The organism is Nostocoides sp. F2B08 (assembly GCF_009184895.1).
Taxonomy (GTDB): domain Bacteria; phylum Actinomycetota; class Actinomycetes; order Actinomycetales; family Dermatophilaceae; genus F2B08.
This window is the reverse complement of record NZ_WESE01000006.1, coordinates 58,172-172,734: the sequence shown is the minus strand read 5'-3', so window position 1 is coordinate 172,734 and position 114,563 is coordinate 58,172. Positions and strand designations below refer to the sequence as shown.

The 114,563-nt window shown below is 71.2% G+C and carries 101 protein-coding genes and 6 tRNA genes (2 of these 107 running past the window's edge); 55 read left to right on the top strand and 52 right to left on the bottom strand.

The features are described from left to right. The 3 genes in view from GA707_RS14540 to GA707_RS14530 are tightly spaced (at most 28 nt apart) and all read left to right on the top strand, a layout consistent with a single transcriptional unit that may run on beyond the window. Window positions 1–1,584, top strand: partial view of an ABC transporter ATP-binding protein gene (locus GA707_RS14540; RefSeq protein ID WP_152179162.1) — the 3' portion only. The gene continues 84 nt to the left of window position 1, outside the view; the window shows 1,584 of its 1,668 coding nt (coding positions 85–1,668); its start codon lies off the left edge, out of view; it ends in the stop codon at window positions 1,582–1,584. Continuing rightward, a complete protein-coding gene (locus GA707_RS14535) occupies window positions 1,581–2,465 on the top strand; it encodes an ECF transporter S component (protein WP_193315347.1) in 885 nt (294 codons plus the stop codon). Before GA707_RS14540 ends, GA707_RS14535 begins: the two co-directional genes overlap by 4 nt. Window positions 2,466–2,493: 28 nt before the next feature. Continuing rightward, entirely contained in the window at window positions 2,494–3,072 is a 579-nt protein-coding gene (locus tag GA707_RS14530) for an NUDIX hydrolase family protein (protein WP_152179161.1), read from the top strand. 39 nt (window positions 3,073–3,111) lie between these two features. Here GA707_RS14530 and GA707_RS20910 read toward each other — a convergent pair whose 3' ends face one another. Together GA707_RS20910 and GA707_RS14515 are read right to left on the bottom strand one after the other, a co-directional pair. Then, a complete protein-coding gene (locus GA707_RS20910) occupies window positions 3,112–3,681 on the bottom strand; it encodes a hypothetical protein (RefSeq protein ID WP_193315346.1) in 570 nt (189 codons plus the stop codon). Between the two features lie 142 nt (window positions 3,682–3,823). Further along, the gene (locus GA707_RS14515) at window positions 3,824–4,630 is read right to left on the bottom strand and encodes a 1-acyl-sn-glycerol-3-phosphate acyltransferase (RefSeq protein WP_152179159.1); all 807 of its coding nucleotides are present in this window, start codon (window positions 4,628–4,630) and stop codon (window positions 3,824–3,826) included. Window positions 4,631–4,700: 70 nt separating this feature from the next. Between GA707_RS14515 and valS the strand changes: the two genes are divergently transcribed. Continuing rightward, window positions 4,701–7,346, top strand: a complete 2,646-nt coding sequence (gene valS / locus GA707_RS14510; RefSeq protein ID WP_152179158.1) for a valine--tRNA ligase — start codon at window positions 4,701–4,703, stop codon at window positions 7,344–7,346. Window positions 7,347–7,358: 12 nt separating this feature from the next. Here the strand turns inward: valS and GA707_RS14505 are convergent, their stop codons facing one another. The 3 genes from GA707_RS14505 to legP all read right to left on the bottom strand — a co-directional run bounded on the left by GA707_RS14505 (window position 7,359) and on the right by legP (window position 10,059). Next, complete coding sequence (locus tag GA707_RS14505; RefSeq protein ID WP_193315345.1) at window positions 7,359–7,703, bottom strand: YbaY family lipoprotein; 345 nt, start codon at window positions 7,701–7,703, stop codon at window positions 7,359–7,361. Between the two features lie 72 nt (window positions 7,704–7,775). Beyond that, window positions 7,776–8,735, bottom strand: coding sequence for an alpha-L-glutamate ligase (locus tag GA707_RS14500; RefSeq protein WP_152179156.1), 960 nt, complete (start codon window positions 8,733–8,735; stop codon window positions 7,776–7,778). A gap of 4 nt (window positions 8,736–8,739) precedes the next feature. Continuing rightward, the gene (legP, locus tag GA707_RS14495; protein WP_152179155.1) at window positions 8,740–10,059 is read right to left on the bottom strand and encodes a Dot/Icm T4SS effector Zinc-dependent metalloprotease LegP; all 1,320 of its coding nucleotides are present in this window, start codon (window positions 10,057–10,059) and stop codon (window positions 8,740–8,742) included. A 284-nt stretch (window positions 10,060–10,343) separates the two neighbouring features. On the opposite strand from legP, the gene GA707_RS14490 reads away from it, so the two are divergent. After that, window positions 10,344–12,551 carry a S8 family serine peptidase gene (locus GA707_RS14490; RefSeq protein WP_152179154.1) on the top strand — a complete coding sequence of 736 codons (2,208 nt, stop codon included), beginning with the start codon at window positions 10,344–10,346 and terminating at the stop codon, window positions 12,549–12,551. Between the two features lies 1 nt (window position 12,552). Then, complete coding sequence (locus GA707_RS14485) at window positions 12,553–13,881, top strand: MBL fold metallo-hydrolase (protein WP_152179153.1); 1,329 nt, start codon at window positions 12,553–12,555, stop codon at window positions 13,879–13,881. A 29-nt stretch (window positions 13,882–13,910) separates the two neighbouring features. On the opposite strand, the gene GA707_RS14480 is transcribed toward GA707_RS14485, so the two are convergent. Beyond that, window positions 13,911–14,210, bottom strand: a complete 300-nt coding sequence (locus GA707_RS14480) for an antibiotic biosynthesis monooxygenase (protein WP_152179152.1) — start codon at window positions 14,208–14,210, stop codon at window positions 13,911–13,913. A 288-nt stretch (window positions 14,211–14,498) separates the two neighbouring features. Here GA707_RS14480 and GA707_RS14475 point away from each other — a divergent pair, with 288 nt between their 5' ends. The 3 genes from GA707_RS14475 to GA707_RS14465 all read left to right on the top strand — a co-directional run bounded on the left by GA707_RS14475 (window position 14,499) and on the right by GA707_RS14465 (window position 17,430). Continuing rightward, window positions 14,499–15,353 carry a type II CAAX endopeptidase family protein gene (locus tag GA707_RS14475; RefSeq protein ID WP_152179151.1) on the top strand — a complete coding sequence of 285 codons (855 nt, stop codon included), beginning with the start codon at window positions 14,499–14,501 and terminating at the stop codon, window positions 15,351–15,353. Continuing rightward, window positions 15,350–16,906: a serine hydrolase gene (locus tag GA707_RS14470; protein ID WP_152179150.1), complete on the top strand. Its 1,557-nt coding sequence runs from the start codon at window positions 15,350–15,352 to the stop codon at window positions 16,904–16,906. Before GA707_RS14475 ends, GA707_RS14470 begins: the two co-directional genes overlap by 4 nt. Before the next feature lie 116 nt (window positions 16,907–17,022). Then, window positions 17,023–17,430, top strand: a complete 408-nt coding sequence (locus tag GA707_RS14465) for a universal stress protein (RefSeq protein ID WP_152179149.1) — start codon at window positions 17,023–17,025, stop codon at window positions 17,428–17,430. 32 nt (window positions 17,431–17,462) lie between these two features. Here the strand turns inward: GA707_RS14465 and GA707_RS14460 are convergent, their stop codons facing one another. From GA707_RS14460 to GA707_RS14425, 8 genes are all read right to left on the bottom strand, one after another. Further along, window positions 17,463–18,161 carry a hypothetical protein gene (locus GA707_RS14460; protein WP_226963816.1) on the bottom strand — a complete coding sequence of 233 codons (699 nt, stop codon included), beginning with the start codon at window positions 18,159–18,161 and terminating at the stop codon, window positions 17,463–17,465. Window positions 18,162–18,224: 63 nt separating this feature from the next. Beyond that, on the bottom strand, window positions 18,225–19,502 hold the full coding sequence (gene clpX / locus GA707_RS14455) for an ATP-dependent Clp protease ATP-binding subunit ClpX (protein WP_152179148.1): 1,278 nt from the start codon (window positions 19,500–19,502) through the stop codon (window positions 18,225–18,227). A 229-nt stretch (window positions 19,503–19,731) separates the two neighbouring features. Further along, window positions 19,732–20,349 carry a hypothetical protein gene (locus GA707_RS14450; RefSeq protein ID WP_152179147.1) on the bottom strand — a complete coding sequence of 206 codons (618 nt, stop codon included), beginning with the start codon at window positions 20,347–20,349 and terminating at the stop codon, window positions 19,732–19,734. A gap of 90 nt (window positions 20,350–20,439) precedes the next feature. After that, complete coding sequence (locus tag GA707_RS14445; protein ID WP_152179221.1) at window positions 20,440–21,093, bottom strand: ATP-dependent Clp protease proteolytic subunit; 654 nt, start codon at window positions 21,091–21,093, stop codon at window positions 20,440–20,442. A 53-nt stretch (window positions 21,094–21,146) separates the two neighbouring features. Further along, a complete protein-coding gene (locus GA707_RS14440) occupies window positions 21,147–21,782 on the bottom strand; it encodes an ATP-dependent Clp protease proteolytic subunit (RefSeq protein WP_152179146.1) in 636 nt (211 codons plus the stop codon). A 129-nt stretch (window positions 21,783–21,911) separates the two neighbouring features. Next, on the bottom strand, window positions 21,912–23,153 hold the full coding sequence (locus GA707_RS14435; RefSeq protein WP_226963814.1) for an MFS transporter: 1,242 nt from the start codon (window positions 23,151–23,153) through the stop codon (window positions 21,912–21,914). A gap of 3 nt (window positions 23,154–23,156) precedes the next feature. Next, the gene (tig, locus tag GA707_RS14430) at window positions 23,157–24,563 is read right to left on the bottom strand and encodes a trigger factor (RefSeq protein WP_152179145.1); all 1,407 of its coding nucleotides are present in this window, start codon (window positions 24,561–24,563) and stop codon (window positions 23,157–23,159) included. 64 nt (window positions 24,564–24,627) lie between these two features. After that, window positions 24,628–24,701, bottom strand: a tRNA-Gly gene (locus tag GA707_RS14425). 131 nt (window positions 24,702–24,832) lie between these two features. Between GA707_RS14425 and GA707_RS14420 the strand changes: the two genes are divergently transcribed. Next, window positions 24,833–24,906, top strand: a tRNA-Pro gene (locus GA707_RS14420). A gap of 206 nt (window positions 24,907–25,112) precedes the next feature. Here GA707_RS14420 and trmB read toward each other — a convergent pair. The 4 genes from trmB to GA707_RS14400 all read right to left on the bottom strand — a co-directional run bounded on the left by trmB (window position 25,113) and on the right by GA707_RS14400 (window position 28,170). Then, complete coding sequence (gene trmB / locus GA707_RS14415; protein WP_226963813.1) at window positions 25,113–25,796, bottom strand: tRNA (guanosine(46)-N7)-methyltransferase TrmB; 684 nt, start codon at window positions 25,794–25,796, stop codon at window positions 25,113–25,115. Beyond that, entirely contained in the window at window positions 25,793–26,911 is a 1,119-nt protein-coding gene (locus tag GA707_RS14410) for a PP2C family protein-serine/threonine phosphatase (protein ID WP_193315344.1), read from the bottom strand. The genes trmB and GA707_RS14410 overlap by 4 nt, the downstream gene beginning before the upstream one ends. A gap of 214 nt (window positions 26,912–27,125) precedes the next feature. Then, window positions 27,126–27,599 (bottom strand): ribose-5-phosphate isomerase, encoded by a 474-nt coding sequence (locus GA707_RS14405; RefSeq protein ID WP_152179142.1) that lies wholly within the window; start codon window positions 27,597–27,599, stop codon window positions 27,126–27,128. 10 nt (window positions 27,600–27,609) lie between these two features. Next, window positions 27,610–28,170, bottom strand: coding sequence for a disulfide bond formation protein DsbA (locus GA707_RS14400; RefSeq protein WP_226963821.1), 561 nt, complete (start codon window positions 28,168–28,170; stop codon window positions 27,610–27,612). Between the two features lie 219 nt (window positions 28,171–28,389). On the opposite strand from GA707_RS14400, the gene pepN reads away from it, so the two are divergent. The 7 genes from pepN to GA707_RS14365 are packed head-to-tail and all read left to right on the top strand — an operon-like array spanning window position 28,390 to window position 37,518. Further along, window positions 28,390–30,957, top strand: a complete 2,568-nt coding sequence (pepN, locus tag GA707_RS14395) for an aminopeptidase N (protein ID WP_152179141.1) — start codon at window positions 28,390–28,392, stop codon at window positions 30,955–30,957. Then, window positions 30,954–31,829, top strand: coding sequence for a mechanosensitive ion channel family protein (locus GA707_RS14390; RefSeq protein ID WP_152179140.1), 876 nt, complete (start codon window positions 30,954–30,956; stop codon window positions 31,827–31,829). Before pepN ends, GA707_RS14390 begins: the two co-directional genes overlap by 4 nt. Then, a complete protein-coding gene (locus GA707_RS14385) occupies window positions 31,826–32,272 on the top strand; it encodes a globin (protein WP_152179139.1) in 447 nt (148 codons plus the stop codon). The genes GA707_RS14390 and GA707_RS14385 overlap by 4 nt, the downstream gene beginning before the upstream one ends. Beyond that, window positions 32,269–33,474 (top strand): MFS transporter, encoded by a 1,206-nt coding sequence (locus tag GA707_RS14380; protein ID WP_152179138.1) that lies wholly within the window; start codon window positions 32,269–32,271, stop codon window positions 33,472–33,474. The genes GA707_RS14385 and GA707_RS14380 overlap by 4 nt, the downstream gene beginning before the upstream one ends. 42 nt (window positions 33,475–33,516) lie before the next feature. Then, on the top strand, window positions 33,517–35,280 hold the full coding sequence (locus tag GA707_RS14375) for a glycoside hydrolase family 13 protein (RefSeq protein ID WP_370460044.1): 1,764 nt from the start codon (window positions 33,517–33,519) through the stop codon (window positions 35,278–35,280). Window positions 35,281–35,290: 10 nt separating this feature from the next. Continuing rightward, window positions 35,291–36,103: a glycerophosphodiester phosphodiesterase gene (locus GA707_RS14370; RefSeq protein ID WP_152179137.1), complete on the top strand. Its 813-nt coding sequence runs from the start codon at window positions 35,291–35,293 to the stop codon at window positions 36,101–36,103. Then, the gene (locus GA707_RS14365) at window positions 36,100–37,518 is read left to right on the top strand and encodes an MFS transporter (protein WP_152179136.1); all 1,419 of its coding nucleotides are present in this window, start codon (window positions 36,100–36,102) and stop codon (window positions 37,516–37,518) included. Before GA707_RS14370 ends, GA707_RS14365 begins: the two co-directional genes overlap by 4 nt. A 153-nt stretch (window positions 37,519–37,671) precedes the next feature. Here the strand turns inward: GA707_RS14365 and GA707_RS14360 are convergent, their stop codons facing one another. Together GA707_RS14360 and GA707_RS14355 are read right to left on the bottom strand one after the other, a co-directional pair. Then, on the bottom strand, window positions 37,672–38,379 hold the full coding sequence (locus GA707_RS14360) for a hypothetical protein (protein ID WP_226963812.1): 708 nt from the start codon (window positions 38,377–38,379) through the stop codon (window positions 37,672–37,674). Next, window positions 38,376–38,828: a thioesterase family protein gene (locus tag GA707_RS14355; RefSeq protein ID WP_226963811.1), complete on the bottom strand. Its 453-nt coding sequence runs from the start codon at window positions 38,826–38,828 to the stop codon at window positions 38,376–38,378. The genes GA707_RS14360 and GA707_RS14355 overlap by 4 nt, the downstream gene beginning before the upstream one ends. A 124-nt stretch (window positions 38,829–38,952) precedes the next feature. Here GA707_RS14355 and GA707_RS14350 point away from each other — a divergent pair, with 124 nt between their 5' ends. Then, window positions 38,953–41,106, top strand: coding sequence for an ATP-dependent DNA helicase RecQ (locus tag GA707_RS14350; protein ID WP_152179134.1), 2,154 nt, complete (start codon window positions 38,953–38,955; stop codon window positions 41,104–41,106). Window positions 41,107–41,126: 20 nt separating this feature from the next. Continuing rightward, window positions 41,127–42,110, top strand: coding sequence for an acyl-CoA thioesterase II (locus GA707_RS14345; protein WP_152179133.1), 984 nt, complete (start codon window positions 41,127–41,129; stop codon window positions 42,108–42,110). Here the strand turns inward: GA707_RS14345 and GA707_RS14340 are convergent. Then, window positions 42,054–43,031 (bottom strand): NAD-dependent epimerase/dehydratase family protein, encoded by a 978-nt coding sequence (locus GA707_RS14340; RefSeq protein ID WP_152179132.1) that lies wholly within the window; start codon window positions 43,029–43,031, stop codon window positions 42,054–42,056. The genes GA707_RS14345 and GA707_RS14340 overlap by 57 nt on opposite strands. A gap of 142 nt (window positions 43,032–43,173) precedes the next feature. Here GA707_RS14340 and GA707_RS14335 point away from each other — a divergent pair, with 142 nt between their 5' ends. The 4 genes from GA707_RS14335 to GA707_RS14320 all read left to right on the top strand — a co-directional run bounded on the left by GA707_RS14335 (window position 43,174) and on the right by GA707_RS14320 (window position 47,043). Next, window positions 43,174–43,851, top strand: coding sequence for a TetR/AcrR family transcriptional regulator (locus GA707_RS14335; RefSeq protein WP_152179131.1), 678 nt, complete (start codon window positions 43,174–43,176; stop codon window positions 43,849–43,851). Between the two features lie 86 nt (window positions 43,852–43,937). Continuing rightward, on the top strand, window positions 43,938–45,362 hold the full coding sequence (locus tag GA707_RS14330; RefSeq protein ID WP_152179130.1) for an HNH endonuclease signature motif containing protein: 1,425 nt from the start codon (window positions 43,938–43,940) through the stop codon (window positions 45,360–45,362). Window positions 45,363–45,442: 80 nt separating this feature from the next. Further along, window positions 45,443–46,261, top strand: coding sequence for an inositol monophosphatase (locus GA707_RS14325; RefSeq protein WP_152179129.1), 819 nt, complete (start codon window positions 45,443–45,445; stop codon window positions 46,259–46,261). Further along, the gene (locus tag GA707_RS14320) at window positions 46,258–47,043 is read left to right on the top strand and encodes an LLM class flavin-dependent oxidoreductase (RefSeq protein WP_152179128.1); all 786 of its coding nucleotides are present in this window, start codon (window positions 46,258–46,260) and stop codon (window positions 47,041–47,043) included. Before GA707_RS14325 ends, GA707_RS14320 begins: the two co-directional genes overlap by 4 nt. On the opposite strand, the gene GA707_RS14315 is transcribed toward GA707_RS14320, so the two are convergent. The 5 genes from GA707_RS14315 to GA707_RS14295 form a co-directional block, all read right to left on the bottom strand. Further along, entirely contained in the window at window positions 47,024–47,716 is a 693-nt protein-coding gene (locus tag GA707_RS14315; protein ID WP_226963810.1) for an ABC transporter ATP-binding protein, read from the bottom strand. The genes GA707_RS14320 and GA707_RS14315 overlap by 20 nt on opposite strands. Further along, window positions 47,713–48,666, bottom strand: coding sequence for an ABC transporter ATP-binding protein (locus GA707_RS14310; protein ID WP_152179126.1), 954 nt, complete (start codon window positions 48,664–48,666; stop codon window positions 47,713–47,715). The genes GA707_RS14315 and GA707_RS14310 overlap by 4 nt, the downstream gene beginning before the upstream one ends. Then, window positions 48,663–51,458: a hypothetical protein gene (locus GA707_RS14305; RefSeq protein WP_152179125.1), complete on the bottom strand. Its 2,796-nt coding sequence runs from the start codon at window positions 51,456–51,458 to the stop codon at window positions 48,663–48,665. The genes GA707_RS14310 and GA707_RS14305 overlap by 4 nt, the downstream gene beginning before the upstream one ends. After that, complete coding sequence (locus GA707_RS14300; RefSeq protein ID WP_152179124.1) at window positions 51,459–51,893, bottom strand: hypothetical protein; 435 nt, start codon at window positions 51,891–51,893, stop codon at window positions 51,459–51,461. Between the two features lie 424 nt (window positions 51,894–52,317). Next, window positions 52,318–55,476 (bottom strand): FtsX-like permease family protein, encoded by a 3,159-nt coding sequence (locus GA707_RS14295; protein WP_152179123.1) that lies wholly within the window; start codon window positions 55,474–55,476, stop codon window positions 52,318–52,320. A gap of 77 nt (window positions 55,477–55,553) precedes the next feature. On the opposite strand from GA707_RS14295, the gene GA707_RS14290 reads away from it, so the two are divergent. Next, window positions 55,554–55,955 (top strand): helix-turn-helix transcriptional regulator, encoded by a 402-nt coding sequence (locus tag GA707_RS14290; protein ID WP_152179122.1) that lies wholly within the window; start codon window positions 55,554–55,556, stop codon window positions 55,953–55,955. Further along, the gene (locus tag GA707_RS14285) at window positions 55,952–56,449 is read left to right on the top strand and encodes an SRPBCC domain-containing protein (RefSeq protein ID WP_152179121.1); all 498 of its coding nucleotides are present in this window, start codon (window positions 55,952–55,954) and stop codon (window positions 56,447–56,449) included. The genes GA707_RS14290 and GA707_RS14285 overlap by 4 nt, the downstream gene beginning before the upstream one ends. On the opposite strand, the gene treZ is transcribed toward GA707_RS14285, so the two are convergent. Genes treZ through glgX form a run of 3 tightly spaced genes read right to left on the bottom strand, consistent with a single transcriptional unit; the run spans window position 56,446 to window position 62,956 of the window. Then, window positions 56,446–58,227: a malto-oligosyltrehalose trehalohydrolase gene (gene treZ, locus GA707_RS14280; RefSeq protein ID WP_152179120.1), complete on the bottom strand. Its 1,782-nt coding sequence runs from the start codon at window positions 58,225–58,227 to the stop codon at window positions 56,446–56,448. The two genes, GA707_RS14285 and treZ, sit on opposite strands and share 4 nt — an antisense overlap. Then, entirely contained in the window at window positions 58,224–60,803 is a 2,580-nt protein-coding gene (gene treY, locus GA707_RS14275; protein WP_226963809.1) for a malto-oligosyltrehalose synthase, read from the bottom strand. The genes treZ and treY overlap by 4 nt, the downstream gene beginning before the upstream one ends. Then, complete coding sequence (gene glgX / locus GA707_RS14270) at window positions 60,800–62,956, bottom strand: glycogen debranching protein GlgX (RefSeq protein ID WP_152179119.1); 2,157 nt, start codon at window positions 62,954–62,956, stop codon at window positions 60,800–60,802. The genes treY and glgX overlap by 4 nt, the downstream gene beginning before the upstream one ends. A gap of 132 nt (window positions 62,957–63,088) precedes the next feature. On the opposite strand from glgX, the gene fabG reads away from it, so the two are divergent. Together fabG and GA707_RS14260 are read left to right on the top strand one after the other, a co-directional pair. Beyond that, window positions 63,089–63,844 (top strand): 3-oxoacyl-ACP reductase FabG, encoded by a 756-nt coding sequence (gene fabG / locus GA707_RS14265; RefSeq protein WP_152179118.1) that lies wholly within the window; start codon window positions 63,089–63,091, stop codon window positions 63,842–63,844. Then, on the top strand, window positions 63,837–65,438 hold the full coding sequence (locus GA707_RS14260) for an amidohydrolase (protein WP_152179117.1): 1,602 nt from the start codon (window positions 63,837–63,839) through the stop codon (window positions 65,436–65,438). The genes fabG and GA707_RS14260 overlap by 8 nt, the downstream gene beginning before the upstream one ends. Before the next feature lie 25 nt (window positions 65,439–65,463). Here the strand turns inward: GA707_RS14260 and GA707_RS14255 are convergent, their stop codons facing one another. Continuing rightward, entirely contained in the window at window positions 65,464–66,609 is a 1,146-nt protein-coding gene (locus GA707_RS14255) for an acyl-CoA dehydrogenase family protein (RefSeq protein WP_152179116.1), read from the bottom strand. Between the two features lie 102 nt (window positions 66,610–66,711). Between GA707_RS14255 and GA707_RS14250 the strand changes: the two genes are divergently transcribed. Continuing rightward, a complete protein-coding gene (locus GA707_RS14250) occupies window positions 66,712–67,338 on the top strand; it encodes a TetR/AcrR family transcriptional regulator (RefSeq protein ID WP_152179115.1) in 627 nt (208 codons plus the stop codon). Then, window positions 67,335–68,081 carry a bifunctional 2-polyprenyl-6-hydroxyphenol methylase/3-demethylubiquinol 3-O-methyltransferase UbiG gene (locus GA707_RS14245; RefSeq protein WP_152179114.1) on the top strand — a complete coding sequence of 249 codons (747 nt, stop codon included), beginning with the start codon at window positions 67,335–67,337 and terminating at the stop codon, window positions 68,079–68,081. The genes GA707_RS14250 and GA707_RS14245 overlap by 4 nt, the downstream gene beginning before the upstream one ends. Here the strand turns inward: GA707_RS14245 and ettA are convergent. From ettA to GA707_RS14225, 4 genes are all read right to left on the bottom strand, one after another. Continuing rightward, window positions 68,068–69,750: an energy-dependent translational throttle protein EttA gene (ettA, locus tag GA707_RS14240; RefSeq protein ID WP_152179113.1), complete on the bottom strand. Its 1,683-nt coding sequence runs from the start codon at window positions 69,748–69,750 to the stop codon at window positions 68,068–68,070. The genes GA707_RS14245 and ettA overlap by 14 nt on opposite strands. A gap of 92 nt (window positions 69,751–69,842) precedes the next feature. Beyond that, entirely contained in the window at window positions 69,843–70,436 is a 594-nt protein-coding gene (locus GA707_RS14235) for a single-stranded DNA-binding protein (protein ID WP_152179112.1), read from the bottom strand. A gap of 156 nt (window positions 70,437–70,592) precedes the next feature. Continuing rightward, the gene (locus GA707_RS14230; protein ID WP_152179111.1) at window positions 70,593–72,269 is read right to left on the bottom strand and encodes a GTPase; all 1,677 of its coding nucleotides are present in this window, start codon (window positions 72,267–72,269) and stop codon (window positions 70,593–70,595) included. Further along, entirely contained in the window at window positions 72,266–74,002 is a 1,737-nt protein-coding gene (locus GA707_RS14225; RefSeq protein WP_152179110.1) for an ABC transporter, read from the bottom strand. Before GA707_RS14225 ends, GA707_RS14230 begins: the two co-directional genes overlap by 4 nt. Before the next feature lie 115 nt (window positions 74,003–74,117). Between GA707_RS14225 and GA707_RS14220 the strand changes: the two genes are divergently transcribed. From GA707_RS14220 to GA707_RS14210, 3 genes are all read left to right on the top strand, one after another. Continuing rightward, window positions 74,118–76,343: a hypothetical protein gene (locus GA707_RS14220; protein WP_152179109.1), complete on the top strand. Its 2,226-nt coding sequence runs from the start codon at window positions 74,118–74,120 to the stop codon at window positions 76,341–76,343. A gap of 60 nt (window positions 76,344–76,403) precedes the next feature. Next, the gene (gene thpR, locus GA707_RS14215) at window positions 76,404–77,003 is read left to right on the top strand and encodes an RNA 2',3'-cyclic phosphodiesterase (RefSeq protein ID WP_152179108.1); all 600 of its coding nucleotides are present in this window, start codon (window positions 76,404–76,406) and stop codon (window positions 77,001–77,003) included. A 12-nt stretch (window positions 77,004–77,015) separates the two neighbouring features. Next, window positions 77,016–77,089, top strand: a tRNA-Arg gene (locus tag GA707_RS14210). A gap of 368 nt (window positions 77,090–77,457) precedes the next feature. Here GA707_RS14210 and GA707_RS14205 read toward each other — a convergent pair. From GA707_RS14205 to GA707_RS14185, 5 genes are all read right to left on the bottom strand, one after another. Next, window positions 77,458–78,528: an AI-2E family transporter gene (locus tag GA707_RS14205; RefSeq protein ID WP_193315343.1), complete on the bottom strand. Its 1,071-nt coding sequence runs from the start codon at window positions 78,526–78,528 to the stop codon at window positions 77,458–77,460. A gap of 88 nt (window positions 78,529–78,616) precedes the next feature. Continuing rightward, complete coding sequence (locus tag GA707_RS14200; protein ID WP_152179106.1) at window positions 78,617–78,937, bottom strand: SHOCT domain-containing protein; 321 nt, start codon at window positions 78,935–78,937, stop codon at window positions 78,617–78,619. Window positions 78,938–79,010: 73 nt separating this feature from the next. Next, window positions 79,011–79,460 carry a hypothetical protein gene (locus GA707_RS14195; protein ID WP_226963808.1) on the bottom strand — a complete coding sequence of 150 codons (450 nt, stop codon included), beginning with the start codon at window positions 79,458–79,460 and terminating at the stop codon, window positions 79,011–79,013. A 124-nt stretch (window positions 79,461–79,584) separates the two neighbouring features. Next, window positions 79,585–82,209: a LuxR C-terminal-related transcriptional regulator gene (locus GA707_RS14190; RefSeq protein WP_152179105.1), complete on the bottom strand. Its 2,625-nt coding sequence runs from the start codon at window positions 82,207–82,209 to the stop codon at window positions 79,585–79,587. A 46-nt stretch (window positions 82,210–82,255) separates the two neighbouring features. Continuing rightward, the gene (locus GA707_RS14185) at window positions 82,256–82,462 is read right to left on the bottom strand and encodes a hypothetical protein (protein WP_152179104.1); all 207 of its coding nucleotides are present in this window, start codon (window positions 82,460–82,462) and stop codon (window positions 82,256–82,258) included. 304 nt (window positions 82,463–82,766) lie between these two features. Here GA707_RS14185 and GA707_RS14180 point away from each other — a divergent pair, with 304 nt between their 5' ends. Both GA707_RS14180 and GA707_RS14175 read left to right on the top strand, forming a co-directional pair. Continuing rightward, window positions 82,767–83,351: a DUF1269 domain-containing protein gene (locus tag GA707_RS14180; protein ID WP_152179103.1), complete on the top strand. Its 585-nt coding sequence runs from the start codon at window positions 82,767–82,769 to the stop codon at window positions 83,349–83,351. Between the two features lie 179 nt (window positions 83,352–83,530). Continuing rightward, window positions 83,531–84,259 (top strand): hypothetical protein, encoded by a 729-nt coding sequence (locus tag GA707_RS14175; protein WP_152179102.1) that lies wholly within the window; start codon window positions 83,531–83,533, stop codon window positions 84,257–84,259. Here GA707_RS14175 and GA707_RS14170 read toward each other — a convergent pair. Beyond that, window positions 84,256–85,413 (bottom strand): PrsW family intramembrane metalloprotease, encoded by a 1,158-nt coding sequence (locus GA707_RS14170; protein WP_152179101.1) that lies wholly within the window; start codon window positions 85,411–85,413, stop codon window positions 84,256–84,258. The two genes, GA707_RS14175 and GA707_RS14170, sit on opposite strands and share 4 nt — an antisense overlap. Before the next feature lie 55 nt (window positions 85,414–85,468). On the opposite strand from GA707_RS14170, the gene orn reads away from it, so the two are divergent. From orn to GA707_RS14120, 10 genes are all read left to right on the top strand, one after another. Then, window positions 85,469–86,140 (top strand): oligoribonuclease, encoded by a 672-nt coding sequence (orn, locus tag GA707_RS14165; RefSeq protein WP_193315342.1) that lies wholly within the window; start codon window positions 85,469–85,471, stop codon window positions 86,138–86,140. 86 nt (window positions 86,141–86,226) lie between these two features. Further along, window positions 86,227–86,302 (top strand) — tRNA-His (locus GA707_RS14160). A gap of 64 nt (window positions 86,303–86,366) precedes the next feature. After that, on the top strand, window positions 86,367–87,014 hold the full coding sequence (locus tag GA707_RS14155; RefSeq protein ID WP_152179100.1) for a copper resistance CopC family protein: 648 nt from the start codon (window positions 86,367–86,369) through the stop codon (window positions 87,012–87,014). A 32-nt stretch (window positions 87,015–87,046) separates the two neighbouring features. Further along, complete coding sequence (murI, locus tag GA707_RS14150) at window positions 87,047–87,871, top strand: glutamate racemase (protein WP_152179099.1); 825 nt, start codon at window positions 87,047–87,049, stop codon at window positions 87,869–87,871. Further along, complete coding sequence (locus GA707_RS14145; protein WP_152179098.1) at window positions 87,868–88,650, top strand: MBL fold metallo-hydrolase; 783 nt, start codon at window positions 87,868–87,870, stop codon at window positions 88,648–88,650. The genes murI and GA707_RS14145 overlap by 4 nt, the downstream gene beginning before the upstream one ends. Before the next feature lie 108 nt (window positions 88,651–88,758). Then, window positions 88,759–89,520 (top strand): ribonuclease PH, encoded by a 762-nt coding sequence (rph, locus tag GA707_RS14140; RefSeq protein WP_152179097.1) that lies wholly within the window; start codon window positions 88,759–88,761, stop codon window positions 89,518–89,520. A gap of 10 nt (window positions 89,521–89,530) precedes the next feature. Beyond that, window positions 89,531–90,190 (top strand): RdgB/HAM1 family non-canonical purine NTP pyrophosphatase, encoded by a 660-nt coding sequence (gene rdgB, locus GA707_RS14135; RefSeq protein ID WP_152179096.1) that lies wholly within the window; start codon window positions 89,531–89,533, stop codon window positions 90,188–90,190. A gap of 11 nt (window positions 90,191–90,201) precedes the next feature. Then, a tRNA-Leu gene (locus GA707_RS14130) sits at window positions 90,202–90,283 on the top strand. A 152-nt stretch (window positions 90,284–90,435) separates the two neighbouring features. After that, window positions 90,436–93,471, top strand: coding sequence for an FG-GAP-like repeat-containing protein (locus tag GA707_RS21825; protein ID WP_152179095.1), 3,036 nt, complete (start codon window positions 90,436–90,438; stop codon window positions 93,469–93,471). Window positions 93,472–93,542: 71 nt separating this feature from the next. Then, window positions 93,543–94,148, top strand: a complete 606-nt coding sequence (locus GA707_RS14120; RefSeq protein ID WP_152179094.1) for a DNA-3-methyladenine glycosylase I — start codon at window positions 93,543–93,545, stop codon at window positions 94,146–94,148. Between the two features lie 166 nt (window positions 94,149–94,314). Here the strand turns inward: GA707_RS14120 and GA707_RS14115 are convergent, their stop codons facing one another. From GA707_RS14115 to GA707_RS14100, 4 genes are read right to left on the bottom strand one after another with little or no spacing between them, the layout of a single operon-like run. Then, window positions 94,315–95,079 (bottom strand): energy-coupling factor ABC transporter ATP-binding protein, encoded by a 765-nt coding sequence (locus GA707_RS14115; RefSeq protein ID WP_152179093.1) that lies wholly within the window; start codon window positions 95,077–95,079, stop codon window positions 94,315–94,317. Further along, complete coding sequence (gene cbiQ, locus GA707_RS14110; protein ID WP_152179092.1) at window positions 95,076–95,852, bottom strand: cobalt ECF transporter T component CbiQ; 777 nt, start codon at window positions 95,850–95,852, stop codon at window positions 95,076–95,078. The genes GA707_RS14115 and cbiQ overlap by 4 nt, the downstream gene beginning before the upstream one ends. Window positions 95,853–95,868: 16 nt before the next feature. Next, window positions 95,869–96,213 carry a PDGLE domain-containing protein gene (locus tag GA707_RS14105; RefSeq protein WP_152179091.1) on the bottom strand — a complete coding sequence of 115 codons (345 nt, stop codon included), beginning with the start codon at window positions 96,211–96,213 and terminating at the stop codon, window positions 95,869–95,871. After that, the gene (locus tag GA707_RS14100) at window positions 96,210–96,905 is read right to left on the bottom strand and encodes an energy-coupling factor ABC transporter permease (protein ID WP_152179090.1); all 696 of its coding nucleotides are present in this window, start codon (window positions 96,903–96,905) and stop codon (window positions 96,210–96,212) included. The genes GA707_RS14105 and GA707_RS14100 overlap by 4 nt, the downstream gene beginning before the upstream one ends. Window positions 96,906–97,015: 110 nt before the next feature. Here GA707_RS14100 and bcp point away from each other — a divergent pair, with 110 nt between their 5' ends. From bcp to GA707_RS14085, 3 genes are all read left to right on the top strand, one after another. Further along, window positions 97,016–97,501 carry a thioredoxin-dependent thiol peroxidase gene (bcp, locus tag GA707_RS14095; RefSeq protein WP_152179089.1) on the top strand — a complete coding sequence of 162 codons (486 nt, stop codon included), beginning with the start codon at window positions 97,016–97,018 and terminating at the stop codon, window positions 97,499–97,501. Window positions 97,502–97,633: 132 nt separating this feature from the next. Continuing rightward, window positions 97,634–97,909: a DUF3618 domain-containing protein gene (locus GA707_RS14090; RefSeq protein ID WP_152179088.1), complete on the top strand. Its 276-nt coding sequence runs from the start codon at window positions 97,634–97,636 to the stop codon at window positions 97,907–97,909. Between the two features lie 26 nt (window positions 97,910–97,935). Beyond that, complete coding sequence (locus GA707_RS14085; protein ID WP_152179213.1) at window positions 97,936–98,232, top strand: co-chaperone GroES; 297 nt, start codon at window positions 97,936–97,938, stop codon at window positions 98,230–98,232. 8 nt (window positions 98,233–98,240) lie between these two features. Here GA707_RS14085 and GA707_RS14080 read toward each other — a convergent pair whose 3' ends face one another. Then, the gene (locus GA707_RS14080) at window positions 98,241–99,704 is read right to left on the bottom strand and encodes a PLP-dependent aminotransferase family protein (RefSeq protein WP_226963807.1); all 1,464 of its coding nucleotides are present in this window, start codon (window positions 99,702–99,704) and stop codon (window positions 98,241–98,243) included. Between the two features lie 106 nt (window positions 99,705–99,810). On the opposite strand from GA707_RS14080, the gene GA707_RS14075 reads away from it, so the two are divergent. After that, window positions 99,811–100,512, top strand: a complete 702-nt coding sequence (locus GA707_RS14075; protein WP_152179087.1) for a YitT family protein — start codon at window positions 99,811–99,813, stop codon at window positions 100,510–100,512. Window positions 100,513–100,567: 55 nt separating this feature from the next. On the opposite strand, the gene GA707_RS14070 is transcribed toward GA707_RS14075, so the two are convergent. Beyond that, window positions 100,568–100,640 (bottom strand) — tRNA-Lys (locus GA707_RS14070). A 293-nt stretch (window positions 100,641–100,933) separates the two neighbouring features. Between GA707_RS14070 and GA707_RS14065 the strand changes: the two genes are divergently transcribed. The 4 genes from GA707_RS14065 to GA707_RS14050 all read left to right on the top strand — a co-directional run bounded on the left by GA707_RS14065 (window position 100,934) and on the right by GA707_RS14050 (window position 106,241). Next, on the top strand, window positions 100,934–102,595 hold the full coding sequence (locus GA707_RS14065) for a S8/S53 family peptidase (RefSeq protein ID WP_152179086.1): 1,662 nt from the start codon (window positions 100,934–100,936) through the stop codon (window positions 102,593–102,595). After that, complete coding sequence (locus GA707_RS14060; protein ID WP_152179085.1) at window positions 102,592–103,194, top strand: RNA polymerase sigma factor; 603 nt, start codon at window positions 102,592–102,594, stop codon at window positions 103,192–103,194. Before GA707_RS14065 ends, GA707_RS14060 begins: the two co-directional genes overlap by 4 nt. Then, a complete protein-coding gene (locus tag GA707_RS14055) occupies window positions 103,194–103,703 on the top strand; it encodes a hypothetical protein (RefSeq protein ID WP_152179084.1) in 510 nt (169 codons plus the stop codon). The genes GA707_RS14060 and GA707_RS14055 overlap by 1 nt, the downstream gene beginning before the upstream one ends. 306 nt (window positions 103,704–104,009) lie before the next feature. Continuing rightward, window positions 104,010–106,241 carry a CHAT domain-containing protein gene (locus tag GA707_RS14050; RefSeq protein ID WP_152179083.1) on the top strand — a complete coding sequence of 744 codons (2,232 nt, stop codon included), beginning with the start codon at window positions 104,010–104,012 and terminating at the stop codon, window positions 106,239–106,241. 9 nt (window positions 106,242–106,250) lie between these two features. Here the strand turns inward: GA707_RS14050 and GA707_RS14045 are convergent, their stop codons facing one another. From GA707_RS14045 to GA707_RS14035, 3 genes are read right to left on the bottom strand one after another with little or no spacing between them, the layout of a single operon-like run. Beyond that, a complete protein-coding gene (locus GA707_RS14045; RefSeq protein WP_152179082.1) occupies window positions 106,251–106,934 on the bottom strand; it encodes a DUF2017 domain-containing protein in 684 nt (227 codons plus the stop codon). A gap of 1 nt (window position 106,935) precedes the next feature. Then, window positions 106,936–107,226 carry an ATP-dependent Clp protease adapter ClpS gene (gene clpS / locus GA707_RS14040; RefSeq protein ID WP_152179081.1) on the bottom strand — a complete coding sequence of 97 codons (291 nt, stop codon included), beginning with the start codon at window positions 107,224–107,226 and terminating at the stop codon, window positions 106,936–106,938. A gap of 15 nt (window positions 107,227–107,241) precedes the next feature. Beyond that, window positions 107,242–108,507: a homogentisate 1,2-dioxygenase gene (locus tag GA707_RS14035; protein ID WP_152179080.1), complete on the bottom strand. Its 1,266-nt coding sequence runs from the start codon at window positions 108,505–108,507 to the stop codon at window positions 107,242–107,244. An 81-nt stretch (window positions 108,508–108,588) separates the two neighbouring features. Between GA707_RS14035 and fahA the strand changes: the two genes are divergently transcribed. After that, window positions 108,589–109,848, top strand: coding sequence for a fumarylacetoacetase (gene fahA, locus GA707_RS14030; protein ID WP_152179079.1), 1,260 nt, complete (start codon window positions 108,589–108,591; stop codon window positions 109,846–109,848). 3 nt (window positions 109,849–109,851) lie between these two features. Here fahA and GA707_RS14025 read toward each other — a convergent pair whose 3' ends face one another. Further along, window positions 109,852–110,748 (bottom strand): RDD family protein, encoded by an 897-nt coding sequence (locus GA707_RS14025; RefSeq protein ID WP_152179078.1) that lies wholly within the window; start codon window positions 110,746–110,748, stop codon window positions 109,852–109,854. Between the two features lie 55 nt (window positions 110,749–110,803). After that, window positions 110,804–112,066 (bottom strand): 4-hydroxyphenylpyruvate dioxygenase, encoded by a 1,263-nt coding sequence (gene hppD / locus GA707_RS14020; protein WP_152179077.1) that lies wholly within the window; start codon window positions 112,064–112,066, stop codon window positions 110,804–110,806. A 92-nt stretch (window positions 112,067–112,158) separates the two neighbouring features. On the opposite strand from hppD, the gene GA707_RS14015 reads away from it, so the two are divergent. Continuing rightward, complete coding sequence (locus tag GA707_RS14015; RefSeq protein WP_152179211.1) at window positions 112,159–112,656, top strand: Lrp/AsnC family transcriptional regulator; 498 nt, start codon at window positions 112,159–112,161, stop codon at window positions 112,654–112,656. A 124-nt stretch (window positions 112,657–112,780) separates the two neighbouring features. Continuing rightward, window positions 112,781–113,932: a DUF2786 domain-containing protein gene (locus GA707_RS14010; RefSeq protein WP_152179076.1), complete on the top strand. Its 1,152-nt coding sequence runs from the start codon at window positions 112,781–112,783 to the stop codon at window positions 113,930–113,932. A gap of 128 nt (window positions 113,933–114,060) precedes the next feature. Here GA707_RS14010 and GA707_RS14005 read toward each other — a convergent pair whose 3' ends face one another. Further along, on the bottom strand, window positions 114,061–114,563 hold the 3' portion of the coding sequence (locus GA707_RS14005) for a DEAD/DEAH box helicase (protein ID WP_152179075.1). It continues 1,258 nt past the right edge of the window; the window shows 503 of its 1,761 coding nt (coding positions 1,259–1,761); its start codon lies off the right edge, out of view; its stop codon occupies window positions 114,061–114,063.

Sequence of the window (114,563 nt, the reverse complement as noted above, 5' to 3'; positions counted from 1 at the left end):
GACGTGCGCCTGCAGGTCGAGGAGGGCGAGCTCGTGCTCGTCATCGGCCCGACCGGCTCGGGCAAGTCGACGCTGCTCGGCCTGCTCGGCGGACACGTGCCGCACTTCACCGGCGGGCTGCTGCGCGGCCGGGTCGAGGTCGCCGGGCGCGACCTGCGCGAGCACCGGCCGCGTGACCTCGCCGACGTCGTCGGGGTCGTCGGGCAGAACCCGCTGGCGGGCTTCGTCACCGACACCGTCGAGGAGGAGCTCGCGTATGCGATGGAACAGATCGGCCTGCCCCCTGCGGTCATGCGCAAGAGGGTCGAGGAGACCCTCGACCTGCTCGGTATCGCCGAGCTGCGTCACGCGAGCCTGCGTGACCTGTCCGGCGGTCAGCAGCAGCGGGTCGCCATCGGGTCGGTCCTGACCGCCCATCCACGGATCCTCGTCCTCGACGAGCCGACCTCGGCCCTCGACCCGACCGGCGCCGAGGACGTCCTCGCGGCGCTCTCCCGGCTCGTCCACGACCTCGGGGTGACCGTCGTCGTCGCCGAGCACCGGATCGAGCGGGTCATCCACCTCGCGGACTCGATCATCGAGGTCGGCGCCACGGGGACGGTCCGGCACGGCTCGCCCGCCGAGATCATGGCCGACGCCCGGGTCGCCCCGCCCGTCGTCGAGCTGGCCCGGCTGCTGCACTGGTCCCCGGTGCCGCTGTCGATCCGCGACGCTCGCCGCCGCGCCGCCCGCGACGGCTCCGCCCTCCCCTCGGTCGAGAGCGCGCCCGTCGAGAGTCCACGACCCGCGTCGACCGCCGTCAGCGCCGAGCGGCTCGTCGTCCGCTATGGCGACGTCCCCGCGGTCTCGGACGTCACGGTCGGCTTCGACACCGGCACGGTCAGCGTGATCATGGGCCGCAACGGCGCCGGCAAGTCCTCGCTGCTGTGGGCCATCCAGGGCTCCGGTCCGCGCACGTCCGGCACGGTGCGACTCGGCACGCCGGGCTCCACCGTCCCGCACCGCGGTGACCCGGCCGATCTCCCGCCCGCCGAGCGTCGCCGCGCGATCACCCTCGTCCCCCAGTCGGCGAGCGACCTGCTCTACCTCGAGACCGTCGCGTCCGAGTGCGACCAGGCCGACGCCGAGAGCGGCGCCGCCCCGGGCACCTGCGCCGGGCTGCTCGGCGCGATGGTCCCCGGCATCGACCCGGCGAGCCATCCGCGCGACCTGTCCGAAGGCCAGCGCCTCGCCCTCGTGCTCGCGGTGCAGCTGACCGGCGAGCCGGGCGTCGTCATGCTCGACGAGCCGACCCGCGGCCTGGACTACCCCGCCAAGGCCGCACTGACCCGCGTGCTCCGCGACATGGTCGTGGCCGGACGGTGCGTCGTCGTCTCCACCCACGACGTCGAGTTCGCCGCCGGTGTCGCCGACCGGGTGCTCGTCATGGCCGAGGGAGAGGTCGTCGCCGACGGGGACCCGCACGAGATCCTCGTCTCCTCGCCGGCGTTCGCGCCCCAGGTCAGCAAGGTCCTCGCCCCCGCCCCGTGGCTGACCGTCGACGACGTCCGGGCCGCACTCGTCGAGGCGGGTGCGTCCCGATGACGGTCACCCGCCCTCAGAGCACCACCTCGGCTGCGCCTCCGCGCGCGACCCCAGCCGTGCCTCCGTCGTCCCCGTCGCGCCCGTCCCGCACCCGCCTGGTCCACCTTCACCTCAGCGCCCGCCTCTCGATCGCCCTGGTCAGCCTGGTCGGGCTCGCGTCCTTCCTCTGGCCGCTGCTCGTCACCCCCGGCTCCGGCCTCGACGACGCGGCGACCGCGCCGCTCATCCTCGCCGCGCTGCTCCCGCTCTTCGTCGTCGTCGTCCTCGCCGAGATCGCCCGTGGCGGCTTCGACGTCAAGGCGATCGCCATGCTCGGCGTCCTCTCCGCCGTCGGCGCCGTCCTGCGGCCGCTCGGCGCGGGCACCGCGGGCCTGGAGACCGTCTTCTTCCTCATCATCCTCGCCGGCCGGGTCTACGGTCCGGGCTTCGGCTTCGTGCTCGGCTCCACCACCCTGCTCGGCTCGGCGCTCCTCACCGGCGGCGTCGGGCCGTGGCTGCCGTTCCAGATGATGGCCGCGGCCTGGGTGGGTCTCGGCGCGGGACTGTTGCCACGCCTGAGGGGCAGGGCCGAGATCGGGATGCTCGTCGCATACGGGATCGTCGCCGCCCTGGCGTACGGCCTGCTGATGAACTTCTCCTTCTGGCCGTTCGCCGTCGGCCTCGAGACCCAGCTGTCCTACGAGGCCGGCGCACCCGTCGTCGAGAACCTCCAGCGCTTCGTCCTCTTCACCCTGGTCACCTCGCTCGGCTGGGACATCGGGCGCGCCGTGACGAACTCCCTCGCCATCCTCCTCGTCGGCCCCGCGGTCCTGTCCGCCCTGCGGCGGATCGCCCGCCGCGCGGCCTTCGACCGCGCTCCCACCCCGGCGGACTCCGCCTGACCACGACCCGCCTGGTAGGAATGTGCCCATGAGCTTCGGCAGCAGTGGCTTCGCGGGCGACGACTACACCGGCGGCGTTGACGTCGAACGTCGCGAGGGATGGCTGAGCCGCGAGGACCTCGAGTCGATGCGCGGCCGGATGCCGATCCTCTACGTCGACGCCGTGCCGATCCGGGTCGACGGTTCCGGAGCAGTCACCGCGGTCGGCCTGCTCCTGCGGGCGCGCGACGACGGCACGATCGCCCGTGAGCTCGTCTCAGGCCGGGTGCTCTACCACGAGCGGGTCCGCGACGCCCTCATGCGTCACCTCGAGAAGGACCTCGGCCCCGTCGCGCTCCCCCAGGTGCCCCCGAGCCCGCAGCCGTTCACCGTCGCGGAGTACTTCCCGACACCCGGCGTCACACCGTTCCACGACCCGCGCCAGCACGCCGTCTCGCTCGCCTTCATCGTGCCCGTCGCCGGCGACTGCGCACCGCAGCAGGACGCCCTCGACCTGTCCTGGCTCACGCCGCAGGAGGCGCTCATGGTCGGCATCCTCGAGGAGATGCCGGGCGGGCACGGGGTCCTGCTGCGCCAGGCGCTCAGCCACCTCGGCTACGCCGTCTGAGGCGGCATTCCTACAGGGTGTCGTCCTGCAGCGACTCGGCTACTGCGTGCGCGTCAGCGTGACCTCGACGTCGTCCTCGACGACGAGCAGGTTGACGTCGAAGCCGTTGCCGCGGGCGATGATCGCTCCCGAGGCCACCTCGGTGCTGTACTGGTCGCTCGTGCCGGGAAGGAACTCGTAGCCCGCCGCGGGCAGCTCGGTCCGGTAGAACACGAAGGCCTCGGCCCCGGACGGCACCGTGAACATGACGTTGGCGTTGTCGTCGGTCACCGTCGGGTCGCCGAGGATCGTCAGCTCCGGCGGAACCGGGAAGTCCAGCGGCAGCAGCTCGGCGAGGGCGGCCGCATCGCGCCCGGCCGGGGTGGCCGTCCCGCCGGGGGCCGCAGTCGTCGGCGCAGCCGTCGCCGTCTCGGTGGGCTCGGCGCTCGGCTCCGTCGTCGGGGACTCGGTCGCCGTCTCGGTCGGGGTGGGGGTCGCCGTCTCGCTCGCCGTCGTCGCGGGCGTGCTCGGGACCGGCTCGGGCTCATCCCCGGAGCACGCCGTGAGCCCAGCGACCAGGACGAGGGCCGAGGTGGCGACGGCACGGCGCAGCAGGACGGGACGCGTCATGACCCCATGGTCACACCCGTCACACGGATCACAAAGTCCCCACGCCGCGCGTGACGCTGGGACGAGCGGCGCCCAGCCGCGCCGGACCGCGGGAGGCGAGCACCGCATACCTCCTCGTCATGCCTGTGTCGCGGAGCCGGCCTCAGCCGCGGCGGCGCTTGCGGCGCGATGACCTGGGCTGCGCCTTGGCGCTCTTCTTGGCGTTGAACTTGTCGACCGTGCGGGTGCGGTCGTGCTCCTCCTTGCGCCGCGCCTCCTCCGGCGTCGGCGCGGTGCCGCCCAGCCGGGCGGGCACGAAGCGCAGGTCGCGCCCGGTGAGCTTGGGGTATGCGGCGATCTGCTCCTCGAGCTGGACCCGCATGATCTCGTGGAGACGTTCGGTGGCCTCGGTCACGTCCTCGTCCGGGCCGATGAACATCGGCGGCCCGACCCTGATGAACACCGGGATCTTCGAGCGGCCCAGCCGCTTCGGCAGGTGCTTGGTCCACACCCGGTGCGAGCCCCAGACGGTGGTCGGGAGGATCGGCACGCCGGCCTCCTGCGCCATCCGCACCGCGCCGGACTTGAACTCCTTGAGCTCGAAGGACAGCGACATCGTCGCCTCGGGGAAGACACCGACGATCTCACCCGACTTGAGCGCGTCGATCGCGGCCTGCAGGGACCCCTGCCCGGCCCGCCGGTCGACGGGGATGTGCTTCATCCCCCGCATGAGTGGCCCGGTCACGCCGTGCTCGAAGACCGACTTCTTGGCCATGAAGCGCGCCACCCGCTTGTGCTTGCGCAGCGCGAGCCCGGCGAAGGTGAAGTCGAGGTAGCCCTGGTGGTTGATGGCCTGGACCGCCCCGCCCGTGTGCGGCACGTACTCCTCGCCCTCGATCCGGAACTTCAGGCCCATGGTGAAGAACGCGGTGCGGGCGAACCCGATCACGGGGGTGTAGACGGGCTCCATGGCGCTAACCCTACGGGAGCGTAGGAATACCGGTTCGGCCCAGTCCCGCAGGTCTGGGAGGATAACCGCCATGACCCACGACCTCACCCCATCCCGTGCTGCCTCGATCCCCGAGCGGCCCTCGCTGGAGGGCCTCGAGGAGAAGTGGACGCAGGTATGGAGCGAGGAGCAGACCTACGCCTTCGACCGTGAGCGGGCGCTGGCGGGCGAGCGTTCGGACGTGTTCTCGATCGACACCCCGCCCCCGACGGCCTCGGGCTCGCTGCACATGGGACACGTGTTCTCCTACACCCACACCGACTGCATGGCCCGCTACAAGCGGATGTCCGGCTTCAACGTGTTCTACCCGATCGGCTGGGACGACAACGGCCTGCCGACCGAGAAGCGCGTGCAGAACTACTACGGCGTGCGCGGCGACGCGACCCTGCACTACGACCCCGACTTCACCCCGCCGCACCACGGCGACCGCACCTCGCTGAAGTCCGCCGACGAGGTGCCGATCAGCCGCCAGAACTTCATCGAGCTGTGCGACGAGCTGACCGTCAAGGACGAGGAGGCCTTCGAGTCCCTCTTCCGCCGCCTGGGTCTCAGCCTCGACTGGAACATCTCCTACCGCACCATCGACGACAACACCCGCGCGACCTCCCAGCTCGCGTTCCTGCGCAACGTCGAGCGCGGTGAGGCGTACCAGGCCGAGGCGCCGGGGCTGTGGGACGTGACCTTCCAGACCGCCGTCGCGCAGGCCGAGCTCGAGGCCCGCGACTACCCCGGTCACTACCACCGGGTGTCCTTCCACGGCACGTCCGAGGCCGGCGAGAGCATGCCGGTGCACATCGAGACGACCCGCCCCGAGCTCATCCCGAGCGTCGTCGCGCTCATCGCTCACCCGGACGACGAGCGGTATGCGTCGCTCTTCGGCCGTACGGTCCGTTCCCCGCTGTTCGGGGTCGAGATCCCCGTGCTGGCCCACACGGCCGCCGAGATGGACAAGGGCGCGGGCATCGCGATGTGCTGCACCTTCGGCGACCTCACCGACGTCCTGTGGTGGCGCGAGCTGCAGCTGCCGACGCGCTCGGTCATCACCCGCACCGGACGCCTGCAGGCGGAGGTGCCGGAGTGGCTCGCCGACGGGCCGGGCGCCCAGCTGTACGCCGAGGGCCTGGCGGGCAAGACGGCGTTCTCGGCGCGCGAGGCGATCGTCGCGGCGCTCCGCGAGTCCGGAGACCTCGAGGGCGAGCCGACCCCGACCCAGCGCAAGGCGAACTTCTACGAGCGCGGCGAGAAGCCGCTCGAGATCGTCACCTCCCGGCAGTGGTACATCCGCAACGGCGGCCGGGACGCCGAGCTCAACGACGCCCTCGTCGCCCGCGGCGATGAGATCGACTTCCACCCCTCGTTCATGCGGGCCCGCTACGCGAACTGGGTGCAGGGCCTCAACGGTGACTGGCTCGTCTCACGCCAGCGCTTCTTCGGCGTCCCGATCCCGGCGTGGTACCCGGTCGACGCGCAGGGCGAGATCGACTACGACAACCCGATCCTGCCCGCTCCGGAGCAGCTGCCGGTGGACCCGGCCGCCAACCCGCCCGCCGGTTACGAGGAGCCCCAACGCGGCGAGCCCGGCGGCTTCGTGGGCGACCCGGACGTCTTCGACACGTGGGCGACCTCGTCGCTCACCCCGCACATCGCGGCCGGCTGGCGAAATGGGGATCCCCTCTTCGAGAAGGTCTTCCCGATGGACCTGCGCCCGCAGGCCCACGACATCATCCGCACGTGGATGTTCGCGACGGTCGTGCGCGCGCACTACGAGCACGGCAGCGTCCCGTGGACGAACGCCGCCATCTCGGGGTGGATCCTCGACCCCGAGCGCAAGAAGATGAGCAAGTCCAAGGGCAACGTCGTCACGCCCGAGGACGTCGTCCAGCAGCACTCCGCCGACGCGGTGCGCTACTGGGCCGCGAGCGGCCGGCTCGGCACCGACGCCGCCTACGACGTCGGGCAGATGAAGGTCGGCCGCCGGCTGGCGATCAAGATCCTCAACGCGAGCAAGTTCGCGCTGTCCTTCGGCGAGGTTGCCGGCACCACGACCGAGGACCTCGCTGCTCAGGTCACCGACCCGCTCGACCAGGCGCTGCTCGCCTCCCTGCGTGAGGTCGTCGTCAAGGCCGGGGCCGGGTTCGAGTCGTGGGACTACACCCGCAGCCTCGAGATGACCGAGACGTGGTTCTGGAGCTTCTGCGACGACTACCTCGAGCTCGTCAAGGACCGCGCCTACGGCGGCCGCGGCGAGGCGGGCGCGACGAGCGCCCGCGCCACTCTGCGATTGGCCCTCGATGTCGTGCTGCGGCTCTTCGCGCCGATCCTGCCCTACGTCACCGAGGAGGTGTGGAGCTGGTTCCACGACGGCTCGGTGCACCGTGCGTCCTGGCCGAGCGCCGACGAGCTGCCGAGCGTCGGGGACGCGAGCGTGCTCGCCTCGGTCGGCGCGGCGCTGGCGGCGATCCGCAAGACGAAGTCCGAGGCCAAGGTGGGCATGCGCACCGAGCTCTCGGCCGTCACGATCACCGGCCCCCAGTCCTCGCTCGCCCAGGTGCGGGTCGCCGAGGCCGACCTGCGCGCCGCCGGCCGGGTCACCGGAACGCTCGACTACGCCCCGAACGGCAGCGCGAGCGAGCCCGTCGCTGCCCGCGATGTCGAGCTCGTCGTCGAGGAGAAGTAGCGGCCCGGCTCGTCAGCCGATGACACGGGGCCGGACGACGACTGAGCTGCCACGTCCCCGGGTGAGCACCGGGTAGGACTCGGTCGTGACGAGGTCGCCGATCTCGATCTGCCGCTCGGCCCGGGACCGGTCGGCGACGTGGACGCGGACGACGAGGTCCGCGCCCGGGTCGACCTCGCCGACCTCCACCTCGGTCATTGTTGGAGTGCCGGGATCCACCTCCTCCAGCAGCGTCTCCCCGACCACGACCGACGGTGCGTCGGCCCTGCTGACGTCCTCCACCGTCACCACCGCGTATGCGTTCTCGGGCAGAGGGGCGTGCTCGGGCCATTCGATCCGCACGGATACCTTCGGCATCATCGGCCCCTTCAGTCGGTGGCGGTTGCGGTCGGTGACGTTTCAGTCGCTTGACGTTTCATCCGGTGACGGTCACCGGCGGTCGAGGTCGGTCAGCATCCGCGCCATGCTCGCCGTGATCTGCTGACCGGTGACCTCTTCCACGAAGAGCCATTGTCCCGCGGGGTTGACCTCGAGGAAGACATGCCGCCCATCCGGTGTGCGTCGCATGTCGACGGCGCCGTAGCGCAGGCCTGCCGCCTTGAGCAGCCGATGCAGGGCCTCGACGACGACGTCGGGAAGCACCGCGGGCCGCATGGAGACTCCCCGCCCCGTATCGAGGAAGAGTCTGAAGTCGAGCGGGTAGGGCAGTTCCTGGCTCTCGATCGCCGCCGCGAACACGTGCTCCCCGACGATCGTCACGCGAAGGTCGACCTCGGCGGGCACGAACTCCTGGAAGATCACGGGCGCCAGCTGGACCCGGTCGAGGAGCTCGTACTCCGCCGACCCCACCTGTCGCGTCTCGCGCCAATGGGTCTCGGTCGCGGAGAATGCCTTGCAGATGACCCGGGTCGGACCGAGCCGGTCGACGAAGGACCTCGCCTCCTCCGGGTCGCTCGTCACGAGGGTCTCAGGGATCTCGAGTCCAGCGGCGCGGGCAGCCGGCAGCTGCCACGTCTTCATCATCGCGGTCTCGATGGCCGCAGGAGGGCTCACCCAGGTGATCGGCAGGGCACCCCAGAAGCCGGCCATCGCCTCGTAGGTCTCGTTGGCCGCCCACGCAGCCTCCATGGGGTCCGTGATGCGGGGATCGTGGGCCGGTGGTCGTGGCCGGCGCCACCATCCCGATCCACACCGGTCGAGATCGAGCCAGGCACCATCCGCCAGCCTCAGCCGCCACCTGTCACCCCGGGGCCCGTGCTCGGCGGCCATTCCGACTGCTGCCGGCAACCCCGCCGTGTCGACGACGACCGCCTCGCTCCCGATGGCCGCCAGAGCGGACAGCATCGGGGCCAGGTGGTCGTCCTCGTCGTGCGATACGAGCAGGATCACAGAATCAACCCGGATACTGGATCGCCGCCACCACCGCGTCGTACTCCTCCTGCGCCCGGGCCAGCTCCGAGGTTGCCGCGGTCAGGGCAGTCTGGAGCGCGACGACGTTGCGTCGAGCCTCCTCGACCGCAGCCGACGCTGCCTCGAGCGCATCCATGAGCGCCGCGTCCTCGCCCTGGACGTCCGCGTGGTGCCCCGTGGACAGCAGGAACGGAGAGATCCTGCCGGGGAAAGGGCCCGGCTGTCGAGGGATCGGGATGCGCACGTCGTCAGCGACCTTCTTGATGCCTCCGCTCGGCCCGTCGTCACGCACCTTCTTGATCGGGTCCGACCACGGCTGCTTGGGTATGTCGTCGCGTAACTTCTTCCATCGAGGCGGGTCGGTCCACGGTCGCTTCGTGGTGGGTCCGTCGTCGCGGATCTTCTTGAACGTGCCCACCCCGCCGCCGTCGTCGAAGGTCTTCTTCACACTGGGGCCCGGCCGGCCGTACATCTCGGCCACCGCATCGAGGTCGCCCTGGCTGAGGGCTGTCCGCTGGCCGATCTGGGCGGTCGCTGGGTTGGTGGGCGTGATCGTGTCCTGCCCGTTGCGGGAGAACGCAGTCCGCTCGTAGTGCATGATCGAGCCGTAGTCGTACGGCCCCACGTCATCGCCATCGGCGATGTGCTGGTTGAAGTTGTGCTCCCGACCGGCCTGGATGTTCTGCCAGTGGATGGTGACGAACTGGTCGCGGTCCTCACGGCTCTGTTCGTGCCACAGACCCACGGCGTGACCGATCTCGTGGATGCCGCGCCCGGCGTCGCAGCCGGTGCCCATCGAGATGTCCTGCCTTCCGGTCCCTCTCATGCCCACCTGAGACGAGCATCCTGTGCCGTGCATGAAGCGCACGTAGTTCGGGTAGCTCGCGGCGTTGGCCGATGTCCGCAGGATGAACCGGATGACGGTGTGCTGCTCCCAGTGGGCGATGGCGTCGTGCACTCTCTGCTGGTCCGGCATCGCCGGGTCGATCTCGTACGGCACCTGCCCTCCGGGCCAGCGGAACTGACTCCCGGGGAGGATGACGCCCTGCTCCAGGCCCTCGGTGCGCATGGCGGCAGTCGCGGCCTCGACCTCCTCGACACTGCCCAGGTCGATATCGCCCTCGAAGATGGCTCGGCCATCGACGACGGCATACTGGACCGCCTTGGGTCCGAACGTCAGTCCCGCGATGATCGCGGTGCCGATCTCCGGGGAGCTCTGCGCCTCCGGGTTGTCGGGGCTCTTGCGGGGGGTGCTCTTCTTGGCGGTGCTCTTCTTCGCGCCGCGTCCTGGTGTCTCTGACATGACCGTACCCTTGCACTAGGCGAACGGATGGCCACGTCGGTGGCGGCCACCGCGAATCACCTGTGCTCGCGGCGCGTCGTCGCCAACGCCACCCGGACTCAGGTTACGCCCGGCGTTGCCGACGGACAATGTCCTCGGGCATCGCCTCAATGTCGTCCTAACCCTTCCGTCGGACCCCTCTCGGGTCCACCATGGTGCTACAGTGGGGGGCGACCTCTCATGAACGCGGCGAGTCGTCCGGCGGCCGAACCCCGGTCAGGGACTGCGGCACGTGGAGGCGACGGATGAAACCAGCCGAAGTGAAGGCGCTGAACCCACGACTGTCGCCCAAGCTGGACGTTTTTCTGGGCGGCTCAAACGAGGTCAACGCAGCCCGTGCGGAACAGTGCCCGTCGGTTGCGCTGCCCGAGCCCGCTGCCGAGCTCGACTCCGAGGCCACGGGTGCGGCCGAGACAGCGACCCCGGCCGGCGCCGACGGCACGTCCGGTGTCGAAGCACCGGAGGACGGGGCGCGACCGATCCGAATCCTGCAGCCGGAGAAGGTCGCCCGGCTCGCGGCCGACCTCGAGGAGGACGTGACGCCGACCCAGGTGTCGTTCTCCGCATTCGTCCAGATCGACCGTGACCTCGACCCGGAGGCCCACGCTCGTGCCGTCTCCGAGGTGCGCGAGCACGCGACGAGGGTGCGCTGGAAACTCGACACCGCCTCCGTCGAGACCACGGCCTCCGGGATCTCGCGGATCCTCGCCATCCCGGGTGTCTCGTACGTCGAACCGGGACAGACCCTGCGCGGGCCGGAGCCCGTCGTCGGGACCCGGACCGGCCCCCCGGACCGGGCCATGCGCAAGATCGCCACCCAGAGCCGCCGGCACGGGTACGGTCATGACGTTCTCGTCGGCATCATCGACGTCGGCGGCTTCGACTTCGCACACAGCGACTTCCTGGACCGCGACGGCCAGACGCGGTGGGTGGCCATCTGGGACCAGGGCGGCACCACGCGGCCACCCCCATCCGCCACACGCCCGGGGGACCGGGAGGCGCTGCACTACGGGTCGGAGATCCTCCAGACGCACATGAACGCCGCCATCGCCGCCTCCTCGACGCGGAGGATGGCGGCCACTGCCCTGGAGCCGCAGTCCCAGATGAGGATCGCCTCGCACGGCACTCACGTCGCCTCCATCGCGGCAGGCAACAGAGGGGTGGCACGGAGGGCCATGCTCGCCGGCGTGCTCGTCGTCCTCCGTCCGGAGGACACCGAGGCGGCTTCCAGCTTCTACGACTCGACCCGCATCGCGGACGCGGTCGACTACCTGCTCGACCTCGCGGCGGAGCTCGGGAAGAAGCGGAACAAGGACGGGATACCTCTGCCTCTCTCGATCAACATCAGCCTGGGCACCAACGGCCACGCGCATGACACCTCGAGCACTATGGCGCGCTGGATCGACAACGCCTTGGCCACCCGTGGCCGGTGCGTGTCGGTGGCGGCCGGAAACGCCGGGCAGGTCGAACCGCGCTGGCCCGGGGACATGGACTTCGTCAAGGGCCGGATCCACGCCGGCGGCTCGCTACCGGCGACGAGCCTGCGCCATGAGCTCGGATGGATGACCGGCGGCGAGGGCATCTCCGACGTCTCGGAGAACGAGCTCGAGATCTGGTACGGACCGCAGGACAGGTTCGACGTCGAAGTGAAGCCCCCTGGTCTGCCGTGGCTGCCGAAGGTGCCGCAGGGCTCCAAGATCCGCAACGAGGTCCTCAAGAACGGCACTGTGCTCAGCGTGTACAACGAGGCCTACCATCCGGCGAACGGGCTCAACCGCATCTCCGTGGTCCTCTCGCCGTTCTTCGGTGAGGTCGCGGCGGACGGTTCGCACCAGATCGGTCCCATCGCGACCGGCGAGTGGCGGGTGCGGCTGACCGGGGTGGTCGTGCGCGACGGGCGGTTCGACGCCTGGATCGAGCGCGACGACCCACGTCGGCTCCCGGGCACCGGGAACCAGTGGGCGTACCCCTCGCACTTCGCTCCCAGCTCCTACACCAGCGACCGGATGATCAACTCCCTCGCCTGCGCGGAACGTATTCTCGCTGTGGCCAACGCCGACCTCGGGGTGAACGCCGCTCACATCACCTCGAGCCGAGGCCCTACCCGAGACGGACGGAGCAAGCCCGACATCGCAGCCGACGGCACGAAGGTCGTCGCGGCCCGCGGCTTCGACCGTGCTTTCCCATGGATCGAGATGACCGGCACGAGCATGGCCTCGCCTTTCGTCTGCGGGGTCGCCGCACTCATGCTGGGGCTCGCACCATGGCTGACGTCGGCGCAGATCCAGGGGATCATGCGCTCGACCTCGGCGCCGCTGCCCGGCCAGACCTTCGGGTGGCGCAACGACACCGGGTTCGGAGTCATCGACGGTGGAGCCTGCCTGGCCCGTACGGCGGAGTTCGTCGACATGCATCGGGCGATGCTCAAGGAGATGCGTCGGAAGGAGGGATGACATGCGCCTCAGGGTGTTCTTCGCGAGCGACGGCGACTGCCTCCTGCTCACCTCCGGCGACGGTCGGCACGTTCTCATCGACGGCGGGCGCAGCGGGACCTTCACGAAGCACACTCGTCCATCTCTGGACGAGCTGGCTGCGGCCGATGAGCCCATCGATCTCGTCGTCGTCAGTCACACCGATGCCGACCACATCTCCGGCGTCATCTCCCTCCTGAAGGAGGTGGCTGCCTGGGAGGTGTACGACTACCAGGTGAACGAGCAGGGGAACACCTCGTTTCCCAAGCCGAGGTCCTCGCAACCACCGGCGATCCTCGGACTGTGGCACAACTCGTGGCGCGCGCAGGTGCAGGACCTCGAGGGCCCCATCAGCGCATTCGCCGGCCGGGTGGCCGAAGCCCTCGAGCTCACCTCGGGGACAGCCGAGGGTCCGGCCCTCGACTCCATCGGAGGCCTCGCCGAGAGCATCGCCGATGGAGTCACCCTGCTCCACCTCGTTGACGACGAGACCCCGATCTCTCGCAACGAGGCCTTCGGCTCGGGGCTGGTGCTCCTCCGTGATCCGGTGCACGAGGAACAGGTGGGCACCATGAGCCTTCGCGTGATCGGTCCGGCCGAGCGCCACCTGAAGACGCTGCGCGACGAGTGGCGCGACTGGCTTGAGCGCCAACCCGGCACCACCACAGGGCGCGACACCACACCTGGCTCGGGTGTGGAGTCGTCCACGAGCACCCTGCCGATGTCGCCCGCGGCGGCGCGCGCGATGGTACGTGAGATCGCCGCTGCCACCCTCACCGACGATGCCGCCGACGCTGAACCAGCCATCATCGAGAAGACCCGACCCAGTGCTGTGTCTCCGCCCAACCGGGCGTCGATCACGCTGCTCGTGGAGGAGGACGGGCACACCCTGCTCCTCACCGGCGACGCGGCCGAGGAGGAGATTCTGGACGGCCTTGAGGCGGCCGGCTGTTTCGAGGACGGCGATCCTTTCCGGTGCAGCGTCGTCAAGGTGCAGCACCATGGGTCGGAGCACAACCTGAGTAGAGGATTCGCCAGCCGTGTGCTCGCCGACCACTATGTGTTCTGCGCCGACGGCGCCCACGCCAACCCGAACCCGTCCGTCGTGAAGACCCTCCTGGAGACCCGACTGATGGATGCGCGACCCTTCACGGTCTGGTTCAACTGCTCAGTGGAGCGCACGCTGCCCCAACGCCGCAAAGCGCTGCGAGCGGCACTGCATGAGGCGCACAGGCTGCAGACCCGGCATCCCGGGCAGCTCACCGTGCGTGTTCTGCAGGACGATCAGGCCTTCTTCGACATCGAGGTGTGACGGCCGGTCGGTGCGCACCGAGGCCAGGTCTATGGCTGAGTGCCTGTCGCGATCTCATGTTCGCTCACAGTGAGCGCTGCCGCAGCGTCGTCCACCGCCGCATACCGCTCGCCGTACCGCTCGAGCACCCAGCGGAACTCCTGCTCACTCGTGAACCGATCCACGGTCAGGAAAGCCCTGGGATCGCTGACGCTACGGAACAACTCGGTTCCGCGGAAGCCATCGGACCGGGCGAACAACCGAGCCCATGTCCCGTCGCCGCCGTAGACGCGCAGGAACTCAGCCTCACGGCCGCCTCGGACCTCGTACTGCCACACCCTCACGAACATCTCCCCAGGGTCCCCCTTCGAAGGCCGCCGCGTACACACAGAGACCCTGGGACGCGCCGCAACGCGGGTGTGGTCTCCCCCACCCTTCCCGAGCCGTGGCGACCTGCGCGAGTAGCGTCGTAGGTGCCGGGTCAGTGCGCGTTGACACTCCGGTCCGCCGGCCCGGTCGTAGTCAATGGCCCGACGGGCCGAGAAGGTCGAACGATGACCCACAAGGCGCTCTCCGAAACCCGCACATCCTCCCCCGCGCCACAGGTGGCGGGACCGCCAACGACGCGGCACGGAGACATGACCCCACGGTCAGTGTGGTGGTTCTTCGCCGCCACGTTCGCGGTGACCTGGGGTCTGGGCATGCTGGTCATGCTCTTCCTCGACCCGATCGAGTCCGTCTTCGGACCGATGGGGTACACCAACCCCGTCTTCGTCCTCATGGTCTACTCGCCGGGCTTCGTCGCCCTCGTCATGGTGTGGCGGCACTACGGCGTGCGCGGTCTCAAGGGATTCCTGCGCAGGCTCACGTTGTGGCGGATGAGCCTCGGATGGTGGCTCCTCCTTCTCCTGGGGATGCCGGCGGTCTTCTACGCCGGCGCGGCGGTCAACGGCACCGCGACCGACTTCCCCTTCGACCCCTGGGTCGGCGTGCTGCCCGCCCTCATCCCGGCCTTCCTCATCGGGCCCATCGAGGAGCTGGGGTGGCGGGGCATCGCTCTGCCACTCCTGCAACGCCGATTCGCCCCGCTCTGGTCCGCGCTCATCGTCGGCGCTGTCGCCGCACTCTGGCACACGCCGGCCTTCCTCATGTCCGGGACGAAACAGTCCGCCTGGAGCTACTGGCCGTTCTTCTTCGGCGTCGTCGCGATCTCGGTGATCCTCACGCCGATGTTCAACGCCGCCCGCGGCAGCCTGCTCGTCGCCGCCGTCTTCCACGCGCAGATGAACGGTCCGGCCTGGCCGGACGCCCAGCCCTGGGACATGCTCGGCTTCGTCATCGTCGCCGTCGTCATCGTCCTCGTGCAGCGCCGCACGATGCTGACCCCTGGCACGGGTGCCGTCGATGTGGTCCTGCCATCCCGCGACGACGCACGCACCGGTCGACCCGCGACCACAACGGACCGGGCGGTGGAGCTGAAGCGGCCGTCATGAGGCTCTCCGGCCTCGGGGCGGGACGGGCGCTGCTCGCGGCAGTGGCCACGCTGCTTCTCGCCCTCCCTGCTCCGACGGCCGGTGCTTCCGATTCGCCGGCGGCCCTCGATCGGGCAGCGAGTACGCTGCAGTCCGAGCTCGACGCCGTGGGCATTCCGGGTGGCGCCGTCGCGGTCGTCTCCGACGGGCGGGTCGGTGCCACAGGCGTTGGCGGTACCGGTGACGGCCGGACGACGACGGCGGACACCCCCTTCGTCATCGGCTCCGCCACCAAGTCCTTCACGGCCCTGGCCGTGATGCAGCTCGTCGACGCCGGTCGGGTGGACCTGGACGCCCCGGTTCGCCGATACGTGCCCGAGCTCGAGCTGTCCCCCGGGGAGCCGGTCGACGCCATCACCGTCCGGCACCTCCTCCACCACACCAGCGGACTGGACGACCTGGCCGGGGGTCCGCTGCTCGCCTCCGCCGCCGACGGGACGCCGCTGGATACGGTCGCCGAGCTCGACCAGGCCCGCCTCGTCTCGGCACCCGGCAGGCATTGGCGGTACGCCAACGTCAACTACGTCCTCGCCGGTCTCGTCGTCGAACGCGCCTCCGGCCTCGCCTACGGCGACTACGTTGAGCAACGGATCTTCGAGCCGCTGCAGATGACCGACAGCCACGCCGCGCCAACCTCGACACCCGCTGACGAGCTGAGCAGGGGACACCGGTTCTGGTTCGGCTGGCCCGTCGCGACCGAGCCGGTCCGGCGCGAGGCCACTCTGGCAGCCGGCTACCTCGTGTCGACCGCCGAGGACCTCGGCCGCTACCTGGCGATGCTCATCTCCGGTGGCGTCTCCGCGGACGGCACCCGTGTCGTCTCGGCCGAGGGCCTCGACCTCATGCTCACCCCGGCGGCCGACGCCACCCTCGGACCCTGGGCCGACGGGCAGGCGTCCTCCTATGCGATGGGCTGGTTCCGCGGAGGCCCGTGGGGCGACGACATCGTCTTCCATCCCGGCAACACCCCCGACACCACCACCCTGCTGCTCATCGCGCCCGCGCAGGGCACGGCGGTCGCCACTGTCGTCAACGCCGGTCACGAGATGCCCGTGCCGGGCAACCCGGCCATCACCGACCGGGTGACGCGCAACGTCGCCCACGCCGCGCTCGACCAACCCATCGTCGACCTGCCGTCCCTTCAGCGCTTCTACCTCGGCTTCGACATCGCTGCAGCGCTCCTCGTGGGAGCGGCCATGATGGGGGTGGTCCGAGCCGTGCGCGCTGCCCGTCGTCCTCGTCCATCGCACCGGACCCGACGCTGGGTCGGCGTGGTGCTGAGGTCGCTCCTCGCCGCCGCTCTCGTCCTGCTGCCCGCGTCGAGCGTCGGGTGGGGAGGACTGTGGACCTGGGCACCCGACCTCGCAGTCGTCATCGCCCTCCTGGCCGCCTGCCTCACACTCACCGCCGGGCTGCGCCTGATCGAGCTGCTCCGCGCCATCGGGGGAACCCCGTCCCCGAGCCCACCTCCCACGCCGGCCCGCGATGCGGCCACGGCGGCGGCGCGCAGCTGATGACGAGTGGTCGAGGTGCGGCTGCGGCGGACGAGGCCCGGCTGGCTAGCATGGCGAGTGGGCCCAAGCCCGGCTGAACCGCAGCCGGGACAGGCACCGTCAGGAGAGGACGTCACATGCCGAACGAACTGCTCGTCGTAGGACTGGACGGCACGGACCGCTCGCACGACGCCTTGCGGTTCGCGCTCACCGAGGCCCGGCTGCGCGGCGGCTCGGTGGAGGTCATCACCGCCTTCACGGAGGATGAGAAGGACGGCGGCCGCCAGAAGGCCGAGATGATCCAAGAGGAGGCCAGAACGACGGTTCTCGCCGACCACGACGGCGAACCGCCGGTCTCGTTCCACGTGGTCGCAGGCCGACCCGAGCACATTCTCGTGGACGCGTCCTCCCGGGCGAGCCTCCTGGTCGTCGGCGCGCACGGCGTGGAGTCCATCATGCACACGGCCCTCGGCTCGATCAGCGAGTACACCGCCCGCCTGGCCTACTGCCCCGTCGTGGTCATCCCCGCACCGGAACCCTCGTGACTGACCACCGTCGCCGGCCTGCTTCGGATCTCTCACGCAGGTGAGGCGTCGACCTCGGCGAGTCGCGCATACCCCCTGCTGAGGACGCCGTGGCGGACCGCACGCGGACCGGTCGGCGCGACCACGAACCACGGCACGTCCCACCCCGACAGCCCCAGCTCATGCGTGGCGAAGCTGCGCACGCTCCGCGCCCGCACCGACCCGTCCGCTGGATCGTAGATGTCGAGGCGGTCGTCGCCGTTGCCCGGCAGGATGAGCAGCACGTGCCGCGGCATGGTCGCCGAGCCGACGTACAGCAGCGCCGGCATCCCGTCGGTGACGACGGCGTTGAGGCGGTCGAACACCTTGGCGAGCGTCTCCTGCGGCAGCGGCCGCAGCACGACGATGTCATAGTCGGTCCCACTCTTTGCCGCGCCGAGCTCGAGCTCGCGCTTGGCGCCCCACGGCGGGGTTCCGAGGAACCGCGGCCATGGCAGGTTCAGCCCCGCCCGGTCCAGCGCGAGACGGTTCGTCCGGCGGTGCACGACCTGCTCGTAGGCGGCGAACCGGGCCGCGGGCGAGTCGCCCTTCGGCGAGCCCGGGCGGGCGCCCTCCCCCGTCGCGATCCACTGCGCGAAGACAGGGTCGACGAGCATCCGGGCCACGGTCAGACAGGCCGACCCGCAGGTCAGGTTGCTCTGCTGGCGCGGCCCGGTGTCGCCGTTGGCGAGCCGGTATGCGGTGGGAGCCACTCCCCTATCCTTGCCGACGTCTCGGGTCAGGGCCAGAGGTGAGCGCGACCAGGTGGGCTGCGCTCAGGCGGAGCGCTTGCGGGTCCGCTTGGGGGCCGGCTCGTGGCGGACGATCGTCGGCAGCACGTTGTTGTCGACGACGTCCTTGGTGATGACCACGCTCGCGATGCCGTCGTCGCTCGGGACGTCGAACATCGCCGGCAACAGCACCTCCTCCATGATCGCCCGCAGGCCACGGGCACCCGTTCCCCGCAGCAGGGCCAGGTCGGCGATCGCATCGATCGCCTCGTCCTCGAAGACGAGCTCGACCCCGTCGAGGTCGAACATCCGGTGGTACTGCTTGACGAGCGCGTTAGCAGGGCCGGTCATGATCTCGACGAGCGCGTCCCGGTCGAGCGGGGTGACGCTCGTGACGACCGGGAGGCGGCCGATGAACTCGGGGATGAGGCCGAACTTGATGAGGTCCTCGGGTCGGATCTCGTCGAAGCTCTCGCCGGCGTCCTTGGGCATGTGCAGCTCGGACCCGAAGCCGAGGCCCTTCTTGCCGGTGCGCGCCTCGATGATGCGCTCGAGTCCGGCGAAGGCACCGCCGACGATGAAGAGCACGTTGCTCGTGTCGATCTGGATGAACTCCTGGTGCGGGTGCTTGCGCCCGCCCTGGGGCGGCACCGACGCGGTGGTCCCCTCGAGGATCTTCAGCAGCGCCTGCTGGACGCCCTCGCCGGAGACGTCGCGAGTGATCGACGGGTTCTCGCTCTTGCGGGCGATCTTGTCGATCTCGTCGATGTAGACGATGCCGGTCTCGGCCTTCTTGACGTCGTAGTCGGCGGCCTGGATGAGCTTGAGGAGGATGTTCTCGACGTCCTCACCGACGTATCCGGCCTCGGTGAGCGCCGTGGCGTCGGCCATCGCGAACGGCACGTTCAGGCGCCGGGCGAGGGTCTGCGCGAGGTAGGTCTTGCCGCAGCCGGTCGGGCCGACCAGGAGAATGTTGGACTTGGCGATCTCGACGTGGTCGGCGTCGCGCTTGCCGGTCGGGTTCTCCTCGGCCTGGATCCGCTTGTAGTGGTTGTAGACCGCCACCGACAGCGCCCGCTTGGCCTTGTCCTGGCCGACGACGTACTTCTCGAGGAAGTCGTAGATCTCGCGCGGCTTGGGCAGCTCGTCGAAGGTGAAGTCCGTTCCCTCGGCGAGCTCCTCCTCGATGATCTCGTTGCAGAGGTCGATGCACTCGTCGCAGATGTAGACGCCGGGGCCGGCGATGAGCTTCTTCACCTGCTTCTGGGACTTGCCGCAGAAGGAGCACTTGAGCAGGTCGCTGCCCTCACCCATGCGTGCCATCTCCTGATCGTCCTCTCGCTGGCCTGCTCTCCTCCACCGAGGCTTCGAGGATCCTGATCCGTGCTGATCAATGCTGATCCGGACGTGCCCGTGGCTTCGGCGTATCCCCGACGGTACCTGCCCGACGCGGCGCTACCCCTCAATGAAACCGCCAATCGGCCCGCGAGTCCGGCTCTGTCCGCTCTCAGCGGACAGCGCCTCGCCGCGGCAGAAGCACCTCGATCGTGGCTCAGGTCGTGCGGGCGGTGCCCTGCCAGGGGCGGCGCAACGCGAGGATCAGGGTGCCCACCGCCGCGGCGGCCACACCGGCACCGAGCCAGAGCCAGCCGGTGCGCGTGACGGCCCATCCCGACGGGCCGGCGTCTCCGTCGGCAGCCGGTGGTCCGGCGACCGGCGCGAGGGGCGCGCCGAGGGCGTCGAGGTCGGAGTCGGGGACGTCGGCCAGACCTGCACTGCCCGTGCACAGGTTCGTCTCGAGCCCGTCGGCCGACGACGACGCCATGACCAGATAGGTCCCTCCCTCTTCGAAGGGGAACCCGCACGCCGCGCTGTTGTCGGCGGTTCGCACGACCGCGTCCTGAGCGACCGGACCGCCCTTGTAGACGTCGCCGACCTCGAAGGTGTAGTCGAGCATGGCCCCGAACTCACCGTTCGGTGCGGCGTCGCGGCTCGTGACCGTGCCGACGAAGATGACGTCCGCCTGCGCGCTCGCCTCCTCGAACGTCATCGCGAGGCACGAGCACGCCGCGCAGGTCTGGGGCGCGAGGACCGCCAGGAGGGCGGCGACCACAAGGAGTACAGGGGTGCGGAGCAGCCGACGACGCTGTCGGCTCACTGTCGTGTCCATGCGGGTCAGACGCGACGACCGCCCCGTCGGTTCCCGGGGCGGTCGTCGAGATGAGGTTGTCGAGATCGAGTCCTCGAGGCTGTCTGCGGGTCAGGTCTGGAAGCTCGCCTTGCGGGACTCGAGCACGGTGTCGATGAGCCCGTAGTCTCTGGCCTCGGCGGCCGAGAGGATCTTGTCGCGCTCGATGTCCTCGTTGACCTGCTCGGGCGTCCGGTTGGTGTGGTGGGCCAGGGTCTCCTCGAGCCAGGTCCGCATCCGGAGCACCTCGTTGGCCTGGATCTCGATGTCGGACGCCTGACCGTAGTCGCCTCCGGCGAGTGCCGGCTGGTGGATGAGGATGCGGGCGTTGGGCAGCGCATACCGCTTGCCGGGCGCTCCGGCGGCGAGCAGGACCGCGGCGGCCGAGGCGGCCTGGCCGATGACGAAGGTCTGCACGTCGGGGCGGATGTACTGCATCGTGTCGTAGATGGCCGTCATGGCCGTGAACGAGCCGCCCGGGCTGTTGATGTACATGAGGATGTCGCGGTCCGGGTCCTGCGACTCGAGCACGAGGAGCTGGGCCATGATGTCGTCGGCGCTCGCATCATCGACCTGCACACCGAGGAAGATGATGCGGTCCTCGAAGAGCTTGGTATAGGGGTCGAGGCGCTTCATCCCGTAGGACGTGCGCTCCTCGAACTGCGGCAGGATGTATCGGCTGCTCGCACCGGGGACGGCGAGCCGGCCCTGCGGGCCGAGCGGCATGGCGTGGTTCATCGAGATCTCCTGTGCTCGTTCGGGTCGCGTCGGTCCGCTGCTCACGATGTGACCGGGTTCTCGTCGGTGCCGCCGGCCTGGGTCGCGTTGGTGATGACGTGGTCGACGAAGCCGTACTCCTTGGCCTCCTCGGCGGTGAACCACCGGTCCCGGTCCGAGTCGCGCTCGATCTGGTCGAGGGTCTGACCGGTGTGCTGGGCGATGAGCTCGGCCATCTGCTTCTTGATGTGCAGCATCTGCTCGGCCTGGATCTTGATGTCCGAGGCGGTTCCGCCGATGCCGCCCGACGGCTGGTGCATCATGACGCGGGCGTGGGGCGTCGCATACCGCTTGCCGGGGGTGCCGGCCGAGAGCAGGAACTGGCCCATCGACGCGGCCATGCCCATCGCGACGGTGGCGACGTCGTTGGGGACCCACTGCATGGTGTCGAAGATGGCCATGCCGGCGGTCACCGAGCCGCCTGGGCTGTTGATGTAGAGCCAGATGTCCTTCTCCGGGTCCTCCGCGGCGAGGAGCAGCATCTGCGCGCAGATGGCGTTGGCGTTGTCGTCGCGCACGTCCGAGCCGAGGAAGATGATCCGCTCCTTGAGGAGCCGGTTGAAGATGTGGTCGTCAAGGCCCAGCGAGGGGCCCTGGCCGTTGGCCAGGTCAGGGGAAGTCACGCGAGGTCTCCTCATCCGTGGGGTCGCAGCTTTCGATCGACCCTAACGCCCGCTCCACCCCGGATACTCCCGACTTCTCGCGGTGTCCGCCCTGGGCAGACAGCGGCCTGCGGCCGGTGGTCGACGCGGGCGGTCGTTCCGCGATCAGGCGTCGAGCCGCTCCGGCTCGGGCTCCGGCTCACGGACGGCGGGCACGACGAGGAGTGCGAGCAGCGCGAGTGCGCCCACGACGGACAGGGCGCGGAGCACCCCGACGTGCTCGCCGAGGAAGCCGAGCAGCGGCGGGCCGGCGATGAACGCCATGTACCCGATCGTCGCGACGACCGAGATGCGCATCGGTGCCCTGTCCTCCTCGTCGGCTGCGGCGGACATCCCCACCGGGAACCCGAGGCTGGCGCCCAGTCCCCAGAGGGCGGCTCCGACGAACGCGAGGACGGCGTTGCCGAAGACGACGAGCCCGGCGCCGACCGCGGCGACGACGAAGAGGACCCGCAGGACCGGGACCCGTCCGTAGGCGTCCAGCCAGCGGGTGCCGATGATGCGTCCCGCGGTCATGAAGCTGAGGAAGACGGCGAGCCCGAAGACGCCGGCCGCGTTGCTCAGGCCGTAGCCGTCGACGAGGGCGACGGCGAGCCAGTCGTTGGCCGTACCCTCGGTGAACGCGGCCGCGAGCACGAGGACCCCGATGAGCAGGGTGCGCGGCTCGGTCCAGGCCGAGCGCTGCCGCTCCGGAGCGGGTATGCGCTGGTCACCGGCGCCGTCCTCCGCGCCCGGGTCGAGGGCCTCGGCCACGCGGCGCGGCAGGAACGACCGGGTCGCCCAGAGCCCCATCAGGCCGAGCATGGCGACGACGACGAGAAGGTGCACCGAGACCGGCACCCCCAGCCACGAGAGCATCGCGCCGAAGAGGGCCGACGCCACGGTTCCGGCGGAGAACGCCGCATGGAAGTGCGGCATCACCGACACCTCGAGAGCGCGCTCGACGGCGGCGCCCTCGATGTTCATCGCGACGTCCCAGATCCCGACCCCCGACCCGGTGAGGAAGAAGCCGAGCATCAGCGCCGGCTGGGGCGCGATGACCTGGACCGCGACGGCGATGGTCGCCAGGCCGGTGCTCGACATGGCGAGCCCGAGGAGCACGGCATTGGCCTGACCGATGCGCGCTGCGATCCTTCCGGCGATCGGCAGTCCGATGACCGAGCCCACGGACAGCGAGAGCAGGATGATGCCGAGTGACTGCGGGCTCACCTCATAGGCGTCGCGGATGTCAGGGATGCGCGAGGCCACCGCAGCGAACCCGATGCCGGCGAGGGTGAAGACGACGAAAACCGCAATGCGGGCCCGGCGGGCCCGCATTGCGGTCTCGGTGTCGAGGACGTCGGCCAAGTCCTAGGCCTTCGATTCGGTGTCGTCTGCGGCGGCGGTGTCTTCGACGGCGGCGTCTGCGTCCGTGGTCTCGTCGCTCACCTCGGCGTCGACGACGTCGACCTCATCGTCCGGCTCGGAGTCCTCGAGCTCGTCGTCCTCGCCACCCGGGACGAGCGCGTCGAGGTCGACCGGGTTGCCGCTGGCGTCGGTGATCCTGACGGACTCGAGCAGCGAGGCGAGCGCCTTGCGGCGGGTGACCTCACCGACGATGGCCGGGATCTGACCCTGCTGGTCGACGGCCTGGGCGAACTGGTTCGGGTCCATGCCGTACTGCTGGGCCTGCATGATGAGGTATTCGACGAGGTCGCCCTGCTCGGCTCGCACGTCGTTCTTCTCGGCGAGGCTGTCGAGGATGAACTGGAGCTTGAGCGAGCGGCGGGTGCTCTCGTCGACCTCGGCGCGGTGCTCGTCGTCCTCGAGCCGACCCTCGCCCTCGAGGTGCGAGTGCACCTCGGCCTCGACGATGGCATCCGGGACGGGCACGTCGACGACCTCGAGAAGGTGCTCGACGAGCTTGTCGCGGGCCTCGATGCCCTGGCGGTACTTCGCCGCCTGCTCGGCCTGGTTCACCAGATCCGCCTTGAGCTCCTCGAGGGTGTCGAACTCCGACGCCATCTGGGCGAACTCGTCGTCGGCCTCGGGCAGCTCGCGGACCTTGACGGACTGGACCGTCACGGTGCAGTCGGCCACCTGACCGGCGCGGTCGCCACCGGCGAGCGGCGCGGTGAAGTCCTTGCTCTCGCCGGCGCTGAGCCCGACCAACGCCTCGTCCATGCCTTCGAGCATGTTGCCGGAGCCGACCTCGTAGGAGACACCGGAGACGGAGTCGACCTCCTCGCCGTCGACGGACGCGCTGAGGTCGATGGAGACGAAGTCGCCGTCCTCGACGGCCCGCTCGACACCCACGAGACTGCCGAAGCGCTCGCGCAGGGTCGTCAGGCGCTCCTCGACCTCGTCGTCGTCGGCGACGGCGTCGGCCACCTCGAGGGTGAGGTCGTCCAGGCTCGGCAGCTCGACCTCGGGGCGGACGTCGGTCTCGACCGTGAAGGTGAGCTCCTGGCCCTCCTCGAGGGGGACCTGCGTGATCTCGACGCTCGGCTGACCTATGGCGCGCACCTGCTGCTCCTCGATGGCCTGACCGAAGAACTGCGGCATCGCCTCGTTGACGGCCTCCTGCAGGACGGCGCCACGGCCGATGCGCTGGTCGATGATGCGGGCCGGGACCTTGCCGCGGCGGAAACCGGGCACCTGGATCTGGGATCCGATGGTCTTGTAGGCGGCGTCGATGCTCGGCTTGAGCTCGTCGTAAGGGACCTCGACGGTCATCTTGACGCGGGTCGGGCTGAGCTTCTCGGCGTCGCTCTTCACAGCAGGAACTCCAGGGTTGGGATCGGGTATCGGCAGGGACCCTGACAGGGGGTCGGGCCCGGGATGGAGCGGGTGACGAGAATCGAACTCGCGTAGCCAGTTTGGAAGACTGGGGCTCTACCATTGAGCTACACCCGCGGGCGCGGTCGAGCAGCCGTTTGGCCGCACTGACAGCAAGGGCTAGCCTAATGGCCGCTGCCGCGCTCGGTGAAATCGTCCATCGGTCCCCGCTTCGTCGGGCTCCACACGATGATGCGCCCGCTCGGCACCGGGGTATGGCGCAGGTTGGTAGCGCGTCCGCTTTGGGAGCGGAAGGCCGCCGGTTCAAATCCGGCTACCCCGACGGCGAGGACGAAGCGACGCGCCAGCGTCGACTTCGTCCTGCTGTCGGGGAGCCGGATGCCGGGAGACGGAGCGGACCACCCGACGAAGGAGGGCGGAACGTGACGTCGGCGTCCGGCTACCCCGACAGACCCGGCAACCGGTGCGTTGCGCCCCCCACCGGTGCGAGACATCACGCCGAACTGATGACTTCGCACCAAACGCGGATCAGCCAGGACGTGTCGCGCGGATGTCGTGGATGACGCGTCCGGCGCGCAGGCCCTTGGCCTCGAAGCCGTCGGTCGGTCGCCACGTCGGCCGCTCCCCCACGACGACGTCCCAGCGCCCATCGTGCCCCTCGAGCGCAGCGAGCGTGTGCTCGGCGTAGTGGTCCTGGTCGGTCGCGACGAGCAGCGCCGCGCCGGGAGCGAGTCGGTCTGCGATCAGGTCGAGAGTGAGCGCCGAGACGAACCGTCGCTTGGCGTGCCCCTTCTTGGGCCACGGGTCGGGGAAGAACAGGTGAACCGCGTGCAGCGATCCATGTGTCAGCCGGTCCCGCAGCAGAAACACAGCGTCCCCCATCGCGACCCGCAGGTTCGGCACGTCGGCCTCGTCGGCGGCCGCCATCATCCGGGCGACGCCCGGGGTGTGCACGTCGACCGCCAGCAGGTCGTGGTCCGGGTGGGTCCGGCAGTATGCGATGGCCGCCGCTCCGTGGCCGCACCCGATCTCGAGGACCAACGGAGCGACCCGCCCGAACGCGGCCTCCTGGTCGAGGGGACCCTCGGGGATCCGTCGCTGCGGGAGGAAGCGCGCCATCCGCTCCTGGGTCAGGGCCGAGCGGCGCCCGCGCCGGGCCGCGTACGAGCGGATCCAGTCACGCGCGGGGCCTTCAGTGCCGTGGACCGTCACTCGCGCCAGATGACGACCGCGGCGCGGTCGTCGGAGGATCCCGAGCGGGCGACGCGGCATGCATGGTCCGCCAGTCCGGAGAACCCGACGGATCGGCCCCGCTCGGCCTGGCCGAGCAGACGGTCGATTCCGTCGTCGAGCTCGCTGTCGCGGTCCTCGATGAGTCCGTCGGTGTAGAGCATGAGGGCATCGCCCTTGGCGAGGACACCCTCGACGCGGCGGTAGTGGAAATCGTCGACGATGCCGAGCGGCGGGCCGCCGGCCGGGACCATCGACCAGCCGCCGGACGAGGCGCACAGGTGCAGCGCGGGTGGGTGGCCGGCGGATCCGACGGAGTAGGCGCCGGTCTCGAGGTCGACGGCGACGTGGACCGCGGTGGCGAAACCTTCACGCCACTTCTGTCGACCGAGGAAGCCGTTGGCGGCACCGAGGAACTCGTCGGGTGAGACGGCCGACAGGAGTCCGCCGAAGGCGCCCGAGAGGAGCAGCGACCGGGTGCCCGCCTTGGTGCCCTTCCCGCTCACGTCGACGAGCGCGACCTCGAGACGCTGGGAGGACGGGTTGAGCGAGGCGACGGCGAAGTCGCCGGAGAACGAGTCACCGTTTGCGCTGTAGACGGCCGACTCGGCCGACCAGCCACGCGGCAGAGCCGGCAGCTCCCCCATCCGGCGGAGCCGGTCGCGCAGGTCGACGAGGATCCGGTCTCCGCCGATCCCCTGCACCCCGATACGCGCCCTGGACCGGGCCACCCAGAACATCAGGGACGCGACGGCGAGGAAGACGACGAGCGCGCCGAGGAAGGCCGGCTTGGTGTTGTCGAAGACGAACCGCGCGGACAGCATGGCGGCCAGGAGCGTCGCGTAGGCGACGATGAGATAGCGCGGGGCGAGGAACAGCCCGGCGAAGACGGCGATCGCGATGAGTGACGCCCACGGTGTGTGTGGCTCGTGGACCACCAGACCGTAGAAGGTCACGGCCGTCCAGATCAGCGTGATCGTCAGGACCAGCAGCTGGGTGCCCATGGGGCCGAGGGCTCGGCGGACCGTTCGCACGGTGCGAACGGCGGGCAGTCGCGCGATGCGCGCGTCCGTCGTCAGCTCGTGGTCGACGATCATTAACACACCTTCGTGACGGTAGCCAGGGACGAAGGTCATGCTACGGGCGCGCGCTGCCGAGCGAAAGGCCGTCGGACACGAAACGGTAACGGCGCCGAAGCGCATCGTTCGAGATCCGAGCCGGGTCAGGGCTGTTGGCGATGTATTCGGCGTCTCCGACGGTGCGCCGGAGTGACCCGCGTCCATCGCCCACGGCGGTCACAGTGCGCAGAAGTCACTCAGCGGGTTCGGGCAGTGTCCCGTCGGACTCGTAGGCGGCGATCATCGCGAGCCGCCGGCTGTGTCTCTCACCCTCGCTGAAGGGCGTCGACAAGAATGTGCGCACCATCGTGCGGGCCTGCTCCACGGTGTTCATCCGCGCACCGATGGAGATCACCCTGGCGTCGTTGTGCTCACGCGCCAGGCGAGCCAGCTCGTCGGAGTAGCACAGCGCGGCGCGCACCCCGGCGACCTTGTTCGCGGCGATCTGCTCGCCGTTGCCGGACCCACCCAGCACGACACCGAAGGAATCCGGGTCGGCGGCCACCGCCTCGGCCGCGCGAAGGACGAAGACCGGGTAGTCGTCCTCCGCATCGAACTCGAACGGCCCGTGGTTGACGACGTCGTGGCCGTCGGTCGCGAGGATGTCGACGAGATCGTTCAGCAGGTCGTACGCGGCGTGGTCGCCACCGATGTGGACACGCGTCATGGCCGCCCTCTCAGTCGGTCGTGTCGAAGATCGGACCGACGGTGCGAGTCCGCTTGAGCTCGAAGAAGCCCTCGGTCCCGGCGACGAGGACGCAGCCGTCCCACAGCCGTCCGGCCGCCTCCCCCTTGGGGGCGGGGGTCACGACGGGACCGAAGAACGCGACGTCGTTGACGGCGATGACGGGCGTGCCCACGTCGTCGCCGACGAGCTCCATCGCCCTCGCGTGCGAGGCTCGCAGCTCGTCGTCGACCGAGTCACCGGACGCGACGTCGGCGAGCTCGGCCGGCAGTCCCACCTCCGCGAGCGCCTGCTCGACGACGGCGGTGAGGTCCTGCATGCCCTGATGGTGGATGCGCTCCCCCATGGCGTCGTAGAGCGGCTTGACCACGTCGCGTCCGTGCTCCTTCGCGGCCGCGATGACCACCCGCACCGGGCCCCAGCCGTTGTCGAGCATGGCCCGGTAGTCCTCGGGGAGGTCCCGGCCCTCGTTGAGCACGGACAGGGACATGACCGACCACGTGACGTCGATCGGACGGACCTTCTCGACCTCCATGATCCAGCGGGAGGTCATCCAGGCCCACGGACACAGCGGGTCGAACCAGAACTCGGCGGCATCGCGCGAGGTGTCGTCGCGCGAGGTGTCGTCGTGCGCAGTGTCATCACTCGTGTCGGAGACGGAAGCAGTGCTCGCAGTCATGGCGCCCATCCAATCACGATGCACGTCGCCGTCCTGGCTCGTGGAAGGATGGCTGGGCCTTTCACAGCACCGCCCCGAAGGAGATCTCCACCCGTGCCCGGCACCAACCTGACCCGCGACGAGGCGTCCACCCGCTCCGCTCTCGTCTCGGTCTCGACCTACCGGATCGAGCTCGACCTGACCACCGACGAGAAGACGTTCGCGACGGCGAGCACCATCGCCTTCACGGCCGAGGAAGGAGCCGAGACCTTCGTCGACTTCGTCGGCGAGTCCGTCGACGAGATCGTGCTGAACGGCGCCTCCCTCGACCCCGCGGACCACTTCGCGGACTCCCGGGTCCGGCTCCCCGGACTGGCACCCGAGAACACGGTCACGATCAGGGCGACCGGCGCATACACGAACACCGGCGAGGGCCTGCACCGCTTCGTGGACCCGGTCGACGGCGAGGTCTACCTGTACAGCCAGTTCGAGGTGCCCGACAGCCGCCGCATGTACCCGGTGTTCGAGCAGCCCGACCTCAAGGCGAGCTTCGAGCTGCACGTCACCGCACCGGCGCACTGGCAGGTGATCTCCAACTCCCCCACCCCCGAGCCGGAGCCGACCGGCGCCGGACCCGACGGCGGGGCGCGCACGGTGTGGCGGTTCGCCCCGACCCCGCGGATCTCGAGCTACATCACCGCCCTGGTAGCCGGACCCTACGACGTCGTCCGCGACAGCGTGACCAGCCGCCGCGGCGAGGTGCCGCTCGGGATCTTCTGCCGCAAGTCCCTCGCGCCCTACCTCGACGCCGACAACATCTTCGACGTGACCAAGCGCGGCTTCGCGTTCTTCGAGGAGGAGTTCGACTGCGAGTACCCGTTCGAGAAGTACGACCAGATCTTCACGCCCGAGTACAACATGGGCGCGATGGAGAACGCCGGCTGCGTGACCTTCAACGAGGTCTACGTCTTCCGCTCCAAGGTGCCGCAGGCGCTCGTCGAGCGCCGCGCCCTGACCGTCCTGCACGAGCTCGCGCACATGTGGTTCGGCAACCTCGTGACGATGAAATGGTGGAACGACCTCTGGCTCAACGAGTCGTTCGCCGAGTGGGCCTCGACGACCTGCCAGGCGGAGGCCACCCGGTGGGCCGACGCGTGGACGACGTTCGGGACGATGGAGAAGGACTGGGCCTACCGCGAGGACCAGCTCTCGACGACGCACCCCATCGTCGCCGAGATCCGCGACCTGCGTGACGTCGAGGTCAACTTCGACGGCATCACCTACGCCAAGGGGGCCTCGGTCCTCAAGCAGCTCGTCGCCTACGTCGGCCGCGAGGCCTTCCGCGACGGCCTGCGCGCCTACTTCGCCGACCACGCGTGGGGCAACACGACCCTGGCCGACCTCTTGCGCGAGCTCGAGCGCACCTCCGGTCGGGACCTGCACTCCTGGTCGGCGGCGTGGCTGGAGACCGCCGGTGTGAACACCCTGCGCCCCGTTCTCGACATCGACGACTCCGGGACGATCACCTCGGCCGTGATCGAGCAGACCGCCCCGCAGAGCCACCCGACGCTGCGCCCGCACCGTCTCGGGATCGGTCTGTATGCGGTGGAGCGGGGGCGTCTGGAGCGCACCGACCGGATCGAGATCGACGTCGACGGCGCGAGCACGGGGGTGCCCGAGCTGGTCGGGCGACCCATGCCCGACCTGCTCCTCGTCAACGACGACGACCTCGCCTACTGCAAGATCCGCCTCGACCGGCACTCGCTCGAGACCGGCCTGACCTACCCGCGCGGCTTCACCTCGTCCCTGCCCCGGGCGCTCTTCCTCGCCTCGGCGTGGGACATGACCCGGGACGCGGAGATGGGGGCCCGGTCCTTCATCGACCTCGTCCTGCAGACTGTCCCCGGCGAGACCGACTCGACCCTGCTGCGCACCCTCATCCAGCAGCTGCAGACGGCGCTGTTCTCGTATGTCGAGCCGGCCCGCCGCGAGGAGACCCGGGTCCGGGTGCGTGACGCGTTCTGGCAGCTCGCGACCGAAGCCGAGCCGGGCAGCGACGCCCAGCTGCAGCTCGTGATGGCCTCCTGCGCGGTGACCGGCCAGGGCGACGACACCTCGTTCGCCGCCGCCCTGCTTGACGGCTCGCGCACCCTCGAGGGCCTCGTCGTCGACTTCGAGATGCGCTGGACGCTGCTCACCGCGATGACCGCCGCCGGGAACGCCGACGCCGACGCCATCCGGGACGAGCGCGAGCGCGAGGACACCGCCACCGGCCGTGAGCGCGCGGCGCGGGCCCGGGCCGCCCGCCCGACCGCGCCGGCCAAGGCCGAGGCGTGGGAGGCCGCGGTCGTCGGCAACGACCTGCCCAATGCCGTCGTCGGCGCGATCGCGCTCGGCTTCGGGCGTCCCGGCGCGGACCCGGAGCTCCTGCGCCCCTACATCGGGCGCTTCCACGACATGCTCCAGCACGTCGAGGAGAAGGGTTCGCACGCCATCCTCGAGGCTGTCGTCCAGGGCTTCTACCCCCGGGCGCTGGCCTCGCGTGAGCTCGTCGAGGCCACCGACGCGTGGCTCGCCGAGCACACCGAGGCCGAGCCGTCCCTGCGGCGCCTCGTCACCGAGAACCGTGACCCCGTCGAACGCGCGCTGCGCGCCCAGGAGAGGGACGCGGAGGACTCATGACAATCGAGATCGCGACCGTCCAGGAGTGGCTCATCACGGTCGGGCTGCGGATCGTCCTCGTCATCGTGGCCGCGATCGTCGGCCGGTGGCTGCTGCACCGGGCCATCGGCCGGATCGTCGCGACGGTCACGGCGCGCAATCGACGGGCGGACGAGGAGCGGCCCGAGCGAGCCGCCGTCAACCCGGACCGGCAGAACCAGCGGATCAGCACGCTGGGATCGCTCCTGCGATCCATCACCACCTTCACCATCGCGACGATCGCGGTCCTCACCGTGATGGCGCTCCTCGGCCTCCCGCTCGGGCCCGTCCTGGCCTCCGCCGGCGTCGGTGGCGTCGCCCTCGGTTTCGGTGCCCAGAGCCTGGTCAAGGACTTCCTGTCCGGCGTCTTCATGATCTTCGAGGACCAGTACGGCGTCGGTGACGTCATCGACACCGGCGAGGCGATCGGCACCGTCGAAGAAGTCGGCTTGCGGATCACTCGGCTGCGCGACGCCAACGGCGTCGTGTGGTACATCCGCAACGGCGAGGTCATCCGGATCGGCAACCGGTCGCAGGGCTGGTCCGTGGCGATGGTCGACACCTCGGTGTCCTACGCCGAGAACGCCGAGCGCGTCATCGCCATCATCGAGCGCGTCGCGCACGAGCTCGACACCGACCCGGCGTGGCGGAGCAAGCTGCTCGAGGAGCCCAACGTCGTCGGCGTCGAGTCCATCGTCGGCACGACCATGACGATCCGCACCTTCGCCAAGTGCGCCGCCAACGAGCACTTCGGCGTCCAGCGCGAGCTCCGCGAGCGCATCAAGGCCGCCCTCGACGAGGGGGGCGTCCAGCCTCCACCTCCGCCGCTCACGACCCAGGGTGCGGGAGCGTGAGCGAGGAGTCGTTCTACGAGCAGGTCGGCGGCGCGCCCACGTTCGAGAAGCTCGTCCACGAGTTCTACCGGGGCGTGGCCGGGGACGAGGCTTTGCGCGCGCTCTACCCCGAGCAGGACCTCGCTCCCGCCGAGCGCAGGCTGCGGATGTTCCTCGAGCAGTACTTCGGCGGTCCGCGCACCTACAGCGACGAGCGGGGACACCCGAGACTGCGTATGCGGCACGCGCCCTACCCGGTCACGCTCGACATGCGCGACCGCTGGCTGCGTCACATGGTCGAGGCGGTCGAGCGGGTCGACCTGCCCGAGGCGCACCGCGAGGCGATGCTCGACTACTTTCTCCGGGCGGCGCACATGCTCGTCAACACCGCCGACTCCGCGACAGCCCACGGCCAGACGCGCCACGGCACGACACCTCACGGCACAGCCCCCGATAACCCATGACCGCCCGGCGGTCCCGAGGACTCATCCTCCTCGCGATCGTCCTCGTCTCGTTCACCATGCGGGGCGCGATCGCCGCGGTGCCGCCACTCATCGGCGAGCTCTCGGCCGACCTCGGTCTGACCCAGGCCGGCGCCTCTCTCCTGACGAGCCTGCCGGTCCTGATGTTCGCCCTCGCCGCCCCGATGGCGGCAATGCTCGGACGACGTCTCGGGACCGGGCGCGCAGTCATCGTCGGACTCGTCCTCATCGGTGTCGGCACCCTGGGCCGGGTCGTCGCCGGCGTCCCGACGCTGCTGGTCGGCACGGCTGTCATCGGCGTCGGCATCACGATCGCCAACGTGCTCGTTCCCGTCGTCATCAAGCGCGACTTCGGGCTGAGCGCCGGGAGGGTCACCGGCTACTTCGTCGCGACGATGGCGGTCGGCGCGACGGCGACCTCGGCGCTGTCCGTGCCCGCGGCCGAGCTGTTCGGGTGGCGCGGCGCGCTCGCGATGTGGACCGTCCTGGTGCCGGTCGCGATGGTCGGCTGGTGGCTCCATGTCGTGCGGCGAGAGGACCCGCAGAGGCGAGTCGCGCATACCGCCGACGTCGCGGAGCCGGCCCACGCGCACCGGGACGGCTTCGTCTGGCGGCTGCCGCTGGCCTGGGCGCTGGCGATCGCCTTCGGCAGCCAGTCCGCGCTGTACTACTCCCTCACCACGTGGCTGCCGTCGATCCTCGTCGACCGCGCCGACGTGACCCCGGGCGTCGCAGGCGTGGCGCTCGGGATGTTCCAACTGACCGCCATCCCCACGGCCCTGACCATCGCCGGGCTGACCCGGCTGCGGCGCAGCCAGGGCTGGATCGGCGCGACCATCGCGGTGTCGTGGAGCACGTTCCTCGTCGGGCTGATCGTCGCACCAGCCCTGTGGCCGCTGTGGACGGTCCTCGGTGGACTCGGCCAGGGGGCCGGGTTCACCTTCGTCCTCACCCTCATCGTCCTGCGCAGCGGGGACGAGCACGTCGTGCGGGCGCTCGGGTCGATGGGTCAGCTCGTGGGCTACCTCGTCGGCGCCGCCGGACCGTTCGTCGTCGGCTGGCTGGCCCAGACGACCGGCGGGTGGGCGGCCCCGGCCGGCTTCATGCTCGCCCTGGCCGCCGCGCTCGGCCTGGCGAGCCTGGTCGCCGGACGTGACGTGGTCGTCCACACGCCCCGCCCCTGAGCTCATTTGGTGTACGACCGGACGTCCGGAAGCATAGGCGCGGTGACCGACACCACGCTCAGCCCGAAGCCTGTGAGCCCGAAGCCAACGCCGTTGCACGCCGGACCTCCCCGCGAGGGAAGCGACGTCGCCTGGTGGCGGACGGCCGTGATCTACCAGGTCTACCCGCGCTCCTGGGCCGACAGCGACGGCGACGGCGTCGGCGACCTGCCCGGCATCATCGACCGGCTGCCCTACCTGCGCGAGCTCGGCGTCGACGCGCTGTGGCTGTCGCCGTTCTACGTCTCGCCGATGAACGACGCCGGCTACGACGTCGCGGACTACGAGGACATCGACCCGCTCTTCGGCACTCTCGAGGACGCCGACCGGCTCATCGCCACCGCGCACGACCTCGGCCTGCGCGTCATCATCGACCTCGTCCCCAACCACTCCTCGAGCGAGCACCCGTGGTTCCAGGCCGCGCTCGCCGCGGCCCCGGGCAGCCCCGAGCGTGAGCGGTACATCTTCCGCGACGGGCTCGGCCCGGACGGCTCCGAGCCGCCCTCGGACTGGCTGTCGGTGTTCGGCGGCCCCGGCTGGTCCCGGGTCACGGAAGCGGACGGCACCCCCGGTCAGTGGTACCTCCACCTCTTCGACGTGACCCAGCCCGACTTCAACTGGCACAACCCGGAGGTCGTCGCCGCCTTCCACGGCCACCTGCGCTTCTGGCTGGACCGGGGCGTCGACGGGTTCCGGGTCGACGTCGCCCACTCCCTCTTCAAGGACATGACGTTCCCGAGCTGGCCGTACGGCGGCGAGATGCTCGTCCCCGAGCACATCCACTCCAGCACCGGCCCGATGTGGGACCTGGACGAGGTCCACGAGGTCTACCGCGGCTGGCGGGAGATCCTCGACGAGTACGCCACCCCCGGCGACCCCTCGACCGACCGCATCCTCTGCGCGGAGGCGTGGGTCAGCCCGCCGTCGCGGCTGGCCCGCTACGTCCGGCCCGACGAGATGCACCAGGCCTTCAACTTCGACTTCCTCGAGGCCGGCTGGGACGCCGAGCGTCTCGGCCCGGTCATCGCCGACTCCTACGCGCGCAACGACGAGGTCGGCGCGCCGACGACGTGGGTGCTCTCGAACCACGACGTGGTGCGCCACGCCTCCCGCTTCGGCCTGCCTGACCCCACCCACCGGCCGAACGGGATCGGTCCGGACGACATCCAGCCGGACGCCGAGCTCGGGCTGCGCCGAGCGCGGGCGGCGACCACGCTGATGCTCGGTCTGCCGGGCAGCGCCTACGTCTACCAGGGCGAGGAGCTCGGCCTCCCGGAGCACACGAGGCTGCCGGGCGAGGTCCGGCAGGACCCGACCTACCACCGGACCCACCACGCGAAGCTGGGACGTGACGGCTGCCGTATCCCGATGCCGTGGACAGCCGATGGCCCGAGCTTCGGCTTCGGTCCGAGCGGCGACACCTGGCTGCCCCAGCCGGAGGTCTACGGTGAACTGGCCGTGGACCGCCAGGACGGCACGCCGGGGTCGACGCTCGAGCTGTACCGCGCTCTCCTCCGTCTACGCCGCGAGCGTGACCTCGCCGCCGGCTCGATCGTCGAGGTCGAGACGCCGGAGGGGGTGCTCGCCTACGTCGTGACCAGTCGTTCGGGGGTCCGCACCGGCCTCGTCCTGAACGAGAGCGCCGAGTCCGTGCCCGTGCCGTTCGACGGCCGGCTGCTCGTGCACTCGGCCCCGGAGATCGACCCGGCCACAGCACCGGCGGACGTCGTGGCCGCCGACTCTGCGGCGTGGTTCGCGCTGGACTAACGTCTGGAGCATGGCGACCGCTGCGGAGTTCGCGTTCTTCGCGGGTGCGGGGCCGCTGGCCCTCGCGCACCGGGGCGGCACGCTGTACCCGCCGAACGCGGGGATCGAGAACTCCATGACGGCGTTCCGCAACGCCGTCGCGCTCGGCTACCGCCACCTCGAGACCGACGTCCACGCGACCGCGGACGGCGAGGTCGTCGCGTTCCACGACCCGCGCCTGGACCGCGTGACCGACGCCACCGGAGCCGTCGCGGAGCTGCCGTATGCGGTGGTCGCCCAGGCGCGCATCGGCGGCACCGAGCCGATCCCGAGCCTCGTCGAGCTGCTCGAGGAGCTGCCCGACGTGGCGCTCAACATCGACATCAAGGCCGACTCGGCGCTCGGACCGACGATCGACATCCTCCAGCGGATGGGCGCCCTCGACCGCGTCTGCCTGGCGTCCTTCTCGGACAAGCGGATCCGCACGGTGCGCAGACTCCTCGGCGGCCGCGTCGCGACCTCGGCCGGCCAGGGGGAGATCGTCCGGATGCGGCTGGCACCCCGGCCCCTGGCCCGCTGGCTGCAGACCGAGGCGCCGGCCCTGCAGGTTCCCGCCCGGCACCGCATCCGCGGCCGCACCGTCGAGGTCGCCACCCCGGGGCTGGTCCGGGCGGCCCACCGTCTCGGCAAGCACGTCCACGTATGGTTCCACGGCTGGGACATCGAGGACGCCGCGGAGCTGCACCGGCTGCTCGACCTCGGCGTCGACGGCATCGTCTCGGACCGCATCGACCTGCTCGCCGAGGTCCTCGCCGAGCGCGGCCACGGGCTGCAGGGGGCATGACCACCCCCGGCACGTCGGACCGCACGACCCGCGACCGGCCCCCGCCGCGGGTCGAGGGGCCCTTCGCCCCCGCATACCGGATCGTCACCGTCTCGATCCTCGCGCTCGTGACGATGATCGCCTTCGAGTCCATGGCGGTCTCCACGGTGATGCCGGAGGTCGCGGCCGAGCTCGACGCGGTCCGCAGCTACGGGCTCGCGTTCTCGGTGCTGCTCACCGCCCAGCTGCTCGGCATCGTGCTGGCCGGCGTGTGGGTGGACCGGTCCGGGCCGCTGCCGGCGCTGTTCGTCGGGCAGACGCTGCTGGCGATCGGCTCGCTCGTCTGCGGCGCGGCGAACAGCCTGGCAACGCTGCTCGTCGGTCGCGCGGGCGCCGGGCTGGGCGCGGGCCTGCTCGTCGTCGTGTTCTACGTCGTCATCGGCCGCGTCTTCCCCGAGGACGTCCGGCCGCGGCTGTTCGGCATGATCTCGGCCGCGTGGGTCCTGCCGAGCCTCGTCGGACCGACGCTCGCCGCGTGGATCGCCGGAGCGCTCTCGTGGCGCTGGGTGTTCTGGGTCGTCGTCGCACCGATCCTCGTCATCGCGCCGCTCCTCGCGAGCCGCCGACACGTCATCTCCGCCGGCGAGGGGGCGCGTCCGAGCGGGCGCGACCGGGCCGCGCACGCGCGGGCGGCGTGGCTGGGTCTCGCCCTCGCCGTGGCGGCCGGGGCCATGCAGCTCGGGACCTACGAGCTCGTGCTCGAGTGGTCACCGCGCACCGTCGTCGGTCTGCTCGGCGTCCTCGGCGTCGCGGTCGTCGCCCCGATCCTCCTCCCTGCTGGGATGTGGGTGCTCCGGCGCGGACTGCCCTCGGTCATGACCGCCCGGCTCCTCTCCACCTTCGCGTTCTTCGGGACGACATCGTTCGTGCCACTCTTCCTCGTCAACGAGCGCGGGCTGAGCATCACCGTGGCCGGGCTCGTCCTCGCGATCGGCTCGGTCGGCTGGGCCAGTGGGTCGTGGATCCAGGGAAACCCGCGCTACGACGGCCATCGGGAGCGGCTCATCGTGCTCGGCGGCGCCGGCCTGCTCGTCGGCATCCTCGGCTGCGTCGCCACGGCCGCCGCCGGACTGCCGTTCTGGGGGGTTCTCGTCGGGGTCACGCTGATGGGTCTCGGGATGGGGCTCACGACGGCGACGACCTCGGTGCTCATGCTCGCTCTGTCGACTCCCGAGCAGCACGGCGAGTCGAGCACCTCGCTCAACCTCTCCGACGTCCTCGGCTCGGTTCTCGGCATCGCGACCGGCGGTGCGGTCTTCGCCGCCCTGCACACCGAGGCCGGCGCCGACGCGCCGGTGTTCGCGCTGATGTGGACGGTGACCGCGTTCGCCGCCCTCGTGCTCATGGTGGCCGGGCTGCGGATCCGGCGGGTCTGAGATCGAGGCCCGGCCGGCGGCACTCTGCCGTGTGTGGTGCGTTCTCCCATGTTTGGTGCGCTACAGCACGCCGAACACGCCGCCGAGCACCGGTTGAGGGAGAACATACCGGTCGACAGGGAACGCACCGGTGCCGTGGCAGCGCCGGGTGGCTCAGCGGGTCAGGACGTGCCCCCCCGGGCCGCTGACGCGCGTCCAGCGGTTCGTGCGGTGGACCGTCACCGGCTGCCCCGGGCTGAGGAAGCCGAGGGCGTAGGCCGCCAGGGCCACCCCCGACGGCAGCTCGACCGGGTGCTCGACCGGGTGCTCGGCGGCGCGATCGGTCCCGGCGTCCGCATCGGAGCTGCTGTAGGTGACCATCGCCCCCCAGACCCGCTGCTTGGTCAGCCCGGCGGCGGCACCGTGCTCCTTCACGGCGGCGGCCACCTCCTCCAGACCCGACCGGGCGACGGCGGCGAGATCGTCGCCGTCGGCGCGTCCCGCATACTCCCAGCCGCTGCGCGGTGGCGTGAGGGAGGCCCAGGACGGGGTGAGGTGGACCGGCGGCAGCGACAGCGTCGACCGTCCGGGGGTGTGGGCGGTGCGGTCCGTGATGGCGGCCGCGGGCACGGCGACGTCGACCCGGGTCGGAGTCGCGAGCGCGAACGTGCGCAGGCCGAGGACGAGGCCCTCGCCGAGGATCCCGCTGCCGGGCAGGACGCCGACCCAGGCGGCCAGCACCGTCCCGTCGGCCTGGAGGCGGACGGCGGCCTCCTCGTCGAGGGCACGCGCCCTGCGGGCGTAGCGGCCGAGGTCGGCGAGGGACGCCGCGTCGTCGAAGTCGATGGTCGGCTCGGCCGGGTCGCCGGGGGGCGCGCTCACCGGCGTCGCCACCGGAACGGGACCTCGCCGCCGCCGAAGGAGAGCAGGTTGTCCTTGACGTGCGGCGCCATCCGTCTCGGCCGGGCGGTCTCGAAGTCGTACAGGACGAGGGTCGTCTCCGCGCGGGCGTAGACCGTGTCCGGTGTGCGGTCCGAGCCGGCCGGCTCGCGCACCTCGTAGCCGACGTCGAAGCTCGCGGGCGTGATCCGCATCGTCCACATGCCGATGCGGACCGGCGCCTGGCGGAAGGTGAGCGGCGCGAGGTACTCGATCTCGTGGCGGGCCACGAGGACGCCCTCGTCGACCAGGGAGCGGTCCTGGCCGAACCAGTCCGAGAACGCCACGACCCGGGCGTCCTCGAGCAGGCGCAGGAACTGGACGTTGTTGACGTGCCCGTAGGCGTCCATGTCGCTCCACCGCAGCGGCACGTCGACGAAGTAGTCGCTCACGCCGGACAGTCTCTCAGGCACGGCCTCGCCAGGCCGCCTTCGGGGCACGGCGCAGCGGCGTCTCCGCCCGCCCATGTGGACGACGACGGGCGGACTGTCGGGACCAGCGCATACGGTGGGGGCGATGACTTCGACACTCGAGCTTCCCGCCGACCCCTCGACCGAGGACCTCCTGACCTGCGCCCGCGGGGCCCTGCACCGACTCGTCGGGGCGCCCGTCGGCACGGAGGTCGACTTCCGCGACGGCCAGGACGAGGCCGTGCTCGCTCTCGTGCGCGACCGGGCGAGGGTGCTCGTCGTGCAGCGCACCGGATGGGGCAAGTCGGCCGTCTACTTCGTGACGACGGCGCTGCTGCGCGCCGCCGGCGCGGGTCCGACGATCATCATCTCGCCGCTGCTCGCCCTCATGCGCGACCAGATCGCCGCGGCCGGCCGGGCCGGCATCCGGGCCGTGACGATGAACTCCGCCAACGCCCAGGAGTGGGACGACGTGCGCAGGGCGCTGGCGGCCGACGAGGTCGATGTCCTCCTCGTCAGCCCCGAGCGGCTGAACAACCCCCGGTTCCGCGAGGAGCAGCTGCCCGACCTCGCCGCCCGCGCGGGCCTGCTCGTCGTCGACGAGGCGCACTGCATCAGCGACTGGGGCCACGACTTCCGTCCTGACTACCGGCGGATCCGCGACCTGCTCACCGGACTCGACCCCGCCGTGCCGGTGCTCGCGACGACCGCGACGGCCAACGAGCGCGTCGTCACCGACGTCGTCGAGCAGCTCGGGGCGAGCGACGCCGGGCACCGCGACGTCCGCACCATCCGCGGCGGCCTGGCCCGCGACTCGCTCCGGCTCGGGGTGATGTCCTCGATGTCCCCGGAACAGCGGCTGGGGTGGCTGAGCGCCCACCTGGACTCCCTGCCGGGCAGCGGCATCGTCTACACCCTCACGGTGTCCGCCGCCGAGGACATCGCCGCGGCGCTCACCGAGGCCGGGTACTCCGTGGCGGCCTACACCGGTCGCACCGACCCGGCGGACCGGGAGCGCCTCGAGGACGCCCTGCGGCGCAACGAGGTCAAGGCGCTCGTCGCGACCTCCGCGCTCGGCATGGGCTTCGACAAGCCCGACCTCGGCTTCGTCGTCCACGTCGGCGCCCCGTCCTCGCCGGTCGCGTACTACCAGCAGGTCGGCCGCGCCGGCCGTGCGACCGAGCGCGCCGACGTCCTCCTCCTGCCCGGGCCGGAGGACAAGGACATCTGGACGTACTTCGCGTCCGTGTCGATGCCGCGCGAGGAGCAGGCCGAGACGGTCATCAGGGCGCTCAGCGAGGCGGGGCGCCCGCTGTCGACCGCTGCCCTCGAGACGATCGTCGACGTGCGCCGCACCCGCCTCGAGCTGCTCCTCAAGGTGCTCGACGTCGACGGCGCCGTCAGCCGGGTCAGCGGCGGCTGGACGGCGACGGGGCGGCCCTGGGTCTACGACGCGGAGCGGTATGCGCGGGTCACCGAGTGCCGCAAGGGCGAGCAGGACCTCATGGTCCTCTACGAACAGGGCCCGAGCTGCCGGATGGCCTTCCTGCAGCGGTCGCTCGACGACGACACCGCACAGGACTGCGGCCGCTGCGACCGGTGCGCCGGACCGTGGTACCCGACCGAGGTGCCCGACGCCGCGATCGGCGCAGCGCGCACCAGGCTGGCCCGCGCCGGCGTCGATGTCGAGCCCCGGGCCCAGTGGCCGACCGGCATGGACCGGCTCGGGGTCCCCGTGCGGGGTCGGATCCCGGCGGAGGAGGCGATGGCCCCCGGGCGAGCCCTGGCGCGGCTCTCGGACCTCGGCTGGGGCCAGCGACTGCGGTCCGTCCTCGCCGAGGACGCGCCCGCCGCCCCCGAGCTGCTCCAGGCGGTCGTGCCGGTCCTCGCCGAGTGGGGCTGGGCGGAGCGCCCGGTCGCCGTCGTCGCGATGCCGTCACGGCGTCGGCCACAGCTCGTCGAGTCGCTGGCCGCCGGCATCAGCGAGATCGGGCGACTGCCGTTCCTCGGCTCCCTCGAGCTCGCCCACGGCGGACCGACCGGCGAGGCGGGGGGCAACAGCGCGTTCCGTCTGGCCGGCGTCTGGGAGCGCATCGTCGTCGGCGCCGACCTGCGCGAGCGTCTCGACCGCATACCCGGTCCGGTCCTGCTCGTCGACGACGTCGTTGACTCCCGGTGGACCATGACCGTGGCCGCGCGAGAGCTGCGGCTCGCGCACGCGCCCGCCGTCCTGCCTTTCGCGCTCGCCGTCGACGGCTGAGGGCTGGCTAGGCTGGACCGGTGACCCGCTCCCCCGACGACGCCTTCCCCGACAGCCCCGCACCCGGGCCGCTGGAGGACCTGCTCGCCACTCTCGACCTCGAGCAGCTCGGCTCGGCCAAGGTCAGCGTGCAGCCCACCGAGCTGTCCGGCTCGATCCAGGTGCCCGAGACCTTCGCCGAGGACATCACGCTGTTCCGCGGCAAGAGCCAGAAGATGCCGCACGGCCGGGTCTTCGGAGGTCAGGTCCTCGCGCAGGGCGTGATGGCGTGCGGTCGGACGATCACCGAGTCCAACGGCGGCACCGAGCGTCGCCTGCATTCGATCCACGCGTACTTCATGCGTCCGGGGGACGACACCCAGCCGATCACCTTCAGCGTCGAGCGAATGCGCGACGGACGGTCCTTCTCCACCCGACGGGTGCACGCGATCCAGAACGGCGCACCGATCCTGTCGATGAGCGCCTCCTTCCAGGACCCGGCGGGCGGGATGGACCACCAGGACGAGATGCCCGAGGTCCCCGGCCCCCTCGAGGTGCCCTCGCTCAGCGACATCTACGGCGACCTCGACGACCCGCGCGCCCGCCACATCGCCTGGTCGCGGCCGATCGAGCTGCGGCACGTCGAGGGCAACCTGTTCGTCATGCCCGGGCATGAGCGGGTCGCGCAGAACCACGTGTGGATGCGGGCCATCGGCGAGCTCCCCGACGACCCGCTCGTCCACGACGCGGTCCTCGCGTACGCCTCCGACTACTCCCTGCTCGAGTCGGTCCTGCGGCGGCACGGGCGGGCCTGGTCCCACTCCGGCCTGCGGGCGGCGAGCCTCGACCACGCGATGTGGTTCCACCGCCATGCCCGGGCCGACGACTGGATCCTGTATGCCCAGCAGTCGCCCTCGGCCCAGGGCGGCCGGGGGCTCTCGATCGGCCGGATGTTCACCGCCGACGGTTCACTCGTCGCGACCGTCGCCCAGGAGGGCATGCTGCGGCTCAAGGACCTGCCCTAGCGCCTCGACGGTCCGGGCGAGCACGTCGGGCCAGGCGGTCGGGGCGAACCCGAAGGTCTGCTGCGCGGCCGAGGAGTCGAGGACGAACGGCCGCTCGAACTGGTGCCGCGTCTCGTCGAGCTCGCGGATCGTCGGCGACAGCCGCGCCAGACGCATGAGCCAGCGCGGGTAGGTCGTCACCCGTGGCGCCGGCCGGCCGACGGTCGCGGCGACGTCGGCCGCGACCTGGCGGACCGAGCGCGGCTCGGTCGTCGGCACGTGCCACACCCGTCCCCAGGACCGCTCGTCCGTCGCGAGCAGGGCGGCGAAGCGGCCCACGTCCGGGACGAACGACCACGAGTGCGGCGCGTCGAGGCTCCCGATCGGCATCCGGGCCGGCTTGCCCGCGGCGACCGGGCCGACCACGTAGTCGCCCAGAAGGCTGACCCTCCTGCTCACACCCGGGCCGACGTAGTCCGACGCCCGCAGCTCGCACGCCCGGACCCGGCCGGCCTCGTGCGCGGCGAGCGCGTCGGCCCACATCCGTGCGCGGATCTCGCCCTTGCGCCCCGCCGGACGGACTGCCGTGGACTCGGTCATCGGGGCGTCGACGCGGCCGTAGGCGTACAGGTTGGACACGGTGACCAGGCCGGCCCCCGAGGCCTCGGCGGCCGCGAGCAGGGCGGTGGCGACCGGCGGCCAGTCGCGCTCCCACGTGTGGTACTGCCGCGGGTTCGCCGCGTTGATGATGGCCTTCGCTCCGATCGCGATGCGAGTGACGGCCTTGCCGTCTGCCGCGTCGGCGGCGTCGGCCGTGACTCCGGCGATGCCCGGATCGGTGCCGCTGCGGCTGACGACGGTGACGTCGTGGCCGGCCTCGGCCAGGGCGGCGGCGGCCGCACGGCCGACGCCGCCGGCTCCGATGATGACGAACCTTCCCATGGTGGGGCTCTCCTCTGCTGGGTGCACACTCAAAGCGTGAACAGTGTTCTCTATGGCGAACAGTATTCACTGAGGTGCGAAGAAATGCAAGAGCACCGTTCACATCAGAGTGCAGCGTTCTCGGATGTGGCAGAGTGGACCCATGAGCGTCGACGGAATCCGGGCCCGCAACCGCGCCGCGATCGAGGCCGAGATCCTTCGCGTCGCGGGTGAGCAGCTCGCCCACACCGGGGCGGCGGCCCTCTCCCTCCGCGCCGTCGCGCGTGACCTGGGCATGACGCCGTCGGCGCTGTACCGCTACGTCGCCGACCGCGACGATCTGCTCACTCTGCTCATCATCGACTCCTACACCTCGATGGCTGACTCCGTGGAGGCGGCCCTGGACCGGTCGGCCGCAGTTGCGCCCGCCGACCGGTTCCGCACGATCGGCCGGTCCACGCGCGCGTGGGCGCTCGATCACCCGCACCGCTACGCGCTGATCTACGGCTCCCCGGTCCCCGACTACCGCGCGCCGGCCGATCGGACGACCGAGGCGGGGACACGCGTCCCGAACCTCCTCCTCGCCGTGCTGGCCGACCTGCCCGCCCCGCCCGAAGAGCCCGCCACGGACCGGGCCCTGGCCGGCATGCTCGCCGACCCCGCGACCACCGCCCTCGGGATCGGCGGCGCGATCCTCCGCCGGGGTCTCACAGCATGGATGCTCGTGCTCGGCGCGGTGTCGACCGAGCTGTTCGAGGGGTTCGGGTCGGACGCGTTCAGCGAACCGGAGGTCTTATTCGAGAGCGTGCTCGATACCGCGGTGGAGATCGTCCTCGACTGAGGAAATAGGCGACCGGCCAGGCACCGGCCAGGCACCGGCCAGGCACCGGCCAAGCACTGTCGGAGGGCTCTGCTTGGGTTGTGGGTATGCAGCAGTCGCCTCCTCTCCCCGGCACCGGTGACCACTCACCCGAGTGGACCTCGGTGCCGGCAGGCATGCGACCGCGGCTCGTGGCGGTCGACCCGTCGACCCTCAGCGACACGCAGCGGTTGGCCGCGGTGGAGGAGCTGGAGCGGCTCAAGGGTGCCGCGGCTGCGGCCCAGGCCCGGCTGACGGCGGCGATCGCCACTGAGCGGGGTCTGCCGATCCACCCCGTGCCCAGCGAGCCTACGGACTTCCGGCCGTACGGCTCCCAGGTCGCCCTCGCCCGGCACGAGTCCCCATCCCAGGGTGATGAGCACGTCCGCCTCGCGGTCATGCTCACCGTGCATCTGCCGCGAACCATGGCGGCTCTCGAGCGCGGCGACATCAGTGAGTGGACGGCGATGCTCATCGCGAGGGAGGCGGCCCATCTCGACCCGGCCCGGCGCCATGAGCTGGACGAGCGGATCGGCCCGGATCTTCCTGGCCTGTCCAGTCGTGGCGCCCGAGCCGCGGCCCGGCGGATCCTCGCCGACATCGACGCCGAGGCTGTCCGCCGTCGGATGGAGCAGGCGCGAATGTCGCGGCGGGTGAGCATGCGCCCGGTCGGTGACGGCATGGCCTACCTGAGCATCCTCGCGCCGATGACCGAGGTGGCCGGTGCCCACGCATCCCTGAAGGCGCACGCGCTCGCGGTGGTGGCCGGCTCCGTCGACGACGAGTCGAGGTCCGGTCGCGACGGCCGGGAGCGGAGCCTCGGCGCCATCATGAGCGACACCGCGCTCGAACGGCTGACGGGCCGCGCGCCGACGGCGGCCCAGCCGGTCACTGTGAACATCGTCATGACCGACCGGTCGCTGCTGGGCTGGGGCGAGCAGTCCCGCTCCGACGATGAGCCGGCACTGGTGCCAGGACTCGGACCGGTCCCCGCGGGGTTCGCCCGCGAGCTGCTCTCCGATCCCGAGGTGGACGCCTTCTACCGCCGGCTGTTCACCTCGCCCGACGGTCGTGACCTGGTCGCCATGGACTCCCAGGCTCGGTCCTTCCCCGCGGGGCTGCGGACGATGATCGCGCTGCGCGACCAACAGTGCCGCACTCCCTTCTGCGACTCACCCATCGCCCAGACCGACCATGTCCATCCGCACGCACGAGGCGGACCGACCACCTACCGCAACGGCATGGGGCTTTGCCAGCGCTGCAACCTCGTGAAGGAGGCGCCAGGATTTGCGGCACATGTCCGCCCCCGAGACGGCACCCACGTCGTGGACGTCAGGACGCCTGCCGGACAGGAGGCAGTCTCTGTCGCCCCACCACTGCTCGGCTGGGGGTGGCGAGCGCCGCCGGACGTCGAGGAGCTCGACCTCAGCCCCGACGTGGCACCCAACGAGTCCGTCGCCGAACGCGCGCTGCGTCTTGCCGTCGCAGCCTGAGCCGACGCGCCTCACCCGACGCCACTGAGCCGACTCCGACCCGCGACGGAGTCCACACGGCGACCCATAGGGTGGAGACCATGAGCGGACTGTCGAGGGATGGGCTGTCGAACGATGGACTGTCGTCCGAGCAGGTGCTCACCCTCCTGCAGGACGTCGCGGCGGAGATCATCACGCCACGGTTCCGGGCGCTCGCCGAGCACCACGTGTCCGAGAAGGCGCCGGGCAGCCTCGTCACCATCGCCGACCACGAGGCGGAGGTGGCGATCACGGACGCGCTGCGCACCGCATACCCCGAGGCGGTCGTGCTCGGCGAGGAGGCCTACGAGGCCGACCACTCGATCCTCGCGGACTACGCCGCCGCCGAGCATGCCTTCACCGTCGACCCGGTCGACGGCACCCGCAACTTCGTCCACGGCTCGGCCGACCATGCGGTCATGGTCGCCGAGATCGTGGGCGGGCGCACCTCCCGGGCCTGGATCTGGCAGCCGGAGCACGGCGTGGCCTGGACGGCCGAGCGCGGCGCGGGCACGCTGCGCAACGGTGAACGGCACCATCGCCGACCCGTGCCGTCCGGGACCCAGGCCTCCGGCGCATCCAGCATGAAGTCGCTGCGCCGACACCTGGGAGGTCGCGTGCGACCCTCCTGGTTCTGCTGCGGCGTCGACTACCCCCGACTCGTCGAGGGCCGCACGGATTTCCTCGTCTACAAGAAGTCCTTCCCCTGGGACCACGCTCCCGGATCGCTCATCGTGGCGGAAGCGGGCGGACGGGTCGGGTACCCGGACGGCGCCGACTACGACCCCCGGTCGCTGCGCCCGGGCATCGTCGCGGCCGCCGACCCGACGACCTACGAAGCCGTCAGCGCCCTCGTCCTCGACAGCGGGCTGGTCCCATGAGGTTCGGCATCAGCGTCCCTCCGTTCACCGACACGGAGACCGTCCTCGACTGGGTGCAGCGAGCCGAAGAGGCCGGCTGGGACGGCGTGTTCGTCTGGGACCACGTGCAGTGGGACGGCCGGGTCGCGCCGCTCGACCCATGGGTGGTCCTCGGCGCCATGGCCACCCGCACCGAGCGGGTGCTGCTCGGAACGATGGTCACGCCGCTCTCGCGACGCCGCCCGCACAGCGTCGCCAAGCAGCTCGTCACCCTCGACCACCTGAGCGGCGGACGGGCGGTCCTCGCCGTCGGCCTCGGCGAGCCGCCCGACCTGGACTTCGCCGACCTCGGCGAGGAGGCCGACCCCCGGGCCCGTGCGTCGATGCTCGACGAGTCCCTCGACGTGATCGACGCGCTCCTGCGCGGCCCGGTCTCCCACCACGGCAGACACTACGACGTCGAGGCGGACTTCCGGCCCCGGCCGGTGCAGCGCCCGCGACCCCCGATCTGGGTCGCCGGGGTCGTCCCCAACCGTCGTCCGCTCGCCCGGGCCCGGCGCTGGGACGGCGTCGTCCCCATCGGCGCGACGGCGGACTGCACGCCGGAGGAGCTGTCGGCCTACCTCGCCTCCGACGGCCGGCCCGGCCGCGACGGCTGGGACGTGGTCGTGCACTGGGGCGAGGGCGTCCCGGCGCAGGAGTACGCCGACGCCGGGGCCACCTGGCTGGTCCGCTCCACCTGGCCCGCCGTGAATGGCTGGGAGCGCCACCTGAGCGAGGCGATCAGCGCGGGTTCGCGCTGACGAGGCGTCCGTCCACGAGCTCGAGCACGCGGTCGGCCAGCGCCAGCAGCGCCGGGTCGTGCGTGGTGACGACCGCCGTCATACCCTCCTCGTGCACGAGCCGCGAGATGAGCTCCATGATCCCCCGTCCGGTCTCGCTGTCCAGCTGTCCGGTCGGCTCGTCGGCGAGCAGCAGGCTGGGCCGTGCGACCAGCGCCCGGGCCAGCGCCACCCGTTGCTGCTGGCCGCCGGAGAGCTCGTCCGGGCGCTGCCGGCTGTGCCCGGTCAGGCCGACGTGCTCGAGGGCCTCGGCGACCCGCTCTTCCCGCTCGGACACCGGAGTCTCCCGCAGCCGCAGCGGCACCGAGACGTTCTCGGCGGCGGTGAGGATGGAGATCAACCCGAAGCTCTGGAAGACGTAGGCGATCTCGTCGCGCCGCAGCGCGAGCAGCTCCTCCGCCGAAAGCGTCGTGACCTCCCGCCCGTCGAGGACGATCGAGCCGGAGGTCGGCCGGTCGAGCCCGCCGAGCACCCCGAGCAGGGTCGTCTTGCCCGATCCGGACCGCCCTCGCACGGCGAGCAGCTCACCGCGCGCCACCTCGAAGGAGACGTCGCGGAGGGCGTGCACGGCGGTCTCTCCGGCGCCGTAGGTGCGGCTCACCCCGCGCACGACGAGGTATGCGTCGCTCGTCACTGCGGGTCCCTCCCCTCGTCCTCGGGCCGGGGCTCCTCGCCCGCCTGCGCCGGCCACACCCCGATGTGGTCGGACTCGAGGTCGAGCCGGACGAGGTCGCGCAGATGCAATGCGCTGGTGAACTCCGCGGGGAGCTGGAGGCGCCCGGCCCGGTCGAGCACCGCATACTCCTCGGCGATGACCTCCTCGGCGCCGTGCTCGTCGACGGCCGTGCGCCGGCGGACCTCCGAGGAGGTGCGACCGTCGCGGATGCCGACGGTGCGCTGGACCTGTCCGCTCACGTGCGGGTCGTGCGTGACGATCAGTACGGTCGTGCCGAGCCGTTCGTTGGCCGCCCGTATGGCGGCGAACACCTCGTCACCGCTACGGGTGTCGAGCTCGCCGGTGGGCTCGTCGGCGAGCAGCAGCTCCGGGCCGTTGGCGAGCGCCACCGCGAGGGCGACCCGTTGCTGCTGGCCACCGGAGAGCTGCTCGACGCGCCTGTCCCCCACCTCCGGCACGCCCACGACCTCGAGGAGCTCAGCGCTGCGGGCAGAGCGCTCCGAAGCCGACGACCCGGCGAGCCTCATCGGCAGCTCGACGTTCTCCCGAGCCGTCAGGTAGGGCAGGAGGTTGTGGCTGGCCTGCTGATACAGGAAGCCGACCGTATGCCGCCGGTAGCGGACCCGGTCGGCCCGGCCCATGGTCATCAGGTCGGACCCGGCGACGCGGACCGTCCCGGCACTCGGGGCGTCGAGGGCGGACAGGATCGAGAGCAGGGTCGACTTGCCCGAGCCGGAAGCGCCGACGATGGCGACGACCTCGCCCCGGGCGACGGTCAGGTCCAGGCCCTGGAGCGCGACGACCTCGACGCCCTCGCGCTTGAAGATCCGGACGAGCCCCTCGCAGCGGACGAGCGGCTCGGCCGGAGGGCGCGGGGCGGGCGCCGCCGATCGTGCTGGTGCGGTCACGAGTGGTCTCCTTCGCGGAGGGTGGCGGTCAAGGGTCTGCGGTCCCGCACCCGACGGTCCGTCGCGAGTGCCACGAGGGTGAGCAACACCATGACCACGCCGGTCAGGACGGCGAGCAATGGGCTCGCGTCGACGCTCCGGCCGGCCATGGCTCCGGTCAGCGTGGACAGGTCGATGGCCGGACCGACGAGGTCGGGAAGCGCACTGCCGACGACGGCACCGACGAGGGCGACCACGAGGACGGCCGGGAGGAGCCCGAGCAGCTCGCTGCGGCGTCGCCCGGGACCGGACATGCCGAGGATGGCGGAGCGGTGCCCGAGCACCTGACGGGACGACCGGGTGGCGAGCACGAGCAGCGCCACCGCGGCGACGACGAGCACCCCACCGACGACGGCCGACCCGACGAACGCCTGCCGCACCAGCCGCGACGTGGCCCGGTCCGCAGTCTGCGCGACGACCACGTCGTGCGAGGCGCGCCCGGTCTCGAGCGGCAGCTCCGGCACCTGAGCCAACGGGTCATCGAAGCCGTCGGCCGCCGACACGAAGACGGTGGTCGGTTGCACCCGGACCCGCTCGTCCAAGGAGGCGAGGTCGACGAGGGCGACCTCGACCTCGCGGCCGTCGACGACCCGGGTGAGCGCCGGGTCGACGGCGACGACGACCGCCGGGATGCTCCGGCCGGCCAGGCGGATCTCGACCGTCCGGTCCGCGAGGACCGGCCGACTGAGCACAACGGGAAGCGGGTCCTCGTCACCCGTGTCACCGGTGGCGCGCTGCTCTCCCGCCGAGGCGGCGGCCCCGAGCCGCACGGGGGTGTCCTCGCGGGTCGCCACGAGTGCGGCGACGTCAGCGGCGACGAGCTCGACCTCGGCCGTCGTGGCGGATCCGGCCAGGGTCGTGCGGGGTGACACGTGCGCAGCGGTCACCGCGCCGACGCCCGGGGAGCGTTCCACGGTCTCGACGTCGGCAGGATCGATCCGCAGCGCGTCGATGCGCGCCTCGCCCCCGACGTACTGGTAGGCCGCGAGGTCCCGCTGCCCGACCAGGGCCGATCCCACGGTCGCGAGCAGGGCGACGAGGGACCCTCCGACGACGAGCGCGACGATCGGCAGGGCCGCGGCCGACGCGGTCGACCGGAGTCCGGCGGCGCCGAGCAGCGGGGTCGCACCCCGCGCCCGGTGGGCGCCGCGGGCGACGAGCCGGGCGAGTATCGGCAGCAGCCGGATGACGACGAGCGCGACCGCGACCCCGACGACGGCCGGCACCAGGGCGGCGACCCAGTCCTGGGTCCCGGCGGCGATCGTGCCACCCCTGCGGCGGAGCTGGACCACGAGCAGGACGGCGGCCGTCACGACGGCGACCTCGAGCACGAGTCGTCGCGTGCGCCGCAGTCGGTGGGCGCCCTCACCCCCGCCCGCCTCGAGTCGCCGGACCGGGTGCAGCGCCGCCAGCACGGGCGCGAGGACGACACCGAGGACGAGCAACCAGCTGGCGGCGGGGACCGGGCCCGACCCGCTCGCGAGCACGACGAGCGCCCCGAGGGCCGCGGCCGGCGCGACCCACACCGCGACGTCGCCGACGAGCAGCCGGGCGAGCTGGCCACGACCCATCCCTCGTGCCGCGAGCAGGCGCAGCTCTTCGGAACGGGTGCCGAGCAGAGCGGCGACCGCGGCCATGAGGGTGCTCGCGGCCAGCGCCGCCACGCCGGCGGCGGCGAACAGCGCGAGCACCGAGGTGACGCTCACGTCACGCGCCCACCCATCGAGCACCGACGGCAGCCCGGTGGCCACCGTCGGCGCGTCCCCGGCCCAACCGCCCGGAGCGCTGCGCAGCCGGGCGACACCCTCACGGAGCGTGGCCGCGTCGGCTGCGCTCAGCCCGTCCTCGGTGACCCGGTAGCGCCACGTGTGCTCGAAGGCCGGCGTCGTCTCCTGCGTCTCCATCCGCTCCGGCATCGGCTGGAAGGATCGGCTGAGCGGCGCATACGCCTCCTCTCCGGCGAGGAGTGCACCTTGGCTGATCACTCCGCCGTCGAAGGACGGTACGGCCGCCGTCCCGAGCATCCGTCCGTCGGCGCTCCAGAACGGGTCCTCGGCGTCCAGCGGCCGGAACACTCCGACGACCTCGACCACGCCGTCCTCGTCCGCTCCGCGCTCGAAGTTGGCCGCAGTCAGGTCGAGCCGGTCCCCGACGCCCATCCCCCACAGCCGGGCGGTCTCCTCCGCGAGCGCGACGGGCACGACGTCGAGCCGACGCTGGAGCGGCTCCTGGCCGGGCGCGGTCGGGATGGGCACCTCGACGATCTCGGTCGGCGCGCCGGGTGCCTGCCCCTCGACCCACTCGACGTGCTCGCCCAGCCCGTTCTGGATCCGCACGACGGCCTGCGGCGGCTCGACCGCCAGCGGCTCCTCGCGGCGGGCGAGAACGAACGGGTCGGTCTGAGCGGCATAGCTGTAGCTGTCGAGAAGCTCGAGGAAGGCCGGACCGAACCGTTCCCGGGCCACCTCGTCGACCCGCTCGAACGGAGGCGCCGGAGACTGGAGCGGCACCGTGTCGGGCAGCACGCCGAACGCGCCGAAGGCCGGGTCCACCTTGAGCCGCAGGGTCACGTCCCGCAGGCCGTCCTCCGCGGTGGCGACCCGGTCGCCGAGCGCCTCGTCGAAGGCCGCCTCCGCCGCGCGCGGCACGGCGACGAGGTATGCGGTGGCCAGGCCCGCGAGAACCGCGATGGCCATGCGCAGCGCACGTCGGGTGCCGGCCGAGCGGACCTCGGCGAGCCAGAGGCCGATCACTCAGGGCCTGCGCGCGTGTCCCGGGTGCCCGTGGGTGCGGCGCTCCTCCTTGAGCTGGGACTCGGCCAGGTGCCGCCGCCCCTCGACGAGCTCGTCGCGCACCTCCCGCTCGGCGTCGCGCAGCGGCTGCCAGTAGCCGTCGTCGTACTCCTCGACGACCTGGAAGGTCCACCGGCCGGGCAGCACGTTGCGACCGACGATGCGCCTGCTCAGCGAGTCGGCGAGCTCGGTGTGTCCGGCGGCGCGCAGCTGGTCGACGGCGTCACCGATCTTGAAGTCGGCCTCGCCGCTGAGCTGGTGGAAGGAGTACAGGTGACCGCGGGCGCGTTCGACCGTCTCGAGAGCCTCGGTGAGACGGCCCACCGCCTCGATGGTCGCGTCGTCGACGCCCGGCGGGTCCTGGTGCTCCTCGTCGGGTGTGCTCTGCTCGTGCATGGGCCAACCGTATGCGGTGGCCCCCTGACCTGCACAGGGGCCCCACGCAGAGCGCGATCCGCCGCTGGCGCCGTCGCGGTATGCCCATCGAGAGTCGGCAGCATGCCAACAGCGCCGGATATCGCGCGGACGGCATACCTCTACGCCCACGACGAACCACCAGCATGCCAACAGCGCCGGATATCGCGCGGACGGCATACCTCTACGCCCACGACGAACCACCAGCATGCCAACAGCGCCGGATACCACGCGGACGGCATACCCCTCCGCCCACGACGAACCACCAGCATGCCAACAGCGCCGAATACCACGCGGACGGCATACCCCTACGCCCACGACGAACCACCAGCATGCCAACAGCGCCGGATACCACGCGGACGGCATACCCCTGCGCCGACACCCGGCGGCGGCGTGGCGTGATGGACTACACGGCGCTGTCGCGCAGACCAGCGGCGAGGTCGGTCGTCAGCCGGCGCGCGGCGACGAGGGTCGCCAGGACGAGCGCGCCGGTCGTCGCGAGGGCGACGAGCACGACCGCGGGCCACGGGACGACGGCGCGCACCGACGGCACCAGCGGGTGACCGTCGCCTCCGACGAGGAGGGGGACCACCGCATACGTGATGAGCACTCCCACCGCGAGGCCGGCGGCGACCGCGAGTGCGATGACGACCCAGCGCTCGACGAGCACGGTGAACCGGATCCGTGTCGGCGCCAGCCCGAGCGCGTGGAGGACGGCGCTCTCCTGGCGGCGCGTGCGACCGACGGCCGCGGTCGTGGCGGCGAAGCCGAGCGCGGCCAGGGCCGTGGCCGCGACCCCGACGAGCTGGAGCGCCGCGCGCATCCCCGCGTGGACGGGGCTGCTCAGCCGATCCGCCTCGAGCCGCTCGACCGAGACGATCGTCGCGGCCGCAGCAGGGTCGTCGGCCAGGGCGCTCTCGGCGGCGTCGACATCGACCGGGTCCAGCCACACCTCCCGCGGCGCCGTCCCGACGATGACGTCACCGTCGGCGGCCGCGAGCGCCGCCGCGTCGAGCGTGGCGAAGTCGGCGACCACTCCGCGTTCGGGGACGACGGCCGTGGGCAGGGCCCGCACGACGCCCGTCACCTCGACGTCGAGACTCTGACCGCGGACCGGCAGGGTCATCAGGTCCCCGACCCCCACCTCGAGGTCGGCCGCGACCGCCTCGGTGAGGACGACGGGCGGAGGGTCCGTCTCGTCGCGGGTCGCCGTCAGCACCACCTGCCCCTCCTGAACGACCGGGTCCTCGAGCCCCCCGAGGGACACCGGGCGACCGTCCGCGGCCACCGACTCGAGCGTGACCCGCAGGAGGGGCCCCTGCTCGTCGGCGTACCAGGCCAGGCTGGTGATGACCTGCAGGGCGGTGATCGTCACGGGTCGTGGGAGCCCCGCGTCGAGCGACACCGTCGCCGGCCGCCCGCTCGCGATGTCGCCCGCGGTCACGGGCCACGTGCGACCCGTGCCGTCGGTGAGCACGACGACGAGGTCGCCTGCCTCGGCCGGCGCCTCGCCGGGAGGGAAGACGACATCGGCGTCGCGCATCTCGAGGTCCGCGGCGATCTCGAGCTCCGTCACGTCGTCCGGCAGCCGGATACCCGCCACCGACGCCGGACGCGCCTCGGCGAGGCCGTCCATGAGGCCGGTCCAGGTCCCACCGAAGACGAGGTCGTCGCGTGGACGCGCGACGGTTCCCGCGGTCGTGCTGTCGAGGGCCAGGACGGTGACCCGATCGAGCGAGCCGAGCGTCATCGTCTCTCGCGCGACGGGCAGGACGCGATCCGGGCCACCGGCTACTTCCGCATACCGGGTGAGGATTGCAGGGTCGCGCACGGCGTCCGGACGCGGAACCACCCTCAGTGGTGCGCCGGCCGCGAAGTCGCTCTGGTCGGCGATCGCGACGGTTGTCGTCGACTGCTGCGACACCGCGAGGACGCCGATGGGGACGGCGAGCAGGATGAGGAGGAGCGCACCGGCCTGGGTGCCGAGTCGGCGCGCCACCTGCCAGCCACCCCAGGCGACCGGAAGGGAGCGTTCGTCCGTGAGGCGACCGACACCTCGGGCCAGCAGCGGCAGCACCCGCAGCACCGCGACAGCGGCCGCCGCCACGAGGAGTCCCGGCGCGGCCGCCGTGAGCGGGTCGAGGGTGGGGGTCGGATCCTCGAGGTAGCGCCGCAGCTGGAGCAGAGCCAGCACCCCGAGGGCGACGAGGACGAGGTCGACCCCCGCGCCCGCGAGCACCCGGACCAGCCCGGGCCGCGCCGTCCCTCGAGGCAGGTCTCGCGAGCGCACCACGGTCGTGACGACGACGGTGACCACCGCGAGCACACCGACCGCGGCCGACGTCGCGAGGAACGTGGGGTCCCGTAGTGCGTCCGTGAACCCCGCGCCCACCGTTGCCGTGACCGCGGACCCGAGTCCGGCCCGGGCAGCGGCGAACGACGCGACCAGAGGCGCGAGGAGGGCCCCGGCGACGATGGCGACCGCGACGAGCAGCAAGCCCTCGCCGAGCGCGATCCGGGCGATCTGCAGCGTGCCGGCGCCCCGGGTGCGCAGCAGCCGGGTCTCCCCCTCCCGCAGGAGAGCGAGGAGGGAGACGCTGACCGCGAGGGCGGTCCCGCCGAGAAGAAGCAGGAGGAACACCGGCGTGAGCAGAGCCGCCTGCGCCCGGGTGGAGAGCTCTGCGGCCTCGTCGAGGATGGTGGGCAGGTCCGAGGATGTCTGGGCTCCGCGCAGGACGGGCACCGCGCTTGGGTCGTCCAGTGAGGCCGCCGCCCGGCCCGCCTCGAGCGTCTCCCGGACCCGGTCGGCCAGGGCGGCGACGGCGTCGGCGCTCGTCCCCGGGATCTCCGGTGAGACCCGCCAGGTCACGGTCGTCGAGCCGCTCTCGCCGGCGTCGAGGGCGCCGTCCGCGAGCAGAAAGGGTCCATAGGTCTCGAACTCGGTGCTCGTCGTCCCCGTCGCGGCGATGGGCAGGGCCGTCCAGACGGCGTCCGCGGGATCATGGGGAAGGAACGTGCCGACGACCTGCGCCTCACGGTTGGCCGCGTCTCGGTCGAGCAGGTCGACCAACCCGATCCGCGACCCGACCTCGAGGCCGAGCGCGTCCGCTGCCGCCTCGTGGACGGCCACCTCGAGCGAATCACCGCCCGCCGGCGCGCCGCCGCGGGTCGGCCACGCCCCCGCGACGAGGTCGGCCTTCACGTCCACGTCGCCGACCTCGGCGAGCAGCGCCCGAGCGTTCTCGGGCTGGCCGACGATGCCCCGCGTGGTGGCCGTCGCGACGGTCGTGACCTCGGCGCCCTCGCTCACCGGCCCCAGCAGCTCCGACACCGCCGCATCGGCCTCGGCGCGGTCCCCGGCGGGCACCGAGGTGGTGACCGCGACCGACCGCGCTGCGGGGTCGGCCGCCGCGATCAGACCGCGAGTGCTGGCGGCCCCGATCTGGGCGCTGAGCAGCACGAGCGCGCCGACCGCTGTCGCGGTCACGAGGATCGAGACGAGCACGGCCAGCCAGGTGGCCAGGTGCGGCCGGATCCGGCGCACCGTCACGATGGCGAGCGACACGCCCGTCAGCCTAGGCCGTCCTCACGACAGCGGGCCGACGTGTTGACAGATTGGTAACTGATTGGTTACCTATTTCCGTGGACGTGTTCACCGCCATCGCCGACCCGGTGCGGCGCAGTCTGCTGGAGGACCTCGCCCGGGACGGCGCAACGCGGGTCGTCGACCTGTCCCGGGGCCGCGGGATCTCACGGCCGGCCGTCAGCCGTCACCTCCGCGTCCTCACCGCGGCCGGTCTCGTCCGCGCGACCGACCGGGGCCGCGAGCGCCACTTCGAGCTCGTCACCGAGCCCCTCGAGCAGGTGGACCGCTGGACGTCCGCCCTGCGGTCGGCACCCCCACCGCCGGTCGCCGAGCACGCACTGGACGCCCTCGAGCTCGAGGTGCGCCGCACCGTCCGCGAACGGGCAGGTTCGACGGGGACCGGACCACCGCATACCGCATCCGAACCATCCCCCGCACAGTCAGGAGAGAGCGCATGATCACCGGAACACGAGAGCTGCGCGGAGGCCAGGAGCACCTCGTGCTCACCCGCACCTTCGCCGCACCCGTCGAGGACGTGTGGGCGGCGGTCACCGAGTCCGAGCGTCTCGGGCGCTGGTTCTGCACCTGGACCGGCGACCCGGCCACGGGTCTGGTCGAGGTCACGTGGGCCTTCGAGGACGAGATGCCTGTCGAGCCCTACGCCATCGACGAGTGCCACCCGCCGCACCACCTGCGCGTGCACAACGTCCACGACGACCCGGGCCAGGTGTGGACCCTGGACCTCCGGCTGCACGAGGAGGACGGCCGGACCGTGCTCACCTTCGCGCAGGTGCTCACCGGCGCCCAGCCGGTTACCGACGTGGGCCCGGGCTGGGAGTACTACCTCGACCGACTCGTGGACAGCGTCCGGACCGGCACGGTCAGCCAGGTGCGCTGGTCGGACTACGAAGGCCTCGGCGGGGAGTACGCCGCCGCGTTCGGCGCGACCTAGGCGGTCCGAACCACCGCCACGCTGTGCCCGCCGACCCGCACGGTATGCGCTCCTCGCCTCGGGTTCGGGACCTCGCCGAAGGAGGCGGTCACCTCCCCCACGGTCCCCTCGAGCGGGGCCCGCACCTCCTCGGACCCGAGGTTGGCGACGACCCGGAAGGCGCCACGTCGCACGACGACCCAGCCGGCATCGGCGTCGCGCTCGACCGCGACGGCCCGCAGATCCGGGTCGGCGAGATCGGGCTCGGAGCGCCGCAGCTCGATGAGCCGGCGGTACCAGAGCAGCATGGCGCGGTGGTCGCCGACGCCGACCTCGTCCCAACGCAGCACCGAGGCGTCCCGGGTCGACTCGTCCTGGGGGTCGGGCACCCCACCGTCGACCCAGCCGTGCTCGGCGAACTCCGCGCGCCGCCCCTCGCTCACCGCCCGCCCCATCTCGGGGTCGCGGAAGTCGGTGAAGTACTGCCACGGCGTCGAGGCGGCCCACTCCTCGCCCATGAACACCATGGGGGTGAAGGCCGACAGCAGGTACAGGGCGGCTCCCGCGGCCTGCTGCCCCGGCGTGACCGAGGCCCCGATCCGGTCGCCGGTGGCCCGGTTGCCGACCTGGTCGTGGGTCTGCAGGTAGGCGACGAACCGGTGACCGCTGACAGTGGCGGGGTCGACCGGCGCGCCCCACTCCTCGCCGCGGAAGGTGCTGAACGACCCGTCGTGGAAGAACGCACGGGTCAGCGTCTTGGTCAGCGCCTCGGGGTCGGCGAAGTCGCCGTAGTACCCCTGGGTCTCGCCGGTGAGCGCGACGTGCAGGGCGTGGTGGACGTCGTCGGCCCACTGCGCGCTCATGCCGAGCCCACCGTCGGCGACCGGCGTGATCATGGTGGCGTCGTTGAGGTCGCTCTCGGCGATGAGGTCGAGCGGACGTTCCACCCGTTCGGCGAGCGCCGCGGTCGCCTCCGACAGCTCGGCGAGCAGATGCGGGCCACCGTCCCGCTCGGGGGTGTCGTCCTTGAGCTCGTGCACCGCGTCGAGCCGCAGGGCGTCGACGCCGAACAGCTCGAACCACCGGGTCGCCGCGTCGACGATGAACCCGCGCACGACGTCGCTGTGCTCGGCGTCGAGGTTGACCGCCCAGCCCCACGGAGTGTCGTGGGTGTCGGTGAAGTACGGGCCGAAGAGTCCGAGGTAGTTGCCGACCGGGCCGAGGTGGTTGTAGACGACGTCGAGGCAGACCCCGAGACCGCGGGCGTGACAGGCGTCGACGAAGCGGATGAACGCGTCGGGCCCGCCGTAGGCGTCGTGGACGCTGTAGAACCCGACGCCGTCATACCCCCAGCCGCGCCGGCCGGGGAACGCCGCGAGCGGCATGACCTGGACGACGTCGACGCCGAGGTCGACGAGGTGGTCGAGCCGCTCGACCGCGCTGTCGAGGGTCCCCTGCGGCGTGAAGGTGCCGACGTGCATCTCGTAGACGACTCCGCCGAGCGTCCCCGCACCCCCGCGCGGCCCACGCCACTCGCGGTCCCTCCTGCGCAGCGGCGCTCCGCTCCACCACCGGCTGCGGCGGTGCACGCCGTAGGGCTGCCACGCGCTGCGCGGGTCGGGCAGGACCGTGCCACGGTCGAGGACGAAGCCGTAGTCGAACACGTCGTGCTCGCCGGGATCACCGTCCCAGCGCCACCACCCCCCGCGGCCCTTGCGCATCGTCTCCCGCAGCGGCTCGCCGTCGGCGATCGCATCGATCTCGACGGTCTCGGCGTTCGGTGCCCAGACGCTGATCACGAGTGGTCCTCCCCTGTCGTCGGTCGGTCGCTTCCCTCCGCCCGCACGAGCAGTGCGACCGGCCTCCCGGCGAGCACATCGCCCACCCGGGCACCGTCCCCGCCCACGGTGAGCGAGCGGTCGGCCAGCAGGTCGGTCCACTCCCCTTCCGGCACCGGTATGCGCTGCTCGGCTCCTGCGCTCGGCTGCGCCTGCGCGCGACGCGCGACGACGACGACCGCAGGCCCGGCCGCGTCACCGCGGGTGAAGGCGAGGATCCCGTCGGGTGCGGTGAGCGGCGCATACGTGGCCTCCTCGCCGGTGAACCACTCGGGGTGGTCCCGGCGCAGCCGCAGGGAGCGCGAGACCACGAGGAGCTTCTCGTCGTCGAGGTCGACCGGCGGTTCTCCCTCGTCGAGGCGCGCGAGTCGCGTAGCGCGGTCCTCGTAGTTCACGGGGCGTCGGTTGTCGGGGTCGACGAGGGCGAGGTTGACGATCTCGCAGCCCTGGTAGACGTCGGGGACCCCCGGCATCGTCAGCTGGACGAGCCGCTGGCCGAGGATACCGGCGCGGATCGTCTCGGCGTGGGCGAGGACCCACTCGTCGAGGTGCGCGCGGATCGCCGGGTCGCGCAGGACGGCGAGCGCGAAGGCGGTGACCGTCTCCTCGTACTCGGCGTCGCCGTCGATCCACGCGGTGTGGGCCTTGGCCTCGCGCACGGCCTTGAGGAGGTACTCCTCGAGCCGAGCGGCGGTGATCGGCCACGTGCCGACCAGGGTCTGCCAGATGAGGTATTCGGTCGGGCGGTCGAGCCGCTCGGTGCGGTGCGGTTCCGCGAGCCGCTCGGCCTCGACGAGCCACCCGGCCCAACCCGCGGGGTCGGCCGCGAGCACCATGAGGCGGGCGCGCACGTCCTCGGAGCGCTTCGTGTCGTGCGTGGTGAGCGTCGTCATCGTCAGCGGCCAGTGCTCGAGCCGGCCCCGCGCATACTCGTGGAACGCGTCGACCTCGATCGCGAGGTGCTGCGGGTGCCCGCCGACCTCGTTGGCGCCGGCGAGGCGCAGCCAGCGGTAGAAGGCGGTGTCCTCGATCCCCTTGGCCATGACGGGTCCGCAGGTCTGCTGGAAGCGCACCCGGAACTCGTCCCAGACCTCCTGGCTGCCGGCCGGCACGTGCGCGAGCCAGCCGCCGGCGACGAGCGTGCCCATGACCTCGAGGGCCTCGTGGTCGGCCTCGTCGAGAAGGTCCCGGGCCCGGTCCCGCACCCCTTCGAGCACGGAGACCGCGACGCCGTCACCGGCCTTGCCCGGGATGACGTAGGCCCGGTAGCGGTCCATCGAGACGAGCATCGCCTCGAGCGCGCGGCGCAGCGCGTCCTGGTCCCCGTCCGGCACGATGCGCGCGACGAGGCGCATCAGCCGGTCGACCTCGGCGGCCTGGACGTCGTCGACGACGAGCCGCTTGGAAGCGACGATCGTCTGCTCGAGCGGGATGCCGTGGGGGGTGTCGTGGGACCGCTGCTCCCAGAGCCGGTCCAGCTCGTCCGCGCCGCGGCCGTCGGTGAGCACCTGCTGGACCCGCAGCAGCGCGTCGTACCCGGTCGTGCCGGCGCAGCGCCAGCCGGCGGGCAGCTCCTCCTCGCCCTCGAGGATCTTCTCGACGACCACCCAGCCGTCGCCGGTTCCGGCCGCGAGCGCCTCGAGGTAGCCACCGGGGTCCGCAAGCCCGTCCGGATGGTCGATGCGGAAACCGTCGATCGCGCCGTGGCCGTACAGGGACAGCAGGAGGGCATGTGTCGAGGCGAACACGACGGGGTCCTCGACGCGCACGGCGACGAGGGTCGTGACGTCGAAGAACCGGCGGTAGTTCAGGCCCTCGGCGGCCTCCCGCCAGCTCGAGAGCCGGTAGGCCTGCGACTCCAGCAGCTCCGGCAGGGGCAGGTGCTCGGTACCGGGCCGCACGGGGAACTCGTCGCCGTAGTGCCAGATGACCCACTCGCGTCCGGTCGGTCCGCCGTCGGAGGCCAGGACGATGTCGCCCTTGGCGATCGCGGCCTCGACGCTGCCGCCGAGGACCGGCATGAGGATCCGGTCGTCCTCGACGTCCCAGTCGACGTCGAACCACGCCGCGAACGGCGACTCGCGTCCCTCGCGCAGCAGCGACCACAGCGGGGAGTTCAGGTGGGTCGGGCGCGGGACCGTCATGTGGTTGGGCACGACGTCGACGATGATCCCGAGACCGTGCTCACGACAGACGTCGACGAGCCGGTCGAAGCCGGCGTGCCCGCCCGCCTCGGCGTTGATCCGGGTGTGGTCGAGCACGTCGTAGCCGTGCATCGAGCCGGGGGCCGGCTGCAGGATCGGAGAGAGGTATGCATGACTCACGCCGAGTGCCGCGAGGTAGGGGACCTGCCGGGCCGCGTCCTCGTAGGTGAAGCCGGCGTGGATCTGGAGGCGGTAGGTCGAGACCGGCACCGGGCGCCCCGGTCCCGGCCGGTGCCGGGCGGCCAGGGCGTGCCGTGCGGCGGCGAGCCTGGCCCGCCGCTGCACCGTCCGGTCGTGTGCGGTCCTGTGCTCGTCTGCCGCCGCGGTCGTCACGCCCGAGCCACCCCCGACACCCCGGCGGGAGCCGGCATGGGGTCGTCCTTGCGGCAGCGCAGGACGACGAGGGAGCGGGACACGACGTCGATCTGGGTGTCAGGGCCGTATTCGCCCGGGTCGACGACGTCGGCGGCGGTGTCGATCTCGACGAGCCACCCGTCGCCGTACCCCTCGTCGGGGAGGGTGAACGTCATGTCCTCGCCGTGGGCGTTGAAGAGGATGAGGAAGGAGTCACCGACGATCCGGTCCCCCCGCGTGTCCGGCTCCGGAATCGCCTGACCGTTGAGGAAGACCATGACCGCCTGGGCGTCGCCCTGGGTCCAGTCCTCCTCGGCCATGTGCTCACCGTCCGGCGTCAGCCACGCGATGTCGCCCATCGACGACTCGCCGCCGTGGTCGGCGCTGCCGGCGAAGAAGCGCCGCCGCTGGAACACCTCGTGGTTGCGGCGGATCTGGATGAGACGGCGGGTGAAGCCGAGCAGGCTCTCCTGCTCCTCGGTGAGGTCCCAGTCCATCCAGGACAGCTCGTTGTCCTGGCAGTACACGTTGTTGTTGCCCTGCTGCGTGCGGCCCATCTCGTCGCCGTGGGCGAGCATGGGCACGCCCTGGCTGAGGATCAAGGTGGTGAGGAGGTTGCGCTGCTGGCGGGCCCGCAGGGCCTTGACCTCGGGGTCCTGCGTCGGGCCCTCGATCCCGCAGTTCCACGACCGGTTGTGCGACTCGCCGTCGCGGTTGTCCTCGAGGTTGGCCTCGTTGTGCTTCTCGTTGTAGGACACGAGGTCCCGCAGCGTGAACCCGTCGTGGGCGGTGATGAAGTTGATCGAGGCGATCGGCTTGCGCCCGCTGTGCGCGTACAGGTCCGAGGAGCCGGTGATGCGCGAGGCAAACTCACCGAGGGTGTGCGTCTCACCCCGCCAGAAGTCCCGGACGGTGTCGCGGTACTTGCCGTTCCACTCGGTCCACAGCGGCGGGAAGTTGCCGACCTGGTAGCCGCCGTCGCCGACGTCCCACGGCTCGGCGATGAGCTTGGCCTGGGAGACGATCGGGTCCTGCTGGACGAGGTCGAAGAACGCCGACAGCCGGTCCACCTCGTGGAACTGTCGGGCCAGGGTCGCGGCGAGGTCGAAACGGAAGCCGTCGACGTGCATCTCGGTCACCCAGTAGCGCAGCGAGTCCATGATCAGCTGGAGGACGTGCGGGTGCCGCATGAGGAGGCTGTTGCCGGTGCCGGTCGTGTCGTAGTAGTGGTGCTCGGCACCCGGGACGAGGCGGTAGTAGCTCGCGTTGTCGATGCCCTTGAAGGCGAGGGTGGGGCCGAGGTGGTTGCCCTCGGCGGTGTGGTTGTAGACGACGTCGAGGATGACCTCGATGTCCGCGGCGTGCAGCGCCTTGACCATCGACTTGAACTCGAGCACTTGCTCGCCGCGCGAGCCGTAGGCGGCGTAGGCGTTGTGGGGGGCGAGGAAGCCGATCGTGTTGTAGCCCCAGTAGTTCGACAGGCCCTTGTCCTGGAGCGTGGTGTCCTGGACGAACTGGTGGACCGGCATGAGCTCGAGGGCCGTGATGCCCAGGCTGCTCAGGTGCTCGATCGTCGCGGGGTGGGCGACCCCCGCATACGTCCCGCGGATCTCCTCGGGCACGTCCGGGTGGGTCTGGGTCAGGCCCTTGACGTGTGCCTCGTAGATGACGCTCTCGTGGTACTCGTGCCGCGGCTGGCGGTCCTGCCCCCAGTCGAAGAAGGGGTTGGTGACGACCGAGTACATCGTGTGCGGGAGCGAATCGAGGGTGTTGAGCTCGTCCGACCCGTCGAAGTGGTAGCTGTAGAGCGACTCGTCGCTGCTCACCTGGCCGTCGATCGCCTTGGCGTAGGGGTCGAGGAGCAGCTTGGCCGGGTTGCACCGATGCCCGTGCTGTGGCTCGTAGGGCCCGTGGACGCGGTAGCCGTACCGCTGGCCGGGCTGGATGCCGGGCAGGTACGCGTGCCAGACGAAGCCGTCGACCTCGGGCAGCTCGACCCTGGTCTCGGTGAGGTCGTCGTCGATGAGGCACAGCTCGACGGCGGTGGCGACCTCGGAGAACAGCGCGAAGTTCACCCCGGCGCCGTCGTAGGTAGCGCCCAGTGGATATGCCTTGCCCGGCCAGACCTGCACGGATGAGTCCTCTCAGCGCTCTTGATCGCTGCCCCCTGGATAGAGTGACGACAGCAGCCGCCTAATCTATCGAAGCGCTGGGCCCGCCCCCAATCGGGAGGTCGGGCGAACGTCTGCCTGGAAGGAACATTCGTGACCGCTGCCCGAGTCGCCATCGTCACCGGAGCCGCCCGTGGGATCGGGGCCGCCACCGCCTCGCGCCTCGCGAAGGACGGGTACGCCGTGGCCGTCGTCGACCTCGACGAGTCCGCCTGCGCCGACGCCGTCGCGGCCATCGAGGAGGCCGGGGGGCGGGCGATCGCGGTCGGCATCGACGTCAGCCGGGCCGACCAGGTCGAGGCCGGGGTGCGGCGCATCGCGGACGAGCTCGGACCGCCCGTCGTGCTGGTCAACAACGCCGGAATCATCCGCGACAACCTCCTCTTCAAGATGACCGAGGACGACTGGGACGCCGTCATGGGTGTGCACCTCAAGGGCGCCTTCCTCATGAGCAAGGCGTGCCAGGGCTTCATGACGGAGGCCAAGTTCGGCCGGATCGTCAACCTCTCCTCGTCCTCGGCCCAGGGCAACCGCGGTCAGGCGAACTACTCCTCGGCCAAGGCCGGCCTGCAGGGCTTCACCAAGACCCTGGCCATCGAGCTCGGCAAGTTCGGCGTCACCTCCAACGCCGTCGCGCCGGGATTCATCGAGACGGAGATGACGAAGTCGACCGCGGAGCGGATCGGTGTCCCCTTCGACGACTTCATCAAGCACTCGGCCTCCCAGATCCCGGTCCAGCGGGTCGGCCAGCCCGAGGACATCGCCGCGACGATCTCGTTCCTCTGCTCCGAGGAGGCGGGTTTCGTCTCGGGGCAGGTCATCTACGTCGCCGGCGGTCCGCTTGACTGATCCCGCCGGTTCCCTGCTGCTCCGCCGGGCACGGCTCGTCCCGGTCGCCGGTCCGGCACCGCAGCATCCGGTCGACGTCCTCGTGCGCGACGGGGTCGTGACCGAGGTGGCGCCGCGTCTCGGCACCGCGGTCGGTCTCGAGGTGATCGACCTCGACGGCCGGTGGCTCATGCCGGGCCTGTGGGACCAGCACGTGCACCTCGGGCAGTGGGTCCTGCGCACCGCGCGTCTCGACCTGGGTTCCGTCACGGATGTCGCCTCCACGTGCGCCGCCGTGCGCGAGCGGCTCGCGGCGACGAAGGACGCCCCCGTCGTCGCCTGGGGCCACCGACCGGCCACGTGGGCCGAGCAGCCGACGGTCGCGGCCCTGGATGCGGTCAGCGACACGGTCCCCATCGTCCTCATCGCGGGCGACGGGCACCACGGCTGGGTGAACACCCCGGGCCTGGAGCTCCTGGGCCTCCCGCCCCGCGAGGGGGTGGTCGCCGAGGGCGAGTGGTTCGACACGTACGCGCGCCTCACCGACGTCGGTCTGGGCGGGGACGCCTCGCCGGCGGCCTACCGACTGACCATGGAACAGCTCGCCCGGCTCGGCGTCGTCGGGGTCGTCGACCTCGAGTTCGCCGCTCCGGTCGAGGCCTGGGGTGAGCGGGTCGCCGCCGGGGCCGACGTCCTCAAGGTCCGCACCGGGGTCTACCCCGACTACCTCGACGACTACCTCGCCGCAGGCCTGACGACAGGCACCCCGATGCCGGGCTGCGGTCCGCGCCAGGTGTTCTCGGCGCTCAAGATCATCTCCGACGGGTCACTCAACACGGGGACCGCCTGGTGCTGCGACCCGTATCCGTCCGGTGCGGTCGGGGACGGTGAACCGGGCGCCGAAGGAGTGAACTACGGCGCTCCCAACTACAGCGCCGCCGAGCTCGACGAGCTCGTGGGCCGAGCGGTCGCGGCCGGCCTCGAGGTGGCCACCCACGCGATCGGCGATGCAGCCGTCTCCATGGCGCTCGACGTCCACGAACGCTGGAACGCTCGCGGCTCGATCGAGCACGCCCAGCTCGTGCGGCGGGCCGACCTGCCCCGGATGGCCCGCCTCGGCCTGCGGGCGAGCGTCCAGCCGGCGCACCTGCTCGACGACCGCGACCCGACCGAGCAGAACTGGCCGGACCGCACCGAGCGCTGCTTCGCGCTGCGCTGGATGCTCGACGCGGGTGTCCCCCTCGCCCTCGGCTCGGACGCGCCCGTCGCCCCGCTCGACCCGTGGCTCGCCATGGCCGCGGCCGTGCATCGCTCGGCCGACGACCGCGACCCCTGGCACGGCGAGCAGGCGCTGACCGTGGGCGAGGCGCTGGCCGCCTCCGTCGACGGCCAGGGCACCGTCCACGTCGGCATGCCGGCCGACCTCATCGCCCTCGACCACTCACCACTTCTCCCCAATAGGACCGAAACGGCGAACGGCACCACGCCACTTCCCCCACATAGGACCGAAACGGCGAACGGCACACTGGACACCGCCGCGGCGGCGGCGCACCTGCGCGCCATGGGATCGGCCCTGACGGTCATCGACGGGCGAGTCGCGCATACCTCGCTCTGAGCTCTCGGCTCAGAACGATCTCTGCTCAGAAGCCGAGGTCGCGGCCGATGAGCTCCTTCATGATCTCGTTGCTGCCGGCCCAGATCTTCGTGACGCGGGCATCCCGCCAGGCGCGGGCGACGCGGTACTCGTTCATGAAGCCGTAGCCGCCGTGCAGCTGGACGCACTCGTCGAGGACGTCGTTCTGCACCTGGGCGCTCCACCACTTGGCCTTGGCCGCGTCGACGGCGGTCAGCTTTCCCTGGGCATGAGCCGCAACGCAGTCGTCGACGTAGGCCTCGGCGACCTCGATCGAGGTGACGAGCTCGGCGATCTTGAACTTGTTGTGCTGGAAGGCGCCGATCGGCTGACCGAAGGCCTTGCGGTCCTTGGCGTACTGGATGGTCTCCTCGAGGATCGCCTTGGCGTGGGCGACGTTCGAGACTGCGGCACCGACGCGCTCCTGCGGGAGTCGCTGCATCATCGCGATGAAGCCCATGCCTTCCGGGCCGATCCGCTGCTCGTCCGATACGCGGACGTTCTCGAAGAAGAGCTCGGCGGTGTCGGACTCCTCCTGGCCCACCTTGTCGAGCTTGCGGCCGCGGGTGAAGCCCTGCATGCCGGTCTCGACCATGAACAGCGTGATGCCCTTGGCACCCTTGGTCGGATCGGTGCGGGTCGCGACGATGACGTAGTCGGCCTGGTAGCCGTTGGTGATGAAGGTCTTGCTGCCGTTGATGACCCACTCGTCGCCGTCGCGCACGGCGGTCGTGCGCAGCGCCGCGAGGTCGGAGCCGCCGCCCGGCTCCGTCATGGCGATGGCGCAGATCTTCTCGCCGCTGGCCATCCCGGGCAGCCAGCGCTGCTTCTGCTCGTCGGTGCCGAGGTCGACGATGTAGGGAGGGCAGACGTCGGCGTGGATCCCGAAGCATGAGGCGACCGCCGCGTTGAACCGCGAGATCTCCTCGGCGAAGACAGCGTTGAACCGGTAGTCCTCGGCGCCGGCGCCGCCGTACTCCTCCGGGATGTCGAGACCGAGGAAGCCCTGCTTGCCGGCTTCGACCCAGATGTCACGGTCGATCGACTTGGCCTCGAGCATCTGCTCGGCGCGCGGCACCAGGCTGCGCTGGACGAACTCGCGGACGGAGTCGCGGAAGGCCTCATGGTCGGGGCTGTAGACGTTGCGGGGCATGACGACCTCTCGTGTGATGACTGTGCCGATGTCCGAAGCGGCTGGTGTCCGAAACGGACTAAGCGCTTGCTTAGTCTCGGTCGGGTGCGCGATGCTGTCAACATGTCGTTGCCCACATCGCTGTCGTCACGGCGCAGACCGCCTCCGCGGACGGGGACGTCCACCCCGGACCGGCTGAAAGAGGCCGCGGTCGTCGAGTTTGCGACGCGCGGGTTCCACGCGACGACGACCCGTGACATCGCGGCTCGGGCCGGGCTGTCTCCGGCCGGCGTCTACGTGCACTTCCCCTCCAAGGAGGACCTCCTGTACGCGATCTCGGTCGACGGCCACACCGCCGCTCTCGAAATGCTGCGCGAGGCGGCCGAGGACGCCGGCACGCCCCCGGATGCGCTGCGCACGACCGTGGGCACCTTCGCGCAGTGGCACGCCGAGCGCTTCCAGGACGCCCGGGTCGTCCAGTACGAGTTCCCCCATCTCGCACACGAGCACCGCGAGCACATCCTCGACCTGCGCAAGGACATCAACCGGGTCGTCTCCGACATCCTCACCGCCGGGGTGGAGAGCGGACACTTCGACGTCGACGACGTGCCCGCGACGACTCTGGCCGTGTTGTCCATGGCTGTCGACGTGTGTCGCTGGTACGACTCCGAGATCCGGCGCAGCCCGGAGAGCATCGGCACCGACTACGGCGAGCTCGCGGTCCGACTCGTCTCGAGGCGCGGCGCGTGAGCACCGCCGTCCACCAGGGCACCGGACACGGCGGCTCCCCGTCGATCGCGGTCCCGGACTACTGGTGGTACCAGGCGCGGACGAGACTGCTCGAGCAGGCACTCGGCGATTTCGTCGAGCCGGGCGGTCGCGTGCTCGACGTCGGCAGCGCCGACGGTCCGAGCGCCTCGTGGTTCCGCGAGCGCGCTACTGTGACAACGGCGCTCGATGTCGACCCGAGAGGCCTGGCGAACGACGGCGTGTGCGGTTCGGCGACCGCGCTCCCCTACGCCGATGCCGTCTTCGATGCGGTGGCGGCGTTCGACGTCGTCGAGCACTGCGAGCCGGAGTCGCTCGCCTTGCACGAGATGCGGCGGGTGCTGCGCCCGGACGGCGTGCTCGTGCTGTCGGTCCCGGCGTACCAGTGGGCATGGTCCGACCACGACGTCGCCAACGGGCACTACCGGCGGTACACGAGACCCCGGATCGTCGATGCGGTGACGGCGGCGGGGTTCACCGTCGACCGGGCGACGTACGCGTTCGCGGCGGTCTTCCCGATGTTCGCCGCCGAGCGACTGCTGCGCAGGGTTCGAGACCGGGGGCGCACGGCCGGAGCGGCGGACATCGCCACCGTCCCGACCGTGCCGCGGCCGCTGCACCATGCCCTGATGGGTCTGTGCCGACTCGACGAGCGTCTGCTCGCCTCGCGGGACCTCCCCTTCGGGTCGTCGGTGCTGCTCGCCGCTCGCCCTAGTCGCGCGTGAGCTTGCGGTAGGTCACCCGGTGCGGCCGGGCCGCCTCCTCGCCGAGCCGCTCGATCTTGTTCTTCTCGTAGGCCTCGAAGTTGCCCTCGAACCAGTACCACTTCGCAGGGTTCACGTCGTCGCCCTCGTAGGCGAGGATGTGCGTCGCGACGCGGTCGAGGAACCAGCGGTCGTGGCTGATGACGACGGCGCAGCCGGGGAACTCGAGCAGTGCGTTCTCGAGTGAGCCGAGGGTCTCGACGTCGAGATCGTTGGTCGGCTCGTCGAGGAGCAGCAGGTTGCCGCCCTGCTTGAGGGTGAGCGCGAGGTTGAGCCGGTTGCGCTCTCCACCGGAGAGGATGCCGGCCTTCTTCTGCTGGTCGGGTCCCTTGAAGCCGAACTGCGAGACGTATGCGCGGGACGGGATCTCGACGTGACCCACCTTGATGAAGTCGAGCCCATCGGAGACGACCTCCCACAGTGACTTCTCGGGGTCGATGCCCGCCCGGGACTGGTCGACGTAGGAGATTTGGACGGTCTCGCCGACCTTGACCTCGCCGGAGTCCGGCTCCTCGAGGCCGACGATCGTCTTGAAGAGGGTGGTCTTGCCGACGCCGTTGGGGCCGATCACACCGACGATGCCGTTGCGCGGCAGGGAGAACGACAGACCGTCGATGAGGACGCGGTCGTCGAAGCCCTTCGTGAGGTTCTTGACCTCGATGACGACGCTGCCGAGTCTCGGCCCCGGCGGAATCTGGATCTCCTCGAAGTCCAGCTTTCGGGTCCGCTCGGCCTCGGCGGCCATCTCCTCGTACCGGGCCAGGCGGGCCTTGCTCTTGACCTGGCGCGCCTTGGCGTTCGACCGCACCCATTCGAGCTCGTCCTTGAGGCGCTTCGCGAGCTTGGCGTCCTTCTTGCCCTGGACCTGGAGGCGCTCGGCCTTCTTCTCGAGGTAGGTCGAGTAGTTGCCTTCGTACGGGTAGAGGCGACCCCGGTCGACCTCGGCGATCCACTGCGCGACGTTGTCGAGGAAGTACCGGTCGTGCGTCACGGCGATGACTGCGCCGGGGTAGGACTCGAGGTGCTGCTCGAGCCAGAGGACCGACTCGGCGTCGAGGTGGTTGGTCGGCTCGTCGAGCAGGAGCAGGTCGGGCTTGCTCAGCAGCAGCTTGCACAGGGCGACCCGACGACGCTCACCACCGGAGAGGACGCTGACGTCGGCGTCCGGCGGCGGGCAGCGCAGCGCGTCCATCGCCTGCTCGAGCTGGGAGTCCAGGTCCCACGCGTCCGCGTGGTCGATGTCCTCCTGGAGCTTGCCCATCTCGGTCATGAGCGCGTCGAAGTCGGCGTCCGGGTCGGCCATCTCCTCGCTGATCTGGTTGTAGCGATCGAGCTTGGCCTTGATCTCGCCGACACCCTCCTCGACGTTGCCGAGGACCGTCTTGTCCTCGTTGAGCGGCGGCTCCTGCAGGAGGATCCCGACTGTCGCGTCGGCCGCGAGGCGGGCCTCGCCGTTGGACGGCTGGTCCAGGCCGGCCATGATCTTAAGGATCGTCGACTTGCCGGCTCCGTTGGGCCCGACCATGCCGATCTTCGCCCCCGGGTAGAAGGACATGGACACGTCGTCGAGGATGACCTTCTCGTTGTGCGCCTTGCGGGCGCGGGTCATGGTGTAGATGAACTCGGGCATGCGGCCAGGGTAGTTGTCGACCCGGCCCGCCTCCGAATCCTTCTCGTGCGCCACGATGCTCCTCGCGCCGGCGACCCGCGCCCGCGAGGGCCTCAGGCCGCGGGCTCTTCGACCTCCTCCTCGGAGCGCATCCCTGGGGGATCGAGGATCACGCCGTTCTCGTCGACGCGGACCTCGTCATAGGTCTCCTCGTCCTCGTGGTCGCGCCGGGCGGTGAACCCGACCCGGTCCGGGTCGGGCAGGCCGGTCGGCTCCGACTCGCTCGAGTGCTGCCCCCAGGGCTGGGCCTCCCCCGCGGCGGCCGACTGGCCTGCAGTGGTCGTCTTAGGGCGGCGCATCCACTGGGCGATCCCGAACGAGAGGTCCGGGCCGACGGTGCGCGCCTCGATCTCGCAGCTCATTCCGGACGAGCCGTCCTGCCTCGTGAAACGCCGCTGACGGAGCTGGCCCTGGACATAGACGGCGTACCCCTTGTGGAGCGAGGCCCCGGTGTTCAGCGCGAGCTGCCGGAAGGCGACGACGTCGTAGTAGTTGGTCACACCCTCCTCCCACTGGCCGGTGCGACTGTTGAAGTATCGGTGGTTGGAGGCGACCCGGAAGGTGAGCATGGGATGCCCGCCCTTCGTCTGTCGCATCTCCGGCTCGGCGATGACATTGCCGGACACGGTGATGGTGTTCTCGTTCATCGGCGTCCCTTCTCACGGATGCCGGTGCGACTCGCGTCGCGACCGTGACCCGGTCGTTCCGGGCCTGCGACCAAGTCAACGGCGAGCGCTCCGCAGACACCACGGCTCGGCACGACGATGTGGACGACACACCCGGCGAGGCTCCGCGATGTGGGCTCAGCGGATCGCGGAGTCGAGCAGCTCCCGGGTGCGACGGTGCCGGTCGAGGACGGCGCGCACCGGGTCCACGACGGTCTCGGTCGCCACGGCCTCGATCGACTCTCGGAGTCGCCGGTCCATCGTCCGCGCCCGCCGCCGTCCCCCGACCGCGGCGAGGAAGCGGGCCAGCACCGCGAGAAGCATCCCGGCGAGCAGGCCACCGAGGAACATCAGCGCGGGGATGGGCACCGGACCCCATGTCGGAGTCTCGAAGAGCGCCTCCATCTGCAGCCATCCGAGAGCGAAGAGGACGGCGAGCCAGACGAACCCGGCCACCGCGGTGATCGCGAGCAGGATCTGGAGCAGCCCCAGGACGGTCCACCAGAACGGGTCGCGCGCCCGCAACGACGTGCGCACGACGGCCTGGTCGAGCCGGTCGGCCATGAGCTCACCCTGCGGTGTGGCCGCGTCGCTGACCGCGTCGGCCCAGCGCACAGGGAGACCCGAGCCCGCCTGGTCGCCGACCGCCCGGGTCGCCATCTCGACGGCTGCCCGCGCCGCGGGTGTCGGCGGCGGGAGGGATGAGCGACCCAGGACGGCCCGCACGTCGTTCTCGTCGATCACGGTGGACCGGTCGGTGCTGCCGGGGTCGAGGCGGAGGCGTCGCAGCGGCGAGGCGCGCAGACTGCGCATCCAGCGGGTGAACGGCCATCCCGTCGCCCCGACCGCCTGGTCCCGGTACTCGCGGTCGACAGCGGAGACGACGGTGGGGATCCCGGCGGCGCGCGCGAGCGCGTCCACGAGACCTGGCGCGGCCCGCTTGCCCAGATCGGGCTCGGTGTCCGCGACACCCGTGCGGATGGCGCCGGCCGCGGTGCGCACGTCGCCTGCGAGGCGCGTCCTGGCCGCAGCCGCCCCGGCGACGACATTGGCCAGACGCTGACGCAGCTCATCCACCCCGAGGCCGGTGCGGGCCGAGGTGGCCAGCACCTGTGCGTTGGGGACGCCGTCGGCCTTGAGCAGTCGGGACAGGTCGGCCAGACAGCTCTTGCGGTCCTCGTCGCCGAGCCGGTCCGCGTGGTTGAGGACGACGATCATGACCGCCTCGTGCGCCTTGAGCACCTTGACGTAGTCGTCGTGCAAACGGGCATCCGCATATTTCTGTGGGTCCGTGACCCACACGAAGACGTCAGCCAGCGCGAGCACCCGCTCCGCCTCGGCCCGGTGCGCGGTCTCACGCGAGTCGAAGTCGGGCAGGTCGAGGAGCACCAGGCCGTCCATGCCGCCGGCACTGGTCATCGCGGCCGGTGAGTGGGCACTGACGAAGTGGCGTGAACCGACGCCGAGCCAGGTGAGCAGTCTGCCCACGGGCTCCTGACCCCAGATGCCGGCGGTCGGCGTGCTCGTCGTCGGGCGCCGTGCGCCGACGGTGGCCGCCTCCGCGCCCACGAGCGCGTTGAAGAGGCTCGACTTGCCGCTTCCGGTGGCTCCGGCGAGGGCGACGACGGTGTGCCCTCCGGTCATCCCCAGCCGCTCCTGCACCTTGGTCGTGATGGCGCGGGCGTCCTGCACGGTGTCGGGGTCGAGCTGGGCGCCCCCGGCGTCGATCGCCTCGTCGAGGGCGGCCGATCGAGCGGAGAGGTCGTCGGCGGTGACGGCGGTGACCTTCGCGCGGCCGGGCCGGATCGGGCTCACGAAGCAACCTCCTCGGGGTGCTGCCGTTGGGTCTGGGCGACCTCCGCCACCGCGGCGTCCAACCGGCGTGCCGCCCCACTGCCGACGAGGAACGGACCGAGTCCCGAGTGGTACCGGGCCCGCTCGTCGTCGTAGAGCCCGTCGACGCGCTCGAGGAGTGCCACCCTCGCCTTCTTGGCCATCGAGCGGACCGCCTGGTCTCCGAAGATCGCCTCGAGCACCCGTTGGGCGAGCAGGGAGGCTCCACCGGCGATGCCGACCTCGGCTCCTACCAGGCCGCCGGTGTGAGCGAAGGCGACGAGCATGAGGAACAGGGCGATGCCGTTGATGCCGAAGGCGGCGATCCGGGCGTTCGTGCGACGGTCCTTGCCCTCGTGGCGGACCAAGTCGAGGATGTCGCCCTGCCATTCCCGCACGAGACGCTCGATCCGGGAGGGGACGGTGGGATCGGAGCCGGCGAGAGAGGGTGCCTGCTCGAGCACGGAGTCTCCGCCGGGCATCCCCCGCCACGTTCGGGCGATGCTCGCCGCGGCACCGTCCGCCTGGGAGCGGACGAGGTCGGCCACACCGCTCTGCAGTGCTTCGTCGACACTCTCGGCGGGCATCGGGTTGCCCCGGATCGCCGCGGAGACCTTGTCCCGCCAGCGCGAGATCGTCGTCTCGACCTGCCGGAAGAACTCACCGGTTCCGATGAACTCCTGCCACCGAGCCAGCACCTCGCCCCGGAGCAACGAGCCGTCGGTCATCCCCGCCTCGACCCGGTCGCGCGCGAGGTCGTAGGCCTTGTCGACCTCCTGGGCCAGAGCGCGGGTGGCTTCGTGCTGTCGGCGGGCGGCCTCGACGACGAGGGCGACGCGCGAACCCAGCGAGCTGAGGGCGCCGTCGAGGGTCTGGGCGATGATGATGTCGCGGGCGCGCCGGTCGGAGGCCAGCGCCTGCAGCCACTGTCCGAGTCGCCCCAGCGCCTCAGGAGGGAGGAGCCCGTCGTCGGTCAGCTCGGACTCCGGGACCGTGAACACCGGCGAGGTGCCCATTCCCTGGTCTCGAAGCATCTCGACAAGGTGGGGGCGGACCACCTCCAAGTCCTCGGGCGGCACCCGGTCCAGGACGATGGCGACCGCAGTCCCGCGGTCCGAGGCTGAGCGCAGCAGGTCCCACGGAACCGCGTCGGCGTAGCGGGCCGCCGTCGTCACGAACAGCCACATGTCGGCGGCCTGGAGCAGCTGCCCGGCGAGACTGCGGTTGGCCGAGACGACCGAGTCGATGTCGGGGGCGTCCAGCAGAGCCAGACCCGACGGGAGCGTGCCCGACTCCACGAGCCGGACGGTGCCCGGCTGGTCCTCGTCGCCCGGTCTGCCGGTCACCCTGCCGAGCCGCGGCAGCACCCGAGCGGTCGTGAACCACCGCGAGTCGTCGGGGTGGTGGATCAGGACGGGGATCGTGGTCGTCGGGCGGAGCACGCCCGAGCGGCTGACCTCACCTCCGATGATCGAGTTCACCAAGGTCGACTTGCCGGCGCCGGTGGACCCTCCCACGACCGCGAGGAGCGGCGCGTCGATGGACTCGAGCCGGGGCAGGACGTAGTCGTCCAGCTGACGCAGGAGAGACTCGCGCTCGGCCTTGCCGTCAGCGGTGTCAGGGAGGTCGAGGGGCAGCTCCGTCGCCTCGACGGCATCACGCAGTGCGCCGACGGCGTCGCGCAGCGCGACGGACCCCTCGGTGCTGGCACTCACGCAGCCAACCCTACCCAGCGGTTCACGGTTGTCGCGGCCACGTCGAGGCGCGTACCGCGTCTGCGACGCACGTTCGCCTCGCGGCTGCTCCGCCGCCCCGGGGTACTCTGCGGACGTGCTTGCCACCACCCACACGCACGCGAGGGTCTGGGGCTGGGCGATGTTCGGGGTCGGCCTCGCATTGACGAGTCTGACCATGTGGGTCCACGGCGTCGGCGCGGGCACCCAGCTCCGGTTCGGTCTGGTCACGGCGGTGACCATCCTCGCGCCCGGATTCGCGCTCTCGACCTGGGCGGGCAAGAGTCCGTGGGCCGCTCGTCTCTCGGTCGCCTGGGCGGTCGGCCTTCCTGTTCAGCTGCTCGGATGGGCCGCAGCAGTGACCTTCGACGCCGCCCTGTTGGCGTGGGGCGTGCCGCTGCTCGTGTCCGCCGTGGCCACCGCCGTCTGGCGCCAGCGCATCCGCGACGAGCTCCGCGTGCCGAGGGAGCCCCTCGGCGTATGGATCTCGATCACCGGTCTCGGACTGTGGATCGTCGCGTTGGCTCGTTTCGCCAACAGGTGGTTGGAGGATCCGGCACGCAATCCCCTGGCGTGGTACCAGGACCTGTATTGGCATCTGGCGATCAACGCATCGGCGCGGTCGCGCATCCCACTGGTCGACCCGCAGGCCGTCGACGAGCCGTTCAGCTACCACTGGCTCACGAACGCCCACATCGGCGGGATGGCTCTCGCCGGCGGAATCGACCTGCCCGCCCTCAGCGCGGTCGCCTGGTACGTTCCCGCCTTCGCAGCCACGCTCGGCCTCGCCTTCGGACTGGCCCACTACCTGACGCGCAGTGGCTGGGCCGGGCTGATGGCGGCCGCTCTCGTGACCTTCCCACCGGCCTTCGCCCTCGACGCCGCCCTCACGGGCGGCACGACCGCCAACTTCATCCCTCGGTCACCGTCGCACATGCTTGCACTTCCCGTGATGCTGGCTCTGATCTGGACCCTGATCGTCGTCATCAAGATGGCCGACGTTCGCAGTCGCTCCGCGATCCCCGCACTCGCTGCTCTGGTCATCATCGCTCCCGGGGTGAAGGCGTCGATCCTGCCCGTGGTCGTCTGCGGCCTCCTCCTCGCGCTGGTCTGTGCGGTGATCACCCGCGGCCCGGTGCGAAGGCTGGCGATCGTGACCGGAGCCGTGGCGGCGGTGACGGCACTCACGTGGCCCGTCTTCGGTGGGGGCGGAGGTGGGTCGCGGCTCGAGATTCTCGGCGGAGCGCGGCAACGACCGGTCTTCGAGGCCAGCGCAGGCGCACTGGCGGACTCGGGAGAGGGGACCACCCTCGTCGTGCTCGTCGCCTTCACCGTTCTGATCCTGCTCAACCACCTGTGGTGGGCTCCGGCTCTCGCAGCATTCTCGGTCCGCGACCCGATCTTCTGGCTCTTCGTCGGGACCCTCGGGTCGGCCATCGGGGTCACGCAGGTCTTCGTCCATCCGGGCGAGTCCCAACGCTACTTCGCGTTCGGTGTCCAGCCTCTCGCTGCCGTGGCCGTCGCCGTCGGCCTGTGGCGCCTCATCGAGTCGGCATCGGCGCGCCCCGGGTCGAGCCTGCCGCCCCTGCTCGTCCCGGTGGCGCTGAGCGGCCTGGTCCTGGGGTCGATGCTGTCCGGAGCCGCCCGGATCGAGACCCTGAACCTGCCTGTCGTCCTCGGTCCGCTGCTGCTGACCGTGGGGGCGATCGCAGCATCGATCATGCTGCTTCGCCGGGCGGATCGACGGGCGCTCGCTGCCCTCGCGGTCTTCGTCGTGGCCTTCAGCGCCGGCGCACCGCTTGTGAGCGCGCTCTCGGGCGACCGGTACACCGCGCTCACGCAACGGACTGCTCCTCCGGCCGACCCTCCCCCCAACTACGCACTCACCACCGATGAGCTGCGGGCCATGCGATGGATGGCCGACAACGTGCCCGAGGACGCGGTCGTCGCCACCAATCTGCACTGCCGGAACGTCCGCACGGAGGAGAACTGTGCGGCGCGGGGGTTCTGGGTGGCTGCGCTCGGCGAGCGGCAGGTCTTCCTGGGCGGCTGGGCGTACACGGCCCTCGGCCGATCGACCGACGGTATCGACGGGCGCTACCACGTCCTCCAGCCCTATCCGGACGAGGAGACGTTCGAGCTCAACGAGTCGGCCTTCTACCAGCCCACACCGGAAACGCTGGATCAACTGGCTGACCGAGGCGTCACTCATCTCGCGGCGATCCGCCGAGCGGGCGATGTCTCTCGGGAGCTGTCGCAGCTGTGCTCGGTCGTCTTCGAGAACGATGACGTCCTGATCTGCCGGATCGGTGACGAGTCCTGAGGGTGCGGACGCGAGGAACTGTGGCGGCCTCCGGCCGACCCCGGCAGACTGGTGGCCGCCATGCGAGTCTTCTGTGCCGTCATTCCACCGGAACGAGCCGTCCTCGACCTCGACGAGTTCCTCGACAGTCGCCGCGACGACCCCTCCACCCGCCGGCTCGGATGGTCGCGGACGGATCACTGGCATATCACCCTCGCCTTCATGGGCGATGCCCGCCCAGACGCCGTCGATGAGCTGGTCGATCGGCTCGCCGATGGGACACTGGACCTACCCGCCCCGACACTCCAGGTCCGCGGTGGGGGCGCCTTCCCCGTGATCGAGCGGGCAAAGGTGCTGTATGCGTCGGTCGCCGGCGACCTCGAGGTGCTCGGGCGACTCGGCGCCAGGGTGCGCAACGCGGCTGCGGTGACCGGCTGCGCGCCCGACGGACGCGCCTTCGTGCCGCACCTGACGATCGCCCGGGCGCGGCAGCCGTTCGAGGCGACGAGGTGGGTGCGGGTGCTCGAGACCTACGCGGGTCCGGCTTTCACGGCAGACCGGGTGGCCGTCGTGGAGTCCCACCTCGGTGGCCCGCGCCCTCGCTACGAGGTGCTGGCGGAGGTGCCGGTCGGTCCCCCCGGCGCCGGGTCGGGTCCAGCGTCGGAGCGTCTCCTACACTGAGCCACGCGTCATGCCCCCGTAGCTCAGTCGGATAGAGCAAGGGCCTTCTAATCCCTAGGTCGCAGGTTCGAGTCCTGCCGGGGGCGCATAGCCCGCCAGGTGCGAACCGCGTGGCGGAAGCCGCGTCACCGGCGCGGGAGGACGACGGCCCGGAGCGGTGCCCGCAAGGCGCGAGGTGCCGGGACTCTCCCCTGTGCCGTCACGGGATGGTGGTCCGCGTACCGACGGTCGTGAGGGTCACGGCCGCTCGGCATCCAGCACCACGGAGCCCCCGGACCCACCACAAGGCCGGCCACACCCGATGCGTACCCCGGTACCCGGCCGGACAGATTGCTCGCTACCGACCGGTCGAGTATCCGAACCAGGGGTACGAGGCGCAGCAGCCGGAGCGACCGTCGAGGGTCGAGAGGCTACCGTCGACCCCCACTCGGCTCCGCTGGCCCCAGGGCGGGCCTCAGTCCAGCGCGCGCCGGACCGCGGGCTCGGCGCGGTCTGCCACCTCGTCGAGCACCCCGCGGCGCTGCAGCCGCGCCAACCCGTCGGCGGCGATCACGGTGGCCGGGACGGCAAGGATGAGGCCGACGATCCCGCCGACGAGGCCCCCGAGCGCGGTCACGACGAGCACGACGAGCGGGTGGATGTCGAGGTTGCTGCCCATGACGACGGGCTCGACGAAGTTCTCGAGCAGCAGGTTCGCGGCCAGGACCACGATCAGCATGATCACCGCCTCGGGGATCCCGCCGTCACCGAGTGCGATGATCACGGCGAGGCCGCCCCCCAGGAACGCGCCGATGTACGGGATGTAGCCGCCGACGAAGTTGACGACCACGATCGTCAGCACGAGCGGGAGGCCGAGCAGCAGACTCGTCAGACCGATGACCGTCGCGACGATCGCGGACATCACCGTCCGTCCCCACCCGTAGCTGCGCAGAGTGCGACAGGCCGCACCGATGAAGTCGTCGAGCTCCCCGCGAACCCCCCGGCCGACCCGGTTGACGAAGGACCGGCGCAACCGGGTGCCGTCCTTGAGGAGGTAGTACATGATGAGGGCGCCGAGGATCGAGGCGCTCGCGATGACGACGAGCGCTCCCAGTCCGGACACAAGGGTGCTCACGAAGCCGAACTGGAGGGTCGGCGCCATCGTCTCGACCGACTCCTGGACGGCGCTCCAGGTGGCCGGATCGACGCTCAGCGAATCACCCGCCTCCGCGGCCGCGTCGTCGACGGAAGAGCCGATCGCGCCCCGCTGGGCGACGATGCCCTGGACCGTCGCCACGGCGACGAGCACCATCAGCCCGAGCAGTCCGAGGACCACGATCCCGGCGGCGACACCGGCCCTCATCCCCCGCCTGGTGAGCCGGACCGCCATCGGCTTGAAGATGATGGCCAGGACGACCGCGAAGGTCAGCGGGAGCATGATCTCCTTGACCGCCGCGAAGGCCGTGACGATGATCGCCGTCGCCGCGACGATCCCGACGAACGCCCAGGCCCACACGCCGAGCCTCGGCATGCCGATCCCGGCCACGACCGGCCTCGTCCGTGGATCGTAGGGGGTCCGGTCGGCTCCGACCCTTCGGTCCTCGGTCATCGCCCGCCACCGGCGCCCCCGCGGCTCATCCGAGCAGCTTGGCCTTCTGGGCCGCGAACTCCTCGTCGGTGAGGATGCCCTGGTCGCGCAGCTCCGCAAGCTCCTTCAGGCGGGCGATCATGTCCACCTGCGGCTCGGGCGCCGGTTCCGGGGCGGCGGGCGCGTACGTGGGGGGCGGCGCCTGCGCGGCCATCTGCTGCTGGTAGGCCGCGTTGCGCTCGGCGACGATCTGCGCGTCACGGTCGGCGAACCGCTCCGCCTGACGGCGCTGGACGCGGCCGCTGACAGCGCTCGCGGTGCCCGCGACGACGGCGGTGCGGGCGACCCCGCGGAGTAGTCCTGGCATGGTGTTCTCCTCTGTTCGTAGGGTGGGTTCTTCGTCGGATCCCGGTGCGATGCTATGAGTATGCGGTGAGCGGCTACGACTCGTCGACGAGGTTGGGTCCGCGGAACACGGCGGCCCAGATGACCAGGGCGTCGAACGCGATCACGGCCAGGCTCCAGAAGGGGTAGTGCGGCAGCCAGGCGAAGCTGGCGACCATGCTCGTGGCGGCCAGGATCACCGCCACCGTCCGCGCCCACACCGCTGCGCGGAACAGGGCGATCCCGGCGAGGACGACGACCACGCCGAGCACGATGTGTATCCAGCCCCACGCGGTCACGCTGAACTGGAACGTGTACTCGCTCTCCAAGGAGAAGAAGTCCTCGTTGAGGAGGGCGACGACACCCTGCAGCACGTGGAAGGCGCCGGTCATGACCATGAGCACGCCGGCGAAGGCAGTGACCCCGCCCGCCGTACCCACCGCGTCGGTGTATCGGGGACCAGACCGATCCAGGTTGGTGATCATCGACGTGTTGTCGTTCGACACGGTGCTCCACTCCTTCGGTCCTCAGCGGGCTCGGTGCACTTGACCCGTCCTCGGAGACTACGTCCGGTGCCGCGTGGCGGTCATCACCCTGCAGAGGTGAACCCGTCGGCGTTCCGTCGCCATGTCAGAGGAGGCCGAGCTGGGTGGCCCGCTTGACCGCGTCATCCCGCTCCGTGACGCCGAGCTTGCGGTAGATGCTCGCCACGTGCGTCTTGACGGTGTTGACGGACACGAACATGTCGGCCGCGATCTCCTGGTTGCGCATCCGGCCCGGGAGGTATGCGAGCACGTCGAGCTCGCGGTGGCTGAGCGGCTCGGCCAGACCGTCCTGCGCGCCGAGCCGCGGGTTGAGCGCGGAGGCGGCGGCCCATAGGGCTTCGGACGTCAACCACGCGGAGTCCGGCAGCGGCCTGCGCCGGAGAGCCTGTAGGGACGCGGGAACCTCGAGGAACACCCACCGCAGCCGGTCGCCACGGGCGGCGGCGACGGCCCGCTCGAGCGAGGCCCGCGCGCCGCGGCTGTCACCCTCCGCGTCGAGCACCGCGAAGGTCCTCAACTCGTGACGAACGGCCTCACGCAGGTCGCCGTCCGGCGGCACCCAGCCGTCGACGACCGCCCGGGCCGCTCGGACGTCACCCCGGGCGAGGTGGAGGTCCACCCGAGCCGACGGGAGCGCCGAGGTCTCGGGGGCTTCGTCGAGCACCGCCTGAGCCCCGGACACGTTCCGGACGCCGATGAGCAGCCGCATTCGGAACGTCCGACGCCCCTCCCGCAGCACCGGCGCTTCCGTTCCTGTTGCCGAGGGCTCCCGGAGGAGCTCCAGCGCTCGAGTCGGTCCCTCGGTCAGCGCCGTCATCCACGCGTCCAGCGCACCGTGCAGGTCGAAGTAGACCTGGCTCCCCGGCCGCGAAATGACCCGATGTCTGGACTGGACGATGCTCCGCTCGGCGGCGTCGATGTCGACGCGGTCCAAGTGGGCGAAGGACACGGCGAGGTGTGCGAGCACAGTCCCTTGGTGATGAGGCACGCCGAACTGTTCGGCGGCATCGATGGCGGTCCGCGCGATACCGAGGGCATCGGAGGCATGCCCCTGCCAGGCGCGCACCAGGGCCAGGGACCCCAGCAGGTAGATCCGCCACAACGGGTAGACCAGGCTCGACATCTTCCGAAGAGCGTCGAGAGTCGCGGCCGCCTGCCCCAGGTCACCCCGGAAGAAGTGGGCGAGACCGGCCGCGTGCTCGTTGATCGCGCGTACCGACTCAAAACCTCCGACTCCGAGGAAGTCGGGAACGTCGCTGGGTTCAATCCGCTCCAACCCCCTGCGGACCTCGTCGGTGAGCTCGAGAATCGCCTCGGGAGCCATACCGCGGAACACCTGTGCCGAGTAGAGGGTGTGCGCCGCGATGCGCTCACCCTCGGTGAGTTCGGACCTCCGCAGGATCCGACGATAGGTCTCCATGGCCGCCTCGGCCTCGTCGGCCCCGAACTGGGCGGCGAGAAGACCCAGCATCGCCTCCGCCGAGCCGCCGGGATCGTGAGCGTTGAGGACGGTCAGCCACCGCACCAACGTTGCGGACTCGCCACGTTCGAAGAGTCGGTGACCCATGGTCGAGATGAGGCGCACCGCCTCGTCGTTCTCGTGGGCCCGGATCAGGTGCTCGATCCCGCGCTCATCCTCGCCGTGCTCGATGAGCCAGGTGGCGGCCCGTCTGTTCAGCTCCTTGACGTGGTCGGGTCCCTCGCTGCCCAGGCGGTAGCGGAGCACCTCCGCGAAGAGATGGTGGTAACGGAAGGTCCTCCCAGAGGGGTCCAGGGGGACAAGGAACATCGATCGTCGGTAGAGCTCGTCGAGCATCTGACGAGCGTTCCCGGCGCCGGTAACGGCATCACACAGATCGGCGTTCAGGTGGTCGAGCACACAGGTCGTCAAGAGGAACCGCTGCACCTCCGGCTCCGTACGATCGATCACCTCGTCCAGGAGGTACTCGGCCACCAGACGGTCGCTGCCTGCGAACGACGAGACGAAGGCCTCCGGGTCCGCAGCGGTGCGCAGCGAGATGGCCGCGAGCTGAAGGCCCACCGCCCACCCGTCCGTGCGGTCCACAAGTGCGGTGACGACATCGTCCGACAGCTCGCGTTGGGCGACACTCTCCAGTAGGCCTTTCGCCTCGTTGCTCTCGAACGCAAGATCGGCGCTCCGGATCTCCGTCAGCCTGCCGGCCAGCCGAAGCCGCTGCAGCCGCCAGGGCGGGTCGATGCGGGTGGTCGCCACCATGCGTGTCGTCGCGGGAAGGACGGCCGCGAGTCGTCCGAGGTCCGCGAGGACGGCACGGTTCGAGAGTACGTGCAGGTCCTCCAGAACGAGGACCAGGTCCCGATCGAGGGTGGTGAGGCGCTCTGCGAGCATCTCCACCACGTCCTCGCCGAGAGACGCGCCGACACCGGCGGCCAGGGCGTCCAGAGCCTCGTCGACCTCGGGTGCCGCTGCACGAATAGAGCCGAGGAGTCCTCGCCGAAGTCTGACCACGTCGTCGTGCCGGGGCGTGAGCGCCAGAACGGCGACCCGGAGGCGGGGGCGGTAGGAGAACCACTGGTGGACGAGCACCGACTTACCGGATCCCGCTGAGGCGGACAGCAGAGCGAGCCCCCCGGGTGCGACGGCATCGAGTCGAGCCTCCAGCCGGGGGCGACGAACTTCCTCGTGCGGTACCGGATCCCGCACATACCCCTGGCGGGAAACTTGGCCCATGGCCACCATGGTGCCACTCGACGGCCCACGCCGCTGATGTCGGTGATCAGGTGTCGTCCATCCGATGGATCTCGACGATCTCGAGGCGGAGGTCGTGCAGGCGGTTGAGCATGCCGTGGAATGCTGCCTGGTCGATGACCGACCCGACCAGCCGGCTATGCCCCCCGGAGATCTCCACGACCTCGAAGCCCTCGAGTGCCTCGAGCGCCAGCGGACCGACCGGACTGTCCACGGTGATCTCGTAGCGCTCCATCGGGAACTCCCTCCACGGTATGGGCCGGCCTGCGTCGGTCAAGTCGTCGGACGATGCTCGACGCGTCCGTCCTCGGTAGGGGTTGGCTGTCGGTCGGTGCACCGTGAAGCCCACGCTAGAAGCCCCAGCCTGTCGGGAACATCACCCGCGCAGGATGAAGCCGAGGGCGAGCCGACCGGTCCGAGGGCGGACCATGCCGAATCGCCCGCCGCGGGTGATGGCAGCCGCCACCTGGGGCGTGATCCTTGAGGGCTAGGAGGCGTCGGGCCGGCAGTCGGTCCGACCGACAACGGAAGGGAACGCGATGACAGAGGACACCAGCCGTCAGGACGACGCAGTCTCCGAGATCCAGGCTGAGATGGCGGTCGTGACCGACGGGGCGACCACCGTCTTCGTCGCCGACTTCGACGACACGGACATGGCCTGGGAGGCCTACGAGGCGTTGAAGTCGATCGAGGACGGCCGGCACGTCGCCATCGACGGCGTCGTCGTCGTCAAGCGCGACACCGACGGCACGCTCGAGGTCCAGAAGGCGACCGACCACTCGACTCGCAAGGGCCTGACCTGGGGCGTCGTCGGTGGCGCAGCCCTAGGGCTCCTCTTCCCGCCGAGCCTTCTCGGCAGCGCAGCGGTGCTGGGTGGAGCGGGTGCTGCCATCGGCAAGGCGCGAGCGATGCACCACAAGAGCCAGTTGGCCGAGCGGCTCGAGTACGCCGTGGCGCCGGGCCACTCCGGAATCATCGCGCTCGTGTCGGACCCGGGCGCCCTCGAGATCCGCGCCGCTCTGCGGGGGGCGAACGCGATCGTCGAGGCAGCGGTCGACGACGTCATCGCCAGGGACATCAAGGCTCTCGCCGAAGAGGCGGAGAAGGACGCGACGAAGGAATGAGCCTCGGGCGACGGCAACGGGCGAGCATGAGTCGGGGCACGGATCGACAGCCGGCGGATCGCCGCCGGAAGCGGCTGTCCCTGCTGACCGCCGCCGTTGCGGCCGCTGCGGTCCTGACGGGGTGCAGCGGCGAGGGGGGGCCGGGGCTGCCCTCGACGCTGCCCACCACGCTGCCGTCGGTGACCGTACCGTCAGTCACCCTGCCTACACTCACGCCTCCCACCGTCACGCTACCGACAGTCACCCTGCCCACTGTCACCCTGCCCACCGTCACCCTGCCCACCGTCACAGGGCCGACGGTGACCGTGACCGAGGAGCCGGAACCGACGACCGAAGAGCCGGAACCGACCACCGATGAGCCGGCTCCGGAGACGGAGGAGACGCCCGAGACGGAGGAGACCGCAGCCGCACCGCAGGAGAACGCCGACGATGAGGACGGCGGGAGCGGCTGGCTGTGGCTGCTCCTCGCACTCCTCGCTGCGGCACTCATCGCGGCAGTCGCGGCTCTCGTGCGTCGACGGCGAGCACGGGCGGCCTGGTCGGCCTCCGTCGAGGGGACCCTGCCGGAGGCGATCTGGCTGCGCGACTCGGTCGTGCCGGATCTCGTGACCGAGGGCCCGGACGGGCGTGCCGGCATCTGGGTGGTCACGCGCCAGCGGGTCGTGGCCCTGGAGGAGGAGCTCCGACGACTCGTCGCCGACCCTCCGGACCCGGCTAATGCGCGTCCCGTCGTGGCGCTCACGACCGCCGTCGAGGCGCTGCGACGCCTGCTCGACCAGGCCGACGCTCTCCCGGACTTCGGAGGTCCCTCGGTCACGGCAGCGCTGCAGCGCTCACGTGCCGAGATCGATGAGGCGATCACCGCCATCCAGCCGCCGCCGGTGCCGCGGGCGGGCGAGCCCGTCTAGCCGACCCACTCCCCGAGGAAGGCCCGACGCTGCTCGACGAGCGCCTCGAGCAGCCGGCGCTCGTGTTCGACGGCGTGGCGGTTGGCGGTGGAGTGATGCATCCGCTTGCGCACGAGGGCGAGCTCGGACGCCGTGTCCTGGAAGGCCCGCATCGACGCCAGGCCGGTGGGTCCGGAGTTCGCCCGAGCCCAGATGCGCGCCTCGCGGCGTCTCGACATCGACGCGAGCATCGCCACCTCGCCGCGGGAGAGCCAGCCGGCGTCCGCATACGGGGTGAGGTGCTGGGCGATGAGGCGACCCTCGCGGCTGCGGGCCCACACGATCAGGCAGACGAACCCGAAGAAGATCGGGACCCCCACGAGGAAGTAGCCGACGAGCAGACCGGCCCCGCCGGCCACCGCGGCGAGGTTCCACAGACCGTGTGCGAGAACCGCGAGCAGGTAGCCGACGAGGGGGGCGACGACCTTGACCGACCTGCGCGGGCTCGCCGCCGCGATCCCGACGCCGATGCCGAACAGCACGGTGAACATGGGATGCGCGAACGGGCTCATGACGCCGCGCAGGATGAAGGTGCCGGCGAGGAACGCGCCGCCGCCTTCTGTGTAGGCCTGACCGAGGTACTGGATGTTCTCGGTGAACGCGAAACCCGCGGCCACGATGCCGGCGTAGACCATCCCGTCCGTGATGCCGTCGAACTCGTTGCGGTGCAGCCACCAGACAAGCAGCACCAGCGCGCCTTTGAGCGCCTCCTCGGTGAGCGGCGCGACGACGATCGCGGTCGCTGCCAGCGCGGAGTCCGGGTCGGTCGCCGACTGGAACGCGATGATGGCGCCCGTGTTGAGGACGGCCGCCCCGAAGGCCGAGACGAGGGCACCCCAGAGGAATGCGAGCACCAGAAGTCGGGTCGGCTCGGCCTCGAACCGGTCCAGCCAGACGAACGTCGGGATGACGACGAGGAGCGGGAGCGTCGCGAACAGCACCGCAAGGAGCGTCACCTGGACCCCGAGGGAGGCGCTGAAGTAGGCCGCCAGGACGAGCGCGCAGATCGCGAACCCCACGACGGCCACACCGACGAGCACCACGGCGCGCAGCCGTGGTCGCGTGGTCGGGTTCCGGGGTGGTGTGTGCGGGGGCGCGGCCGGCGCGACAGACATGGTCGTGAGGTTATCCGTTGCGAAGGGGTGATTCGGCCCACCTAGCATGGCAGCCATGACGGACACCACCGCCACCCCGACGACCGAGGGCTCTGCGCGTTCGCTGACCGACCGGATCGTCTGGGTGGACTGCGAGATGACCGGACTGGACCTCGAGCGGGACGCGCTGGTGGAGGTGGCGGCTCTCGTCACCGACTTCGAGCTCAACCAGCTCGGCGACGGGGTCGACCTCGTGATCCGCCCGCCGGACGAGGCGCTGACCCAGATGGACGACTTCGTCCGCCAGATGCACACGACGTCGGGTCTGATCGACGAGCTGGCCGAGGGCGTCTCCCTCGAGCAGGCCGAGTCGGCCGTGCTCGACTACGTCCGCGAGTGGGTCCCGGAACCCCGCAAGGCGCCGCTCGGCGGCAACACGGTGGGGACCGACCGGGGGTTCCTGGCCCGCGACATGCCGGCGCTCGAGGCGCACCTGCACTATCGCGTCATCGATGTCTCCTCGATCAAGGAGCTGGCGCGCCGGTGGTTCCCCCGCGCCTACTTCGCGGCCCCGGCCAAGAACGGCGGCCACCGGGCCCTCGCCGACATCCGCGAGTCGATCGCCGAGCTGCGGTACTACCGCGAGGCCGTCTTCCAGGCCCGGCCCGGCCTGGACTCCGCGACGCTGCGGACGATCGCCTCCCGTCACGCGCTGACACCCCAGGAGGGCTCCCCCGGGTCCCCCTGAGGCCGGTTCGGAGCACGGACGCCGAACGGGTACGATAGGCGCCGCTCCACTTCGCCGGGACGTCAGACGCCCCGGTGGGAGCCATGGTGGGTGTAGCTCAGCAGGTAGAGCATCTGGTTGTGGTCCAGAGGGCCGCGGGTTCAAGTCCCGTCACTCACCCCAGTCACGACGCCGGTCAGCCGGCGGCTCATCGCACCACAGCGGTTCGAACCACGAGGAGTGAGGTATGCGGTCGTCACCACCGCGCCCCTCGCACCTGCGCGCATCACGGCTGCGGACCGTCGGCACGATCGTCGTCGCGCTGCTCCTCATCGCGGGGCTCGTCGCACCAGCAGTGCTCGCTCACGCTCAGCTCCTCTCGTCGAACCCGACGAGTGGCGCGAGCCTGCCAACCACGGACGAGGTGTCTTTGACCTTCAACGAGGACATCAATCCCGACTTCGTCCAGATCGTCGCCGAGGGGCCCGACGGTGACGTCGCCGCGGGTGAGCCGGACGTGTCCGGAGCGGTCGTCACGCAGCCGATCGCGCCCAGCGGGTCTGGTCCCCACACCGTGACCTACCGCGTGGTCTCTCGAGACGGCCACCCCGTCTCGGGCAGTGTGACCTTCACGCTCACCGACGTCGAGGCGGAGGCGCCGGCGGCCGCGCCGACACCGAGCGAGGCCACGAGCGAGACCTCCCCCGCGGTTCCAGAGACCCCCGAGTCCGCGACGCCGGTGAGCAACGACGAAGCCGTCGCATCGGCGACCGGGACCGACGGCGAGGACGGCGGGTCGGGCGCCTGGCTCGTCGCCGGCGGACTTGCCGGGCTCGTCGCGGTCGGAGGCGGCGTCGCGTGGGCCGCCCGCAACCGGCGCCACCCCGAGCACTGAGCCCACCCGGCTCCGGCCACTAGCCTGTCGTCGTGCGCAGCGACCCCATCGGGATCTTCGACTCCGGCTTCGGCGGCCTCACCGTCGCCCGCGCGGTCCTCGACCAGCTGCCGCACGAGTCCGTGGCCTATCTCGGCGACACCGAGCGGGCACCCTACGGCCCACGGCCGATCGCGCAGACGCGCGAGTATGCGCTGCAGTGCCTGGACCGACTCGTCGACCACGGGGTCAAGCTCCTCGTCATCGCCTGCAACACCGCCAGCGCAGCCGTCCTGCACGACGCCCGCGAGCGCTACGACGTGCCGGTCGTGGAGGTCATCCGCCCGGCCGTGCGGCGCGCGGCCGCGGCCACCCGCAACGGCCGGGTCGGGGTCATCTCGACGCAGGGGACGCACCAGTCCGGCGCCTACCTCGACGCCTTCGCGGCGGCGCCGCACCTGAGCGTGCGGAGCCGACCGTGCCCGCGCTTCGTCGAGTTCGTCGAGGCGGGCATCACCGGTGGCCCCGAGCTGCTGGAGGTCGCGCACAGCTACCTCAATCCTTTACGTCGGGCCGATGTCGACACGGTCGTCCTCGGCTGCACCCACTACCCGCTGCTGACGGGCGTCATCTCCTATGTCATGGGCGAGGACGTCACGCTCGTGTCCTCGTCGGAGGAGACCGCGAAGGACGTCTACCGGGTGCTCGCCGACCACGACCTGCTCCGGGCGGACACGGCGGTGCCGGAGCACCACTTCACGACGACCGGCGACCCGGACGAGTTCACCCGGCTGGCCCGGCGCTTCCTCGGTCCCGAGGTGATCAGCGTCACGGGTCACCGGCACTTCGCCTCGACACATGGTGAGGTGAGCAGATGACCGCGTCCCTCGCCGTCACCGTCGTCGGCAGCTCGGGCTCGTTCCCCGGACCGCACTCCCCGGCGTCCTGCTATCTCGTCGAGTCCCGGATCGACGGCGTGAGCACGAAGGTCGTGCTCGACCTGGGCAACGGCTCGCTCGGACCGCTGCAGTCGTACACCTCCCCGACGGACCTCGACGCGATCCTCGTCACGCACCTTCACGCCGACCACTTCATGGACCTGTGCGGTCTGTACGTCATGCGGCGGTACGACCCACGTCGCGCTCCGGACGGGCCTCAGGTCGTCCACGCGCCGGAGGGACTCGCCCGCCGGCTCCAGCTCGCCTACTACGGGTGTGAGGAGCCGGCGATGGCGACCCAGCTCGACACCCGGGTGGTCCGGGACGGACAGGTCATCGAGGTCGGGTCGCTGCGCATCGTCCCGGCCCGCGTCGTTCATCCCATCGAGGCCTACGGCTATCGCTTCGAGTCCCCCGCAGGAACGATCGCGTTCACGGGGGACACCGACACCTGCCCCGCCCTCGGTCCGCTCCTCGCCGGTGCCGATGTCGTCCTCGCCGACGCGGCGTTCCTCGAGGACCGCGACGAGGCGCGGGGCATCCACCTCACCGCGCGCCGTGCGGCGCAGGCCGCCCTCGACGCCGGGGGCGTCGGTCGCCTCGTCCTGACGCACATCCCGCCGTGGAACGACCCGGAGGACTGCCGCGCCGAGGCCGCCGAGCTGTGGCCGGAGGTCGAGGTCGCCCGCCCGGGTGACCGCTACGTCGTCGGCGGCTGAGCCGCGCCACCCCACCTCGGCGACCCGGGCCGCACCGTCGGTGCGACGTACTACAGTCCTAGCGACCGCATACCCGCCGGAACCCGACCGCACAGGAGACCTCCACCCATGCCCTCGACCGACCCACGCCACGACGGACGCGGGCCCCAGGATCTGCGCGACATCCGGTTCACCCGCAACTGGCTCGACCACGCCGAGGGCAGCGTCCTCGTCGAGTTCGGCCGCACGCGCGTCCTGTGCGCCGCGAGCTTCACCGAGGGCGTGCCGCGCTGGCTCAAGGGCCGGGGCACCGGCTGGGTCACCGCGGAGTACGAGATGCTGCCGCGCTCGACCAACACCCGCAGCGACCGCGAGTCGCGACGGGGTCGGGTCGGCGGACGCACCCACGAGATCTCCCGGCTCATCGGCCGCTCCCTGCGCGCGATCATCGACACCAGCGCCCTCGGGGAGAACACCGTCGTCCTCGACTGTGACGTCCTCCAGGCCGACGGCGGGACTCGCACCGCCGCGATCACAGGTGCGTATGTGGCGCTCGCCGACGCGATCGACGACGCCCGGTCCCGAGGCCTGATCGCGACGGGGGCCCAGCCCCTGACCGGCTCGATCGCGGCGGTCAGCGTCGGGGTCGTCGGAGGCGCCCCGGTGCTCGACCTCGACTACCCGGAGGACAGCACCGCCGAGACGGATATGAACGTCGTGATGACCGGGGACGGGCGCTTCGTCGAGGTGCAGGGCACCGCCGAGGGCGCGGCCTTCGACCGGGTCGCACTCGATGCGCTGCTCGACCTGGCGGCCGGCGGCTGTGCCCGGCTGACGCAGCTGCAGCAGGAGGCGCTGGCGGCGCCGGCCCGCGAGCGCGTGCGCGATTGAGGGCCGACGGATGAGAGTCGTCCTCGCCACGACCAACGAGCACAAGGTCCACGAGCTGCGGCAGATCCTGCGCGACGTCGTCGACGAGCTCGACCTCGAGATCGTCTCGGCCGCCGAGGTGGACGGGCTGCCCGACGTCGCAGAGACCGAGGTGACCTTCGTCGGCAACGCGACCCTCAAGGCGGTCGCCGTCGCGCGAGCGAGCGGGCTACCAGCGCTGGCCGACGACTCCGGACTCTCCGTCGACGTCCTCGGAGGCGCACCCGGTGTCTTCTCCGCGCGCTGGTCCGGGAGCCACGCCGGTCCGGACGCCCCGCGCGTCGAGAAGGACCGCGCCAACCTCGAGCTGCTCCTCGAGCAGGTCTCCGACGTGCCCGACGAGCACCGGGGTGCAGCCTTCATGTGCGCGGCGGTGGTGGCGACGCCCGACGGGCGCACCGCATACGCGATGGGCGAGGTGCGCGGCACGCTGGCGCGAGAGCCCCGGGGCGCCAACGGGTTCGGCTACGACCCCGTGTTCGTGCCGGCCGACCAGCCGGACGGTGCGAGCCGACACCTTGCCGAGTACTCGGACAGCGAGAAGAACGCGATCAGCCACCGTGGCCGGGCCTTCCGCGCCCTCGGGCCGGCGATCCGGGAGCTGCTCACCGCCGCGCGTCCGACGACGTAGAGTTGGGCCGCGCGCGAGTGGCGGAATTGGCAGACGCGCCAGATTTAGGTTCTGGTGCCTTCGGGTGTGCGGGTTCAAGTCCCGCCTCGCGCACGTGAGTGAGGGAGCAAGCGGCGGCTGAGCCCCGACCTAGGCTCTGACCTGCACCAACATCGAGATCTGGGCTCCCTTGTCCGCCGTGCAGGATGCGACAGGTGAGGCTAGTGTGACGTGGGTCGTCGCCGATAGCCTCTGGGAGCACCCACATGAGTTGGTCAGTCGTCCGCAAGTCGCTCATTGCTTTGACAGCTTCAGCGGGCATGGCCGCCGCTGCTCTTGTGACGCCGGTGCCGGCGCTCACGCCCCAGGCGGCGGCCGCACCCTTCCCGTGGAGCCACGACGCCACCGTCGACGTGCTGGCGTTCGGAACGAACCACGCGCCGGCTCCCACCGTTGCGGACTGGGACGGCGACGGCCTCGACGATCTCCTCGTCGGTTTCAGCTCCGCTTCTCAGTACGGAGGCATGGCGGTGGCCCTGCGGCAGGAGGATGGTTCACTCACCGAACCGGCCACGGTCTTTCGTTCGGGGGACGTCACCGACATCTTCGGGTCCACCCTCTACGCCCGACCCTCGGTGGGCGACTGGGACGGCGACGGAGACCTCGACCTGGTCATCGGCACACAACACGGCCACAAGGGAACGGCGGTATGCCTCAATGACGGCATTGGAGCCGTCGACACTGCTGACTGCTCGACCCTGACCACCGAGGATGGGGCTCTGGTCGGGGCCACGACGGTTTCCAACATCGCCTACGTCTCACCCGAGCTGGTCGACTACGACCTGGACGGCGACCTGGACCTGCTCGTCGGAACCGGCGCCCTGGCCGCCGAGAAGGGTGTGCGGCTCTACGAGAACACCGGGTCGGAGACGAATGCGGTGCTCGCGTCGCCCGTCACCGTCGTCTCCAAGTCCACCACTCCGGGCCTCACGTTCGAGAACTACTACGAGCCGACGGTCGTCGACATCGATGACGACGGCCGCCGCGACCTGCTTATCGCGGGCAGTCAGTTCTCGCCGGATCGGGAGTTCGCTCTTCGCCAGTGCCTCAACACCGGAACCGACCATGCACCGGTCTTCTCGTCGTGCACCGTCCTTCGACTTCCGGGTCTCGTCAACAACGTGGTGGATGCCACGGACTGGGACGGCGACGGCTACCTCGATCTCCTCCGCGGGTTCTCCTCCGGCTTCATCGCCAATCCCGTGACGCTGCTACACGGCACTGCCCCGGACACCGACGGGGACGGGATCTCGGACAGCCTGGACAACTGCATCGAGATCCCGAACCCGGCCGAGCTGATGCTGGACAAGACCAATCCGGTCCAGATCGACACGGACGGCGACGGACTCGGCGACGCGTGCGACCCCGATGACGACGGTGACGGAGTCGCTGACGCGGTGGACATATGTCCCTGGACCGCGGACGGTGCCCAGGGCGATGCCGATGGTGACGGCAGAGGCGACGCCTGCGACCCCCGCGACGACCGGTCCGACCACCCTGCCGCCGGGAGCTATGAGGTGGAGATGGCAAACCTGATGAACTGGGGCCGCACAGCGGTCGTGATGATGCGTGCCGATGCGATGTCGGTCGGATACCGCTCCGGCATCGCCCGCGCTCTGACGACCGAGGCGCTGGACAGGGGACTGCCCTTCTCACTGGCCCTCATTCCGTGGGACGCAGCACGCCTGACCGCGTCCGACACCCCTGAGTACCTCGACACGGTCCTGGACGACCCGAACTTCGAGCTCGTCAACCACGGGACCTACCACACCTGCGTGTACCAGCCCTACCTCGAGGCGAACGGCCCCTCCGCCGCAGAGTTCGACTGCGGTATGCCAGTCGCTGAGTCGGTCAACCTCATGCGAGTCGGTCAGGACGCCATGCTCGACGCCCTCGATATGGACAGCGCGAGTCATGGGCTCACCGGCTTCATCCCGCCGACCGATGCCTATGACGAGGCGGCGAACGAGGCGATCCAGGCAGTGGGCTACCGATATGTCTCCTCGGCCTGGTATGCGGAGCCGGCGGATCGCGATGAGTTCGTGTACGTGGACGACGCCGGACTCGTGCACCTCCCCTGGTCCCAGATCGCCTGCGGCAACGGGGCGGCGTCATGGACGAACTGCCAGGCGGGCTCGACCCAGGGCCTCGACGCCCACTCCGGTGTCGACTGCGTCGACGAGAACCTGTGCACGCCGACCCGCGACGGGAAGGACTACAGCGACTGGGAGAAGCACGCCGCCACGGCGCTGCCCCAACGCTGCGCGAACGACTTCGACCGGTACGGCGTCTGCACCGTGCTCTTCGAGCTGACGTCCTATGACGGCGACTTCAGCACGGGCGCCTTGGACCCGGCTGCTTTCGAGACCTACCGGCAGACGCTCACCGAACTCGAGCACATGGCCGAGGCCGAGGACGCCATCTTCATGACGCTCGGGCAGTACGCGGCCGCGATGCAGGCGGAGGACCACGTCGAGCCGGTCGTGGACATCACCGCCGATGACCGGTACTCGTACACCGGCACGTTCGTCGTGGACGTCGACGTCACGGATGACCTGTCCGGTGTGTGGGCTACCGACATCACACTCGACGGACATCCGGTCGAGAACGGCGACCAGGTCTCGCTGGCGGATGCGGAGCTCGGAACCCACACTCTCCGTGTGCGCGCGGAGGACACCGCAGGCAATGTCACCGAGCGTGAGGTCACATTCGATGTCGTGGACGACATCGCGCCCGTGATCAGCATCGGTAGCCCCGAGTCGACGACATACGCGCGACACCTCGTCATCGACGTCGACGTAGACGTCACGGACGCGCGCGGCAGCGTGGCCCATACGACGATCCGACTCGACGGCGAGATCTTCGACGGTGACCGGATGGATCTTCTCGACCTTGCCCTCGGGGAGCACACGCTGACGGTCACGGCGACGGACGAGCACGGCAACTCAGCAGAAGAGTCGGTGTCGTTCACGGTCGAGTCGGATCCGGAGACACTACGCGCCACGGTGGAGCGACTCGCCGATGACGGGGTGATCACCAACGCAGGCGTGCTCAAAGCCCTGTTGTCACAGATCGACGCCGCAATGGCAGCAGTCGACCGCGGCGACCGAGCGACAGCCGTGAACATCCTCGGTGCCCTGCACAACACCGTCGACGCCCAAAGCGGGAACAAGATCCCCGCCGAGGCCGCCGAGCTCCTCCACGGTGACATCGAGGCCGTGCGTGCTGCACTCGACTCTTAAGTCGTGGGTGCGGCCCAGACGTCGCCGGGCTCCCTCGTGAATGCACCTCGCGTTGAGTCGATAATGCCCGTGTGACCGAGAACAACGACGGGCTGGTCCGCGGCGAGGACGGCCTGCTCCGGCCCGCCTGGGCCAGCGTCGACCCGATGCTGCGGGAGTACTACGATACCGAGTGGGGCCTGCCGGTCCGCGACGAGCAGGGCCTGTTCGAGCGTCTGTCGCTCGAGGCGTTCCAGTCCGGCCTGTCGTGGGCGACGATCCTGCGCAAGCGCGAGGCGTTCCGAGCCGCGTTCGCCGACTTCGACCCCGAGGTGGTTGCGGCGTTCGATGACCGGGACCGCCAGCGACTTCTTGCCGACGCGGGCATCGTCCGCAACCGCGCCAAGGTCGACGCGACCATCCGGAACGCCCGCGCCACCCTCGCCCTGCGGGAGCACCCGGACGGCGACCTCGCGCGACTGGTCTGGTCCTTCCAGCCGGACGAGACCCCGGCTCCGCGGTCGATGTCCGAGATCCCCACGCGCACAGCGGAGTCCGAGGCCCTGTCGAAGACGCTGAAGGCACACGGGTTCAGCTTCGTCGGGCCGACGACGATGTTCGCCCTTATGGAGGCGGTCGGCATCGTCGACACCCACCTCGTCGGCTCCCACCGCCGCGGCACCTCCGGCATCTGGTGACGGCATGAGCCGCGGCCGCTGCCGGAGATCCGAACAGCGGCCGCACACCCGGGCAGTGGGCGCAGATCCGGGCATCGGATGCAGAAGTTGCTCCGGCACGAGCCGAGAAGTCCGTCTGGTGGTGACAACTGCGGCGCCAGCCCGACGGTCGGCCCGCCCGACCCTCCTATTGCGTCGGTTTCGACCGGGCGGGCAGGGTGGTCGGGTCGAACCCGAACGGCAGCTCGAGGCGGTGGCGGGCCATCGTGTCGGCGTCCGAGAGCACCTCGAGGGTCGGGCCGTCGACGGCGATGACCCCGTCGTGCAGGACGACGGAGCGCTCACAGAGCTGGGCGGCGTAGGGCAGGTCGTGGGTCACCATGAGGACGGTCACCGGCAGCGCTTCGAGGATCTCGGCGAGCTCGCGCCGCGACGTCGGGTCGAGGTTGCTCGAGGGCTCGTCGAGGACGAGGATCTCGGGCTCCATGGCGAGCACCGTCGCGATCGCGACCCTCCGCCGCTGGCCGAAGGACAGGTGGTGCGGTGGGCGGTCGGCGAACTCGCCCATCCCGACGACGGTGAGCGCCGTCTCGACCCGCGCATCGAGCTCGGCCCCGGTCAGGCCGAGGTTGGCCGGCCCGAACGCGACGTCGTCCCGGACCGTCGGCATGAACAGCTGGTCGTCGGGATCCTGGAAGACGATCCCGACCCGGCGCCGGACCTCGCCAACGGTCTCGTCCGTGACCGGCAGACCGGAGACGGTGACCGACCCGAGGCCGGGCCGGAGGATGCCGTTGAGGTGCAGGACGAGCGTGGTCTTTCCCGCCCCGTTCGGACCGAGTAGGGCCACCCGCTCCCCCGGGTGGATGTGCAGGTCGACGCCGAAGAGCGCCTGGTGCCCGTCGGGATAGGCGAACGCCACGCCGTTGAGCTCGATGACCGGGACGCTCACGGCAGCCGCCCCACGGGCAGCAGGGCCGCAGTGACCAGCGCGAGCGCGGCGGCGGCCGGCACGGCCGCGACCCTGGCCCAGTCGCGGACCGCGGCCGGCGTGTGCCGCATCGGCATCCGGCCCGTGTACCCGCGGGAGACCATCGCGAGGTGGACGCGTTCCCCCCGCTCGTAGGACCGGATGAAGAGCGCCCCCAACGTTCTTGCCAGGACCGGCCAGTGCCGCGGCGACCGCGCCCGGAAGCCACGCGAGGTCAGCGCGATCGACATCCGGCGCACCTCGTCGGCGACGACCTCGAGGTAGCGCAGCATGAACGCGAGGATCTGGACCAGCGGCTGGGGCAGGCGCAGCTGGTCGAGGCCGCGCACCAGTTCGCGGGGCTCGGTCGTCGCCGCGAACAGCACCGCGCTCGTCGCCGCGAGCAGCACCTTGAGCAGGAGCGTCAGCCCGCCGCGCAGGCCCTCGACGGCCAGGCTCACCGGCCCCACGTCGACGCGCTCCCCGGTCGCGACGACGGGCAGCAGCAGCGCCACCCCGACGAAGGGAACGACCGGCCAGAGCCGCCGCAGCACATAGCGCACGGGCACCTCGCTCACCGCGACGAGGACCGCGATGATGATCGCGTAGGCGGCGAAGGCCAGCACATAGGCGCCGGGCGTGAGCACGACGACCGAGACGAACGCCAGCAGTCCGACGATCTTGGCGTGCACGGGGGTCCGGTGCAGGACCGAGTGCCCGTGGTAGTGCAGCGAATGGCCGTGCGCGGCGCCCACGACGCGGGCGCCCGGCTCAGTCCCGGCCCGAGGGCCGCGCGAGCAAACGCATCAGCCCGAAGGCCACCAGCCCGGTCACGAGTAGTCCGACCACACCGGCGATGGCGGTCGAGAGCCACTCGTTGCCCACACCGGCGGTCCCGTAGTCGGCGAGCGGCGACTCCGCGACCGCGGAGTCGGCCGCGGTCTCGGCGAAACCGAGCGTCTCGGCGACGTGCTCGAGCCCGTCCGGGGAGGCCGAGGCGAAGAGCGAGACGACCGCGGCGAGGGCGAGGCTGACGAGGAGACCGGCGACCACGAGCGTGCGGGTCCGCACGCGGTGCGCCGGCGTGGTCGACCGCTGGTCGGTCTGGGTGCTCATGAGGAGGTCTCCGCGGCGGTGCGAACCTGCAGCTCGGGCTGCGAGGTGAGATGGCGGGCGGCGTGGACGATGTCCGGGCGGGCGCTGAGGACGGCCGAGACGGCGAGGAAGGTGATGACGGCCTCACCGATCCCGATGAGCGAGTGCCAGGAGATCATCGTCGTCGCGAGCAGGCCGAGGTCGATCGGCGCCGCGCCGCCGACGGCCCACAGGCCGGTGAAGACCAGCGCGGCGGCCGGGACGCTGACGAGTGCGCCGATCGCTGCCGCGAACGGGATCAGCCGGTGCGACTGCGGCCGGACGGCCTGCACGAGGCGGAACACCCCGTAGCCCACCCATACTGCGACGACGGCGATGAGGGTGACGTTGGTGCCGATCGCCGTCAGGCCCCCGTCGGCGAAGGCAAGGGCCTGGACGACGAGCACCACCGTCAGGGCGAGGGTCGCCGTCCACGGGCCGACGAGGACCGCCGCCAGCACCCCGCCCATGAGGTGGCCGGACGTGCCCGCCCCAACAGGGAAGTTGACCATCTGCGCCGCGAAGACGAAGACGGCGACGAGGCCGGCGAGCGGCGCGGTGCGGTCGTCGAGCTCGCGGCGCGCGCCCCGCAGGGCGGCCGCGACGGCGACCGTGGCGACGCCCACGGTGGCGAGGGAGGTGGGTCCGTCGAGGAACCCGTCGGGCACGTGCATGGCTCTCCTTGGTCGGGCGGCTCACCGAGCGGCGCACGTCGTAGGGTGGACGCTGACTGCCACCACCTTATTGCAAATGAGTTGCGATAACAGAATCAGGAGACCGCGAGATGACGACCCGCCTGAGCGCCGGAGACCGGGCGCCCGACTTCACCCTCACCGACGACCGCGGCGAGCGGGTCTCCCTCGCCGACCTGCGCGGCCGCAAGGCGATCGTCTACGTCTACCCGGCGGCGATGACCCCCGGCTGCACGACCCAGGCCTGCGACTTCAGCGACAATCTGGAGGCACTGACCGGACAGGGGTATGCGGTGGTCGGCGTCTCCCCGGACTCACCCGAGAAGCTGGCCAGGTTCCGGGAGAAGGAGAACCTGTCGATCACCCTCCTCTCCGACCCGGACAAGGAGATGCTGCGCGCCTGGGGTGCCTTCGGCGAGAAGAAGCTGTACGGCAAGGTCGTCGAGGGGGTCATCCGCAGCACCGTCGTCCTCGACGAGGACGGCGTCGTCACCCACGCCTGGTACAACGTCAAGGCCACCGGTCACGTCGCCAAGATCATGCGTGACCTGGGGCTCGACGCCGCCTCGCAGCGTTGATCGGCGCCTCCTCCGGGCCGACGTGCACTAAGTTCGGTGGGGACAGGGCGCGTCGGGAGACACCGCTCGCAGCAGACGATCACGAGGCGCCGACGAACCACGGCCGACGAACCACCGAAGGAGCACCGAGGCATGACTGAGCCGACGTCCACCGCACAGCCGTCCATCGCACAGCTCGAGGCGGACATCGCGGCCCGGCGGGCCCGGCTCGCCGACACCCTGGCCGAGCTGAACTACCGCAGACAGCCCAAGGTCATCATCGAGCGGCAGAAGCAGTCTCTGCACCGGCGCTTCAGCGCCGCCACCCAGGACGAGTACGGCGAGGTCCGGATGGAGGTCGTCGGCCCGCTCGCGCTGGCCGCCGTCGTCCTCATCGCCTGGGGGATCCGGAGGCAGGGCCGCCGGTGACGGCAGTGCCTGCTCCCCCGGTTCGGATGCTCGGGGATCGGGTTCTGCTCACCACCGACGGGGAGGACGGTGAGCGCCGCTCCGGCTCGGGCATCGTCATCCCGGCTACGGCCTCGATGGGCCGCCGGCTCGCCTGGGGCACGGTGGTGGCGGTCGGCCCGAACGTCCGCCATGTCGTGCGCGGCGACCGCGTGCTCTACGACCCTGAGGACCGGGCGGAGGTCGAGCTGGACTCGCGCACCTTCGTCCTGCTCCGCGAGCGCGACCTGCATGCCGTCTCGCAGGTCCCGCGCAGCGACGAGCCGACGGGTCTCTACCTGTAGCCCTCCGACTAAGCGATGATCCGCCGATCCGTGGCCGCCTCCGCTCGGACCCGTCCGGAGGTCACGTCGTCCCAGGCCTGCGCGAGCCGCTCGGGCACGAGCTCGATCTGGCCGGCGGGCAGCGAGTACGGCAGCCGGACCCACCCGTCCAGTCCGCCGCGCGGTGCGAAGTTGGGCCCGGCCGCGAGGGCGATCCCGTAGCGCCTGGCCGCGACGACCAGAGCCGTCGACCCCTGCTCGGGGAGTGCGCACCACAGCGCCATACCGCCGGCCGGGGCCCGCACGCGCCACGTCGGCAGGTGCGTGGCGAGGCCGGCCAGCAACGCGTCCCGCGAGCTGCGCAGCTGCGCCCGCCGCTCGGCGACGATCTCGTCGCGCCGTTCGAGCAGGTATGCGGTGGCCAGCTGCTCGAGCACCGGAGCCCCGAGGTCCTGGCGCAGCCGGCTGGTCGCGACCTGCGCGACGAGCGCCCGGGGAGCCCGCACCCAGCCGATCCGCAGCCCGCCCCAGAGCAGCTTGCTGGCGCTGCCGACCGTGACGGCCGAGGGCGCCGAGCGGGCGAAGGGCGCCGGCATGGGCAGCACGTCGTCGTCGATGGCGAGGTCCACCAGGGACTCGTCGACGATCGGCGTGACGCCCCGCGACCGGAGGACCGCGGCCACCTCGCCCCGCTGGCCGCTCGACATGAGCGCGCCGGTGGGGTTGTGGAAGTCGGGGATCAGGTATGCGGCGCGCACCCGGTGGCCGGCGAGCACCCCGCCCAGGCCGGGGACGTCCCAGTCGGAGGTCAGGTGGTCGATCGGGTGCGCGAGCAGCCGCCCGCCGGCTCCCTCGATGGCGGCGATGGCGTTGGCGTAGGTCGGCGACTCGACGAGGACGCCGTCGCCCCGGCCGACGACGGCCCCGAGCGAGACGCTGAGTCCGCCCAGGGCGCCGGGGGTGACGATGATCTGGTCCGGGTCGGTGGGCAGGCCCCGCGACGCATACGCCTCGGCGATCCGCTCGCGCAGGATGGCCAGCCCGCTCGGGTAGTAGCCGGTGCCCGGGAGATACCGGGGCAGCTCCTCGACCGCCCTCCTGAATGCTTCGCCGGTTCCGGTCGGAGCCGGCTGAGCCGTGCACGTCAGGTCCAGCGAGTCCCCCTCCAGAGCGGACGGTGTGAGGAGGTGGTCGACCCGACCGCCCGGCACCTGCGGGAGCACGATGACGCTGCCCGACCCCCGCCGGGTCATCACGTATCCCTGGTCACGCAGCTGACCGTATGCACGGGTCACCGTCGTCCGACTCAGGCCCAGGCGGTCGGTGAGCTCCCGCTCGGAGGGCAGGCGCGTCCCCGACGGCAGGCGGCCGTCGACGAGGGCCTGGCGCAGGGCGTGGGCCAGGCGGTCGTAGACCGGCCCATCCCCCCGGCCGATCATCGGCTCGACGAGTGTGGCGAGGCGGTGGGCACCGAAGCGTTGAATGCGTCTCACACGTCGATTCTCCCTGAAGTGGACTGATTGCAAAAGGCCAGTCAGGGGCCACTTGCGACGAAGTGGACCTTTACCACCCGCCACCTGTCCGGGCACGCTCGCTGGTATGTCCGATGCACCTCTCGCCTCCGCGCAGTGCCCACCCCGCCCCAGCCGGCCCCAGCTGCTCGCCATCGGCCCGCTCGCCCAGCTGCGCGCCGGACGGCTCGGTCGTCGACTCCCCCAGCTGGTCCTCGGCCTCGTCCTCTACGGGACCTCGATGGCGCTGCTCGTGCGCGGCGCCTTCGGCGTCATGCCGTGGGACGTCCTGCACCAGGGAGCGGCGCGGCACATCCCCCTGAGCTTCGGTCAGATCGTCATCCTGGCGTCGCTCGTCGTCCTCCTCATGTGGATCCCATTGCGACAGCCTCCGGGTCTGGGCACCCTGCTCAACGCGGTCCTCATCGGTCTCGTCGTCGACCCGGTCCTGGCATGGATCGACGAGCCGTCCGGTCTGGCTGCCAGGCTCGCCCTCGTTCTCAGCGGACTGGTCCTCAACGCCGTCGCCACCGCGATGTACATCGGCGCCCAGCTCGGCCCGGGGCCGCGCGACGGTCTCATGACCGGGCTGGCCCGACGCACAGGACGGTCGATCCGGTTGGTGCGCACCTCGATCGAGGTCGCCGTCGTCACGGCAGGGTGGCTCCTCGGTGGCGTCCTGGGACTGGCGACCATCGCATACGCGGTCCTGATCGGCCCACTGACCCAGGCGATGCTGCCGGTGTTCACCGTCCGGCTCGACCCCTCGGGTGAACCGGCCCGGCGGTGACGGGCCCGCCGACAGCACGAAGCCCCCGGCCGATGCCGAGGGCTCTGGATCGAAGTGCGCCATCAGGGACTCGAACCCCGAACCCGCTGATTAAGAGTCAGCTGCTCTGCCAATTGAGCTAATGGCGCGCGACGAGAGACGTTAGCACTCCTGCCGTCCAACCCCCAAAACGAAAAAGGCGCTCCGGGGATGTATCAGGAGCCGGCCCCCGTGCTCCTTATCCATGACCCGCCCCTCGCGCACGGCCCACCGACCCCGTGCCCGGGCGGCGGGCCCTCGCCACGAGGGACGGAGCACATCACCTCGGAGGGGGTGCGCCGTCCCTCGGGCGACAGACCCGCCAGGCATTCCCCGGGCGACCCGCTCGGCACTACGATCGAAACCGGGCTCGGCAGGGGCCCCCGACCGCGAGAGGTGCTTCGTGAGCGAGACGCCACAGACCCGAGGTTCGACCGGACGCCGCAGCCACGTCCCACCCACCTTCTCGGTGCCCGAGACCGCCGGGCGGCGCCGCCGGATCAAGGTGCTGCACCCGGACGACCCGTGGGCCTCGACGGTCTATGTCGCCGACCGGCTGATCCTCGGGCCTCCGGCGGTCGAGGAGTCCGAACGCGCCTCGGAGCGCAGAGAGCTCGATCGACTTCAGGACGAGCTCGGGGTCACTCTCACCGACACGCCCCTCCGGGGGCGGGGCAGGCGTCGGAAGGACACCGGGAGCGACGACGCCGACGCGCGACGCACTCGTCGCGCTCAGCGCCGCGTGTCCATCACGCGAGGCGAAGGCAGGGTGAAGGACCCTGACGCCTGGGAGGTCCTCGAGCGCGCCCGGGAGGACGGTCTCGAGATCGCGCACCGACTCCATCTCGACCACGTCCTCATGGCTGCCAGCCCGATCCAGGGGGTCGGCTACGTCTCCGGCGTCGGCTACGTCTCAGGCGTCGGCTACGTCTCCGGCGTCGGCTACGTCTCCGGGGTCGGCTACGTCTCAGGCGTCGGTGGGTCCGCCCCAGGAGCACCCGCAGGTCGTATCCCCGTCTTCTGGCCCGGTCACGAGCACCTCCCCACGCCGCCCGGGACGAATTCCGGTCCGACGGTGGCCATCCTCGACACCGGCCTCGGCACGCACCCCTGGTTCGTCGAGTTGGTCGAGGACCCGAACGACCCGCAGAAGGTCGTCGAGGGGGACCTCATCAACGCGACCCGCGGAGAGAACCTCAACCCACCGATCGGTGTCTCATACGGCCAGGATGAGGACCCCGAGCGCGATGGCATCACGCTCGACCCGGTCAACCGCGGCCTCGACCCCATGGCCGGCCACGGCACCTTCATCGCCGGCATCGTCAGGGCGGCGTGCCCGAAAGCCCACATCCTGTCGATTCCCGTCATGTACGGCGACGGGTCGGCCGACGAGTCGGTCCTCATCGAGGCCCTGACCGACCTGCTCGAGCGCCACCGAGGCGGGTTGCGGGCCCTGGCCGAGGGACGCGAACCGGACCACGACAGCGAACAGGTCATCGACGTCGTGAACCTCTCCCTCGGGTACTACCACGAGGACCCCGACGCGGTGACGAACGAGGTCGCGCTGATGGCCGTGATCCATGAGCTCGCCACCGAAGGCGTCACCGTCATCGCCAGCGCCGGAAACGGCGGTTCGGACGTCAAGTTCTGGCCCGCCGCCACGGCGAACGACCCCGACGGCGCGCCGGTCGTCAGCGTCGGCTCGGCCAACCCGGGCAACCCGACGGTGTCCCACTTCTCCAACACCGGAGACTGGGTCCGGGCCTACCGCCCGGGCGTCGGCGTCGTGAGCACCATGCCCGTCACGTTCAACGGCTCCCTGCAGGCCGCTCAGGAGGCCGACGGCCCGCGCTACCCGGACCGGGGCACCACCGACCTCGACGACTTCGCCGGCGGGTTCGGCCTGTGGAACGGCACGTCGTTCTCGGCACCGATGTTGGCGGGCGAGCTGGCACGGCTCCTGGCCGAGTCGAACCCCTCCGTCCGGACCGCGGAGGACCGGTGTGCGACCGCCCGCAGGCTCGTCGACACGCTCTGCCCGCCCCGACCCGAGGACAAGCCATGAGTGCCGCCGGTGAGGAGACCGTGCCCCTGACGGTCCGCGCCGCGCGAGCCTTCGCGGCCTACGTCGACGGGGACACCAGCCTGATGTCGCATCTCGTCGACGAGCTGACGCCGCTGCTCTGGCACGTCGCGCGGGGGCAGGGCCTGCCTCGCGAGACCGCCGAGGACGTGGTGCAGCAGACCTGGCTGCGCCTCGTCGAGCACGCCGGCGAGATCCACGATCCTCAGTCCGTCGTCAAGTGGCTCATGACCACCGCCCGTCGTGAGGCGTGGCGCTCGAGCCGAGCCGGCCGCAACGTCGACAACCATCCCGACCTCGAGCAGCTCGACGACCTCTCCGAAACCGCGACCGAGCCCGTCTCCGATGCCGTCATCGAGGCATCCGAGCAGGCCGTCCTGTGGCAGCACGTCGCAGAACTGTCAGAGCGATGCCGTCACCTGCTGCGTGTCATCGCCTTCGCCGACCGTCCCGACTACGCCGCCATCGCCGAGGCCCTCGGCATGCCGGTCGGCAGCATCGGGCCGACCCGGGGTCGCTGCCTGGCGACCCTTCGTGCCGCCCTGCTGGGCGATCCCGCCTACGAGACCGGAGTCCGCTGATGAGCACACCAGACGACATCGACCGCCTGGCCACGGCCGCGATCGACGACACAGATGAGCGAATCCTCGCGGACCTGCGCCGGATGTGGGACGCCGCCGACCCTCCCCCGACCGACCTCACCGACAGTATCCGTTTCGCCATGACGGTCGCCTCCCTCGAGGCGGAGGTCGCGCGCATCGTCGAGGAGAGCGTCCTCGAGGGAGTGCGTTCGGTCGGCGCCCGGTCGACCTACGAGCGCGCGAGCACCGTGACCTTCACGAGCGGGTCCCTGAGCGCCATGATCGACCTCGAGAACGCCGACGACGGGCGGGTCCGGGTCAACGGGTGGGTCTCGGAGACCGCCGTCGAGGTCGAGCTCCGCGAGCGCGAGGGCTCGCACACCTCACCCGTGGACGCGACCGGCCGGTTCGGCTTCGGCGCGATCGAGCGCGGTCTCGTACACTTCGTGTTCCGACGCACCGACGACCCGGCCGCACGGCCGGTGATCACCCCGACGATCGAGCTGTGAAGGGCGGGACACATCGACGGGCTCGCACAGGCCGAGCAGCTCTGGGCCGAGGGACGACGCCTCAACGACCTCGGTGACTTCCGTGCGGCTGCGGACACACTCGAGCAGGCTCGTCAGACCCTTGCGCGCCTCGACGGGGCTGAGCCCGTCCAACGGCTCCGGGTCCGGGTCGACGTCACCGGAGCGCTGACCACCCTCGAGCTCGAGGGGTATGCGGCGGCCGCCGAGCTCCTCCGGCGCGCCCGCTCCCTGGCCGGGGCGGCCGGGGCCGGCGACCTCGTCGCCCTCACCCACATCCAGCAAGGTGTGATCGACGCCCGGTCCGGCAACTGGGCGGCGGCCCGTGAAGAGCTCCTCGAGGCGGTGGAGCTCTTCGAGCACCTCGGCCCGGTGGAGCAGGCGTCCACGCTCATCACCCTCGGGCTGGCCGACCTGTCCCTGCGCCGGCTCGACGATGCCAAGAGCCACCTCGAGCGGGCGCGTGAGATCGCGGCGGCCGCCGACCTCGACGCCCACGTGTTCAAGGCGACCCACAACCTCGGCTGTGCGTACTTCGTCTCCGGCGACCTGCCCCGCGCGCTGACCCTCATGGAGGAGGCCGACGCGATGGACGTCGAGGTCTCCCGCGACCGCGCCAAGCTCGACCACGCGGAGGCGCTCATGGACGCCGGCCTGGTCGAGGAGGCCGAAGAGCTGCTGTGCGCCGCCCTCGACGACGCGCGCGAGTCCGACCACCTCCTCGACGTCGGCGACATCCTCCTCGACCTCGCCCGATGTGCGGTCCTGCGCCAGGACCCCGACCACGCGCGCAGCAGGGCGAGCGAGGCCGTCGAGGCATTCGCGACACGCCAGGCCGAGTCGCGTCAGGCGCTCGCCGAGCTCTTCCTCGCCGGCCTCGATCTCACCGAGGGACGGTCGGCCGACCGGGCCCTCGCGGCCGCCGCACGGTGGCGGACACCCGATCCGCGCAGTGCCGAGGAGGTCGAGGCCACGCTCGTCGGCGTCGAGGCCGAGGTGCTGCGGGGCCATCCGGACCGGGCGCGCCGGCAGCTGGCCCGGCTCAGACGGCCGGCGACGCTGCGGATGCCGGTGCGGATCCACGAGCACTACCTGCGCGCGCTCGTGGCCCACGAGACCGGCGACGACGCCGGCTTCGCAGCGGCGGCCCGCGCGGGGAGCGAGAGCCTGACCACCGCACAGAGCGCCGTGCAGAGCCTGGAGCTGCGCGCCGCGCTCGCCCAGCACGCGGTGCGCCTCGCCCAGCTCGACCTCCGGCGATCGATCGGCTCGGGCTCGGCCGCTGCCTTCATCGACACGATCGAGCGGTGGCGGGCGGCGTCGGCCCGGGCCCGCGAGCTGACGATCTCGACCGACCCACGCACTACCGCACTGATCGAGGAGCTGCGGTGGCTCTCCTCCCCGGTCGGCCTCCAGGAGACCGAGCCCGCGGAGCGTGACCGGCGGACGGCGCGGCTGCAGCGCGAGATCGCCCGCCGCGCCTGGCGCACCGGCCTGGCCCGGGGCGCGACGCCGGCCACCGACACCCTCTCCCACGACACGCTGGCCGAACGGCTCCCGGCGGGCACCGCATACCTCGTCTTCGCCGAGACGGCAGGTGAGGTGTATGCGGCGGTCACCGACGGCGCGGACGTGCAGGTCCTGCGCCGGATCGGGTCACGCGACGACGTGGCGACGCTCGCCGGGAACGCGCGGCGCGACCTGCGCGGGTCCGCCTTCGCCCAGCACCAGCCCGCGTTGCAGGCCATGCTGCGCCGGGCTCGGGCCGAGTCCGCGGCCCGCCTCGGCGAGGTCCTCCTCGGCGCCCTGCCCGAGGTGGCCGACCACGACCGGCTCGTCATCGCGCCGAACCAGACCCTGCACGCCGTGGCCTGGAACTCCCTGCCACAGGTGGGACAGCGACCCGTCACCGTCACCCCCTCGGCCACCCGGTGGGACCGCCACCGCGCCGAGACCCCCGTCGCTGTCGAGCGCCTGGGCGCCCACCTCGGTCCCGGACTGAGCGGAGCCCGGGACGAGGTGTCCCGGATCGCGTGCCTGTGGGGTGAGCGCGGGGTCGGTGCGGCGGCCCCGCCCGAGGGCTCCTCGACCGGCGACGTCGCACACTCGCTGGCCTCGGACGACGTCGTCCACGTGGCGGCGCATGGTCATCACTCCGGTGACGACCCGCTGTTCTCCTCGCTGCGGCTGTGCGACGGCCCGCTGTTCGCCCACGAGCTCGTCCACGACGTCCGCGCCCAGCATGTCGTCCTGTCCGCGTGCGACGTCGGGCGCGCACAGGTGCGGGTCGGGGGCGAGGCCCTCGGGATGACCGCCGCGCTGCTCGCCTTCGGGGTGCGCTGCGTCGTCGCGGCCGTCGCACCCATCGCCGACGAGGCCTCCGCCGCGGCATCGGTGGCCTACCACGAGCGCCTCGCCCGGGGACAGGACGCCGCTGCTGCGCTCGCCGCGGCCGTCTCCGAAACCCCCGGGGCCGAGCCGCTCGTCGCGTTCGGCAGCGACGTCACGTTCCAGACCTGAGGGGACGGACTACTCGCTGCGGGTGCCCTTCTCCGGCACCGACCGCAGCAGCGCCACCGCGAGTGACTCCTGGAGCCAGGTGAGGAAGTCGTAGACGAGGACGAAGTGCAGCCGGGGGTCGTCCTCGTCGAGCTCGGCGGCCACGAGGTCGAGGGAGGCGGCGTCCTCGTCGGTGCGCAGCCCCATCCGCTCGCCGATGACGACTCGGACGTCGGTCAGTGCGACGAGCACCGCCTGGGCGTCCGCCGGCGTCAGCTCGATGGTGTCGGTCACGTCGAGCACGGCGGCGGCACGGAGGAGGTTGTCCCGCTTGCGCTGCCTGAGCCCCGACTCGCTCAGCCGCGCGAACTCGGCGGCCGCCTCGGGATCGGTGCGGTTCGCGATCGGGAACAGTCTCCGCACCGCGGGGTCCTCGCTCTCGGCCACATGACCGGGCCGTTCGGCCCGCGAGCCCTCCTCGGCGTCCGGTCCGGGGGCCGCCGGACCGACGCTCATACCGAGCCGGGCGACGATGTCCTCGAACGCGTCCCCCGGCGCCTCCGCGCTCGGCGCCTCGGGCACCTCGATGAGCTCGGCCACCTGGAGCATCAGCCCCGCGACGATGGCGCGCTCGTCGGCGTCCATGCGCGCCGCATACCGCGGCTCCTTGTTCCTCCCCGCACCGACGTGCCGGACCTTGAACCCTCTCGCCATGTCAGTCGTCCTTCTGGAACGTCGCCCACAGGCCGTACCCCTGGAGGGCCTCGGCGTCGCGCTCCATCTCCTCACGGCTGCCGTGCGAGACGACGGCCCGCCCCTCGACGTGGACGTCCATCATCAGCTTCTCGGCCTTGGCGCGCGAGTAGCCGAAGTAGCTCTGGAACACGAAGGTCACATAGGTCATGAGGTTGACCGGGTCGTTCCAGACGATCGTCACCCACGGCAGGTCCGGGACGACGTCCTCGTCGGCCTCGACGATCTCGTCGAGGGCAGGGCTCGCGGTCACCCGGCCAGCATAGGTTCAGTCGTCCGACTCGTCCGCGCTGCCCCAGCCCCGTGACCACGAGCTCGCGTAGACGCCGTCGTCGGCCGCCCGACCGGCCTCGCCGAGCTCGAGCGGGCGGAAGGTGTCGACCATCACCGCGAGCTCGTCGAAGCGCTCGACGCCGAGCGAGGCCTCCATCGCCCCCGGCTGCGGACCGTGCGGGTGACCACCCGGGTGCAGCGAGATCGAGCCGCGGCCGATGCCCGAACCCTTGCGGGCCTCGTAGTCCCCGTCGACGTAGAACATGACCTCGTCGCTGTCGACGTTGGAGTGGTAGTACGGCACCGGGATGGCCAGCGGGTGGTAGTCGACCTTGCGCGGGACGAAGTTGCAGATGACGAAGTTCCAGCCCTCGAAGACCTGGTGCGCCGGCGGGGGCTGGTGGATCCGGCCGGTGATCGGCTCGTAGTCGGAGATGTTGAAGACATAGGGGTAGAGGCAGCCGTCCCAGCCGACGACGTCGAGCGGGTGGAAGGGCAGGGTGTGGATCGTGCCGGCCACCCCGCCCGGACCGGTGCCGCGGTGCTTGAGGTAGACGTTCGTCGGCTCCTCGGGCTCGGCGCCGATGTCCTCGGCGAGGAGGGGACCGACCGGCAGGCGCAGGTCGCGCTCGCAGTACGGGCTGTGCTCGAGGAACTGCCCGTAGCGCGAGAGGTAGCGCTTGGGCGGCGCGATGTGGCTGTTGGCCTCGACGACATAGAGCCGCAGCGGGTTGCTCCGGGACCGCTTGGGGAGCCAGCGGTGGGTGGTCGCCCGCGGGATGACGACGTAGTCACCCTCGCCCACCTCGAGCGACCCGAACACCGTCTCGACCCGCCCCGAGCCGCGCTCGACGTAGACGCACTCGTCGCCGATCGCGTTGCGGTACCACGGGGAGTCCTGCCCCGGCACGACATAGAGGATGCGGACGTCGCCGTTGCCGAGGACGAGGCGCCGACCCGTCACCGCGTCCGTCGTGCGGATGTCCTGCTCGGCGAACAGGTCGTGCAGCTTCAGGTGCCGCGGCACGAGCGGCTGGTTCGGGCTCGTCGCGAGGTCGCCGACGACCCACTCCCGCGCCCCGCTCACCGTGGACGGGATGTAGCGGTGGTAGAGCAACGAGGAGTCGGACGAGAAGCCCTCCTCCCCCATCAGCTCCTCGTAGTACAGGTCGCCCTGTCGAGGCCTGCGGCCCTCCTGGGGCACCCGGTGCTGGGTGTGTCGCTTGGGCGGGATGCTGCCCATCGCCTGGTAGTGCGCCATGCCACAGCACTCTATCGACCAGCGCTCCATCGACCCTGCTCAGCCGTGCCCCGCCGCGACGCGCTCCCTAGACTGGCGGCCATGCAGCCCACCCCCTCCTCGACACCCCCGACCTGGCTCGACCTCGCGGCCGACGACCCGTTCGGCATCGACAACCTGCCCTACGGCGTCTTCTCGACCGAGGGCACCGCGCCAAGGGTCGGGGTGCGGGTCGGCGACCGGGTCCTCGACCTCGCGCCCTGCGCCGAGGACGCCGGCATGGAGTCGGCCCTGGTGTGGCGGGCGGAGACGCTCAACCCGTTCCTCGCACTCGGGGCGCACGCGTGGCGTTCGGCGCGCGAGTGGGTCACGGAGATCCTCGTCAACGACTCCTACCGCGACGCGGTCGAGCCGCACCTGCTCCCCCTCTCCGACGTCACGATGCACCTGCCGATCGCCGTCGCGGACTACGTCGACTTCTACGCGAGCGAGCACCATGCGAGCAACGTCGGCCGCATCTTCCGGCCCGACTCCGAGCCGCTCACCCCGAACTGGAAGCACCTGCCGATCGGCTACCACGGCCGCTCCGGCACGGTCGTCCTCTCCGGCACCGACATCGTCCGTCCGTGCGGGCAGCGCAAGCCGCCCACAGCGGACGCTCCGACGTTCGGGGCCTCCCAGCGGCTCGACATCGAGGCCGAGCTCGGCTTCGTCGTCGGCGGCTCGACCGACCTCGGCGAGCCGGTCCCGCTCGACCGGGCCGACGAGCACCTCTTCGGCGTCGTGATCCTCAACGACTGGTCCGCACGGGACATCCAGGCCTGGGAGTACGTCCCCCTCGGCCCGTTCCTCGGCAAGTCCTTCGCGACGTCGATCTCACCGTGGGTCGTGACGATGGACGCGCTGCGAGCGGCCAGGGTGCCCCTGCCCGGGCAGGACCCTGCCCCACTGGACTACCTGCGCGGCGCTCCGACCGAGGACGGGGCGAGCACCGCATACGGCCTCGACATCGACTACGAGGTCGAGTGGAACGGCACGGTCGTCTCGCGCCCCGCATACCGCGACATGTACTGGTCGCCGGCCCAGATGCTCACCCACCTGACCGTCAACGGGGCCACCGTCCGGCCGGGCGACCTGTTCGGTTCGGGGACTGTCTCGGGGCCGGCCAAGGAGACCCGCGGCTGCTTCCTCGAGCTCTCGTGGAGCGGTCAGGAGCCGGTCCGGCTCGGCGACGGATCGGAGCGGACCTTCCTCGAGGACGGTGACACCGTCGTCCTGCGTGCGAGCGCCCCGGGGCCGCACGGGACCCGGATCGGGCTCGGCGAGTGCAGCGGAACGGTCCGCCCGGCCCGCACCCCCTAGCGGCTACTGCTGCGCGGCCCGCTCCTGGTGGGGCACCCGCTCCTGGCGGCCCTGGACGACGACCGTGCGGCCGATCTTGTCGTGCAACGTCTGTCGGCGCGGGTCCCAGAGCGCGAACGCGGCGTCGAGAACGCTGAGCGGCATCGCGAAGAGGCTGAGAACGGGGGTGTAGGTGAACAGCCAGAGCACCGGCCGTAGGACCGAGCGGCGCAGCGCGTCCGCGGGGCTGAGGACCCCTGGTCGCTCGACGAGGCGGACGCTGATGCCCGCGACGGTCTTGCCGGGCGTCGCACTCGTGCGGCTGAGGAAGAGCGTCTGGTAGAGCACTCCGATCACCATCTGGAGCACCGCGAAGGCCCCGATCCAGACCAGGTCGAACTCGATCTGGTTCGCGAGCGCCGTGGCGTCGGTGGTGCCGGCCTGCAGCGCGTCGGACACCACCTGGGGATAGTTGCCGAGGCCGCGCCACAGCATCCAGCCACCGAGGACCAGGCCGATGGTCCAGGTGATGAGCGAGTCCAGCAGCCACGCCGCGAACCGCACGACCAGGCTCGCGAGCGGCGCGCCGTCCTCCGTGGCAGGGCCCGGGCGGGCGTGCTGCGGGTACCCGTAGGTTCCGGGCTGCGCCGGCGGGTATGCGGTGGGCGGCTGGGCGGGAGCGTACGGGTTCTGCTGCGGGACGGGGGACGCGGTCCCCGGCGCGACCGCGCCGCGCGCCGCCGGCGCCGTCTCGGGTTCGGTCACGACCGGTTCGGGACGGCTCCACGTCGTCTGCCGCGGCGTCGTGTGCTTCGTCCAGAGGATCCCGTCGAAGTAGCGCAGCTGCTCGGGCTCGTCCGGGTCGTCGAACCAGCCCGCTCGGTCCGGGCGCGCAGGCGTCGCGGGGCGGTCCTCACTCATACCCCAAGCCTCTCACGCTGCGGGGCGCGGCCCCGCACCGCTCGAAGGACGCCGGTCAGAGGTTGCCGCGCTTGTCCTGCTCGCGCTCGATCGACTCGAAGAGCGCCTTGAAGTTGCCCTTGCCGAAGCCGAGCGAGCCGTGCCGCTCGATGATCTCGAAGAAGACCGTGGGCCGGTCGCCGAGCGGCTTGGTGAAGATCTGCAGCAGGTAGCCGTCCTCGTCGCGGTCGACGAGGATGCGCCGCTTCTTCAGCTCCTCGATCGGCACGCGCACCTCGCCGATGCGGGCCCGCAGCTCCGGGTCGTCGTAGTAGGCGTCCGGGGTGTCGAGGAACTCGACGCCCTCCGTGCGGAGCTCGTCGACGGTGCGGAGGATGTCGTTCGTCGCGAGCGCGAGGTGCTGGGCGCCCGGGCCGCCGTAGAACTCGAGGTACTCGTCGATCTGGCTCTTGCGCTGGGCCACGGCGGGCTCGTTGAGCGGGAACTTGACCCGGTGGTTGCCGTTGGCGACGACCTTGCTCATCAGCGCGGAGTAGTCGGTGGCGATGTCGTCGCCGATGAACTCGGCCATGTTGACGAAGCCCATGACCCGGTTGTAGAACACGACCCACTCGTCCATCTTTCCGAGCTCGACGTTGCCGACGACGTGGTCGAGCGCCTGGAACAGACGCTTGGGGGCGCCGTCGCGCTTGACGTAGGTCGAGGTCGCGGCGACGTATCCGGGGAGGTAGGGCCCGGCGTAGCGGACCCCGTCGACCTCGCGCTGGACCAGGCTGTGGCGGGTCTCGCCATAGGTCGCGATGGCTGCCATGCGGACGGCGCCGTGCTCGTCGGTCACCGTCTGCGCCTCCTGCACGACCGTCGCGCCGGCCCGGCGGGCCTGCTCGATGCACGCGTCGACGTCGGGCACCTCGAGCGCGATGTCGACGACGCCGTCACCGTGGGCCGCGTGGTGCGTGACGAGCGGGCTGTCGGGGGTCACCGCACCCTTGACGACGAACATGATCGAGCCGGACTTCAGCACGAAGGCCTTGTGGTCGCGCACGCCGTGCTCGGGACCGGTGTAGGCGATGAGCTCCATACCCCAGACGCTCTGGTAGTAGTGCGCCGCCTGGGTGGCGTTGCCGACGACGAAGACGACGGCGTCCCAGCCGGTGACCGGGAACGGGTCGCGGCTCTCGTCGTGCTCGACGAGGCCGACGAGCTGGGCCAGCTCCTCGGCGGTCAGGCCGGCCTCCTGCTCGGTCGCGGTGAGGTGGCGGGCCACCTCCGCGGCGTTCTGGCGGGCGGTGCGGGTCGTGGGCGTCGTCGCAGTCATAGTCCTCCACTGTGCCCAGCAGGTGCGGGGCTGAGCAAGAGCGGCGACTGCGGCTGGTCAGATTGTCCATTCTGTATGCGCTGGTCACCGCTATGCTGCACACGGTGACCACCGCATACCGAATCGACGACCTGGACCGGCGACTGCTCCTCCTGCTCTCGGAGCACCCGCACATCGGGGTGCTCGGCGCCTCCCGCCGTCTCGGGGTGGCCCGCGGAACCGTTCAGGCGCGCCTGGACCGGCTCACCCGATCGGGCGTCATCCGCTCGTTCGCGCCGACCGTCGACCCGGCCGGCCTGGGATACCCGGTGACAGCGTTCTGCACCGTCGAGATCCGGCAGGGTCAGGGGCACGGGCCGGTCGTCGAGCACCTCACCGCCATCCCCGAGGTGCTCGAGGCCCACACGGTCACCGGTTCCGGCGACCTCGTGCTGAGGATCGTCGCGCGGGACAACGCGGACCTGCAGCGCGTCCTCGACGCCATCCTCGACGACCGGCACGTCACCCGGGCCAACACCCTCATCGCCCTCGCCGAGCGCATCCCGTACCGCACCGCGCCCCTCGTCGCCGCGACCGCGGAACACGACTGAGCCGGCTCGCTCGCGCGCGTCTCGGGGGCGTTGTGGACGAGGAACGGGCGTCGTCGCTCGGACCTGCCACAGTTGTCGCCTCGCGGAGCGAGGACGACGAACGGGAACGAGGAGGACGAGGGCGATGCACGGCACGGGCGGGGAACAGGGCACGAGGGCACGGTGCGACCGACTGGTCGGGCTGGTGGATACGGCCTGGCAGCGGGGATGGCGTCCGGCCGATCTGCACGGCTATGTCGCCAGGCACTGGGACGCCCTCACGGCCAAGGTGCTCGGGGACGCGATGGCGGCCAACCTGGCCCGGTATGCCCCAGCGACGGTCACCGCGGGATGGCACGACCACCTGGAGCAGATCTCCGCCTCGGTGTGGTGGTCGCCGGAGACCGACCATCTGCGCGCCCGTGCAGCACGGACCTCGGGCGGGGCGGCGGCGATCGACGCGGCGACGGGGATCTTGGAGGTCGCCCTCGGGCGGCTTCCCGAGATCGAACGACTCGACCCGCTGCCAGGGCAGGCGGTCCCGGGCAGGTCCCCGGTCGACGCCGACGAGCGGCTCCTGACCCGGGTGCGGATGATGCTCGCCAAGGCGGAGTCGACACCGTACGAGGCCGAGGCCGAGGCGTTCACCGCAGCCGCGCACTCGCTCATGGCGCGACACAGCATCGACCGGGCCCTCCTCGACGCGAGTGCCGACGCGCGTCGGTCCGGCGGTCCGAGGGCCACCCGCATCCCCATCGCCGCTCCCTACGCCAAGGACAAGTTCGGCCTGCTCTCGGCCGTCGCCCGGGCGAACCGGTGCCGCGCCGTCTGGCACGAGCACTTCGGCTTCGGCACCGTCATCGGCCACGAGTCCGAGCTGCGGGCGGTCGAGCTGCTCTTCGCGTCACTGCTCGTCCAGGCGAGCACCGCCATGCTCACGCACAGATCGACCGGGTCCGCCGGAGACGCCCGGGTCTTCCGCCGCTCCTTCCTCTCCGGCTTCGCCGTTCGCATCGCCGAGCGACTCGCCGACGCCACAGCGGAGCAGACCCGGGCCGCGGCCGCCGATGCGGACCGGCTGTCGCCCTCGCCGGCCCGCTCCGCCGGCGCGGGGACCGATATCGTCCGGGTGCTGGCCGACCGGGAGCGCGAGGTCGACGACGCGGTCGGCGAGCGCTTCCCCCACCTGTCGACGATGCGGTCGCGGGCTCGGCTGGACGTCGATGGCTGGATCTCGGGTCGCGCCGCAGGTGACCGCGCGAGTCTCGGCGCTCACCCGGGCCTCGACAGCGCCTGAGGGCTCACCGGCCGCAGATACGGTCAGTAGCCGCACCTAGGACCATGCGGCGCGGAAGTTGCTGCGGCAGATGACCGGAGGTCGGCGCTGCGGCGAGAAGTCCGGCCGCTGCCCGTAGGTCCGTCCGATCAGCGGCGGCCGACGAACCAGCGCCGGATCGTGTCGATCCGGTGCTGCACCTGCTCCGAGCTCGCCGAGGGCACCTCGGGTCCACCGCTGGCCCGGCGCAGGTCGAGGTGGATCGTGGCGTGGGTCGACCCGGTCTTGCGCGCATAGGCGGCGACCAGGCTGTTGAGCTCCTTGCGCTGGGCCCGCAGCGCGCGGTGCGCCGCGACCGGTGCGTCAGCCGGGGGCGTGGCCGCAGGACGCCCCTTGGACTGCTTGCTCTGCCGCTCGGTGAGCAGCGCCTCCACCTGGTCCGGCTCGAGCAGTCCCGGCAGCCCGAGGTAGTCCTGCTCCTCCTCCGAACCGACGGCGGCGTGCAGCCCGAACTGGCGCGCGTCGAAGAGGACGTGGTCGAAGTGGGCGTCGGACTCGAGCGCCTCGAACCGTTGCTCGAGCGCGTCGCTCACCCGCTCGCTGCGCGCGGCCTCGTCGAGGAGGGACTCCTCCTGCGCCCACATCGACGCGA

Excerpts from the sequence above, each read along its gene's own strand:
- GA707_RS14285 (WP_152179121.1), top strand. The coding sequence starts at position 55,952 with ATGATCACCGGAACACGAGAGCTGCGCGGAGGCCAGGAGCACCTCGTG.
- orn (WP_193315342.1), top strand. The coding sequence starts at position 85,469 with ATGACGGACACCACCGCCACCCCGACGACCGAGGGCTCTGCGCGTTCG.
- GA707_RS14145 (WP_152179098.1), top strand. The coding sequence starts at position 87,868 with ATGACCGCGTCCCTCGCCGTCACCGTCGTCGGCAGCTCGGGCTCGTTC.
- GA707_RS14045 (WP_152179082.1), bottom strand. The coding sequence starts at position 106,934 with ATGGCGAGAGGGTTCAAGGTCCGGCACGTCGGTGCGGGGAGGAACAAG.
- GA707_RS14255 (WP_152179116.1), bottom strand. The coding sequence starts at position 66,609 with ATGCCCCGCAACGTCTACAGCCCCGACCATGAGGCCTTCCGCGACTCC.
- GA707_RS14155 (WP_152179100.1), top strand. The coding sequence starts at position 86,367 with ATGCGGTCGTCACCACCGCGCCCCTCGCACCTGCGCGCATCACGGCTG.
- GA707_RS14190 (WP_152179105.1), bottom strand. The coding sequence starts at position 82,209 with ATGGGCCAAGTTTCCCGCCAGGGGTATGTGCGGGATCCGGTACCGCAC.
- legP (WP_152179155.1), bottom strand. The coding sequence starts at position 10,059 with ATGTCAGAGACACCAGGACGCGGCGCGAAGAAGAGCACCGCCAAGAAG.
- GA707_RS14340 (WP_152179132.1), bottom strand. The coding sequence starts at position 43,031 with ATGGGAAGGTTCGTCATCATCGGAGCCGGCGGCGTCGGCCGTGCGGCC.
- GA707_RS14400 (WP_226963821.1), bottom strand. The coding sequence starts at position 28,170 with ATGACCTCCCGCTGGATCATGGAGGTCGAGAAGGTCCGTCCGATCGAC.
- GA707_RS14535 (WP_193315347.1), top strand. The coding sequence starts at position 1,581 with ATGACGGTCACCCGCCCTCAGAGCACCACCTCGGCTGCGCCTCCGCGC.
- rdgB (WP_152179096.1), top strand. The coding sequence starts at position 89,531 with ATGAGAGTCGTCCTCGCCACGACCAACGAGCACAAGGTCCACGAGCTG.
- GA707_RS14470 (WP_152179150.1), top strand. The coding sequence starts at position 15,350 with ATGAGGCTCTCCGGCCTCGGGGCGGGACGGGCGCTGCTCGCGGCAGTG.
- clpX (WP_152179148.1), bottom strand. The coding sequence starts at position 19,502 with ATGGCACGCATGGGTGAGGGCAGCGACCTGCTCAAGTGCTCCTTCTGC.
- GA707_RS14300 (WP_152179124.1), bottom strand. The coding sequence starts at position 51,893 with ATGCACGAGCAGAGCACACCCGACGAGGAGCACCAGGACCCGCCGGGC.
- GA707_RS14170 (WP_152179101.1), bottom strand. The coding sequence starts at position 85,413 with ATGTCTGTCGCGCCGGCCGCGCCCCCGCACACACCACCCCGGAACCCG.
- GA707_RS14180 (WP_152179103.1), top strand. The coding sequence starts at position 82,767 with ATGACAGAGGACACCAGCCGTCAGGACGACGCAGTCTCCGAGATCCAG.
- GA707_RS14445 (WP_152179221.1), bottom strand. The coding sequence starts at position 21,093 with ATGCCGCTCGGCCCGCAGGGCCGGCTCGCCGTCCCCGGTGCGAGCAGC.
- fahA (WP_152179079.1), top strand. The coding sequence starts at position 108,589 with ATGCAGCCCACCCCCTCCTCGACACCCCCGACCTGGCTCGACCTCGCG.
- GA707_RS14485 (WP_152179153.1), top strand. The coding sequence starts at position 12,553 with ATGCGCCTCAGGGTGTTCTTCGCGAGCGACGGCGACTGCCTCCTGCTC.
- GA707_RS14390 (WP_152179140.1), top strand. The coding sequence starts at position 30,954 with ATGACAATCGAGATCGCGACCGTCCAGGAGTGGCTCATCACGGTCGGG.
- GA707_RS14185 (WP_152179104.1), bottom strand. The coding sequence starts at position 82,462 with ATGGAGCGCTACGAGATCACCGTGGACAGTCCGGTCGGTCCGCTGGCG.
- GA707_RS14250 (WP_152179115.1), top strand. The coding sequence starts at position 66,712 with ATGTCGTTGCCCACATCGCTGTCGTCACGGCGCAGACCGCCTCCGCGG.
- GA707_RS14365 (WP_152179136.1), top strand. The coding sequence starts at position 36,100 with ATGACCACCCCCGGCACGTCGGACCGCACGACCCGCGACCGGCCCCCG.
- rph (WP_152179097.1), top strand. The coding sequence starts at position 88,759 with ATGCCCTCGACCGACCCACGCCACGACGGACGCGGGCCCCAGGATCTG.
- GA707_RS14380 (WP_152179138.1), top strand. The coding sequence starts at position 32,269 with ATGACCGCCCGGCGGTCCCGAGGACTCATCCTCCTCGCGATCGTCCTC.
- GA707_RS14015 (WP_152179211.1), top strand. The coding sequence starts at position 112,159 with ATGCTGCACACGGTGACCACCGCATACCGAATCGACGACCTGGACCGG.
- GA707_RS14035 (WP_152179080.1), bottom strand. The coding sequence starts at position 108,507 with ATGGCGCACTACCAGGCGATGGGCAGCATCCCGCCCAAGCGACACACC.
- GA707_RS14235 (WP_152179112.1), bottom strand. The coding sequence starts at position 70,436 with ATGAACGAGAACACCATCACCGTGTCCGGCAATGTCATCGCCGAGCCG.
- GA707_RS14075 (WP_152179087.1), top strand. The coding sequence starts at position 99,811 with ATGTCCGATGCACCTCTCGCCTCCGCGCAGTGCCCACCCCGCCCCAGC.
- GA707_RS14090 (WP_152179088.1), top strand. The coding sequence starts at position 97,634 with ATGACTGAGCCGACGTCCACCGCACAGCCGTCCATCGCACAGCTCGAG.
- GA707_RS14100 (WP_152179090.1), bottom strand. The coding sequence starts at position 96,905 with ATGCACGTGCCCGACGGGTTCCTCGACGGACCCACCTCCCTCGCCACC.
- GA707_RS14480 (WP_152179152.1), bottom strand. The coding sequence starts at position 14,210 with ATGTTCGTGAGGGTGTGGCAGTACGAGGTCCGAGGCGGCCGTGAGGCT.
- GA707_RS14320 (WP_152179128.1), top strand. The coding sequence starts at position 46,258 with ATGAGGTTCGGCATCAGCGTCCCTCCGTTCACCGACACGGAGACCGTC.
- hppD (WP_152179077.1), bottom strand. The coding sequence starts at position 112,066 with ATGACTGCGACGACGCCCACGACCCGCACCGCCCGCCAGAACGCCGCG.
- valS (WP_152179158.1), top strand. The coding sequence starts at position 4,701 with ATGACCCACGACCTCACCCCATCCCGTGCTGCCTCGATCCCCGAGCGG.
- GA707_RS14505 (WP_193315345.1), bottom strand. The coding sequence starts at position 7,703 with ATGCCGAAGGTATCCGTGCGGATCGAATGGCCCGAGCACGCCCCTCTG.
- GA707_RS14060 (WP_152179085.1), top strand. The coding sequence starts at position 102,592 with ATGAGTGCCGCCGGTGAGGAGACCGTGCCCCTGACGGTCCGCGCCGCG.
- GA707_RS14450 (WP_152179147.1), bottom strand. The coding sequence starts at position 20,349 with ATGGACACGACAGTGAGCCGACAGCGTCGTCGGCTGCTCCGCACCCCT.
- GA707_RS14010 (WP_152179076.1), top strand. The coding sequence starts at position 112,781 with ATGCACGGCACGGGCGGGGAACAGGGCACGAGGGCACGGTGCGACCGA.
- GA707_RS14530 (WP_152179161.1), top strand. The coding sequence starts at position 2,494 with ATGAGCTTCGGCAGCAGTGGCTTCGCGGGCGACGACTACACCGGCGGC.
- GA707_RS21825 (WP_152179095.1), top strand. The coding sequence starts at position 90,436 with ATGAGTTGGTCAGTCGTCCGCAAGTCGCTCATTGCTTTGACAGCTTCA.
- GA707_RS14490 (WP_152179154.1), top strand. The coding sequence starts at position 10,344 with ATGAAACCAGCCGAAGTGAAGGCGCTGAACCCACGACTGTCGCCCAAG.
- ettA (WP_152179113.1), bottom strand. The coding sequence starts at position 69,750 with ATGCCCGAGTTCATCTACACCATGACCCGCGCCCGCAAGGCGCACAAC.
- GA707_RS14465 (WP_152179149.1), top strand. The coding sequence starts at position 17,023 with ATGCCGAACGAACTGCTCGTCGTAGGACTGGACGGCACGGACCGCTCG.
- GA707_RS20910 (WP_193315346.1), bottom strand. The coding sequence starts at position 3,681 with ATGACGCGTCCCGTCCTGCTGCGCCGTGCCGTCGCCACCTCGGCCCTC.
- GA707_RS14105 (WP_152179091.1), bottom strand. The coding sequence starts at position 96,213 with ATGAGCACCCAGACCGACCAGCGGTCGACCACGCCGGCGCACCGCGTG.
- GA707_RS14350 (WP_152179134.1), top strand. The coding sequence starts at position 38,953 with ATGACTTCGACACTCGAGCTTCCCGCCGACCCCTCGACCGAGGACCTC.
- GA707_RS14410 (WP_193315344.1), bottom strand. The coding sequence starts at position 26,911 with ATGATCGTCGACCACGAGCTGACGACGGACGCGCGCATCGCGCGACTG.
- bcp (WP_152179089.1), top strand. The coding sequence starts at position 97,016 with ATGACGACCCGCCTGAGCGCCGGAGACCGGGCGCCCGACTTCACCCTC.
- GA707_RS14370 (WP_152179137.1), top strand. The coding sequence starts at position 35,291 with ATGGCGACCGCTGCGGAGTTCGCGTTCTTCGCGGGTGCGGGGCCGCTG.
- GA707_RS14085 (WP_152179213.1), top strand. The coding sequence starts at position 97,936 with ATGCTCGGGGATCGGGTTCTGCTCACCACCGACGGGGAGGACGGTGAG.
- thpR (WP_152179108.1), top strand. The coding sequence starts at position 76,404 with ATGCGAGTCTTCTGTGCCGTCATTCCACCGGAACGAGCCGTCCTCGAC.
- GA707_RS14025 (WP_152179078.1), bottom strand. The coding sequence starts at position 110,748 with ATGAGTGAGGACCGCCCCGCGACGCCTGCGCGCCCGGACCGAGCGGGC.
- GA707_RS14200 (WP_152179106.1), bottom strand. The coding sequence starts at position 78,937 with ATGCCAGGACTACTCCGCGGGGTCGCCCGCACCGCCGTCGTCGCGGGC.
- GA707_RS14405 (WP_152179142.1), bottom strand. The coding sequence starts at position 27,599 with ATGACGCGTGTCCACATCGGTGGCGACCACGCCGCGTACGACCTGCTG.
- GA707_RS14335 (WP_152179131.1), top strand. The coding sequence starts at position 43,174 with ATGAGCGTCGACGGAATCCGGGCCCGCAACCGCGCCGCGATCGAGGCC.
- GA707_RS14440 (WP_152179146.1), bottom strand. The coding sequence starts at position 21,782 with ATGAGGAGACCTCGCGTGACTTCCCCTGACCTGGCCAACGGCCAGGGC.
- GA707_RS14325 (WP_152179129.1), top strand. The coding sequence starts at position 45,443 with ATGAGCGGACTGTCGAGGGATGGGCTGTCGAACGATGGACTGTCGTCC.
- GA707_RS14330 (WP_152179130.1), top strand. The coding sequence starts at position 43,938 with ATGCAGCAGTCGCCTCCTCTCCCCGGCACCGGTGACCACTCACCCGAG.
- GA707_RS14055 (WP_152179084.1), top strand. The coding sequence starts at position 103,194 with ATGAGCACACCAGACGACATCGACCGCCTGGCCACGGCCGCGATCGAC.
- GA707_RS14515 (WP_152179159.1), bottom strand. The coding sequence starts at position 4,630 with ATGGAGCCCGTCTACACCCCCGTGATCGGGTTCGCCCGCACCGCGTTC.
- GA707_RS14475 (WP_152179151.1), top strand. The coding sequence starts at position 14,499 with ATGACCCCACGGTCAGTGTGGTGGTTCTTCGCCGCCACGTTCGCGGTG.